Raw genomic sequence first — 115343 nt, forward strand, 5'->3', positions numbered from 1 at the left:
CAAAGCTTTGCCAGCTTTAACCCCTTGCGTCTGGATAACCAGCAAAAGCGCTGGCTTGAGTCGCATGGAACGCTGCGGGTAGGCATTACCCTTGACGATTACGAGCCTGTCGATATCACAAGCGACCGTAACCGTTATCAAGGCATCAGTGCCGACTACTTGAGCATCATTCGTGACAAGTTGGGCGCACAGGTTGAAGTGGTGGGCTATCGAAAACGTGCTGAGGCCGTTGCCGATTTGCTGAGTGGCAAAATCGATATGCTCGCCAGCGCCAATGGTTTTGAACGCGGTATAGAAGGTCTCGCTTTTTCTGACGATTACCTGATTGATCGGCCTGTCATTGTCGGCCGAGCCTTAGAGGCACAGCCTATCGAGAACTGGGTGGGTAAAAAGATCGGCTTTGTAGACGGTTACGTTGATATACAAGCGGCCCATGCCTTTTACCCTGACAGCCAGCTCATCATTACGCCCACCCTGCACAGCGCCATGGAAGCCCTGACTGAGGGCGATATTGATGCTTTCATCGGCAATGAAATCATTGTCCAGTCCTTTAAAAGTGTGAGGCCGTACTCCAAGTTGCGCATCTTGGGGAGCAGTGCCTTGCCGGTGTCCGGGTTTTCTTTTGCCACGCGCCTGGCCGACCGGCAAATGACTGACCTGATCAATCAAGTGTTGGGGAGTGTGGATGAAACCCTTTGCCGGGCGATTCTTGCGCGCTGGACCCACGGGCTTGAGGGCAGCATCGCGCAGCAACATATCGACCTGCTGCACAGTGAGCGAGAGTGGATCAAGGCCAATCCGGTGGTGACGCTGGCGAGTCAACAATTCCCCTTGTATACCTTCAGGAATATCGAGGGTGATTGGGAAGGTTTGAACATTGATATTCTGGCGCGCATTACACGCATGACCGGTTTGCAGTTTGCGCATATAGAAACCTTTTCAACGATGCAAACCCTGGACTTGCTCAAGGGGGGGATCGCACAAATGAATTCAACCTTGTCGATCAGTCAGGAGCGAAAAGCTTTTCTGAACTTCAGCTATTCCTATGGCGGCGCACCTTGGGTTTTTGTCGTACGTGCCCATGACTCCCGGCTGGGTTCACTTGATCAGTTAACGGGCAAGGTGCTGGCTCTTCCCGCCAAACACGCGCTAGAAGAGATGATCAGGCGTGAGTACCCGGGCATCACCGTCAAACGTGTCGATACCTTTGAGCAGGCGAGGGGGCTGGTTGAACGTGGCGAAGCCGATGCGACGATCCAGAGTGAAACGCAGGCGCATCTTTATCCTTCGGGTCGACTTAAAGTCGGGCGCAGTGTGGACGGGCGATGGTCCGCTGATACTTTTGCGGTGAATGTGCAGCAACCTGAACTGCTGAGCATTTTGAACAAAGCGCTGGAAGCCATGCCCATGACCGAGATTCGTACCTTGAGAAGCAAGTGGCTGGGCGGTGGTGGGGCCGCGGCAAATGTCGAAAGTGCCTTATACCACTCGTCCTGGTTGTATGCGGTCATGGCGGTGGTGAGTGCAATCAGCCTGTGGTTGTTTTTGTGCAATCGACAATTGCACAAAAAGATTGTGATTGGGCAGGCACGAGAAGGCGTATTGCGAGAAGACATTCTGTTACAGCAGCGTTTTTTGGACGGTATTCCGAGTCCGATTTTTGTGGTCGGTCTTAAAGCTGAAATTATTAGCTGCAATCGCAGTTATGAAGATCGCTTGTCCATTAAGTTGGAGCGTGTTGTGGGTTTAAACAGCATTGAAATCAACCTCTACCCCCAACCGCAGGCCGAGCAGTTTCATTGCGAGTTATTGAGCATGTTGCAAAGCCGAAAATCCTTTTATAAAAAGCGCTTTGTCGAGTTCAAGTCGGGAGGTCGATATATCTATCAATGGACGGTTCCTTTTTATTCAACGTCGGGGGAGTTGGAAGGCTTGATGGGCGGGTGGTTTGATATTTCAGAAATGAAGAAGTGGGACCCTCTGTGACAAGCAGGAGGTGCGCACTGCGTTGAATGGTTTTTGGTTATTCCTACTGGTATTTAGGACTAATCCTATACCTCGTCCATGTTGAGGCCACTAAAGTGCGTCTTCACGGTGAAACCATTCAGCCGGCCGAAGGCTCATGATGCGAACTCTCAAAATATTGATCCTTGAAGACAACCCTTTCCAGTTAATGGTCATGCACCAGATGCTGAACGCATGCCGCATTTTTGATGTGCTGACGGCTTCAAGCATTGAGTCTGCGCGCAGTTCCCTGGCCGTACGCGGAGCCATTGATATCGCCATTTGCGATCTGTATCTGGAAGATGCATCGGGGGTGGAGCTGATCAGTGAGTTGGCCGCTAAGCAGCATGCGTCGGCGTTAATTATTCAAAGTTGTGCCGCGCCCCATATCGTCGAGATGGCGGCACGCGACGCCCACAGGCAAGGGCTCAAGGTGTTGGGTTGCCTCACAAAGCCCGTCACTTTGAACCGTTTGAATCAGTTGCTTGAGAAATACCAGGTGGCCAATTTCAGATCCTGTCGCTATTGAGCATTTCATCGGCAAGGCAGGGAACCTTTATTCCGATATACCTGTCAGATTTTTCATCGACAGGGTCAGGCGTTTTGCTCCGATGCTTGTAGCCTGTCGAGCGGATCATTTTGATCCTGTTAAACCCCGAGTCGACACCCCACGGCTCGGGGTTTTTTTTGGTTTTTTTCAGCGGGGCAATAGCGGCTGAAGCGGCACGGGCCGTGCGTTCAGATAATCATCGTGCTGGTCAGGCGCTTGCCATTGGGTTTGTGAGTCGAACAGCGCCTGCGGGTCAATTTTTCTCAGCGCATGGTTAATGCTGATCATCGCCTCACGTCCTGCCGGTGTCGCCGTACAGCCGATGTAAATGGGCTGGTAAGTGGGTGCGCCGTGAATGCGGTAAAACACCAGGTTCTCGGGTGACAGGCCTTGCTGACGGGCTTTTGACTGAATTTCGGGCCAGTAGCCCAAAATGGCGCCTATTCGCCCCGCCTGTTGCATTTGCAGCAGGCTGCCCAAGGCATCGTTACCGTAATGGATGAAGACAGCGTCGGTTTCGCCTTGTGCCAGTTGTTCGTCTATCCAGACCCCGTAGCTGCGCTTGGCAACAATACCCAGCCTGATGGCCTGCGCATTGAGCATGTTTTTGAGCTCGACCGTTTGATCGCTGACAAACGGCGCAAGCAGTGCCTGGTCACTGCGTCGAATCACCAGGCCATTACTGTGCAAACCCATAATGGGGGTCGAATAAACAATTGAACGAGCGCGGGCCGGGTTCCATACCAGTGCCGGATCACAGGCCAGTGTTGTGCCTTCAAGCATTTGCAGGGCGCGTGCCCGATTGACCTTCACCACCTCGTGCTCATATCGGGGCAGGTTGGCGATCAGAAACGGCATGAGCTGGTCGATCACCCCGCGTCCTTTTTGTGGGCCCTCAAACACCGTCAAGGGCGGTAAATCACGCATTAGCCAAATGAGTTTTTCGGCTGCGTGGCTGGCGGGCGACCCCATCAACACGATCCATGCGATAAGCCCTGCCCACAGGTTTCGCCGCTGTGAGCGAATGGTCATTGTGCTGATCTCCTTAAACAGCCTCTAAAAATGGCGATCGGCATTCGGACTAAATGGCGCCCGAGCGCTTGAGTTCTGCAATGGCGTGCGTGTCATAACCCAGCGCGGCCAATACCTCATGATTGTGGGCACCCAGTTCAGGGCCCACCCAATCGGCTGAACCGGGCGTCTCGGACAGCCTGGGCACAATGCCAGGCATTTTAAAGTCTTTGCCGTCCGGTAGTTTGGCGTGCAAAAACATTTCGCGTGCCAAAAATTGCGGGTCGGTGAACATGTCTTCAGCTGAAAAAATGCGGCTGGCTGGCACTTGTGCCGCATTCAACTGTTCAAGCACGGTCTCAAGCGGTAATGAGGCGACCCAACGATCAATCACCCCATACAACTCATCGCGGCGCACGTCGCGCCCATCGTTACTGGCCAGCGCCGGGTCATTGGCTAAATCGTCGCGCCCCAGTGTGTGCATGAAACGTTTGAAAATGGCGTCGCCGTTGGCCCCGATCTGCACGTGTTTACCGTCCAGGCTGGTATGAATCGAGGAGGGGGTAATGCCTGGCATGATGTTCCCGGTGCGTTCGCGAATAAAACCGAACACATCGAACTCGGGAACCATGCTTTCCATCATCGCGAAAATGGCTTCATACAAGGCCACATCCACCACTTGGCCCAGACCGCCATTCACTTCACGATGACGCAGTGCCATCAACGCACCAATCACCCCCCACAGCGCGGCAATCGAGTCGCCGATGGAAATGCCGGTTCGCACCGGTGGCCGGTCCTCAAAACCTGTGATGTACCGCAAGCCGCCCATCGACTCGCCGACCGCGCCAAACCCCGGTTGGTCTTTCATTGGCCCGGTTTGGCCAAAGCCCGACAAGCGCACCATCACCAGTTTTGGGTTCAGTGCGTGCAACACGTCCCATCCCAGGCCAAGTTTTTCGAGCACACCGGGGCGAAAGTTCTCGATCAAAATGTCGGCGTCGGCCAGCAGTTCTTTGAGGACGTTCAAGCCGTCAGGGTGTTTAAGGTTCAGCGTCAGGGATTTTTTGTTACGCGCCTGCACAAACCACCACAGCGACGTGCCTTCATACAACTTGCGCCACTTGCGCAAAGGATCGCCGCCATCCGGGGACTCGACCTTGATCACCTGCGCGCCGAACTCGGCGCAAATGCGCGAAGCAAAGGGGCCGGCAATCAGGGTTCCCAGTTCAACGACTTTGAGGCCCGAAAGGGGTTTGGCGGCGAGCGGCATAAGTAATCCTTGTCCGGGAGCGAGCGGGTACAGCGTTTTAACATAGGACAGTGCCTGCAAGAAGCCGCAGAGTTCGTTGAACACGGACGTATCGGTTAGACTTGGCGCCTTTCTCTGTATCAAGAAGCCCGTTCATGGCCCAGCCGTCCACCACGTACAAATTTGAACTCAACCTCACCGATCTCGATCGCGGTGTGTATGAGAGCGTAAAACAGACCATCGCCCGTCACCCTTCGGAGACCGAAGAGCGTATGACTGTGCGTTTGTTGGCGTACGCCTTTTGGTACAACGAGCAACTGTCCTTCGGCCGTGGGCTGTCTGATGTAGACGAACCCGCGCTGTGGGAAAAAAGCCTGGATGACCGGGTGCTGCACTGGATCGAAGTCGGCCAGCCAGATGCCGACCGTCTGACCTGGTGTTCGCGTCGCACCGAGCGCACCAGCTTGCTGGCCTATGGCAGCCTGCGCGTGTGGGAAGGCAAAGTGATCCCGGCGATCAAAAACCTGAAAAACGTCAATGTCGCCGCCGTGCCCCAAGAAGTGCTCGAAACCTTGGCCAAAGACATGCCTCGGGTCATCAAGTGGGACGTGATGATCAGCGAAGGCACGATCTTTGTGACCGATGACCGTGGCCAGCACGAAGTGCAATTGCAATGGCTGACGGGCGAGCGCGGCTAAGCCGCACACGCTGCACAATTCAATCTTCAGTAACAGAGACTCTTCACCCGCTTATGCGCATCGAACCTCGCCCATTGCCACACATCCTGCCTTTTTTGGGCGAAATGCCGACGTTGCTCACACGGTTGTACGCCGCACGAGGTGTGCAATCTGAAGCGGAACTGGACAAAAGCCTGGCGCGCCTGATCCCGTTTCAGCAACTTAAAGGCATTGATGCCGCAGTGGATTTGCTGGTGGTGGCACTGGATCAGCGCCAGCGCATCCTCATTGTGGGTGACTTTGACGCCGACGGCGCCACGGCCAGTACGGTCGGCATGCTGGGGCTGCGTTTGTTGGGTGCCGCCCATGTCGATTACCTGGTGCCTAACCGGTTTGAATACGGCTACGGCCTGACCCCGGAAATCGTCGAAGTGGCCTTGACCCGCGAGCCGCACCTGCTGATCACTGTCGACAACGGCATCTCCAGCGTTGACGGTGTGGCCGCAGCGAAACGGGCAGGGCTGAGCGTGCTGGTCACCGACCACCACTTGCCGGGCACCGAACTACCGGCGGCTGACGCTATCGTCAACCCCAACCAGCCCGGTTGCGCGTTCCCCAGCAAAGCGTTGGCGGGAGTGGGCGTGATCTTTTATGTGCTGATCGCCCTGCGTGCCCGTTTGAAAGACCTGGGCCGCTATCAAGACAGCAAGATGCCGAACATTGCCGAGTTGCTGGACCTGGTGGCACTGGGCAGCGTGGCCGACGTGGTGCCGCTGGACGCCAATAACCGCATTTTGGTGCACCAAGGGCTTGAACGCATTCGCGCCGGGCGCGCGCGGCCGGGGCTTAAAGCCATTCTGGAAGTGGCCAAGCGCGATCACTCGCGCATCACCTCTACCGACCTGGGTTTTATCCTCGGCCCGCGTTTGAACGCGGCAGGACGACTGGACGACATGAGCCTGGGCATCGAATGCCTGCTCACCGACGACGCCAACGCGGCGCGGGCGATGGCCGTGCAACTGGACGAGATGAACCAGGACCGCAAAGCCATCGAGCAAGGCATGCAACGCGAAGCACTGGCCCAGCTTAAAGAGCTGCCGCTCGATTCAATGCCCTTTGGTTTGTGCCTCTTTGACCCGCAATGGCACCAGGGCGTGATCGGGATTTTGGCTTCGCGCCTGAAAGAGCGTTATTTCCGCCCCACGTTTGCCTTTGCCGATGCGGGCGATGGCGTGCTCAAAGGTTCTGGGCGCTCGGTGCCGGGCTTTCATATTCGCGATGCACTGAGTGTGGTTGCCGCCCAGCATCCAGATTTGATCGCCAAATACGGCGGGCACGCTATGGCGGCGGGCCTGACATTGCCGGTGGCCAATTTTGAGCTGTTTGCACAGGCGTTCGATGCCGAAGTGCGTCGCCAGCTGCGTGAAGAAGACCTGACCGGGCGCCTGTTGTCAGATGGCAGCCTGGCCGTCGAAGAGTTCCACCTCGAACTGGCAAGGGCGTTACGCACGGCCGGGCCGTGGGGGCAGCACTTCCCGGAGCCGTTGTTCCACGGTGTTTTTCAACTGGTCGAGCAGCGGATTGTCGGTGAGCGACATTTGAAAGTGGTGCTCAAAACCGAATGCGGCAGCGTGAAACTCGATGGCATCGCGTTTGGCATCGACCGTGAGGTGTGGCCCAACCCGACCATCCGTTTTGTAGAGCTGGCCTACAAACTGGACCTCAACGAGTTTCGTGGCAATGAAACCGTGCAATTAATGATTGCCCATATTGAGCCGCGCTAACCCTCGGTGATTTATTGAGGCCTCTGCCTGAATGTGAACCCCACCTCTTTCAGTGTTGTCGACTAGTCTCTGGGTACTGCTTGGTCGCCATCACGGGTCTGAGCAGCTTGGAGCCCGCCCACTGAAATGAGAGGTGACCCATGAGCCTGCTGCTCGAACCCTATTCCCTGCGCCAATTGATCTTTCCTAACCGCATCGCGGTCTCGCCGATGTGCCAATACTCCAGCGTCGACGGCTTGGCCAATGACTGGCACCTGGTGCACCTGGGCAGCCGTGCGGTGGGTGGCGCAGGGCTGGTCTTCACCGAGGCCACCGCCGTCACCGCCGATGGCCGCATCACCGCCCAAGACCTTGGGTTGTGGGATGACCAACACATTGAACCGCTGCAACGCATCACCCGCTTCATTCGGGCACAAGGCGCGGTTGCAGGTATCCAATTGGCTCACGCCGGACGCAAGGCCAGCACCCATCGCCCGTGGTTGGGCAAGCACGGCAGCGTGAAAGTCGAAGAGGGCGGCTGGGTGCCGGTGGGGCCATCGCCCATCGCCTTCGACCCCCAACACACCGCACCCACCCAACTGGACGAGGGTCAGATTCAGGACGTGATTCAAGCCTTTGTCGACGCCGCCAAACGTGCGTTAGAGGCGGGTTTTTCAGTGGTTGAAGTACACGCCGCGCATGGTTACTTGCTGCATCAATTCCTCTCGCCGTTGAGCAACCAGCGCCGCGACCAGTACGGCGGCTCCTTCGAAAACCGTATTCGTCTGGTCCTGCAAGTCACCGAAGCGGTGCGTGAAGTGTGGCCACAAGAGCTGCCGTTATTCGTTCGGGTCTCGGCCACCGACTGGGTGGAAGACGGCTGGAACCCCGACGAAACCGTTGAACTGGCGCGGCGCCTCAAAGCGTTGGGTGTGGACCTGATTGACGTGTCATCGGGCGGCACCGCGGCCAACGCAGAAATCCCCGTGGGGCCGGGTTACCAGACGCGCTTTGCCGAGCGCATTCGCAAAGAGTCAGGCATCGCTACCGGCACGGTAGGCATGATCACCGAGCCGGCGCAGGCCGAGCATATATTGCGCACCGGTCAGGCCGACTTGATCCTGCTGGCGCGTGAACTGCTGCGCGACCCTTACTGGGCCTTGCACGCCGATGACGACCTGGGCGGCAAACAGGCCACCTGGCCTGCCCAATACCAGCGGGCGACCCATCGCGATCAACCGATTCATGAATCGGACCTGCGTGATTGAAGCGCCGCTGTGCGATTTGCGCTGTAGGAGTGTCTGATAACGCTGCGGGGCAGGGCGTTATCGGCTGCACTTAATGTGGGTCTGGCCTACGCGGCGCAACATCTGGAAGCAATCGAACTGACCATAGCCGGTGATGGGGCACTACTCTGTCGGCCTGCTTTTTTCCTTAACCCCGTTGCTAGAGGCCTTGTATGAACACTCGTGGATTACTCGATCAGTTACTCAAGTCTGGCCAGGAATTGTTACAGAACAAAACCGGTGCTGCCAAAAGCAGCGCGGGAGCTGACAAAGGCGGGTTAGGCGGCCTGTTGGGCGGCGCTGGCGGGTTGGGCGGCTTGCTTTCGGGTGCGGGCGGTGGAGCGTTGGCGGCGGGCGCAATGGGCCTGCTGCTGGGCAACAAAAGCGCGCGCAAAATTGGCGGCAAGGCCATCACCTACGGTGGTTTGGCGGCTTTGGGCGTGTTGGCCTACAAAGCCTATGGCAACTGGCAGGCCAACCAGGGCAGCGCGCCCCAAACCGAGCCGCAAACCATTGATCGCCTGCCGCCACCGCAAGTTGAGCAGCACAGCCAGGCCATCCTTAAAGCGTTAATCGCGGCGGCCAAGGCCGATGGCCACATTGACGACCGTGAGCGTCAACTGATCGAAGGCGAGTTCAGCAAATGTAACAACGACCCCAAGACACAGGAGTGGCTGCAAGCCGAGCTGATCAAACCGTTGGACCCGGCCGAGGTGGCCCTCGCGGCGAGCACGCCGGAAATGGCGGCTGAAATGTACATCGCCAGCGTGATGCTGGTGGATGAAGACAGCTTCATGGAACGCTCGTATCTGGATGAACTGGCCAGGCAGCTAAAGCTTGATCCGGCGTTGAAAAACGAACTTGAAAAGCAGGTTAAACAGGCTTAAGGGTGAGGATTTGCTTAGGGTAGCGTCGCAAAGACACGCGCAGTCCGCGACCTGCTTTAGATCTGCTTTTGACGTGGCTTTTGATCTACCCGCCCCTTCGGGACAGACGTGTCGGGCCAAGGATGGCCCGTCACGGCGTGCCCCCGCAGCAGCACCTGCGCTCAGCCTCCTGTGAGGGTCTTCGTCGTTCAACCCATTTGAGTGACGGCAGTCGCATCGCTAAAAGCAGCAGTAAGCCACCTGGGGATCACGGGTTTTCGGGAGGTTTCACACACGCCATCGACCTCAAACACTTGGCCACCACGCCGGCGATGTGACTGCGTGATGGCTGTGACGTGCTCAGCGTGCTGGGCTGGCGCCTGCAACCCACCTCAAGCGGCTGTGTGCCAAGCCGCTCGCCGCCACATGAGGTGGCGGCCTGGCGGTAGAACGCCCTGATGATGTCGCCTTGGCGATTACAGATGTAATCCTAGGTAAGTTTTTTACCTGATCCATGTGAGATCGGTCTCAAACCTCGTGCGAATCATCCTGCACCCTCGGCTATACTCCCCTTCATTTGAACGGCACCCGAGGATCGACTGTGAAGAACTGGACGTTACGCCAACGCATCTTGGCGAGCTTTGCCGTAATCATTGCCATCATGCTGTTGATGATCGTCGCAGCGTATTCACGCCTGGTCTCGATTGAAACCAGTGAAGAGAAAGTGCGCACCGACTCCATTCCCGGTTTGTATTACAGCTCCATGATCCGCAGTGCCTGGGTCGACAGTTACGTTCAGACCTTGCACCTGATGAATGATGTAACCGGTCGCCCGCTCACCAAAGAGGAAAAAGACCTCTACACGTCCTATGAAGCTCGTCTGGAAAAAGAACTGGCCGGTTATCGCTCGACCATCAGCGACGGCACGGATGAGTCGGAATATGAAGCGTTTTTAGTGCGCCATAAAGCCTACGACGCCTCGCTGGACACGGTGGTCGCGCTGTTCGAAAAGAACGACATGGATCAAGCTCGGCGCCTGCTGGTAGAGCAACTGACGCCCGCGTGGAACGCAGGCCGTCAGCAACTCAATAAAGTGATTGAAGACAACCAAAACTCGGCCATTCATGCCAGCAACAACATTTCTGACGCGGTGCTGGCGGCCAAGGCCAGCATGCTGGTGTCAGTGCTGATTGCCGTGATCGCGGCCAGTGTGTGCGGCTTCCTGTTGCTGCGCGCGATTATGTCGCCGATGCAGCGCATTGTGTCGATCCTCGAAGTGATGCGTTCCGGTGACTTGAGCAAGCGCCTGAACCTGGAGCGTAAAGACGAGTTCGGCGCTGTCGAAACTGGCTTCAACGACATGATGGCCGAATTGACGGCGCTGGTGTCTCAGGCCCAGCGCTCCTCGGTGCAGGTCACGACGTCGGTCACTGAAATCGCCGCCACCTCCAAGCAGCAACAGGCCACCGCCACTGAAACCGCCGCCACCACCACTGAAATCGGCGCCACGTCGCGCGAAATCGCGGCCACCTCGCGTGATCTGGTACGTACCATGACCGAAGTCACGTCGGCGGCCGATCAAGCCTCGATTTTGGCCGGTTCCGGGCAACAGGGCCTGGCGCGGATGGAAGACACCATGCATCAGGTCATGGGGGCGGCCGATCTGGTGAACGCCAAGCTGGCGATTCTGAACGAGAAGGCCGGCAATATTAATCAGGTGGTGGTGACCATCGTTAAAGTGGCCGACCAAACCAACCTGCTGTCGCTCAACGCTGCGATTGAGGCCGAGAAAGCCGGTGAATACGGACGCGGCTTTGCCGTGGTGGCCACCGAAGTGCGCCGCTTGGCTGACCAGACGGCCGTGGCCACGTATGACATTGAGCAAATGGTGCGTGAGATTCAGTCCGCCGTGTCGGCGGGTGTGATGGGCATGGACAAGTTTTCCGAAGAGGTGCGCCGCGGCATGTCCGAGGTGCAGCAGGTGGGCGAGCAGTTGTCACAGATCATTCATCAGGTACAGGCCCTCGCGCCTCGTGTGTTGATGGTCAATGAAGGCATGCAGGCACAAGCCACCGGCGCCGAGCAGATCAACCATGCGCTGGTGCAGTTGGGCGATGCCAGCAGCCAGACCGTTGAGTCCTTGCGCCAGGCCAGCTTTGCCATTGACGAGCTGAGCCAGGTGGCGGTCGGGCTGCGCAGCGGCGTTTCGCGATTCAAAGTCTGATGAGTGAACCTCTCGCCCCGCGCGAAGTCGCCAAAGCGTCGAAAAACAGCCTTTTTCTGGTGTTTTATATTGGCGCCGAGCGCTATGCCTTACAGGCTATCGACGTGGTTGAAGTGTTGCCGCGTTTGCCGCTTAAACCCATCGCCCATGCGCCCGCGTGGGTGGCAGGGGTGTTTGCGCATCGTGGCCAGATGGTGCCGGTGATTGATGTGAGTGCCATGACCTTTGGCCAACCGGCCGTCGAGCGCACCAGTACCCGCCTGGTGTTGGTCAATTATCAGGGCCGTTTGTTGGGGCTGGTGCTGGAGCAGGCCAACGAGATGTTGCGCTGCAACCCGGCGGACTTTCAGCCCTATGGGCTGGATAACCGGGAGGCCCCTTATTTGGGACCGGTGCGCAAAGATGCGCAGGGGTTGTTGCAGTGGATTCGCGTCAACGACCTGCTAACGCCAGCAGTAGGCGGGTTGTTGTTCACTGACGCGGACCCCGATCTGTCTGGGCAGGCCCGCGCATGAGTGCTGATCAGCGTTTTTTTGACTTTCTTAAACGTCAGATCGGTCTGGATGTGGCGTCAGTAGGGCCGGCGATTATTGAGCGGGCCGTGCGCCAGCGGTGTACGGCATTGAACATGGCCGACCACGATCAGTATTGGCAGTGGCTCAATAGCTCGCAGGACGAGCAGCAAGCGCTGATCGAATCAGTGATCGTGCCCGAGACCTGGTTTTTCCGTTATCCCGAATCCTTTGTCACGCTGGGACGGCTGGCCCGCGAGCATCTGGCGGCGCACAGCAGCCCACGGGTGCTGCGCATTTTGAGCCTGCCGTGTTCAACCGGCGAAGAGCCTTATTCGATTGCGATGGCGATGTTTGACGCAGGCTTTGCCGCGCATCAGTTCAAGGTCGATGCGCTGGATGTCAGCCCGCTGTCGGTGCAGCGCGCCCAGCGGGCGGTGTATGGCAAAAACTCATTTCGCGGGCAGAACATCGAATTTCGTGAGCGCTATTTCACCCTTGAGGAGGACGGCTATCAGCTGTGCGCGCGGGCGCGTGAGCAGATCACGTTCCATGTGGGTAACCTGCTCGACCCTGCACTGATGGCCAACCAACCCGCGTATGACTTCGTGTTTTGCCGCAATCTGCTGATTTACTTCGATCTCATAACGCAGAAGCAAGCACTGGACGCGCTCAAACGCATGACGCGTACCGATGGTGTGTTGTTTATCGGCCCGGCCGAGGGCAGCCTGCTCAACGGGTTGGGCATGCGCTCAATCAATGCGCCGCAGTCGTTTGCGTTTTGCCACAGCCAGGAGCCGCCGCCTGCGGTGATGCCCCCGCGGGTGGAGCGCAAGCCGCAAGCGCGGCCTTTGCCGCCGCTCACAGCGCCCGTCAATCGGCCCTTTATTGCCCGCCCGCAAACGCTCACGCAGCCGTCAGCGCCCACGTTGGACGAACCCGCGCAATTGCTCGAAAAAATCGCCACGCTGGCCAATGAAGGCAATAGCCGCCAAGCGCGCGCCGCTTGTGAGCTGAGCTTGCAACGCCACGGCCCGCAGGCGCAGGTGTTTTATTGGTTGGGCCTGCTCAGTGATGTCGAAGGGCAGACCGCCCAGGCGCAAGCGTTCTATCGCAAGGCGTTGTATCTGGAACCTCAACATGCCCAGGCGCTGGCGCAGTTGGCCGCGTTGCTGGCCTCGTTGGGCGATGTCGCCGGAGCCCAGCGTTTGCAGGCCCGAGCTGCGCGCAATGAGCGTTCGGTTCAGAGTGAGCGTAAACAATGAACGGTTTAACAGCCCAAAGCTTGATCCACACCGAAGCCCTGGCGATTGATGATTGCTGGAACCGCATCGGTGTTTATGGCAATAAATCCTGCCCGTTATTGGCTGAGCATATTCACTGTCGCAACTGTTCGGTGTACTCGGCAGCGGCAACCCGCTTGCTTGATCGCTATTCATTTGAGCAGGACGGCCAAGACCTTGCCGCTGCGCCCGACCTTGAACATAAAGTGGCGACACGTTCGCTGATGATGTTTCGCATGGGCGGTGAATGGTTGGGACTGGCCACCGGTTGCCTGGACGAGGTGGCGCCGATGCAGTCGATCCATTCGTTGCCCCACCAGCGTTCGCGTGCCTTGTTGGGCGTTGCCAACGTGCGGGGTACGCTGGTGCCTTGCCTGTCGCTGGTCGAATTGCTGGGGCTGGACCCGACCGTGACCGTGAGCGTGACGGCATCACAGCGGGTGATGCCGCGCATGCTGATTGTGGCCGCGCCGGGCGGGCCGGTGGTGCTGCCGGTGGATGAAGTCGACGGCATTCATAACATTGAACAACGGGTGTTAAACACTGCCTCGCTCTCGGGCGAGCACGCCAGCGCCAAATTCACCCGGGGTGTGTTGCCGTACAAGGCCCGCAGCCTGCGCTGGCTGGATGAAGAGCAATTGCTCAGCGCCATTACCCGGAGCCTCACATGACCCCCGAGCAAATGCGCGATGCCTCGTTGCTGGAGCTGTTCAGCCTGGAGGCTGAAACCCAAACCCAAGTACTGAATGCGGGTTTACTGGCGCTGGAGCGCAACCCGACTCAGGCCGATCAGCTTGAAGCGTGCATGCGCGCGGCGCATTCGCTCAAAGGTGCAGCGCGCATTGTCGGGGTGGATGCCGGGGTCAGCGTCTCTCATGTGATGGAGGATTGCCTGGTCAGCGCTCAGGAAGGCCGCTTGTACCTGTTGCCTGAGCACATTGATGCCTTGTTGCAAGGCACTGACCTGTTGATGCGCATTGCAACACCGGGCAACACGGTCAGCGCGGCGGATGTCGAGGCCTATGTGGCGCTGATGAATCGCCTGCTCGATCCCTCGCAAATTCCCGCGCCAGTGGTAGCCCCGGTTTTTGATGTGTCGCAACTGCTGCTGGCACCCCAGCCGCAGGCGCCGCAACCCACGTTCGAGCCGCCGCTGGCGGCTGAACCTGCACAGCGCCCGCAACGGCGCACGGAAAGTGGCGAGCGGGTACTGCGCGTCACCGCAGAGCGCCTCAACAGCTTGCTGGATTTATCCAGTAAGTCGCTGGTCGAAACCCAGCGGCTCAAGCCTTATCTGGCCACCTTGCAGCGCCTTAAGCGGATCCAGAGCACCAGCCTGCGGGCGTTGGACAGCCTCGGTGATCAACTCAAAGTGGTCGGTCTGAGCCATGAGGCGCAAGAAGCCTTGGCCGAGGCCCGGCGCTTGTTGGCCGAATCACAGCACGTGCTCAGTGAGCAGACCGCTGAGCTGGACGAGTTCGGCTGGCAGGCGAGCCAGCGCGCGCAGTTGCTGTATGACACGGCGCTGGCATGCCGCATGCGCCCGTTCGCCGATGTATTGGCCGGGCAAGAGCGCATGGTGCGTGACCTGGGCCGCAGCCTGGGCAAGCAGATACGCCTGGAAATTGAAGGCGAAAAAACCCAGGTTGACCGCGACGTATTGGAAAAGCTCGAGGCACCCCTTACCCATTTGCTGCGTAACGCGGTTGATCACGGCATCGAGTTGCCCGAGCAGCGGTTGTTGGCGGGTAAACCGGTTGAAGGGCTGATTCGCTTGCGAGCCTCGCATCAGGCCGGTTTGCTGGTGCTGGAATTGAGCGATGACGGCGCGGGCGTGGACCTTGAACGCTTGCGCCGCACCATCGTCGAGCGCCAACTTTCGACCGAAGCCACGGCCGCCCAGCTCAGTGAAGAAGAGCTGCTGACCTTTCTGTTTTTGCCCGGCTTCAGCCTGCGCGACACCGTGACCGAAGTGTCCGGGCGCGGGGTGGGGCTGGACGCCGTGCAGCACATGGTGCGCCTGCTGCGCGGGGCGATTGTGCTGGAGCAAACGGGGGGGCAGGGCAGCCGTTTCCATTTGGAAGTGCCGCTGACCTTGTCGGTGGTGCGCAGCCTGGTGGTGGAGGTCGGCGACGAAGCCTACGCCTTCCCGCTGGCGCATATCGAACGCATGCGCGACCTGCAACCCGACGACATCGTACAGCTCGAAGGGCGCCAGCATTTTTGGCATGAGGGCCGCCACGTAGGCTTGGTCGCCGCCAGCCAGTTGCTGCAACGCCCGCCCAGCCAGAACGATGACGAAACCCTCAAAGTGGTGGTGATTCGCGAGCGCGATGTGGTCTACGGGGTGGCGGTGGAGCGTTTTATTGGCGAGCGCACGTTGGTCGTATTGCCCCTCGATCCGCGTCTGGGCAAGGTGCAGGATATTTCGGCCGGTGCGTTGCTTGATGACGGCTCGCCGGTGCTGATCGTTGACGTCGAAGACATGCTGCGGTCTGTCGACAAACTGCTCAATACCGGGCGTCTTGAGCGTATTGATCGGCGTAATCGGCACACGGCCGAATTGGCCCGCAAGCGTATTTTGGTGGTCGACGATTCGCTCACCGTGCGTGAGCTACAACGCAAGTTGCTGCTCAATCGCGGCTATGAAGTGGCGGTGGCGGTCGATGGCATGGACGGCTGGAATGCATTGCGTGCTGAACACTTCGATTTGTTGATTACCGACATCGACATGCCACGCATGGACGGTATCGAGTTGGTGACCTTGTTACGCCGCGATAACCGTTTGCAGTCGATGCCGGTGATGGTGGTGTCCTATAAAGATCGTGAAGAAGACCGTCGGCGCGGCCTGGACGCAGGAGCCGACTACTATTTAGCCAAAGCCAGTTTCCATGACGATGCGCTGCTCGATGCAGTGGTTGAGCTCATTGGAGGAGCCCAGACATGAGAATTGCCATCGTCAACGACATGCCCATGGCGGTTGAAGCCTTGCGCCGGGCGTTGGCATTCGAGCCGGCCCATCAGGTGATCTGGGTGGCGCGAGACGGCGCAGAAGCGGTTTTGCTGTGCGCCGAAAACACCCCTGACTTGATCTTGATGGACCTGATCATGCCGGTCATGGACGGTGTGGAAGCCACCCGCCGGATCATGGCAGAAAGCCCCTGCGCGATTGTGATCGTGACGGTCGACCGTCAGCAAAATGTGCACCGTGTGTTCGAAGCCATGGGCTTTGGCGCGCTGGATGTGGTGGACACACCGGCTTTGGGCGCAGGTAACGCCAAAGAAGCCGCCGCGCCGTTGCTGCGTAAAATCTTGAACATTGGCTGGTTGGTGGGCCAACCCGACAAACGGGTAAAACCGGTGGACACGCTGCCACGCTCGCACAGCATACGCCACGGGTTGGTGGCCATTGGTTCATCGGCGGGAGGGCCAGCCGCCCTCGAAACACTGCTAACAGGGCTGCCGAGGCAGTTTGAGGCGGCGATTGTACTGGTTCAGCACGTTGATCAGGTGTTTGCAGCCGGTATGGCCGAATGGCTCAGCAGCTCGTGCGGGGTCGATGTACGGTTGGCCCGAGATGGTGAAGCGCCCCAGCCCGGGACGGTGTTGCTGGCCGGCACCAACCACCATATCCGGCTCTTGAAAAACGGCACGCTGGCCTACACGGCAGAGCCGGTGAACGAAATTTATCGGCCCTCGATTGATGTGTTCTTCGAGAGTGTTGCCAGGTTCTGGAATGGCGAGGCCGTGGGGGTGCTGCTGACCGGTATGGGCCGTGATGGCGCGCAAGGGCTCAAACTCATGCGCCAGCAAAACTTTTTGACCATTGCCCAGGACCAACAGAGCAGTTCGGTATACGGCATGCCCAAAGCGGCCGCGGCGATTGATGCCGCGGTTGAAATTCTAGCCTTGGACAAGATTGCGCCACGCTTGCTGGAGATATTTGGCAAATGAGTGACAAACCCCGGCAGGACTGGCTTGAAGGTGGTAATTCAGGTGAACGCGCATGAATGACTTGCAGTTGGACGACGTCAAAAACGACGAAAACGCAGCGATGGTGTTGCTGGTCGACGATCAGGCGATGATCGGCGAGGCCGTGCGCCGGGGGTTGGCCCTTGAGCAAAACATCGACTTCCACTTTTGTGCCGACCCGCACCAGGCCATCGCGCAAGCCATTCGCATCAAACCGACCGTGATTTTGCAGGATCTGGTGATGCCCGGCCTCGACGGCCTGACGCTGGTGCGCGAATACCGCAATCATCCGGCGACCAAAGACATCCCCATTATTGTGCTCTCCACCAAAGAGGACCCGCTGATCAAGAGCGCGGCCTTTGCGGCAGGGGCCAATGACTATTTGGTGAAACTGCCCGACAACATCGAGCTGGTGGCGCGCATTCGCTATCACTCGCGCTCCTACATGACGCTGTTGCAGCGCGATGCGGCCTACCGTGCGCTGCGGGTGAGCCAGCAGCAACTGTTGGACACCAACCTGGTGCTGCAACGGTTGATGAACTCTGACGGCCTGACCGGGCTGTCCAATCGTCGTCACTTTGACGAGTACCTTGAACTGGAATGGCGGCGTGCTTTGCGTGAACAAACCCAGTTGTCGTTGCTGATGATCGACGTGGACTACTTCAAGTCGTTCAACGACACCTTTGGCCATCTGGACGGTGATGAAGCGTTGCGCAAAGTGGCCGCCTCCATCCGCGATGCCAGCAGTCGACCCTCCGACTTGCCTGCGCGTTACGGCGGTGAAGAGTTTGCCATCGTGCTGCCCAACACCTCTCAGGGCGGAGCACGACTGGTCGCAGAAAAACTGCGTCAGGCCGTTGCGGCGTTGAAGATTGCACACATCTCGCCCGCCGAGGGCAGCAGCCTCACGATCAGCATTGGGCTGGCCACGCTCACGCCGCAACACAGCGGCAATTGCCGCGAATTGATTTCGGCGGCGGACAAGGGGTTGTACCTGGCCAAAAACAACGGGCGCAACCAAGTGGGTATCGAGTAAGCGAACGCTCGTCAGGCTCCCCGTAGCTGCTGGCGCAGGCTGCGTCTGTGCGTGCAGATGCAGCCGGGCCGGGCGTTAGTCGCCTTTCTTTCTGAGCAGCATCAGCCCGGTGGAGTACGCCGTTTTATAACGGCCAGCGCAGTAGTGTGCATACAGCGTTTGGTAGTAGTCAGTGATCGCCTGTTCGCGGATGGTTTCGTCGAACTGGCGGCGTACCTGCGTACTGGCGCCCCAATGCCAGTCCCTGAAGTCGCTGAAGTTCTCAAACTCGACGGTTTCCTCAATGCGCTGTGCGCGCACCATGTCAAAGTCGTGCAGGGTGTCCAGAATGTCCCGGCGGCTGAACCTGAAGTCATCAAACACCACCGGTTCAGTGATGCAGGGGTATTGATGGCGGATCTCCATCAAGGCTCGCTCTTGTATAAAACGCTCGTCCGGCAAGTAATCGAAATCCAGCGCGCAGGACAAAAACAAGTCACCCCCGGGCCTGATGGCGGCCGACAGTTTGTCGATCACGGTTTGTTCTTGTGGAATAAACCCTTGCAAGCAGGCTGCGCAAACGACGGCATCAAAGGGCGAAAAGTGGTCCAGGGAGTACGTCAGAAAGTCACTGATGATAAAACGCACGTTGGGCGCGGCATGCACCAGGTTGGCATAGGTAATTTTGTCCTTGGATTGATCGATGCCGATGTACTGTTCGATGTTGTTCAAATCCACAAACAGCAGGCTGTTGCCGGTGCCACAGCCGACATCCAGCACATTGCCCTGGGGCGTTGCCAATGACAGCAGTAGCTCCAGGCAGCGTTTGTTGACCTGCCGTGAATTGCGTTGAAAGCCTTGTGGGCCACACCTCAGGTTTTCCATTGCCTTGCTCCTGGTGCTTGTTTGTACGGTCAGCCCACGGGGTGTTATCACGCGACAGCAGCGCGTTAAAGGCCGTACTGGTTAGGTATAGCGAGCTTGTTGTGATGTGCAATGAAACGCCGGGTAGTCCATTTCTCTAAAGTTGGGTAACTATTCCCAAGCTGTAGTTGTGATGTGACTTCGCCTGTTTATTGTGGCGCGCCAGCTGCAAATTCGCGGTGTGCTGTATGCCTCGTAGGGCGCCGTCAGTGACGTGTTGCGCCTTGCGGGCTGCGGCAAATGGCCCATATAAGGCCGCCGGGCGGGCTGCTGTAACGGTATATTTTCGGTATACTCTTTGGCTTTGTAAAAATCGCCTACGAGTGCAGTCCGCCATGGAAATCAACCCGATCCTTAACAGCATCAAGGACCTGTCAGAGCGCTCCGAAACCATTCGGGGGTATCTTTGACTACGATCAAAAGCATGAGCGTCTGACCGAAGTCAATCGCGAGCTTGAAGATCCGAGTGTCTGGAACAACCCTTCGTACGCCCAGGAACTGGGACGCGAGCGCTCATTATTGGCGCAAATTGTAGAAACCCTCGATGAGATGCACACCGGTCTGGCCGATGCCAAAGACCTGCTGCTGATGGCTGCCGAGGAAGAAGATCAGGCCGCTGTGGATGACGTTGCCGCTGAGGTTGAACGTCTGCGCGAGTCCCTTGAAAAACTCGAATTTCGCCGCATGTTCAGTGGTGAGATGGACGCCAACAACGCTTACCTGGACATCCAGGCAGGCTCGGGCGGCACCGAAGCGCAAGACTGGGCCAATATCCTTTTGCGGATGTATTTGCGCTGGGCCGACAAGCGCGGCTTCGATGCCACCATCATGGAACTGTCTGCCGGTGAAGTGGCCGGGATCAAAGGCGCAACCGTGCACATCAAGGGTGAATACGCCTTTGGTTGGTTGCGCACCGAGATTGGCGTCCATCGTCTGGTACGCAAAAGCCCGTACGACTCGGGCAACCGTCGTCACACCTCGTTCTCGGCGGTATTCGTTTCGCCAGAGATCGACGACAACATCGAAATCGACATCAACCCCTCAGACCTGCGGATCGACACCTATCGTTCCTCCGGTGCGGGTGGTCAGCACGTAAACACCACCGACTCGGCCGTACGTATTACCCACGTACCGTCCAACACCGTGGTGAGCTGCCAGAACGAACGTTCGCAGCACGCGAACAAAGACACCGCGATGAAAATGCTGCGGGCACGTTTGTACGAGCAGGAAGTGCAAAAGCGCAACGCCGCTTCCCAGGCGCTGGAAGACACCAAGTCGGACATCGGCTGGGGTCACCAGATCCGTTCGTACGTACTCGATGCTTCGCGCATTAAAGATTTGCGTACCAATATAGAACGCAGCGATTGCGACAAAGTGCTCGACGGCGACATCGACGAGTACCTGATAGCGAGCCTGAAACAAGGGCTGTAAGTCGCGCAACACCCGTAAAGTGCGCCGCTGAGGCGCTGCCCCGTGAGGGCCGCCAACGCCCGCTCCCCCCTGCCGCAAGGCGGGGGCAACGAACCTGTGATGGAATTTTTTAAGACATGAGCGACCAACAACTCGACCCGCAAGATGTGCAACAGGAAGAAAACGCCCTGATCGCCCTGCGCAAGGAAAAACTTGCAGCCGAGCGCGCCAAGGGCAATGCCTTCCCGAACGACTTCCGCCGTGACAGCCTTTGCGCCGACCTGCAAAAGCAGTACGCGCAAGCGACCAAGGAAGAGCTGGCCGAGGCGGCCATCCCGGTCAAGGTTGCGGGTCGCATCATGCTTAACCGTGGCTCGTTCATGGTGATCCAAGACATGAGCGGTCGCATTCAGGTCTACGTCAACCGTAAAACCCTGCCGGAAGACACCCTGGCCGAAGTCAAAACCTGGGACTTGGGCGACATCATTGCCGCTGAAGGCACCCTGGCCCGTTCCGGCAAAGGCGACCTGTACGTTGAAATGACCAACGTGCGTCTGCTGACCAAATCCCTGCGTCCGCTGCCCGACAAGCACCACGGCCTGACCGACACCGAGCAGCGTTATCGCCAGCGTTACGTTGACCTGATCGTCAACGAAGACGTGCGTCACACCTTCCGTGTACGTTCGCAAGTGATTGCCCACATCCGCAGCTTCCTGATGGCACGCGACTTCCTTGAAGTCGAAACGCCGATGCTGCAAACCATCCCGGGCGGTGCTGCGGCCAAGCCGTTCGAAACCCACCACAACGCCCTTGATATGGACATGTACCTGCGTATCGCGCCAGAGCTGTTCCTCAAGCGCCTGGTGGTCGGCGGCTTTGAAAAAGTGTTCGAGATCAACCGTAACTTCCGTAACGAAGGCGTGTCGACCCGTCACAACCCTGAATTCACCATGTTGGAGTTCTATCAGGCGTACGCCGACTACGAAGACAACATGGACCTGACCGAAGAGCTGTTCCGTGAACTGGCGCAGCTGGTTCTGGGCAGCACCGACGTGCCTTACGGCGACAAAGTGTTCCACTTCGGTGAACCGTTTGTGCGTTTGTCGGTGTTCGACTCGATCCTCAAGTACAACCCTGAGCTGACCGCCGATGACCTGAACGACATCGACAAGGCGCGCGCCATCGCCAAGAAAGCCGGGGCCAAGGTGCTGGGTTTCGAAGGTCTGGGCAAATTGCAGGTGATGATTTTCGAAGAACTGGTCGAGCACAAACTGGAACAGCCGCACTTCATCACCGAGTACCCGTTCGAGGTGTCGCCACTGGCACGCCGTAACGACGATAACCCGAACGTGACCGATCGTTTCGAGCTGTTTATCGGTGGTCGTGAAATCGCCAATGCTTACTCCGAGCTCAACGATGCTGAAGATCAGGCTGAGCGCTTCATGGCTCAGGTCGCTGATAAAGACGCAGGCGACGACGAAGCCATGCACTACGACGCTGACTTTGTGCGTGCGCTGGAGTACGGCATGCCGCCAACGGCCGGTGAAGGTATCGGCATCGACCGTCTGGTGATGTTGTTGACCAACTCACCGTCGATCCGCGACGTGATCCTGTTCCCGCACATGCGCCCACAAGCGTAACGTTGCGAAATAAGAAGCCGCCGCCAAGGGCGGCTTTTTATTGCCTGCTGCCCCGTGGTGTATGCCGTGCAATCGCTGGCGCAGGCGGCTATTGCGCCCAAAACGGGCGCATTTCAGGCACAGCCATCGTCTTCAATAAAAGGAAACATTCGTGAACCTTGTCCAGGCACAAACCGGTGCCGTAGATGTTGCCACGGCGGTGGCCGGTAGCGTCCAGTATCAAGGCCGTAAAGCCAGTCGACATGGCAGTGAGCGGCGTCGGCAACTGATTCTGGATGCCGCGATGCGCATTGTGTTGCGCGATGGCGTGCGCGGAGTGCGCCATCGTGCAGTCGCTGGCGAGGCGGGCGTGCCGCTCTCGGCGACCACCTATTACTTCAAAGACATCGATGACCTGATCCACGATACCTTCGCCCAGTACGTGGAGCGCAGTGCGGCCTTTATGGCCAAATTGTGGCAAAGCACTGAGGGCAAGCTGCGCGAAATGGTGGCGTACGGCGATGGCAGCCCGCAGTCGCGCTCACAACTGGCCGATGAAATCGCGGCCATGACGGCGCACTATGTGGAGCACCAATTGCTGACCCGGCGTGACCAGTTGCGCGCCGAGCAGGCGTTCCATCAGGCCGCGTTGCTTAACCCTCGGCTGGCCGTACTGGTGCGGGCACACGAGCAAATATTTTTGCAGGGCACGTGTCAGATCTTTCAGGTGCTGGGTTCCAAACAGCCGCAGCAGGATGCCAATGTCTTGACGGCGATTATCGGTCGGATGGAATATCAGGCCCTACTCAATGGCGCGCAGCCAGCAGTCGACGCAGAGCGGCTCGCTATCCTCACGCGCTACATGCACTTGGTGTTGGCCGCTTTATAGAAGGATGCAGGCATGAAAGGTTGGCGCGTAATGCTTCTGGCAGTCTCGTTTTTACTGTTGAACGGTTGTCTGGTCACCTTCAAGCAAGCCCCTTTGGTGGCACAAACGGCCCCGCAGTCGCTGCTGGGCAAATGGAGCAGCAAAGACGCCTGGGGGCAGGCGCGCCATTTGAATATTCGTGCCATTGATAAAACCCGTTATCAAGCCGAGGTTTACCCCAAGGGCGAGCCCAAGGCCCGTAAGCGCTACACCTTCATCGTCGCCCGGCACGGCAATCGTTGGTACGCCTCGGCGGCGTTGCCGGCAAACGTGGGTGGCGATTACACACTCAATGGCTTTGAACTGACCGACGCAGGCGAACTGGTGGTGTATGACCTTGACCTTGAGCAGATCCGTCAGGCCATCGGTCAGTCCGCGTTGAGCGGCGACACGGTGGAAACCGCCGAGGGGACTGGCGTACAGATCAACAGCCCATCGGCTAAAGTGTTTGCTTATCTGGATGACCCGGCGAACTCCGACGTGTTTGTCGAAATCGCCCGCTATCAGCGCGTGGCCAAGTAACAGCCCACATCTAAGGAGCACCGGGTGGACGATTATCAACGCACGATTCGTACCTTGTCAGACCGCATCGTGCTGGCCCAAACCCCGATCCGCGTGCTGGATGCGGTGAAGTGGGATGACAGCATCCGTCAGGGGTTTCTCAAGGCCAAGGGCAGGCAAATGCCAGCCGTGGACCGCGATTACTACCTGGGGCGGCCGCTGTCGTTTGATTCGGGCGCGGTGAAGCTGGAGTTTCAGAACATCGAACGTGATATTACCCGCCAGTTGGGTCAGTTCAACCCGGTGGGGCAGATCATGCGCCGCATGTGCAAAGAGTACCGAATGGTGGTGCGCATGCTCGAAGCGCGTGGCACTGAAGATTTCGGGCTGATCTCGCAGGAACTCTACGGCGCGGCCTCCGATGCGTTCCACGCGGGCGACCCGACGCTGGCCGATCTGGGGCTGATGATGTCGGACTATCTGGACAACATCGATGATCGCGGCGCGCTTAAAGACGAAGCCAAAACCCTGACCGCCAAAGACGCGGTGAACATGCTGCAAAGCCGACTGAACAAGGTGTTCGGTGAGGCCGAGGAGACCATCCGCGTTTTTGAGTCTGACGGCATCGTCGCCGATGCGGCGGCGGGTGCGGACTACATCAAGATTCGCACCGATGCGATGTTCAACGAACGCGATGTGCGGGCGCTGGAAGTTCACGAAGGGCTGGTGCATGTCGGCACCACGCTCAACGGGTTGAACCAACCGATCTGTACTTTTCTGGCCAAAGGCCCGCCGTCTTCGACGGTGACGCAGGAGGGGCTGGCAATTTTGATGGAAATCATCACCTTTGCCTCCTACCCCAGCCGCTTGCGCAAATTGACCAACCGCACCCGCGCCATTCACATGGTGGAGGAGGGCGCAGACTTTATGCAGGTGTATGAGTTCTTCCGTGAGCAAGGCTTTGAAATGCCTGAAAGCTATGGCAATGCGAGTCGGGTATTCCGTGGGTCAGTGCCCAATGGCCTGCCATTCACCAAAGACTTGTCCTACCTCAAGGGCTTCATCATGGTTTACAACTACATTCAGTTGGCCGTGCGTAAAGGCAAGCTGGAGCAAGTGCCGCTGTTGTTTTGTGGCAAGACCACGCTGGAAGACATGCGCACCCTGCGCCAGTTGGTGGATGAAGGGCTGGTGGTGGCGCCCAAATACTTGCCTGAGCAGTTTCGTGACATGAACGCGCTGGCGGCCTGGATGTGCTTCTCCAACTTCCTCAATCATTTGAGCCTGGACCGGATCGAAGCGGATTATTCCAACATTCTGTAACGCTTCGGTAGCGCCCGCGGGGTGACAGGCCCCTCTTTAATAGGATTGCTCCATGAAAGCCCTGGCTGCACTCTGCCTGCTGCTTGCCCTCAGCGGATGCAGCTCGCTGCTGTTTTACCCCGAACCCGGCCAGCCCGTCACGCCGACGGCGGCGGGGTTGGCGTACCGCGACGTCACGTTGACCGCCAGCGACGGCACCCGCCTGCACGGCTGGTGGTTGCCGGCCAAACCCGGTGTGCCGCTCAAGGGCACGGTGCTGCACTTGCACGGCAATGGTGGCAACCTGGCTTATCACTTGGGGGCTGCCGCGTGGTTACCCGCCGAGGGCTATCAGGTGTTGATGCTTGATTACCGGGGTTACGGCCTGTCACAAGGCTTGGCCCGTTTACCCGAGGTGTATCAAGACATCGACGCGGCGTTCGACTGGTTGCAACACCAACCGCAAGCCCAAGGTGTGCCGTTGATTGTGCTGGGGCAAAGCCTGGGCGGCGCGATGGGGGTTCACTATTTGAGCAAACACCCGCAGCAGCGGGCGCGCGTCACAGCGATGGTGCTTGACGGCGTACCGGCCAGTTACCGTGAGGTCGGGCAGTTTGCCTTGAGCACTTGGTGGCTGACGTGGCCGCTGCAAGTCCCGCTGTCGTGGCTGGTGCCGGACGCTGACAGCGCGCTGTACGCGATACCGGACATGGGCAATCTGCCGATGCTGATCTTCCACAGTGTGGATGACCCGGTCGTGCCGCTTTCCAACGGCATCCGGTTGTATCAAGCTGCGCCCCCGCCCAAGGTGCTGCAATTGACGCGCGGCGGGCATGTGCAGACGTTTGCCGACCCGACCTGGCGTCTCGTGATGCTGCGTTATCTGCAAGACCCGCAACACTTCAATGGCGTGCGGCGCCTGGGTGAAATCCCCAATTACCCCGCCACCCCGAATTCGAAAAACGTTGAACCAGAGAGCCAACCATGAGTGAAGAACGTAACGCCATCCCGCTAATCATCACCGGTATTTGCACCATCATCGGCACCGTGGGTGTGCTGTGGTACTACGGCTATTTGCATTTCGCCAAGCCCGAAGATGCCCTGTTGCTCAGCGACTTCACGATGCTCAAAACCATTCCCGGTGAAGATTACAAAGTGTCGCTGACCCCGGCCAACCAAGTGGCGCAGTGCGTCGATGGCATCATCGTGCTGTTCGACACCGAGCAGAAAGGCCTGACCGGTGTGTTGGTGAACAACAAGAAACAAGCGGTGCGTTGCCTGGGCCAGGAAACGCCACGCCTGGAGCAGTAAAGCCCTGTGCCAGGCGCGAGTGGGCATCGTGCCTGGCGCCTGGTGATCAGGTGCGCTTGGTGAGTTCAGTCCACAGCGTATCCGTATTCCCAGGGGCCCAGTCTGGAACGTACGAAATATGCGCTTGCAGGCACTTCCAGTTTTTCTTTTCGTGGCTAACCAGGTCGTTGTTTTTATAGGACGTATTGAGTGACCAGGCCGGGTACTGCGAGCCTCCCTCGTCTGTGTCGGTTTTGACCGTCAGCACATTGCTGGGCACTGACCATTGCGCGCGTTGATCCAAGGCCGCCACGAAGTAGCGGTATTGAGTGATCGGTGTCAGCCCGGTGTCTTCAAACGTTGTCTGGCTTGCGCTCACCCGTTTGATCTCGTGCCCGTCACGGTAAATGACGTAGTGGGTAATCGGGCTGTGGCTGGTGGATGCTCCCCACATCAGGCTCATACCTGTCGCGGTTTGTACCATGCTGTGCAGGTTTTTGGGCGGTGTAGGGGGTGCGTCTTCTCCTCCTTCACTCAGCGTATTGACTTCGATGGCACGGCTGGGGGCCGAAAGATTGCCGTTCTCATCGATGGCGCTGATGAAGTAGGTGTAAAGCGTTTGCGCAGCGACGCTGTTGTCAGTCCAGTTGAGCAGGGGGGCTTCAATGTCGACGGTCGTGATGCCGTTACGGGTCAGTCGATAGTAAGCGATAGGGTAAGTGCCGCTCGACGCACTCCACGACAAGGCCACTTGTTTGTCAGTCACCTCAGTGGTCGCCAGATCCGCTGGCGTGGTGGGGCGCTCATCGGACCCGGTGTCCACGAAGTCCAGGTCCAGCACCTGGTAAAACGCCATGGGGGTGTCTGCCACTTCCCAAACCGCCAGCAACACGTGGTAGCCCACACGTTCAGGCAGAGGGAGCTGATGGTGGGTCGGTGATGGCGGTCTCAATGCATTAGGGTGTGCCCAAAACGGCTGCAGGTTGTTCTGTACGGTGTAAAAGGGTTCCGCTTCAAATTGATCGCGTGCCAATGCTCGCTGAGGGTCCCAGTCGGCGGTGGTTATAAAGTAGTTCCAGCGCCGTGTGGGGTGGTTGGCAGTGAAGTTCCAGGAAATGTCTAAAACATCCCCGCCCCGAACCTCATGTTTTCTCCAGTGCGTGCCCGGCTCATCGAGCATCAGGCCGGTGATCTGGTTAGCGCTGGCGATCTTGCCGTCCGGTGGCGCAGCCGCGTTGGCGATATCGTCCGGGGCGTAGGCGTCGAGGATGCCGGCGCCAAGGCTTGGGAAGAACTTGCCGCTCTCGCGCTGGTTCAAAGCGCCCTCATCCAAATCGCCCGCAAGCCATGCAAAGTAGGCACGCGATGCCGGTGAGAAAATATGACCGTGGCGCAGGGTTTTGCTTTTGCTGATGACATTGTTTGTTCGAACGTTGGACATGGTTTGCCTCGGGTGCAGTGAGTACTTTGATAAAGCAGCCTTTAAATCAGACGCGCTGCCACACAGAGGTGGCTTTGTCCGGCGTCCAGAACAGCGTTGAGGTGTGCTGCATGGCACACCGGTAAACGTGGCCCAGGTAACTCACGCGCGCGTTGTCTGCATACCAGGTTGCGTTTATCCACGCCGGGTCGGTCTCGCCATTGCCCGGCGTACGCACCGTCAAAACGGGGCTTAAATCGGAGCTGTTGCTTTGGGTGTCTTTGGCGAGTATTTGATAGCTGTAAGTGATGTCAGGGCCTAGCCCCTTATCGACAAACGTGAGGGCGTCGACTTGCCCGCAAGGTTTGCCATCGCGGTACAGCCAATAGTGTTTGATCGGGTGAGGGCCTGAGGAGGGTTGCCAATTGAGTGTGACGGACGAGACAGTCTGAGCCGTTGAGTTGAAATTGCGCGGTGTGGACGGTTGTTGTGGCTGCGGTGTTTCACCCCCCGAGACATACCCGTAACGCGTAATAAACTCCCAGTTATAAGCCTCCCCCGATTTTGGGCGACCGTTGTCCCAATTGATCGACCACGTCATCAGGCCTTTAATCGCCAGCTGCGCCTGTTCCAGTCGCAGCAGTGCCTGTGTCACTGCTTGGGGGTCAACCACATAGCCGTTGTCGGCGGCATCATTGTTACTGGGCAGGCCAATCACAAATTTTTCAGGCGGGATGTGAATAAAACCGCGAGAGCCAGTGACGATGCTGTGGGTCAAGAAGTACAGAAAGTCCTCCTTCACGGCATTGTCGTTTTGTTTCAGGTTGCCGAAACCTTCGACCCATACGCCATCAGTGCCCTGATTATAAAACTGCGGGGCAATGAAGTCGTACTCGCCCTCCAGTGAAGTAATGTACGGCACATAACTTGCCCCGGTGCGTAAATAGGGAAACTCGGGCGCCATGCTGATGATGAAATGTTTGCCTTGCTCGCGGTAAAACTGTTTGACCCGTTTTAGCGCCGCCGGAATAACCGTTTGATTGTCCTCGGCCGTAATGGCGGCTTGTTCCAGGTCGATATCCAGACCGTCGAAACCATACGTTTCTACCAGGTCAATAATCCGTTGCACGAGGGCGTTTTCATCGCCGCTCGACAATTCAATGTGTGCATCGGCACCGCCCAGGGATATCAGCACTGAACGGCCTTGAGCGTTCAGCACATCCACTTGCCGGCGAAACTCTGCATCCGATTGGTTATAGGGGGTAAAGGTGGGGATGTGATCCGCACTGCCGGGTGAAACCTTCATGAATGCCACGGCCACGACGTTGTACTGCTCGGGTATATCAATGAGCTCCATATTCTTGAAGAAACCCTGTCGATAACCGCTGCCGCTCCATTCCCCCTCTGCCCAGTTATGCCAAAAGCCCATGACTATTTTTTTGTTACTGATATCGGGCATGTCTAACGTGGAGCAAGCAAGGCGAGGTGTTTTGCGTGATTGAACCATATGGGTTTCCCAGCTCTACGAGTGTGCATTGATGGGTGCGCAAGTGCCCGGGGGGACGTGAGTTCGCCGTGGCCCGTGCAGGTCTGCTTTTTATAATCAGAGTGTTATGTATAGAGGCAGAACCGGGCGGTGGGTACTGTCAGAACTGACAGTTCATTAAGCTCAATTGGAATATTTAACGTGGGGGCAGTGTGTTTATACAAAGCGGCCCTGTTTGCAGGGCAGTGACTTGCGTACCGCTAAAGGCGCGTCAAGACGTCTTCACAGTGCGCAACCAGCCAGGCTAGCCCCGGCGTACGCATGAATTGCTCAGCGTAGGTGTCGGATAAAAAAACACCCCGGCATCAGGACGGATGTCCGATGCCGGGGTGTTGTGTACTACGCGGCTTTTACGACGCGTTTACTGCATCGACGAACGCGGCGCTACGGGCTGGTTGTCGTTGGAGATAGTCACTTCAACGCGGCGGTTCTGGGCACGGCCGGAGTTGGTGGCATTGCTGGCCACCGGGTATTCCTTGCCATAGCCTTGAGCCACGATGCGTGATGGATCAACACCGGCATGTACCAGTGCGTTTTTAACCGCGTTGGCACGGCGCTCAGACAGGCCCTGGTTGTAGGAAGCCGAACCTTTGCTGTCGGTATACCCTTCAACGATCACTTTGCGATCCGGGTTTTTGATCAGGTAGTTGGCCAGCGTGGTGATGCTGTCACGGCTGTTGGATTTGAGGTCTGCACGATCGAAATCAAACAGCACATCACCGAAGGTGACCAGGGTGCCACGCTCGGTTTGCTTGGCATTGAGGCTCTGCAACTGACGGATTTGCGCGTCACGCGCTTCAAGCAGGGCTTGAGCACGGGCGGCAGCGGAGTTTTTCAGCTGGTTTTCAGCGGTGCGCAGCGCGATGGTCTGCTTGGCCACTTCAACACGCTGGTTGGTCAGGTACGCCAGTTGGTCAACCTTGGACTCGTCTTCTTTGTCCAGGTAAGCCTTTTGCGCCTTGTCCAGCCACTCGCTGGCGTCTTTGGTTTCCAGGGCGGCGACCTTGGTGGCTTCCGGGTTGGTTTGCAGCGCCGAGAAGTTGGTCTTGGCGTTTTCCAGGTTGATGTTTGGCTGGTGCGAGCACGCCGCCAAGCCAACGCTGAGGGCCAACAGGGCAGGGATCAGTACTGTGTTACGCATAATATTTAGTCCTTTCTAACGATTAGGAATGCGAAGTCGCAGAGACAGGCAAAAAGGGGCGGCGTTTACTTAACGCTGCGCATGCCTTCCTGACGCAGTTCCTGAACGGCTTTCTGAGCATCCTGAACGGCCTTCTCGGCTTTAGCGGCCTGGGCTTTGCGTTCTGCTACGCGAGCATCCCACTCGGCTTGTTCAGCCAGACGCTTGGCGTCCTTGTAGTTTTTGTCGTGCATGGCCAGCTCGGCTTGCTTGAGCTTGTCTTGCGCCGACTTCATTTCCACCGGGGCGTATTCAGTACCGCCAGCGCTCACGGCGTTGTTGACCGCCGATTGAGTCACTGCGTATTGCTCGGACGGCGGGTTGCCAGCACAACCGGCCAAAACGAAGCTGGTACCGATTGCCAACGCAGCCAGTTTTAGCCCGCGCAGGCGAGGTGAGGTGGTTTTGACAGTGCGGGTCATCATGGTCTTCAACTCCATTAGGTAACTCCTGAAAAACTTCAAATTCCATCACGTCTGTGGCGTCAAACAGGATTGCCTGTGATGTCACCCGGAGTGTTGATATCCCTGCCCCGGCAGTGATGGTTAATGGGTGTGACCGAAACGATTTTTGAATAGTTCAAAAAAAAAGATGGCTAATGGCCTAATTATTCGTGACCGATCAGTCACGCCATTTTGCCCCGATCAAAGCGTTGCCAAGCCCTGATTTAGAGGGCGCGCCGGGTTCTATAAGGGTTTGCGGGCAGGCAGTAACCTTAAAAAGCCAGCGTGCGGTCCTTGCTGAAACGCGTCAGCGTGCAGGTTTTTTTTATCGCACGTGCGGCTTGCCATGCACAACGATTGCGACGCACTCTTGGGCCACGAGCTGTCCCCGGATACTGCTGGAGAAATTGCTGATGACCGATATTGCTGCACGCTTGCGCGATGATGTTCACCTGCTGGGTGAACTGTTGGGTAATACAATCCGTGACCAGTACGGCGAAGCGTTTCTCGCCAAAATCGAACGCATTCGTCAAGGCGCCAAGGATGACCGGCGTGGCACCACTGGCGAGGAGTTGAGCACCATTCTGGGGGATTTGAACGATGACGAAGTGCTGCCGGTGGCGCGAGCGTTCAACCAGTTTTTAAACCTGGCCAACATCGCCGAACAGTACGAACTCATCCACCGCCGTGAAGAGGGGCAGCCCGAGCCGTTTGAATCGCTGGTATTGCCCACGTTGCTGGCGCGTTTGCTGGCTGAGGGGCATAGCGCCGAATCTTTGGCGCGACAGGTTGCGCGCCTGCAGATCGAGCTGGTGCTGACCGCGCACCCGACCGAAGTGACCCGTCGCACGTTGATTCAAAAATACGACGCCATTGCCGCGCAGTTGGCTGCACAAGACCACCGCGACCTCACGCTCAGCGAAAAAACACACATCGAACAACGCCTGCAACGCTTGATTGCCGAAGCGTGGCACACCGAAGAAATCCGCCGCACGCGCCCCACGCCCATTGATGAAGCCAAGTGGGGCTTTGCCGTGATAGAGCATTCCCTGTGGCATGCCTTGCCGAACATGATGCGCAAGGCCGATGAGGCGCTGTACGCCGCCACCGGGCTGCATTTGCCACTGGAGGCCGCGCCGATTCGCTTTGCGTCGTGGATGGGCGGTGACCGCGATGGCAACCCCAATGTGACCGCCAGCGTCACCCGTGAAGTGTTGTTGTTGGCACGCTGGATGGCGGCGGATCTGTACCTGCGCGACCTCGATAAACTGGCGGCTGACTTGTCGATGCAGCAAGGCACACCGGCGTTGTTGGCCGCAGCCGGGGACAGCGTCGAGCCTTATCGTGGCGTACTTAAACAATTGCGTGAGCGCCTGCGCATTACCCGCAATTGGGCACACAGCTCGCTGAGCGTGACCCAGCCTGCGCCTGAAGGCGTATTGCATGACAACCGCGACCTGCTGGCGCCGTTGCAGTTGTGTTATCAGTCGCTGCACGCTTGCGGCATGGGGGTGATTGCGGACGGCCCATTGCTTGATTTCCTGCGCCGCGCGGTGACTTTCGGCTTGTTTCTGGTACGCCTCGATGTGCGTCAGGACGCGGCGCGTCACGCCTCGGCGATGACCGAAATTACCGATTATCTGGGCCTGGGGCGCTACGAAGAGTGGGATGAAGACACGCGCTTGACCTTCCTGATGCGCGAACTGGCCAACCGTCGGCCGCTGTTGCCGGGTTATTTCAAACCCGGCGCAGACACCGCAGAAGTACTCGCCACATGCCGTGAGGTTGGCGCAGCGCCACAAGCCTCATTGGGTTCGTACGTGATTTCGATGGCAGGTGCCGCCTCCGATGTACTGGCGGTGCAATTGCTGCTTAAAGAGGCGGGGCTGGAACGACCGATGCGCGTGGTGCCGTTGTTTGAAACCCTGGCCGACCTCGACAACGCAGGCCCGGTCATTGAACGCCTGCTGCTGTTGCCCGGTTATCGCGCGCGACTGCACGGGCCGCAAGAAGTGATGATCGGATACTCCGATTCCGCCAAAGATGCAGGCACCACCGCCGCCGCGTGGGCGCAATACCGGGCACAGGAAACACTGGTCAATATCTGCCGCGATCAGCAAGTCGAACTGCTGCTGTTTCATGGTCGGGGTGGCACCGTGGGTCGAGGCGGCGGTCCGGCGCATGCGGCCATCTTGTCTCAGCCGCCGGGGTCGGTGGCGGGGCGTTTTCGCACCACCGAACAAGGCGAAATGATCCGCTTCAAGTTTGGTCTGCCCCAGATCGCCGAGCAAAACCTCAACTTGTATCTGGCGGCGGTGCTGGAGGCCACGTTGCTGCCACCGCCCTTGCCTGAACCGGGCTGGCGCGTGCTGATGGACGAGTTGGCCGCCGATGGCGTCAAGGCGTACCGCAGCGTGGTGCGCGATAACCCGCAATTTGTGGAGTACTTCCGCCAATCCACCCCGGAGCAAGAGTTGGGGCGCTTGCCGCTGGGCAGTCGCCCGGCCAAACGCAGGGCGGGCGGCATCGAAAGCCTGCGAGCCATTCCGTGGATCTTCGGCTGGACCCAAACGCGGCTGATGCTGCCGGCATGGTTGGGGTGGGAAACGGCCTTGAACAACGCGCTGGAGCGTGGAGAGGGCGAAGTGTTAGGGCAGATGCGCGAACAATGGCCGTTTTTCCGCACTCGCATCGACATGCTGGAAATGGTGCTGGCCAAAGCCGATGCCGACATTGCGCGTTTGTACGACGAGCGCCTGGTGACGCCCGAACTGCTGCCATTGGGTGCGCACTTGCGCGACTTATTGTCGCAGGCGTGTGCGGTTGTACTGGGCTTGACCGGGCAGACGCAACTCATGGCGCACAGCCCTGAAACCTTGGAATTCATACGTTTGCGCAACACCTACCTTGATCCGCTTCATTTATTGCAGGCCGAATTGCTGGCCCGTTCCCGGCGCCAGGAAGCGGCGCAAGACAGCCCTCTGGAACAAGCATTGTTGGTCACTGTGGCCGGAATTGCGGCCGGCTTGCGTAACACCGGTTAACGGAAAAACCGGCTCAGTGACCGTGCCCCTCATGACGCAGCCTGTGCATCAACACCTGCACTGGCTGCGTGGGCACACCACTTTATTGCAAGGCTGCGCGCTGTGACACCCCGTCGCACGGGCCTGTCAGCCTCTGATTATTCCTACTTTTGCCGTCTTGTGTGGCTCGGGCCTGCTGTGTATCTTGGTCAGCCCTTGGCCATTTTGATGGCCATCACCCGATTCTGAGATTGGCCCAAAGAGGCGAGTCTGTTGTCATTTAAATAAAAAATTTTAGGAGCACATCGATGCGCGTCATTCTGCTGGGAGCTCCCGGGGCCGGTAAAGGTACTCAGGCAAAGTTCATCACCGAAAAATTTGGTATCCCGCAAATCTCCACCGGTGACATGTTGCGAGCCGCCGTCAAGGCAGGCACCGAGCTGGGCCTGATCGCTAAAAGCGTCATGGACAGCGGCGGTCTGGTTTCCGATGACCTGATCATCAATCTGGTCAAGGAACGCATCAGCCAGGACGACTGCAAAAACGGTTTCCTGTTCGACGGCTTCCCGCGCACCATTCCGCAAGCTGAAGCCCTGGTCAAAGCCGGTGTCGAGCTGGACCACGTACTGGAAATCGCCGTAGAAGACGAAGAAATCGTCCAGCGCATTGCTGGCCGTCGCGTGCACGAAGCGTCGGGCCGCGTTTACCACATCGTCTACAACCCGCCTAAAGTAGAAGGCAAAGACGACGTGACCGGCGAAGCGCTGGTGCAACGTAAAGACGACACCGAAGAAACCGTGCGTCACCGTCTTTCGGTTTACCACTCGCAGACCAAGCCGTTGGTGGATTTCTACCAGAAGCTGGCCGCTGCTCAAGGCAAGCCAAAGTACAGCCACGTTGAAGGCGTTGGCTCAGTACAGGACATCACCGCCAAGGTGCTGGCTGCCCTGAACTGATCGTCGATTTGCCCTGATACAACAGCCCGCTTGCGGGCTGTTGTTGTTTATACTGCTGCACTTTTTAAATTCTGATTCTGACGGGAACACCGATGAGCACCTTGCTGGCCCTGGATACCGCGACTGAAGCTTGCTCTGTTGCCTTGCTGCACGATGGCAAGGTTACAAGCCACTACGAGGTCATCCCGCGCCTGCACGCGCAAAAGCTGTTGCCCATGATTCAAACCTTGCTGGCCGAGGCCGGAGTCAAACTGTCGGACGTTGAGGCCATTGCATTTGGCCGCGGGCCGGGCGCGTTCACGGGTGTGCGCATCGCCATCGGCGTGGTGCAAGGGTTGGCGTTTGCGCTGGAGCGCCCGGTATTGCCCGTCTCCAACCTCGCGGTACTGGCCCAGCGAGCCTACCGCGAGCACGGCGCTACCCAGGTGGCCGCTGCAATTGATGCGCGCATGGACGAAGTGTATTGGGGTTGCTACCGCGAAGTGGCCGGTGAAATGCGCCTGGTCGGGGCTGAAGCCGTATTGGCGCCTGAAGCCGCGCAACTGCCGGACGACGCCACGGGCCAATGGTTTGGGGCGGGTACTGGCTGGGGCTATGCCGAACGTTTGAGCCCTAAGCCGTACGCAATGGACGCGGGCATGCTGCCGCACGCTGAAGACTTACTGACCCTGGCCCGATTTGCCTGGGCACGCGGCGAAGCCATCGTGGCCGACGAAGCCCAGCCGGTGTACCTGCGAGACAAAGTTGCCACCCCCAAGCCCCCTGTTCTGGCCCCGTAGCAGTTGACGAAGCCTGCGTGCGGCGGCGTCGCCATGGTAAAGCTTCACGCCACGATGCCAGCACCCTCGGACGCCGCCTGCGCCAGCGACTACAGTTATGGGCAGGGCTTTAAACCTTTTTGCTTTTTTGCAGTCTAGTCTTCACTTGGGCAATTGCTTAGTTCGGCCGGTGCCGCTAAATTGCCATCATTGCAACCGAGCTTATCGCTATGCGCATCGACGGCTTTTCCTCACAGTCTTACCCGATCAAGCGCAAGCCGCGTAAAGGCCAGGCGCTGGTTGACGAGTCGGTGGAAGACAGCGAAATCGTCTTCGAAAACGCCCCGCAAGCCGCACGTACGCCTCCCTCCGGTGAGCGCATCAGCCAAGTGCCCGCCCGTCAGCAAGACATGATTTTCCAACGTGTCATGAGCAAAAAAGTCGCCAGTGCCCTGACCAGTTACCTGACCACGGCAGGCTTCGTTGACTGGGACGCTGAAGTACTGGGGCTAGACCTGTACATTTGAGCCATGACGCAAAATCCTCTCCCGTATTACCTCGGTTGCCCCGCCTGGAGTGAAAACGCCTGGCGCGAAGGCTTGTACCCGCAAAACGCGCGGTCCACCGAGTTTCTGAGCCTGTATGCGCAAGTGTTCAATGCGGTCGAAGGCAATACCACGTTCCACGCCAAGCCTGCTCCGGCCACGGTCGAGCGCTGGGCGCAGAGCCTGCCCCAACATTTTCGTTTCACCGCCAAGTTCGCGCGGGAAATCAGCCACGGCGGTGATTTGCGTAGCCAAGGGCCAGCCGTGGAGAGCTTTCTTCAGTTGCTGCGCCCGTTAGGTGCGCGCGTAGCACCGTTGTGGCTGCAACTGCCCGCGAGCTTCGGCCCTCAGCGTCTTGCAGAGCTGGTGAGCTTTATAGACGCCCTGGAGCGCCCGTTGGCCGTTGAAGTGCGCCACCCTGCCTTCTTTGCCAAAGGCGATGCCGAGCGCCTGTTGAATCGCGTGCTGAGGGATCGCGGTGTCGAACGCATCTGTCTGGACTCGCGTGCACTGTTCAGTTGCACCTCCACAGCACCCGCAGTGCTGCATGCCCAGGAAAAAAAACCTCGAGTGCCGCCGCGTCCTGCGGCCTTTACCTTGTTTCCACAGGTGCGCTTTATCGGTCGGCCGGAATTAGAAGCCAACGATGCGTATTTGCTGGCGTGGGTGGAAAAGGTTGCGGGCTGGATCGAAGAAGGGCGCACGCCGTATGTGTTTTTACACACCCCGGATAATCACTTGGCACCCGAGTTGGCGCGGCGTTTTCATGCGCAATTAAGTGAACGGTTACCGGGAATGCCGGCATTGCCCGTGCTGCACACCCCGCAGACGAGCGAACAACTGGGGCTGCTTTAAGCCGCCAGACGCAGGTTATTGACGATCAGCGGGCGTGCCCAGCCCAAATCAAAGTCCATTGCGCGCTGCTGCTCAATCAACGTCATGGCATCGAACGGCTCGGCAGGTTTGTCCAGCAAGTCCATTTCGAACTCTGCTATGGGCAGGTGCAAAGGCCGCGGCTCAGGCGCTGGGCCTGGTTCAGGCAGCGGGTGACCGGCGGCCATTACGATCGGGCGCACCCAATGGCTGTCGAAATCTTGCTGATGCTGTTGGGCGAACAGCTCATCCGGCGGGTAAGGCTTGGCAATGGGTGGCAACAAGTCCAGTTCGAACTCGGCAATGGGCAAAAACAGCGCTTCGGGTGGGCGCAGCTCGGTGTCTATCACGTCGCAATGGCGCTGGGTCACGATGCTGCTCAGCAAATCACTGCCGCCGCGCGGTTCGACGTTTTCATCGCGCTCTACCGGCTCGATGTCGAGCGGTGAGAATTCGTCAGTACCGGACTGCTCGACCAATGCCTGGGCGTAGAAGTCCTTCCACAGGTGATTGACACTGCCCGTGATCTGCGAATTGTGACGGCCAAAATCGCCAATTGGCGCGATAAAGCCTATCGATGTGGAATGAATGTCTGACATAGCTCTCGGTCGACGCCCAGCTCTGGCAAAATGCCGGATATTTCATTTATCGGCAGCGTTTGCCGATCATTAAATTTTTGAGCGTGTTTTTAAATGAGTGAGCAAACAGCAGGCTGTCGAATCAACGTCCAGGCACTGGACGAGGCGTACCAAGCCTTGGCCGAGCAGTGGGCCGAGCGCCTTGGCCTGCCGATGGACGAGGCGGATGCCGAGTTCGCCTTGCAAGTCAGTGCGCACGGTCTGCAATTGCAGCAGTTGGGCGCCGATGCACCGGGGCCGGTGCGTGTCGACTTTGTAGAAGGTGGCGCTGCGCACCGGCGTTTGTTTGGCGGCGGCACCGGGCAAATGATTGCCAAGGCTGTGGGCATCCAGCAGGGCGTGCGCCCACGGGTGCTGGACGCCACCGCAGGGCTGGGCAAAGACGCGTTTGTGCTGGCCAGCCTGGGCTGTGAAATGAGCCTGATCGAACGTCAGCCGTTGATCGGTGCGTTGCTGGAAGACGGCCTGGCCCGTGGTCTGGAGGACCATGAGGTGGCACCAATCGTGTCACGCATGAAGTTGCTCAAAGGCAATTCGATTGAGGTGATGCGGCACTGGGAAGGCGAGCCGCCGCAGGTGATCTACCTCGATCCGATGTTCCCGCACCGAGAAAAAACGGCGCTGGTAAAAAAAGAAATGCGCTTGTTCCGCCCCTTGGTAGGCGATGACAACGATGCGCCGGCATTGCTCGAAGCAGCGTTGGCGCTGGCAAGCCACCGCGTCGTGGTCAAGCGCCCGCGCAAGGCCCCGTGCATAGCAGGCCCCAAACCAAGCCATGCACTGGACGGCAAATCGAGCCGCTACGACATCTACCCCAAAAAAGCCCTCAAGCCCTGAGCCGCCGGGTTAATCCGCCCTGTAGGCGCGCATAAACAATGTCACGACCTCACGCACATGGGCCTCGGCTTCTTGCGCGCTCAACGGTTCGCCGCAGCCATGCAGCAGGCGAAAGTTGGGTGCGCCCTTGAGCAGGCAAAAAAAGTGCTCGGCCGCATGGTGGGTGTTGTTGATCCGCAGTGTGCCTTGCTGGTGAATGCGATCCAGCAGGCGCTCCATCTCCAGTACCACATGGTGCGGCCCGGCTTCGAAGAATATCTGCGACAGCTTCGGGTCCTGGCTGCCCAAGGTGATCATCAACCGGTGCAGGTTTAACGACTCCTCACTGTTGATCAGCGTGTGAAACCCGCGCCCGATGTTTAACAGCACCGTTTCAATCGGCACGCCGTGGGGCAAAGCAAAAAACAACTCCGGCAACTGCTCGGTGCACTTGGCCATTACGGCGGCCGAGAACAAGGTCTCCTTGTCGGTGAAATGGCTGTAGACCGTCAGTTTTGACACGCCAGCCAAGTTGGCAACGGCGTCCATGCTGGTGCTGGCAAATCCCTTGCTCAGAAATAGAATTTTGGCGGCATCCAGGATCGACTGGCGTTTTGCCAGATCTTTGGGGCGGCCGGGGGCATTAGGGACTAAAGGTTGGTCAGACATTTCCGTTTATTACTGGACTGGTGAGTTTAGTATTAATAACATGCCGCCCAGTATAAATATTCCAAGCCCTATAAGCGAAAGGTCGTCTCCATGTTGCGTCATGCCTTGCCCCGCGCTGTGCCTGTCTGTTTGGTGTTTTTGTTAGCTGCGTGCGGGCATGAAGAGCCTGTTCAGGTCAGCATCAGCCCGGCGATTGTGGTGCAACCCCAACCTTCGGCGCTGGCGACCCAAAGCTATCCAGGCGAAGTACGCGCACGGTTTGACCCGCAGCTGGCCTTTCGCATCGGCGGCAAAGTCACGCGCCGGTTGGTCGACGAAGGTGAGCGGGTCAAGGCCAACCAGCCGTTGGCTGAGCTGGACCCGCAAGACGTTCGCCTGCAACTGGACGCGACCCGCGCTCAAGTGGCAGCTGCACAGGCCAACCTCAACCTGGTGCGCTCCGAACGTGATCGTTACAAAACGTTGCTCGACCGTCAGATGGTCAGCCGTTCCCAGTTCGATAACGCCGAAAACCTTTATCGCGCAGGCGAGGCCAAATGGCAGCAGTTGCAAGCCGAGCAAAACGTCGCCAGCAACCAGGCCAGCTATGCCGTATTACGCGCGCCGCAAGATGGCGTCATTGCCCAACGCCAAGTGGAAGTCGGACAGGTCGTGGCCGCAGGTCAGACCGTTTTTACGCTCGCTGCCGACGGTGAGCGTGAAGTGTTGATCAGCGTGCCCGAGCAGGCGTTCGCGCGGTTCAAGATTGGCCAGCCGGTGTCGGTTGAGCTGTGGTCCCAGCCCGATCAGCGGTTTAGCGGGCGGATTCGTGAGTTGTCGCCATCGGCCGATCCCAAGTCGCGAACCTTTGCAGCCCGTATCGCCTTCACGGCTGGCAAAGTGCCTGCCGAGTTGGGTCAAAGTGCGCGAGTCTTTATCCAAAACGAGGGTGTGAGTTCGTTGTCGGTGCCGCTGTCGGCACTGAGTGCTGAAAACGGCGCGGCCTATGTGTGGCGGGTTGGCCTTGGCAACAAGCTGGAGCAAGTGCCTGTGCGTGTTGGCCCCTATGGCGAGAAAACAGTGCCGGTGCTGGAAGGCCTCACGTCTGTGGATTGGGTCGTCGCCGCCGGGGCGCATGTGCTGCATCAAGGGCAGGAGGTACGGCCTATTGATCGTTCCAACCGAACGATCAATGTCATGGCGAAGGAGTAATTGCCATGGGTTTCAACCTGTCTGCATGGGCGTTGCGCAACCGCCAGATCGTCCTGTTCCTGATGCTGTTGCTGGCCATCGTCGGTGGGCTTTCCTACACCAAATTGGGCCAAAGCGAAGACCCACCGTTTACGTTCAAAGCCATGGTGATCCGCACGCTATGGCCCGGCGCCACGGCTGAAGAGGTCTCGCGTCAGGTCACTGAGCGCATCGAGAAAAAACTGATGGAAACCGGCGAGTACGAACGCATCGTGTCGTTCTCGCGCCCCGGTGAATCGCAAGTGACGTTTATGGCGCGCGACTCCATGCACTCCGATGAAGTCCCGGCGCTGTGGTATCAGGTTCGCAAAAAGATCAGCGATATCCGCCACACCTTGCCGCCCGCCATTCAGGGACCTTTCTTCAACGACGAATTTGGCACCACATTTGGCAATATCTACAGCCTGAGCGGCGAAGGTTACGACTACGCAGTGCTCAAGGACTACGCCGATCGCATCCAGATCCAGCTGCAGCGGGTCAAGGATGTAGGCAAGGTCGAGCTGCTGGGCCTGCAAGACGAAAAAATCTGGATCGAACTGTCCAACCTCAAACTGGCTACGCTGGGTTTGCCGCTGGAGGCGGTGCAAAAGGCCCTGGAGGAGCAAAACGCGGTCTCGACCGCCGGTTTCTTTGAGACCCCGACCGAGCGTGTGCAACTGCGTGTCAGCGGCAACTTCAAGACTGTCGAAGAGATCGAGCGCTTCCCGATTCGTGTCGGTGAGCGCACCTTGCGCATTGAAGACGTCGCGGATGTACGCCGTGGTTTCAATGATCCGCCTGCGCCGCGTATGCGCTTTATGGGCCAGGACGCCCTGGGTCTGGCCGTGGCCATGAAAGACGGTGGTGACATTCTGGCCTTGGGCAAGGCGCTGGAGACCGAGTTTTCCCGTATCCAGAAAAACCTGCCGGCCGGCATGCACCTGAGCAAGGTGTCCGATCAGCCGGCAGCGGTTAAAACCAGTGTCGGCGAATTTGTACAGGTGTTGGTCGAAGCCCTGGCGATTGTGTTGCTGGTGAGTTTCTTCTCGCTCGGCGTGCGCACTGGCATGGTGGTGGCGTTGACCATTCCGCTGGTGCTGGCCATGACGTTTGCCGCCATGCATTACTACGGCATCGGCCTGCATAAGATCTCGCTGGGCGCGTTGGTGCTGGCCCTGGGGTTGTTGGTCGATGACGCCATCATCGCAGTGGAAATGATGGCGATCAAAATGGAGCAAGGCTACGACCGCTTCAAGGCGGCGAGCTTTGCATGGACCAGCACTGCCTTCCCGATGCTCACGGGCACGCTGATAACCGCCGCCGGTTTTTTACCCATCGCCCTGGCGCAGTCAAGTACGGGTGAATACACCCGCTCGATCTTTCAAGTGGTGACCATTGCGCTGCTGGCGTCGTGGATTGCGGCGGTGGTCTTTGTGCCTTATCTGGGCGCCTTGCTGTTGCCGGATTTGGCCAAGCGCCATGCCGCCAGGCATGGCACCGGTGATGGCGCAACGGACCCTTACGGCACGCCGTTTTATCAACGTATCCGGCGTTTGGTTGCGTGGTGTGTGCGGCGGCGCAAAACCGTGATTACGCTGACCGTGCTGTTGTTTATCGGTTCGGTGGTGTTGTTCAAGTACGTGCCCCAGCAATTCTTTCCGGCATCGAGCCGTCTGGAACTGATGGTGGACTTGAAGCTGGCCGAAGGCGCGTCTTTGAGCAATACCACGGAGCAGGTTGAGCGCTTGGAAGCCTTGCTCAAAGACCATCCCGGCATCGTCAACTACGTGGCCTACGCCGGGACCGGTTCGCCGCGTTACTACTTGCCGCTGGACCAACAATTGCCTGCGGCCAGCTTCGCGCAGTTTGTGGTGCTGGCCAGCAGTATTGAAGACCGCGAGCGCCTGCGAAGCTGGCTGATCGACACCTTGAACGAGCAATTCCCGACGGTACGCTCGCGGGTGACGCGCCTGGAAAACGGCCCGCCTGTGGGCTACCCGGTGCAGTTTCGGGTCACGGGTGAGCACATCGAGGACGTACGGGCACTGGCGCGTAAAGTCGCGGCGAAGGTGCGTGAAAACCCTCATGTGGTGAACGTGCATCTGGATTGGGAAGAACCGAGCAAAGTGGTGTATCTCAATATTGACCAGGACCGTGCACGGGCCTTGGGCGTGAGCACCGCTAACGTGTCGCGGTTCTTGCAAAGTACGCTGCTGGGTTCGACGGTCAGCCAATATCGCGAAGACAACGAATTGATCGAAATCCTGCTGCGCGGCACGCCCCAAGAACGTACGCAATTGACGTTGCTGCCGAGCCTGGCCGTGCCGACCGATAACGGCCAGAGCGTTGCCTTGTCGCAGATCGCCACGCTTGAATACGGGTTCGAAGAAGGGATTATCTGGCACCGCAACCGTCTGCCCAACGTGACCGTGCGGGCTGATATTTACGGCAAGGAGCAACCCGCTTCGCTGGTACAGCAGATCTTGCCGACGCTTGAAGGGGTGCGTGCCGAACTGCCAGATGGCTATTTGCTGGAAGTCGGGGGCACGGTGGAAGACTCTGCCCGAGGTCAGAATTCGGTCAAGGCCGGAGTGCCGCTGTTTATCGTGGTGGTGCTGACCTTGCTGATGGTGCAACTGCGCAGCTTTTCGCGCGTGGCGATGGTGTTTTTGACCGCGCCGTTGGGGTTGATCGGCGTGACGTTGTTTTTGCTGGTGTTCAACCAGCCGTTTGGTTTTGTGGCCATGCTGGGCACCATTGCGCTGTCAGGGATGATCATGCGCAACTCGGTGATTTTGGTGGACCAGATCGAGCAGGACAAAGCGGCGGGGCTGGATGCCTGGCAGGCAATCATCGAAGCGACCGTGCGCCGTTTTCGTCCGATTGTGCTGACCGCGCTGGCGGCGGTGCTGGCAATGATTCCGCTGTCACGCAGCGTGTTTTTTGGGCCGATGGCAGTGGCGATCATGGGCGGGCTGATTGTCGCGACCGCACTCACGTTGCTGTTTTTACCCGCGTTGTATGCCGCGTGGTTCAAGGTGAAGAAGCCGAGTGTGTAGGTGCTGGCGCAGGATGCGAGCTGTGTGGGTGCAAAAGATCGCAGCCTGCGGTAGCGCCTACAGGGTTCGTTATGAAGCTGGAACTTGATCGACTCGCAGACGCAGCGGTTGCGGGGTTTTGTCGTTGAGGTCAACGCTATTGCGTTCGGTGGTGATGAACAGCAATTGGCCGTTGTCTTCAATGCGGGCGCTGACGGCGTAGGTATGGCCGGGCTTGACTTGAGCAGGGTCGTAGCTCAAGTGAAACGGCAACGGAACCTGGCCTTTGATCTGGCCACTTTGTTTGGCCAGGGTCACGGCCGGGGCGTCAGCCAGTGAAATATCTTGCAGGCTGACTTCCAGAGTGGCGGTTGGCGGCAAGGCGATACGTTGCAGGTAGAACACTTCGCCGTCGAGTGTGGCGTGTGGGGTTGAGTTCATTGAGCTACAGGCTCCAAGTAGTGCAGCAAGGCCGAGCACAAGCAGTTTTTTCATGGCAGAAAACTCCGTTTCTATCCCTGAGCAAGTGATTTCACTCAGGGAAGTTGAAGGGATTCTAACAATGAAAAGCGGCCTGGGCGGTAGTGGGTGGCCAACATCGCTGTGACCACGGTGCAGGATGTGGCCTTAGCCGTTGTTGCCGCCGTGAACGCCACCGTCCGGATGGTCGATGCGCCAAGGGGTGCCAGGAGGGGTTTGTTTGTCCGGTACGCCTTGGGTGTCTGCGCCGTTGCCAGGGTCTGGGCGGCCTCGGTTTTCAGCATCGTTGCCAGGGTCTGGGCGGCCTCGGGTTTCAGCATCGTTGCCAGGGTCTGGACGGCCTCGAGTTTCAGCATCGCTGCCAAGGTCAGGACGGCCTCGGGTTTCGGTATCGCCGCCAAGGTCAGGGCGGCCTCGGGTTTCGGCATCGCCGCCAAGATCAGGTCGGCCGCGGTTTTGAGCGTTATGTTCTACGTGAGTGCATTCATTTTCTTGAGTCATGTTTGATGTCCTTATAGGTTGACTAGCCTGGGTATGTGCCGATTCATTCGGTACATGCCAAGGCTAGTTGCTTATAAGTCGTCGAAAAATGATCGAGAGCTTTCTGTGTTGTTTTGAAGACTTACCCTACGCTCTGCGGTGTGTCAGCGGCATCTTCTGCACGGTGCAGGGCCACCTGACGAATCGACAGGCGAATCTCTGCCGGCAATACGCGTTTGGCTGCGCCTTCGGCCAGTTCCCCCAGCAGTTCGTGGTAACTCAACTTGCCGTTGGCATCGCGGCGCAGTACCTCTTCTTCAAGCAGCGTCTGGATAAAGTGGCGGAACAAGCTCTTGTCGAAGAACTCCGGGGCATTGAGGCCATGCAAAATGGACAGGCGTTGAGCCATCATGGTGCACAAGTCTTCCAGTTCTTCGGCGCTCAAGGTGTTTTGACCGCTGTTGAGCAGCAGTGAAATCGCCATGTAAAAGCGTTGCAGGGTTTGCGCAATGCTCTTGGACAACAGCGTCAGCAGCACAAAGTGGCGCGAGCTAGGAGCGGGGCGCAGGTACACCTCGTTTTCGAAACGCAGCAAACCTTGCTCGACAAAAGCCTCCAGCCATTGATCGACGACGCCATCCAGTTCGTCCAGCGTCCAGCGGATGAACAATTCCGATTGCAGGTACGGATACAAGGCGCGGGTGTAGCGCAGGATCTGCTCACGCGTCATCCGCGAAGCGCTCTGGAAGAAGCTGGCCAGTAACGAAGGCAGCGCGAAGATGTGCAGCACGTTGTTGCGGTAGTAAGTCATCAGGACGGCGTTCTGCTCATCCAGATACAGAATTTTGCCCAATGCATCGCTTTGCTCGGACAACAAGTCCATGTCCTTTACATGCTCGATCAGCGCGCGGCCATCCCCTTCAGGCAAGGTGGTGTGCGGTGAATACGGCACGCGGCGCAGCAGCGCCAGATAGAGGTCGAGCACGCGGGCCATGGCGCGATCATCCAGCGCCAGCTTGCTGGTGGACAACAACGCCAGTGCCACCAGATTCACCGGGTTGATGGCGGCAGCTTCGTTCAAGTGCTGAGCCACTTTCTCACCCAAACGATGAGTGGTGGCGTTCAACCATTCAGGACGGTAAGACGGTGCGAGTTCCTGTTGGCGCCAGTTCGGTTGTTCGGTGTCGAGGAACTCCGCCAGTTTGATCGGTTCGCCAAAGTTGACCGCCACTTGACCAAAACGCTGTTTGAGCGCGCCAATGACTTTGAAAATGTCGAAAATCGACTCTTTCTTCTTGCTCGCACCGCGCAATTCACCCAGGTATGTACGGCCTTCAAGCACACGCTCATAGCCGATATACACCGGCACGAACACGATGGGCATGCGCGAGGAGCGCAAAAAGCTGCGCAGGGTGATGGCCAACATTCCGGTTTTGGGTTGCAGCATACGGCCGGTACGCGAGCGCCCGCCCTCAACGAAGTACTCGACCGGGAAGCCTTTGGTGAACAAGGTGTGCAGGTATTCGTTGAATACAGAGGTGTAGAGCGGATTGCCCTTGAAGGTACGGCGCATGAAAAATGCCCCGCCACGGCGCAACAAACTGCCGATGACCGGCATGTTGAGGTTGATCCCGGCGGCGATGTGCGGCGGAGTCAGACCGTTGCGAAACAGCAGGTAGGAAAGCAGTAGGTAGTCGATATGGCTGCGGTGGCACGGCACGTAAATAATTTCGTGGCCTTGCGCGACGTCTTGCACACCTTCGATGTGGTTGACCTTGATCCCGTCGTAAATCTTGTTCCAAAACCAGCTCAGTACCACTTCCAGAAAGCGAATGGCGGTGTAGGTGTAGTCCGAGGCGATTTCGTTGGCATAGCGCAGGGCTTGTGCCTTGGCCTTATCGGGCGAGATATTCTCGCGCTCGGCCTCGTCGAGAATCGCCTGACGCACGGTTGGCTCATTGACCAGGCCTTTGACCAGATTGCGCCGGTGCGACAGGTCGGGGCCGATGACCGCGGTTTTAAGGTTGCGAAAGTGTACGCGCAAGATGCGCTGAGCCATGCGCACGGTGCGTTCATGGCCTTTGTTATGGTCGAGCAGTTCACGCAAATGAATGGGCGCCGAGAACTGCACGCGGGTCTTTCGGCCCAGAATAAGAATGCGCAGCAGGCGACGCAGACGCCCGGTCACCGCCCAGCTGTCAGCAAACAGCAACTTCCACGGGCTGGACTCGCTGTCAGGGGATTGGCCCCAGAACACACTGACGGGGATGATTTGCGCGTCTTCGCCGGGGTTGACGGTCAGGCTGTCCACCAAGCGGGTCAGCGTCGGCGGGGCACCGCGTTTGTCCTGGCGCCCTAGCCAATCGGGTTCTGGGGTCAGGTAAAAGAAGGCGGCAGGTTCAACCATTTGCCCCACGGCCACTGGTAATACCGGACGCGGCAGGCCCGCCTTGGTGCATTCGGCGTCGACCACCGCCAGTTCAGTCACGGAGGGCGATTGCAGGACGTAGAACACCGGCCGGCTGCGGTCCAGATTAAGGGTGAAGGACGACTGATTAATGGTCTCCGAGCGTACCCACAGGTACAGCAAGCGACGCAGGGCGCCAAACACTAGACGACGGAACGGGGAACGGGTCATACGGCTTCTGCATGAGTGGATTAAAACGAGTGTTTACTCGGCCGGGTAGTGTGCCGTATCTCTGGAAAATCGGCAAAAAAGCTGCGAACTAATATTGATTGAGTGTTTTTCGCGCTGTCTTATACTCGATGCTCTTTCGCCATCAAGTGTAAGACGTTTTCAGCAAACTATAAGTTCGAGCGAAAGTGCTCAATGGGCTGAATCAGCAAGCCCGCTCAAAAACAATAAAGGGGATGCACGCATGACAACGCGGTTTACAGGCAATGTGAAATGGTTCAACGACGCCAAAGGCTACGGGTTTATTCAGGGCGAAGAGGGCAAGGATGTGTTTGTGCACTACCGCGCAATTCGCGGTGAAGGCCATCGCAGCCTGGCTGAAGGTCAGCAGGTCGAATACAACCAGGTGACGGGTGACAAAGGCTTGCAGGCTGAGGATGTGGTAGGGCTGTAACGGTAAAACCTGTAGCCGCTGCCCAAGGCTGGGATAAGGTCCCAAGGGCCTTCGCTTTTCAGGCGATGGGTTGCAGTGCAACCCATCGCGGCCTGCGGCAGCGGCTACAAGACCTGTGGGTCAGGAGCCGGTTTTCCAGGTGATTTCTTCTTCGCCGTCTTCGCTAATGCGCACCCAGCGGTCAGCGTCGGCTTCGCCTTGCTCTTCAACCCAGCTACCCGGCGCACAGCGCACTTCGATGTTCAGTGCCTTGAAGGCGGCGTGGGCACAGGCGATGTCGTCTTCCCAAGGCGTTTGATCGCTGTCCAGGTACAAACTGTTCCATTTGCCTACGGCTTTTGGCATCCAGGTCACGGGAACGTTGCCTGCGGTACATTTCCAGGTTTCGCCTTTCTTTTTCCATTCCGAGCAGGGGCCCAGAACCTTTGAAAGCCAGACTTCTACGTCTTTGTAGGTGACGGTTTCTTTCAGGTAAATCTCAATGTCGGGTTGGCGCATGGATGTCCTCACTGCGGGTCTGAAAAATCCATTCGCGGATTAGTCGGGCCCGGGGCGTGTGCCCCTGGCCGTAAAGTGGGTTATTGAAGCACGAAGTAATCGTAGCGCATGGACACCGTCACGATTAAAGGCTCGGGGTGTTCGATGACTTCGGCGCGACGTTCGGCGCTGGCGCGCCAGCCGTGCGGGGTCATGGCCAGCAAGTTGGCGCGATCTTGCGGTTCGCTCAAGCGCAGTTTGAATTCCAGTGTTTCACTGTGTTGCAGCTGCATGCCTTCAGGTATCAGCGCCAGATGCTTGTCGTCTGCGTATTCACGCACTTCGTCGTACAGGCGTTCGCGCAATTCCATCAGGTGCCCGCGTGTGGGGCCGACACGCATCAACCCGCCGCCGGGGCTGAGCAAGCGCTTGGCCTCAAGCCAGTCGAGCGGGCTGAACACGCTGGCCAAAAACTGGCAGCTGCCGTCAGCCAAAGGCACTCGGGCCATGCTGGCGATCAACCAGGTCAATTGCGGATTGCGCTTGCAGGCCCGCTTGACCGCCTCGCGGGAGATATCGAGGGCGTAGCCATCGGCATGGGGCAGGGCGTCGGCGATTTGTGCGGTGTAGTAACCCTCGCCACAACCGATGTCCAGCCAGCGCTGCGGGGCGCGCTCGGCAGCCAGCTCCGCCAGGCGCTTGGCCACAGGCGCGTAATGACCGGCGTTGAGAAAGTCGCGACGGGCTTCAACCATTGCCTGATTGTCGCCAGGGTCACGGCTGTTTTTGTGTTGCACGGGCAACAGGTTCAGGTAGCCCTGACGCGCACGGTCAAAACGGTGGCCTGCCGGGCAGACCACGCCATTATCGACCGCACTCAGCGGCTCAGAGCAAATAGGGCAGGCGAGCATCAGGCGAGCAACTTGATCAGGGTTTGGTAGTAGATCTCGGTCAGCACATCGAGGTCGCTGGCCAGTACGCGTTCGTTGACCTGGTGAATGGTCGCGTTGACCGGCCCCAGCTCCACCACCTGGGTGCCCAATGTGGCGATAAAGCGCCCGTCAGAGGTGCCGCCGCTGGTGGACGCCTTGGTTTGGCGACCGGTCACTTGTTTGATGCTTGAGGCGACGGCATCGAGCAATGCGCCCGGCTCGGTCAAAAACGGCAGGCCCGACAGCGCCCACTCGATGTGCCAGTCCAGACCATGCTTGTCGAGGATATCCGCCACGCGCTGTTGCAAGCCTTCGACCGTAGATTCGGTCGAGAAGCGGAAGTTGAACACCGCCACCAGATCACCGGGAATGACGTTGGTCGCGCCGGTGCCCGAGTTGAGGTTGGAAATCTGGAAGCTGGTAGGCGGGAAGAAGTCGTTACCGTTGTCCCAATGTTCGGCGGCCAGCTCAGCCAGCGCCGGGGCCGCCAGGTGAATCGGGTTTTTTGCCAGGTGCGGGTACGCCACGTGACCTTGAACCCCGCGCACCGTGAGCTTGGCGCCGAGGGAGCCGCGGCGGCCGTTTTTCACCACGTCACCCACCAGCGTGGTGCTCGATGGTTCACCCACGATGCACCAGTCCAGACGCTCCTTGCGCGCGGCGAAACGCTCAACCACCGCTTTGGTGCCGTGATGCGCCGGGCCTTCTTCGTCGCTGGTGATCAGAAACGCGACCGAACCCTTGTGGTCCGGGTAGTCAGCGACAAAACGTTCGGCGGCCACCAGCATTGCGGCCAGGCTGCCTTTCATGTCGGCAGCGCCACGCCCGCAGAGCATGCCGTGTTCGTCGATCAGTGCATCGAACGGGTCGTTCTGCCACGCTTGTACCGGGCCGGTTGGCACCACGTCGGTATGGCCGGCGAAGCACAGCACCGGGCCGTCGTGTTTGCCGTGGGTGGCCCAGAAGTTGTCCACGTCTTCGATGCGCATAGGCTCCAGTGCAAAGCCTGCATCACCCAAGCGCTGCATCATCAGCTTCTGGCAATCGGCGTCGATTGGCGTCACGGAAGGGCGACGGATCAGATCGCAGGCAAGTTGCAGGGTCGGCGAGAGGTCGGCGTGGGCCGTCATGGTGGTGGACTCCGAAGCTGGGCGTGTAGGGAAGCAAACTTTGAACGCTCGCGCCTGTAAGGCTGGGCGCAAAAGGGCGGTTATCTTAAAGCAAAACGGCGGCCAGAGGCCGCCGTTTAGTGGTTGCGGTCAATTTATGCCGCAGGCTGCTCTTTCGGTGCGTCCACCGGTTTAGGCAGAGATGACATAAAGGCCATCACCAGCGCTGCCAGATACGGCAGCGATTGCACCAGCAACATCACCACCCAAAAGCGCATGTCGTTGCTCGGCAGCCCTTGTACGAAGCAGATCCCCAAGGCTGCGCCCCAGAGCAACAGCATGATGAAGACTTCTTCCCGTGCCTCGGAGAGCGCGACCCAAAAACCGTGGTTGTCGGCGTTTTTAGGCGTACGGAAGAACGGAATGCTGGTGGTGAAAAAGCCATACAACACCGCCTTGGCAATGGTGTGCGACAACGCCAGCCCGGCCAGAGCCGCGGCAAATGCATCCTTGAGGTTGACCCCCACGGTACGGCGGTACAGGAAGATGATCTTGCCCACCTTGAATACAAACAACGCCAGCGGCGGGATCGCAAAAATCAGCAGCGGTGGATCGACCCGCGTCGGCACAATAATCATCGCGGCCGACCACAGCAGCGCGCCCACGGTGAAGAAGATGTTCATGCCGTCAGCGACCCACGGCAACCAGCCCGCCAGGAAGTGATAACGCTGGCCACGGGTCAGTTGCGAGTCCTTGCCACGCAGCAGGCTTGAGGCGTGACGCTTGATAATCTGAATCGCTCCGTAGGCCCAGCGGAATCGCTGTTTCTTGAAGTCGATGAAGGTATCGGGCATCAGCCCTTTACCGTAGCTGTTGTGGGAATAGGCTGCGGAATAGCCTTTCTCAAAGATCCGCAGGCCCAACTCGGCATCCTCACAAATACACCAGTCGGCCCAGCCCAGCTCTTCGAGTACTGAACGGCGGGTCATGGTCATGGTGCCGTGCTGAATGATCGCGTCGCGGTCGTTACGGGTGACCATGCCGATATGGAAGAAGCCCTTGTACTCGGAGTAGCAGAGCTTTTTAAAGGTGCTTTCGTTCTGGTCGCGGTAGTCCTGGGGCGATTGCACGATGGCGATTTTAGGGTCGGCAAAGTGCGGCACCATGTGCTTGAGCCAGTTGCGGTCTACGCAGTAGTCCGAGTCGATGACCGCGATGACTTCGGCATCCGGCGCGGTGTGCGGGATCAGGTAATTGAGTGCGCCGCCCTTGAAACCGGCCAGCGGGGCAACGTGGAAAAACTTGAAACGCGGGCCGAGGGTGGCGCAGTAATCGCGCACCGGCTCCCAGACCGCCGGATCTTTGGTGTTGTTGTCGATGATCAACACTTCGAAATCCGGGTAATCCAGATTGGCCAGCGCGTCGAGGGTCTGTTTCACCATCGCGGGTGGCTCGTTGTAGCACGGCACATGGATCGAGACTTTCGGGCGGTAGGCGTCGTCGGCTTCGACCGGTAAAAACTCCCGTCGGCGCTTGCGAACCCATACCGCTTCGGCCAGTTCGTGGGCTTCGGTCAGCAACACGATAAACACCCCGAGGGCGCCCAAACCCAGTAAGAACCCTACCGTGAGGCTGAACCAGGTGCTGTATTGCTGGCTGTAGTCGTAAGCGATCCACACCAGTACCGAACCGCATAAAAAGGCGGTGAACGTGAGGAACGTTCGCCCGCGCTGACGCAGTGCAGAGCCATCAATGAGCAGCAACGCCAGCGACAGCAGGCCCATCACCACCGAACCGATGGCCAGTACGCGCCACTGCGGGATCGCGACCACTGGGCCTTCGAAGTTGAATTTTTGCTGGCGTGCGGCGTTGTACACGCCCCAGTACGCCCCCACCGAGCCTTCGTCGCTGGCCTTCCACGGCTGGTCGAACGCTTCGATCACGAAGTAGTTGTAACCCCGGCGGTTCAGGGTATTGACCAGGTTACGCAGGTAAATCGCCTGGTCAGCCGGGGTCGCGTCAGCACCACCGCGCATGCGGCCGTTACTCGGCCAGCCAACCTCCGACAGCAGCAAAGGCTTTTTCGGGAACATCTTTTTCAGATCCCGGGCGCGGTCCAGTACAAATTCGCCAGCCTTGTCCACCGGGATAAATTCCCAGTAGGGCAAAATGTGCGCGGCAATCAGGTCAACGTGCTTGGCCAGTTGTGGGTATTTCTCCCAGATATGCCATTGCTCGGACGTGGTGACGGGCACCTTGACCGCGGCGCGCACCCGGTCCAGCAGTACGATCAGCTCTTCGGGTGTGATTTCTTCGCGGAACAGCGCTTCGTTACCCACCACGACCCGCACGATGCTGCGCGAGTTATTGGCCAGCTCAATGGCTTTCTGGATTTCCCTCTCGTTGCGCTCCAGGTCAGGGCTGATCCAGATCCCGATGGTCACGCGCAAACCGAACTCTTCGGCCAACTTGGGAATGTCACCCAAGGTGCCATCGACTGAGTAGGTACGAATGTTGTCGGTCAGCTTGCTCATGATCTCCAGGTCACGACGCATTTCATCGTCGGACGGATATTGGTCTTTCTGCGGGTATTGGCCTTGTTGAAACGGCGAATACGAAAAACCGGAGATTTGCTCTGGCCAGTTGGGCGCCGAGACCGGGCGATTGATCAGCGCCCAGAAACCGGTGAAGAGAGCGGCGATGGCCAACACCACCACCAGATTGAGTCCAAATTTACGCGATGACATAACTATTTCGGGTTCCAAAAGGAGTGGAACGAAGATCGCTCGGCAGGTGCCAAACGGCGCGCATCCTACACTGGGATTTAACTTGACGTACAGCGCATGGAAAACGGCTTGGCGTTTGGCAGCGATCGCCAGCTTAAGTTCTTTCTTTATTACTTGTAGCTCTTATCTTGCTACTAGGTCGGCTATTAAAGCAGGCTTGGTCGGATGATCCGTAGGAAATGTACTCAGCATCGTTAAGACCACCCTATAATGCGCGCCGGTTTTTGGGGTGTTGGTTATGAGTACAGAAGATCCGCGGTTTGCCGGTGTAGCCCGGTTATATGGTCTGGAAGGCATGGACCGTCTGCGTGCGGCGCATGTGGCGATCATCGGTGTAGGTGGCGTGGGGTCATGGGCCGCCGAAGCGATTGCGCGTTGTGGTGTGGGTGAAATTTCGCTGTTTGATTTGGATGATGTCTGCGTCAGCAACACCAACCGCCAGCTGCATGCATTAAGTTCGACCGTTGGTCGGGACAAGGTTGAGGTGATGGCCGAGCGCCTGCGTCAGATCAACCCGGATTGCACGGTGCACGCGGTGGCGGACTTCGTAACCCGCGAAACCATGGCCGAGTACATCACCCCCGACATCGACTGCGTGATCGACTGCATCGACAGCGTGAATGCCAAGGCGGCGCTGATTGCCTGGTGCAAGCGACGCAAGATCCAAATCATCACCACGGGTGGCGCGGGCGGGCAAATCGACCCGACGCTGATCCAGGTGTGTGATTTGAACCGTACCTTTAATGACCCGCTGGCCTCCAAAGTGCGCTCCACGTTGCGTCGTGATTATGGTTTTTCTCGTACCGTGACGCGTCATTACAGCGTGCCGTGCGTGTTCTCGACCGAGCAGCTGCGCTACCCCAAGCCCGATGGCAGCATTTGTTTGCAGAAAAGTTTTGTGGGGGATGGGGTCAAGCTTGACTGCGCCGGTGGGTTTGGCGCCGTGATGATGGTTACGGCAACCTTTGGCATGGTGGCGGCGACCAAGGCGGTTGACAAAATCGTGGCGGGTATGCGTCGGCCTTCGGAAAAGCTCAAGCAAAAACAAAGCCCTCACCCTGGCCCTCTCCCAAAGGGAGAGGAGAGTGAACGCGTGGAGTCGCATAAACCGGCGGCCTGAAGTTGCGCGATGAATGCAGGCGTGCAGTATTTCTCAAGCACGCACCAATCCGTCCGTCTGCCGTTGGGAGTGGGTCAGGATGAGGGGATTTTAGCCGAGCGCCAATTCCCGCATCCGCACTAAAACGGCATTTAAGCCATTGCTGCGTGACGGCGACAATTGGCGGCTCAAGCCCAACTGCTCGAACCATCCCGGCAAGTCCACTTGCACCAGTTGTTCTGCGCTCAAACCGTTCACCCGCGCCAGCAACAATGCCACCAGCCCGCGAATCAAGCGTGCATCAGTGCTGGCCGCAAACTGCCAATGCCCGTCTTTCAATTCGCCCACCAACCACACCAGGCTTTCACAGCCCTGCACGAGGTTGGCGTCGGTTTTTTTGGTCTCGGGCAGGGCCGGTAAGCGTTGGCCCCACTGCATCAGCAAGCGCGCGCGCGACTCCCAACCCGCACACTGCTTAAAACTGTCGAGGGCAACGTGTGCTTCAGCGGGCAAGCTCATTGCAGTAACTCCAGCGCCTGATCAAGTGCCGTGAAGAATCGCTCAAGATCTTGCGAATCGTTGTACAGCGCCAATGACACGCGTATAGCGCCCGCCAGCCCCAGGCTTTTCAGCAACGGCATAGCGCAGTGGTGACCGGCACGCACCGCAATGCCTTGCTCCGTCAGCAGGTGCGCAAGGTCAGCGTTGTGCACGTCTTCGACGACAAAACTCACCAGTGCCAGTTGCGCAGTGCCCAGCAGGCGAATGCCTGGACGCTGCTGCAAACCTTTAACCAGCAGCGCATGCAGGGCGGCTTCGTGGGCCTCGACGGCGTGTTGATCCAGGCTCGCCAAATAACTCAGGGTGGCGCCCAGGCCGATCACGCTGGCAATCGGCGGGGTGCCAGCCTCAAAACCCAGGGGCGCCGGGCGAAAGGTCGCGTGCTGGTAGTCGGCGTCTTGCACCATCTCCCCGCCAAACTGCCAGTGCTGCAAGCGAGCGAGGGCTTCGTTACGCCCGCACAGCACGCCCAACCCGTCAGGGCCGTACAGTTTGTGGCTGGAAAATACGTAGAAGTCGCACCCCAACGCTTGTACGTCATGACGGCCATGCACGACGCCTTGAGCGCCGTCGACCACGGTCAGCGCGTTGTGCGCTTTGGCCAGCGCCAACAGGGCGGGCAGGGGTTGCCACACGCCCAGCACGTTGGACAGTTGGCTCACCGCCAACAGTCGGGTACGCGGGGTGATCAGTTGGGCAGCGGCGACAAGGTCAATCACGCCATCGCTGTCGAGCGGCAACACCACCAGTTTGAGGTGTTTGCGCTGGGCCAACTGTTGCCAGGGCAGCAGGTTGGCATGGTGTTCCAGGGCGCTGATGACGATTTCGTCACCGGCCTCAAATTGGTGTTCCAGCCCGTAGGCCAGCAAGTTCAGCGCCGAGGTGGCACCGTGGGTGAAAACGATGGTTGCGCTGTCGCCGGCATTGAGCCAGTGGGCGACTTTGGCGCGGCTGTTCTCAAAGGCCTGGGTCGCGTGGGCGCCCGGCAAGTGTTGGGCCCGGTGCACGTTGGCGGCGCCACTGGCGTAGTAGTGCGTCAGTGCGTCGAGCAGGGCCTGGGGTTTTTGCGTGGTGGCAGCGTTGTCCAGATAGGTCTGGTCTTGACGTTGCAAGGCGGCGATGGCTGGGAAGTCAGCGCGCCAGGGAGAAGGCAAAAGCATGGTGTTGTGGCTCTGTTGACGAGGCCAGAAACTGGCCCCGTCAGTGGCAGACAGACGCTTAGTTGTGCGCGTGCAGGGCTTCGTTCAGCTCGATGGCCGACTTGTGGGTTTTGCATTCCACCGCGCCGGTTTGCGAGTTGCGACGGAACAGCAGGTCGGACTGGCCCGCCAGTTCACGGGCTTTCACCACTTTGACCAGTTGGTTGTTTTCATCGAGCAGTGCCACTTTGGTACCCGCCGTGACGTACAGGCCAGACTCGACGGTGTTGCGGTCGCCCAGCGGGATGCCGATACCGGCATTGGCGCCGATCAGGCAGCCTTCGCCGACTTTGATCACGATGTTGCCGCCGCCCGACAGGGTGCCCATGGTGGAGCAACCGCCACCCAAATCCGAACCCTTGCCGACGAATACGCCCGCCGATACGCGGCCTTCGATCATGCCCGGGCCTTCGGTGCCCGCGTTGAAGTTGACGAAGCCTTCGTGCATCACGGTGGTGCCTTCGCCGATGTAAGCGCCCAGACGCAGACGTGCCGCGTCAGCGATACGCACGCCCGCCGGTACTACGTAGTCAGTCATTTTCGGGAACTTGTCGACCGAGAACACTTCCAGCAGATCGCCACGCAGACGGGCTTCGAGTTGACGTTCAGCCAATTCGCCGAGGTCGATGGCGCCCTGGCTGGTCCAGGCCACGTTTGGCAGTAGCGGGAACACGCCCGCCAGGTTCAGGCCGTGCGGTTTGACCAGGCGATGGGACAGCAGGTGCAGCTTGAGGTAAGCCTCGGGCGTGGACGTCAGGGCTGCGTCTTCGGCCAGCAAGGTGGCAACCAGCGGCTTGTGGCTTTCAGCCAGGCGGGTCAGCAACGCGGCTTGCGCGGCGTCCACTGGTTTGGCCGCTTCAGCCATTTGCGCCGCTTGCGCGGTGGTGAAGGTGATTGCCTGATTGCCACCGGTGTAACCCAGGATCGGGGCGATGGCTGCAATCAGTTCGGCCGACGGGTTGAGCAGGGGTTGTGCGTAGAACACTTCCAGCCATGCGCCTTGACGGTTTTGAGTGCCGACGCCGAAGGCTGCGCTGAACAGGGTAGTAGACATGCAATTACCTCTTACAAAAATAAATGGGCGCACGATAAGCACTTGGGCTTAAAGAAGGGCTGCCGCATAAAGATCTGGCTTGAAGCCAATCAGGGTTTTGTCACCGAGATCGAGCACCGGGCGCTTGATCATCGAGGGTTGAGCGAGCATCAGTGCAACGGCTTTGGCTTGGTCGAGATCGGCTTTTTGTTCGTCGTCGAGCTTGCGAAAGGTTGTACCGGCGCGATTGAGCACCACTTGCCAGCCGTGCTCAGTGCACCACTGGTTGAGGTGTTCGCGGTCGATGCCCGTGCTTTTGTAGTCGTGAAAATCGTAGTGCAGCCCATTTTCATCCAGCCAGGTGCGCGCCTTTTTCATGGTGTCGCAGGCTTTGATGCCATAAAGGTGCAAGGTCTTGCTCGAATCGGTCACGGAAATTGCCCCTCCTTTGGAGATGCTTAAAATGAGCGGTCGCGGATTATGCCACGAGCGGCGCGCTGGGTGCGCCAGGCGTGGAGGTTGGCACGGTGTTGTGACATATCATCACGCCACTGCGACTTTTGTTGAGCGGTCAGCGTTTGCCATTAAAGGCTACTATGGCTCGGGATGGAAAAGTGTTGCCACTTATGTTTAGTTAAAAGCCGTTCAGTTTGAAGCGGCCCGCTCGGGAACCCTGCTGATATGCAAACCGCCTATACCGTCCTCATCCTGCTGATGCTGGTGGGTGTCTCGCGTCTATTGGGGCGTTTGATCCCGTTGCCATTACCCTTGGTGCAAATTGCCGCTGGCGCTTTGCTGGCCTGGCCAACACTGGGCCTGCATGTGGCGCTGGACCCTGAGTTGTTTCTGTTTCTGTTTTTGCCGCCGCTGTTGTTCTCCGATGGTTGGCGCATGCCCAAGCGTGAGTTCTGGCGTTTGCGTGGGCCGATTCTGACCTTGGCCGTGGGCCTGGTGCTGTTCACCGTGGTGGGGGCGGGGTATTTCATCCACTGGATCTTGCCGACCATTCCGTTACCTGTCGCCTTTGCGCTGGCCGCGGTGCTGTCGCCGACCGATGCGGTGGCTGTGTCGGCCATTGCGCAGAATCGCTTGCCGGCGCCCTTGATGCATATGTTGCAGGGCGAGGCGTTGATGAATGATGCAACGGGCCTGGTGACCTTCAAATTCGCGCTGGTGGCGGCCATTACGGGTGTGTTTTCGTTGACCAATGCCAGTGTCACGTTCCTGTTGGTGGCGTGTGGCGGCTTGGCCATCGGTGTGGCATTGAGCTGGCTGGTGGGGCGCATGCGGGCCTGGATGATTGCGCGCGGCTGGGACGACCCGGCGACCCACGTGGTGTTTATGTTGTTGCTGCCGTTTGCAGCCTATGTGCTGGCCGAGCGCCTGGGTGCTTCGGGTATTTTGTCCGCCGTGGCGGCGGGCATGATGCAGAGCTGGCTGGACCTGTTGCCGCGCCAGACCAGCACGCGCTTGCTTAACCGTAGTGTGTGGGGGCTGCTGGAGTTTGCGTTCAACGGCCTGATCTTCCTGCTGCTGGGCCTGCAACTGCCAGACATCATCAAGGCGGTGGTCAGTCACGAAACCACACTGTGGCCGACACTGATGTACCGCTGCCTGGATGTGGTGGCGGTGTTTTTGGTGTTGCTGGCGTTGCGTTTTATCTGGGTGCAGAGCATCTGGCGTTTGTCGGGTCTGCTGCGACGCTGGCGCGGCAAGGGCGAACTGACGATGGTGCCGACGGCGCGTTCGTGCTGGTTGCTCACGGTCGGCGGTGTACGCGGGGCGGTAACGCTGGCGGGTGTGATGTCGGTGCCGCTGTTGATTAGTAAAGGCGTTGACTTCCCTGAGCGTGATTTGCTGATTTTCATCGCGGCCGGGGTGATTCTGCTGTCCTTGATTGCGGCGTGTATTGCCTTGCCGTTCCTGCTGCGCGGGATCGAAAAAAGCCCTGACGATGCGATGCGCAAAGAAGTACGCGAGGCGTGGCGGCGCACGGCAGAAGCGGCGATTCACGCGCTGGAGGCTGAAGAGCTGGTGGAGCCGCAAACCCAGCAGGATGCCGCTCAGGCTGCCCTGGCAGCTGAATTGAAGGCGCGGATCATGTCCGAGTATCGGCATCAGTTGGAGGTCTACAACGATTCGGCGGAAGCGCAGGCGCTGGCCTCGCAAATGGACCTGCTGGAGAGTCGCCTGCGGATCAAGGCGCTCAGGGCGCAGCGATTGGAGCTGTACAGCATGCGTCGTCATCACGAGATTGGCGATGACGTACTGAGCGAGATCCTCAAGGATCTGGACATGAGCGAGGCGAATCTGGGTCAGGTCAAGTAGCCCCCCCGTACCTCGATCCACCGGCTGCGATCTTTGCGGATGAAAGATCGCAGCCAGCGACAGCGCCTATGAGGGCGGGTTAGCGGCGGCGCTGGATGAAGTCGCGGATTCGCTCGGCGGCCTCTACGCATTCGGCCAGTGGGGCCACCAGCGCCATGCGCACCCGGCCTGCGCCCGGATTGAAACCCTCGACTTCGCGCGACAGGTAGGAACCCGGTACGACGGTGACGTGTTCTTGGGCGAACAGGTCGCGGCAGAATGCAGCGTCGTCACCTTCCACCTGGGGCCACAGGTAAAAACCGCCATCAGGGCGTTGCACATCCAGCACCGGGCTCAAAATCTCCAGTACCGCGTCGAATTTCTCGCGGTACAGGTCGCGGTTGGTGCGCACGTGGGCTTCGTCGTTCCATGCCGCAATGCTCGCCAGTTGCGTTTGCACCGGCATGGCACAGCCGTGGTAGGTGCGATAGAGCAAGAATGCCTTGAGGATCTGTGCATCGCCCGCCACGAAACCGGAACGCAGCCCCGGCAGGTTTGAACGCTTGGACAGGCTGTGGAACACCACGCAACGTTTGAAGTCTTCACGGCCCAAGGCAACGCAGGCGCTGAGCAGGCCGACCGGTGGGGTGTGCTCGTCGAAATACAGTTCGCTGTAGCACTCGTCCGCGGCAATCACGAAGTCGTACTCGTCTGCCAGGGCAATCAGCTTTTTCAGGGTTTCAAGCGGGATCAGTGCGCCGGTCGGGTTGCCCGGTGAGCACAGAAACAGAATTTGGCAGCGCTTCCAGGTATCGGGGCTTACGGCATCAAAATCGGGGTTGAAGCCATGTTCGGCCAGGCATGGCAGGTAATGCGGTGTGGCACCGGCCAGAAAGGCTGCGCCTTCATAGATTTGATAGAACGGGTTGGGGCTGATCACCAGCGCGTCGTCGCCACGGTTGACCACGGTCTGGGTGAAGGCAAACAGCGCTTCACGCGTGCCGTTGACCGGCAGGATGTTGCGCGCCGGGTCGAGCCAGCCAGCTGGCACGTCGAAGCGGCGCTCGGCCCAGTGGCCAATGGTTTCGCGCAACAGGGGGATGCCCAGCGTGGTCGGGTAGACCGCCATTTGGTCGAGGTTATCGGCCAGCGCCTTGGCCACGAAATCGGGCGAGCGGTGTTTCGGCTCGCCAATCGACAGTGCAATCGGGCGTTTGTTTGCGTTGGGCTGCACGCTGCCAAGCAGGGCGCGCAGTTTTTCGAACGGGTAAGGCTGCAACTGGTTCAGAGCGTTGTTCATCGGGTGCGGGTCTCACTCGGCGGCGCTTAAATGCTCAGGCGCCACGGTTCTGGGGTGGAATCTTTATTGACCGTTAATTGCTCGACGATTGCTTCCTGCAGGCGCATGCACAGTTGCGGGTCAGACAAGGGTTGGTTGTTTTCATCGGTGATGAAAAAGACGTCTTCTACGCGCTCGCCCAAGGTGGCGATCTTGGCGTTTTGCAGCGACAGATCGAATTCCAGAAAGATCATCCCGATGCGGGCCAGTAAGCCGGGGCGGTCGGGAGCGCTGAGTTCGAGCACCGTTACAGGGCGCTGCGCATCGTTATGGATCGTGACCTGCGGCGCGAAGGCAAAGTGTTTGAGCTGGCGCGGCACGCGGCGCTGGATGATGGTCGGGTAGTCATCCGGGTTGCGCAGGGCTTCGGTCAGGCCTTTGCGGATTTTTTCGATGCGCTCGGGGTTGTTGCCAATCGAGTCGCCGTCGTTGTCGAGCACGATGTAGGTGTCGAGGGTGAACTGGCTGCTGGAGGTGATGATGCGCGCGTCATGGATGTTGAGGTTGAGTTGGTCCATGGCCGCGACCGTCACTGCGAAGAAGTCGTGTTGGTCGGGGGCGTAGATGAAGATCTGGGTGCCGCCTTCAAAGTCGCGCTGGGTGGTCTCTTTGATCAACACCAGCGGGCCGCCGTCGGCAGGCTGTTGCAGGATGGCTTCGGTGTGCAGGGCGACATCGGCCGAGGTGTGACGCAGGAAGTAGTCGTCCCCCAGTTGCGACCACAGTTGCTCGACATCGTCCTGGTCGTTGCCGTTGCGTACCAACGTGTCCAGCGCCGCGCTTTGGGTCTGACGGATCTGCTCTTCACGGTCTACCGGGTTTTCCAGGCCGCGCCGCAAGGCCCGCTTGGTCTCGGTATAGAGCTGGCGCAACAGGCTGGCGCGCCAGGAGTTCCAGAGCGTCGGGTTGGTGGCGTTGATGTCGGCGACGGTCAGTACATAAAGGTAGTCGAGGTGGGTCTCATCGCCCACCGCCTGTGCGAAGTCATGGATCACTTGCGGGTCGGACAAGTCCTTGCGCTGGGCGGTGGTCGACATCACGAGATGGTTTTGCACCAGCCACACAATCAGCCGGGTGTCCCACTGCGGCAATTGATGGCGAATGCAGAAGGCTTCGGCATCCACGGCGCCGATTTCGGAATGGTCGCCGTGACGGCCCTTGCCGATGTCGTGGTACAGGCCCGCCAGATAGATCAGTTCCGGTTTGGGCAGTTTGGCCATCAGTTTGCTGGCCAACGGGAATTTCTCGGACACCTGGGTGTACTGCAATTTGCGCAGGTGCTTGATCAGGTTCAGCGTGTGTGCATCGACCGTATAAATGTGAAACAGGTCGTGCTGCATCTGGCCGACGATAAACCCGAATTCGGGCAGGTAACGTCCCAAAATGCCGTAGCGGTTCATCCGTCGCAGGTTGCGATGAATACCGTTCTTGCACTTGAACAGCTCAATAAACAGGCTGGTATTGCGAATGTCATTACGGAAATCGTCGTCGATCAGGTAACGGTGCTCACGCAACAAGCGAATGGTGTCAGCGCGTACCCCTTTGATTTCCGGGTGTTGGGCCATCAGCAGGAAAATTTCCAGCATGGCAAACGGCGTGCGCTTGAACACCTGGTCACTGGTGGCTTCTATATAGCCGTCGTGCAGCTGAAAGCGCGAGTTGATGGGCGTAGGCGGTGCTTCGTCTTCGGGGGCCAGAATGACCTCTTCGAAGTGCTGAATGATCAGGTCGCTGAGCTGAGCGATGCTCATGACTACCCGATAGTACTGTTGCATGAAGTTTTCGATGGTCTGTTTGGTGTCTTCGCCCGCAAAGCCCAGTAGCTCGGCGATGCTGCGCTGGTGATCGAACAACAGGCGGTCTTCCGCGCGTCCGGCCAGCATATGCAGCGCGTACCGCACCTTCCATAAAAATTCTTGGGAGGAGGCGAGCAGGGCGTGTTCGCTCTCGACCAGAAAACCTTCGCCTGCCAATGCGCGCAGGTTGAGGGTGCCGTATTGACGACGGGCAACCCACAAGATGGTCTGGATGTCGCGCAGGCCGCCAGGAGAACCTTTGACGTTGGGTTCCAGGTTGTATTCCGTGTCGTTGTACTTGTGGTGTCGGGCTTTTTGTTCGGCGTGCTTGGCCAGAAAGAAGTCTTTGCTGGGCCACATGTGCGCGGTGCTGGTGACATCCAGCATGCGCTGGCGTAAGTGTTCGGGGCCGGCGACGGTGCGGCTTTCCATCAGGTTGGTGATGATGGTCAGGTCGGCGCGGGCTTGCTCGGCGCACTCCTCCACTGAGCGCACGCTCTGACCGACTTCCAGGCCAATGTCCCAAAGTAACATCAGAAAGCGCTCAATTGAGTCGCGAAAAATTTCGTGATCGGCGTTGTCCAGCAAGATCAGCAGGTCAATGTCAGAGTAGGGGTGCAGTTCGCCACGGCCGTAGCCGCCTACCGCCACCAGCGCGATATCGGCTTCGGCGCTCCAGTTGAACTGGTCCCAGGCCTGATTGAGGATGCAGTCAACGAACCAGGCGCGATCCTCGATCAAACGTCGAATGTCGCGCCCTGTGCGAAAGCGGTCGTCGAGCACCTCACGTGCCTGGCGGATCGCCTTTTTGAAAGCGGCAATGGGGCTTGCCTTTAACGCCAGTTCGGCCTGGAACTGGCCACGGTCAAAAAGTTCGGGATCCACCTGCGGCATTGATTGGCTTTCCTGTGGCTGGGTTGTGGCTATCTATAAAGAAGCGACTGCAAACATCAGGCCGAAACGCGCGCGATGGTGTCATCGCTGCGCAGGGTGAAGATTTCGTAGCCGGTATCGGTGACCAGCAGCGTGTGTTCCCACTGCGCCGACAACTTGCGGTCCTTGGTGATTGCGGTCCAGCCATCGCCCAGCACTTTGGTGTCGGCTTTGCCCTGGTTGATCATCGGCTCGATGGTGAAGGTCATGCCGGCTTTGAGTTCCATGCCGGTGCCCGCGCGGCCGTAGTGCAGGATTTGCGGTTCTTCGTGGAACACCTTGCCGATGCCGTGACCGCAGAACTCGCGTACCACCGAAAAGCCGTTCTTTTCAGCGTGCTTCTGGATCACTTCACCGATATCGCCCAGGCGGCAGCCCGGTTTGACGATCTCAATGGCTTTGTACATGCATTCTTGTGTCACTTGCGACAGGCGCTCAGCCCAGACTGGCACTTTGCCAACATGGAACATACGGCTGGTATCGCCGTGGTAGCCGTCCTTGATCACCGTAACGTCGATGTTCAGGGTGTCGCCTTCCTTCAACGCCTTGTCGCCTGGAATGCCGTGGCAGACGACGTGGTTGATCGAGGTGCAGATCGACTTAGGAAAGCCTTTATAGTTGAGCGGGGCCGGAATGGCCTTTTGCACATTGACGATGTAATCGTGGCAGATGCGGTCCAGCTCTTCGGTGGTCACGCCGGGCTTGACGTACTCGGCGATCATTTCCAGGACTTCGGCGGCCAGTTTGCCGGCGACACGCATTTTTGCGATGTCCTCGGGGGTTTTGAGGGTGACGGTCATACAGGCTCTCTTCGCGCGTTGGCGCTCATCAACGGGTTTGCGGGTGCGTGTTCGGCAACACCCTGACGTAAAAACGCGATTCTAACAGACGACCGGCGTTAATCATGGGCCGCTTGCCATCGTTTCTCTTGATGGAATGGGGCATTCTGGCTCTATTGCGCGCCTTGCGCAAAAGCGCATGGAAGAAAGTCAGAATCCGTGTTTCGTTTTTTGGCCGTCTTGTGTTATAAAATGCGCCGCTTTGCGGGTATAGCCCGCTGAGCACAAACCCACACACGTGTCGACACGATGACCTGGGTGCCTTCAGCTCGAAGCTGCTGGTTGGTCATTGGGATACGTGGAGGCCTAACCCGACTTATTAAGGAACTATCATGTCCCAAGTCAACATGCGCGATATGCTGAAGGCCGGTGTGCACTTCGGTCACCAAACCCGTTACTGGAACCCGAAGATGGGTAAATACATCTTTGGCGCGCGTAACAAGATTCACATCATCAACCTTGAAAAAACCCTGCCAATGTTCAACGAAGCTCTGACTTTCGTAGAGCGTCTGGCCCAGGGCAAAAACAAGATTCTGTTCGTCGGCACCAAGCGTTCCGCTGGCAAGATCGTTGCTGAAGAAGCAGCACGTTGCGGTTCGCCGTACGTGGATCACCGCTGGTTGGGCGGCATGCTCACCAACTTCAAAACCATCCGTGCTTCCATCAAGCGTCTGCGTGACCTTGAAATCCAGGCCGAAGACGGTACCTTCGCCAAGCTGACCAAGAAAGAGGCGCTGATGCGCACTCGCGATCTGGAAAAGCTGGATCGTAGCCTGGGTGGTATCAAGGACATGGGCGGTCTGCCAGACGCTCTGTTCGTTATCGACGTTGACCACGAGCGTATCGCGATCACCGAAGCTAACAAGTTGGGTATCCCGGTTATCGGCGTTGTCGATACCAACAGCAGCCCAGAAGGTGTTGACTACATCATCCCGGGTAACGATGACGCAATCCGCGCTATCCAGCTGTACATGGGCGCGATGGCTGATGCTGTAATCCGTGGCCGTAACCACGTTGCTGGCGGCACCGACGTATTCGTCGAAGACGCTCCAGCTGCAGCGGTTGAAGGCTGAGTAATTAACGCCTAGCGTTTACTCAGTACGCAAAAAGGGGGCTTGGCCCCCTTTTTGCCACCTCGAAATCCATTTGTTGGACACGCCTCTGTCGTTGCTGTATCAAATTGCGGCTGGCAGGGTTGCATCGAGGCAGGCTTCACACGAATTGAACGCCCGTTTGGTCGGGTGGAATGGTTGAAAACCTATCCAAGAGGAATTTTGAAATGGCAGAGATTACTGCAGCGTTGGTTAAAGAGCTTCGTGAGCGTACTGGCGAAGGCATGATGGATTGCAAGAAAGCCTTGACCAAGGCTGGCGGCGACATCGAAAAAGCCATCGACGACATGCGTGCTTCGGGCGCCATCAAGGCCGCCAAAAAAGCAGGCAACGTTGCTGCTGAAGGCGCTATCGCAGTTAAAGTTGCGGATGACAACAAGTCGGCCGTAATTCTGGAAGTTAACTCGCAAACCGACTTCCTGGCTCTGCAAGACGACTTCAAGAAATTCGTAGCTGACAGCGTTGAAAAAGCGTTCGCAGACAAGCTGACCGAAGCCGCTCCGCTGATCGCGGCTCAAGAAGCTGATCGTCTGGTTCTGGTAGGCAAAGTAGGCGAAAACGTTAACATTCGTCGTCTGACCCGCGTTGAAGGTGATGTTGTTGATGCTTACCTGCACGGCAACAAAATCGGTGTTGTTGTTGCTCTGAAAGGCGGTAACGCTGAACTGGCTCGCGACATCGCAATGCACGTTGCTGCCAGCAACCCAGAATTCCTGCTGCCATCGCAGGTTTCCGCTGACGCAATCGAACGCGAAAAAACCGTGTTCATGAGCCTCAACGAAGACAAGATCAAAGGCAAGCCAGCAGAAATCGTTGAAAAAATGGTTGCCGGTCGTATCAGCAAGTTCCTGGCTGAAGCCAGCCTGGTTGAGCAGGCGTTCGTTAAGAACCCTGAAATCAAGGTCGGTGAGCTGGCCAAGAAAGCCGGTGCTGAAATCGTTTCCTTCACTTACTACAAAGTAGGTGACGGTATCGAGAAGCCAGTTGACGACTTCGCTGCTGAAGTAGCTGCTCAAGTGGCTGCAAGCAAGCAATAAGACGGTTTTCAACTGTCGACCCGAAGAGGCTGCCCGCTCACGCGCGCAGCCTCTTTTCAAATGGGTGAGGGTTTTACCTTTCCCGGCGGAACCGGTTTGCAAAATCGTGATCCGATGGTGCTGTTGTGCAGCGCCAAGCTAGAGTAAGCGCAGGCTGAAACCAGCCTCGCACAGATTTTTTATAAAACGCGGCAGGAGAGATTCGCAATGGCTCAGCAGGGCAGTGGTTATCAAGCTCGCTATAAACGCATTCTACTCAAGCTAAGCGGCGAGGCCCTGATGGGCTCTGAAGATTTCGGGATCGACCCCAAGGTCCTCGACCGCATGGCGCTGGAAGTTGGCCAATTGGTTGGCATCGGCGTTCAGGTAGGTTTGGTGATTGGTGGTGGCAACCTGTTCCGTGGCGCTGCGCTGAGTGCTGCTGGTATGGATCGTGTCACCGGCGACCACATGGGCATGCTGGCAACCGTGATGAACGCCTTGGCCATGCGCGATGCGCTGGAACGTGCGAATATCTCCGCCATCGTAATGTCGGCCATTTCCATGGTCGGCGTGACGGATCACTATGACCGTCGCAAGGCAATGCGCCACTTGAACGCGAAAGAAGTGGTGATTTTCGCTGCGGGTACGGGCAATCCATTCTTCACAACGGATTCTGCCGCCTGCTTGCGAGCCATTGAAATCGACGCTGATGTGGTGCTTAAAGCCACCAAGGTTGACGGCGTATACACCGCAGATCCATTCAAAGACCCGCATGCCGAGAAGTTCGATCATCTGACTTACGATGAAGTGCTGGATCGCAAGCTGGGCGTTATGGACCTGACGGCTATCTGTCTGTGCCGCGACCACAAAATGCCATTACGCGTATTTAACATGAACAAGCCAGGCGCCCTGCTTAACATTGTTCACGGCGGTGCTGAAGGCACTCTGATCGAGGAAGGTCAACAATGATTAACGAAATCAAAAAAGACGCACAGACGCGCATGCAAAAGTCGCTGGAATCGCTGAGCCATGCATTTGGCCAGATCCGTACCGGCAAGGCTCACCCAAGCATTCTGGGTAGCGTGATGGTGCCTTACTACGGCTCGGATACTCCGATTAGCCAAGTGGCCAACGTTACCGTTAAAGACTCTCGCACCCTGCAAGTGGTGGCGTTCGAGCGCAACATGCTCGGCGCAATCGACAAGGCAATCCAGAGCGCTGACCTGAACCTCAATCCGACCAATCTGGGCGAGTTGCTGCTGATCTCCATGCCGGCCCTGACGGAAGAAACCCGTAAGGTTTTTGCCAAGAAAGCGCGTGACGCTGCAGAAGATGCGCGTATTGCTGTGCGTAACATCCGTCGTGATGCCTTGAGCCAGTTGAAAGACCTGGTCAAAGAAAAAGAAATCAGCGAAGACGAAGAGCGCCGTGCTGCTGATGATATCCAGAAGCTGACCGACAAGGCTGTTGCTGATATTGAAACGGCGACCAAGCAGAAAGAAGCGGACCTGATGGCCGTATAAGGGTCTGGGCGTTTTATGGAAAAGACCAAGCAGGCTGTGTCGCCATCGGTGCCGCGACATGTCGCGATCATCATGGATGGCAATAATCGCTGGGCGAAAAAGCGCTTCATGCCGGGGGTTGCCGGGCATAAAGCGGGCGTGGATGCTGTCCGTGCAGTGATTGAGGTGTGCGCCGAGGCTAAGGTCGAGGTGCTCACTTTGTTCGCTTTTTCCAGCGAAAACTGGCAGCGACCTGCGGCTGAGGTCAGCGCCTTGATGGATTTATTCTTCAAGGCGTTGCGTCGTGAGGCCAAGCGCCTCAACGAAAACAACATCAGTCTGCGCATTATTGGTGATCGCTCACGTTTCCATCCCGAGCTGCAAGCGGCGATGCGTGAAGCGGAGGCGATCACTGCCGGGTCTGGACGCTTTGTACTGCAAATTGCCGCTAATTACGGCGGTCAGTGGGACATTGCCCAGGCCGCTCAGCGCTTGGCGCGTGAGGTTCAGGCGGGTCATTTGCAACCTGAAGACATCACGCCCGATTTGCTGCAAACCTGTCTGGTAACTGGCGATCTGCCGTTGCCTGATTTGTGCATCCGCACCGGTGGCGAACATCGCATCAGTAATTTCTTGCTGTGGCAGTTGGCCTATTCCGAACTCTACTTCTCCGACCTGTTCTGGCCGGACTTCAAACACGAAGCCATGCGTCATGCATTGGCTGATTTCGCTTCTCGCCAGCGTCGCTTCGGTAAAACGAGCGAGCAGGTTGAGGCTGGAGCCCGGGTTTAATGCTTAAACAACGCATCATTACTGCACTTATCTTGCTGCCAATCGCCTTGTGCGGTTTTTTCCTGCTTGAAGGGTCGAACTTTGCACTCTTTATAGGGCTGGTTGTGACGCTTGGCGCGTGGGAATGGGCACGGTTGGCCGGTTTTACCGCTCAAGCTGCCCGTGTTGGCTTCGCCGTCATCGTTGCGCTCCTGCTGTTTTGCCTGCACTTATTGCCTGACCTCGCGCCCTGGGTGCTGGCGGCCGCGGTGGTGTGGTGGGCGGCGGCTACCTTTTTGGTGCTGACGTTCCCCGAGTCGGCTTCGCGCTGGTCGAGCACGGCGGCAAAGCTGGTGATCGGGCTGCTGATCCTGCTGCCTGCCTGGCAGGGGTTGGTCATGATCAAGGCCATGGCGCTGGGCAATTGGCTGATCATGGCGGTGATGGTGTTGGTGTGGGGGGCAGACATCGGCGCCTACTTTTCAGGGCGTAAATTTGGCAAGCGCAAACTCGCCCCTAAAGTCAGTCCCGGTAAAAGCTGGGAAGGCGTGTTCGGTGGCTTGGTCCTGAGCCTGCTGATCACGCTTGTGGTTGGCATTGTGCGCGACTGGAGCGTCGGCGAGATGGTTGCTGCGTTGGTGGGTGCGGCGGTTGTGGTGTTGATTTCGGTGGTGGGCGACCTCACAGAAAGCATGTTCAAGCGCCAGGCGGGCATCAAAGACAGCAGCAATCTATTGCCGGGCCATGGCGGTGTGCTGGATCGCATTGACAGCCTGACGGCGGCGATCCCTGTATTCGCGGTGTTGCTGTGGATGGCGGCATCATGAGTCGTCCTCAACTCATCACGGTGCTGGGTGCAACAGGTTCTATTGGCCTGAGTACCCTGGACGTGATTGCGCGTCACCCAGATCGTTATCAGGTGTTTGGCTTGAGTGGCTATAGTCGCCTCAATGAACTGCTGGCCCTGTGCGTGCAGCACAGACCGCAGGTCGCGGTGGTGCCACATGCGCAGGCCGCGCTTGAGTTGCAAGCCGGTTTGCGCGCTGCGGGCCTGAGTACCGAGGTGTTGGTCGGCGAGCAAGGCTTGTGTGATATTTCGTCGGCGCCGCAAGTCGATGCCGTGATGGCGGCGATTGTCGGTGCAGCAGGGCTGCGTCCTACTCTGGCTGCGGTCAATGCGGGCAAGAAAATACTGCTGGCGAACAAAGAGGCGTTGGTAATGACAGGCGCTTTGTTCATGCAGGCAGTGCGCCGCAGTGGCTCGGTGTTGTTACCTATCGACAGCGAGCACAACGCGATCTTTCAGTGCTTGCCGCAGGATTTTGCGCGCGGCTTGGGGCATGTAGGTGTTCGGCGTATTTTGCTGACTGCCTCGGGCGGTCCTTTCCGTGAAACGCCATTGGCTGACCTGGAGCGGGTGACCCCTGATCAGGCGTGCGCTCATCCCAATTGGTCGATGGGGCGCAAAATTTCCGTCGATTCAGCCAGCATGATGAACAAAGGGCTTGAGCTGATTGAGGCGTGCTGGCTGTTCGACGCCAAGCCAAGTCAGGTTGAAGTGGTGATTCATCCGCAAAGCGTGATTCACTCGCTGGTGGATTATATAGATGGCTCGGTGCTGGCGCAGTTGGGTAACCCGGACATGCGAACCCCGATTGCCAATGCATTGGCCTGGCCAGAGCGTATTGATTCGGGGGTCGCGCCCCTGGACCTCTTTTCCGTGGCGCGGCTGGATTTCCAGCGCCCGGATGAGCAGCGTTTTCCATGCTTGCGCCTGGCGCGCGAGGCCGCAGCGGCTGGCCACAGTGCGCCAGCCATGCTCAACGCGGCCAATGAAGTGGCGGTGGCGGCGTTTTTGGGTGGTCGGATTCGCTATCCGCAGATTGCTCAGTTGATTGAAGACGTTCTAAATAAAGAGCCTGTGGTAGCCGTCGACGAATTGGAGGCAGTATTTGCCGCTGATGCCAAGGCGCGTGTGTCGGCTGAACAATGGTTGAGCCGTAAGGGTTGATCAGGGCTGCTTGCCGGAACCGGACAGGATCGCGGAGAAAGTAGATGAGTGCGCTTTATATGATTGTTGGCACCCTGGTGGCATTGGGGGTGCTGGTCACTTTTCATGAATTCGGTCACTTTTGGGTGGCGCGCCGTTGCGGCGTCAAGGTTCTGCGTTTCTCTGTGGGCTTCGGCACGCCGTTACTGCGTTGGCGCGATCGCCAGGGCACTGAATTTGTGGTGGCAGCCATTCCGTTGGGTGGCTACGTAAAAATGCTTGATGAGCGGGAGGGCGACGTCCCTGTCGATCAGTTGGATCAGTCCTTTAACCGCAAAACCGTTGGGCAGCGTATTGCGATCGTTGCCGCAGGCCCGATTGCGAACTTCATGTTGGCGATGCTGTTTTTCTGGATTTTGGCCATGCTGGGCAGCCAGCAAGTGCGCCCGGTCATTGGTGCCGTTGAAAGCGGTAGCCTGGCTGCGCAGGCCGGTCTGGTGGCCGGTCAGGAAATCGTCGCCATTGATGGCGAGCCGACGACCGGCTGGTCCAACGTCAATTTGCAGTTGGTGCGTCGCCTGGGGGAGAGCGGGACGATCCAAGTAGCCGTGCGAGATGCCGGTTCGACTTCAGAGTCTGCGCATCAGGTGGTGTTGCATGATTGGCTAAAAGGCGCCAACGAGCCGGACCCTATCAGTTCTTTGGGTATTCGCCCCTGGCGCCCCGAATTGCCGGCTGTTTTGGCCGAGCTGGACCCAAAGGGCCCTGCGCATGCAGCCGGGCTCAAGACAGCCGACACGCTGCTGGCCATGAACGATCAGCCGGTCAAGGACTGGCAGCAAGTGGTGGATTGGGTTCGTGAGCGCCCGGGTGCGCAGATCGTATTGCGTGTAGCGCGTGATGGAGTGCCCCTTGAGGTACCTGTCACCTTGGCCGCGCGCGGTGAAGGCAAGGCTGCCACGGGTTATCTGGGGGCAGGGGTCAAGGGTGTGGACTGGCCGCCCGAGATGATTCGCGAGGTCAGTTACGGCCCGCTCGCCGCAATTGGCGAGGGCGCAAAACGCACTTGGACCATGAGCGTATTGACGCTCGACTCACTTAAGAAAATGTTGTTCGGCGAGCTCTCGGTAAAAAACTTGAGTGGACCGATAACCATTGCTAAAGTGGCGGGCGCTTCTGCCCAGTCGGGTGTCGCGGATTTCCTGAATTTCCTGGCTTATCTGAGTATCAGTCTTGGGGTTCTGAACTTGTTGCCCATACCAGTATTGGATGGGGGACATTTGTTGTTTTATCTGATCGAGTGGGCGCGTGGTCGTCCCTTGTCGGATCGGGTGCAGGGTTGGGGAATGCAGATCGGTATCAGTTTGGTGATCGGGGTGATGTTACTTGCTCTGGTCAACGATCTGGGTCGTCTGTAAACGCTTCGCTGAATTGCGAATCTGCCGCATTTTGCGGCAGTTTGTTTATTGCCAGTTGGAATAAGAAAGGACTTCATGAAACGTCTGCTGCTAACTGCGGTTCTCGCCGTACTGATGATCGCCGAAGTTCACGCCGAGTCCTTCACTATCTCTGATATTCGTGTCAACGGGCTGCAGCGGGTTTCCGCTGGTAGCGTGTTTGGCGCGTTGCCGCTGAACGTGGGTGAGGTAGCGGATGACCGCCGTTTGGTGGAATCCACTCGTGCGTTGTTCAAAACCGGGTTCTTTCAGGACATCCAACTGGGTCGTGATGGCAATGTGCTTGTCATTACGGTTGTCGAACGTCCTTCCGTCTCCAGCATCACCATTGACGGTAACAAGGCGATCTCCACTGACGACCTGATGAAAGGTCTTAAACAGTCGGGTCTTGCCGAAGGCGAAATCTTCCAGCGCGCCACCCTTGAAGGTGTGCGTAACGAGCTGCAACGTCAGTACGTTGCCCAGGGCCGCTACTCGGCTACGGTAGACACCGAAGTGGTGTCCGAGCCGCGCAACCGGGTTGCCTTGAAGGTCAATATCAACGAAGGCACGGTGGCAGCCATCCAGCACATCAACGTGGTGGGTAATACTGTTTTCCCGGAAGACGACCTCGTTGATCTGTTCGAACTGAAAACCACCAACTGGTTGTCGTTCTTCAAGAACGACGACAAGTATGCGCGTGAAAAACTCTCGGGCGACCTTGAGCGTCTGCGTTCTTACTACCTCGATCGCGGCTATATCAATATGGATATTGCTTCGACTCAGGTCTCGATCACGCCCGACAAGAAAAACGTCTACATCACGGTCAACGTGAACGAAGGCGAAAAATTCAATGTGGGTGAAGTCAAGCTGAGCGGTGACCTCAAGGTCCCAGAAGACCAGATCAAATCGCTGCTGCTGGTTCAGCCGGGCCAGGTGTTCTCGCGCAAGCTGATGACCACCACCTCTGAGCTGATTACCCGTCGTCTGGGTAACGAAGGCTATACGTTTGCCAACGTTAACGGTGTGCCGCAGCCAAACCCTGAAGATCACACCGTAGCCATTACGTTTGTGGTTGATCCGGGCAAGCGTGCTTACGTTAACCGCATCAACTTCCGTGGCAACACCAAATCCGAAGACCAGGTGCTGCGCCGCGAAATGCGTCAAATGGAAGGTGGCTGGGCGTCGACGTACCTGATTGATCAGTCCAAGGTGCGTCTTGAGCGTCTGGGCTTCTTCAAGGAAGTGAACGTAGAAACCCCGGCAGTGCCAGGCACTGACGACATGGTTGACGTTAACTACGCCGTAGAAGAACAAGCCTCCGGTTCGATCACCGCCAGCGTCGGCTTTGCCCAGAGCGCCGGTTTGATCCTCGGTGGCTCGATCACTCAGAACAACTTCCTGGGTACCGGTAACCGCGTCAGCGTCGGCTTGACCCGCAGTGAGTACCAGAGCCGTTACAACTTCAGCTACGTCGATCCTTACTGGACTGCCGATGGCGTGAGCCTGGGCTACAACGCGTTCTATCGCACCACTGACTACAAAGAACTCGACGTTGATGTTGCAAACTATTCGGTGGACAGCCTGGGTGCAGGCATCACCATGGGCTACCCGATCAGCGATACGTCACGTCTGACCTATGGCCTGAGCGTGCAGCAGGATGAAATCAGCACAGGTGATTACACCGTCGACGAGATTTTCGACTTCGTAAACCGTGAAGGTGACAAGTACCTCAACTTCAAGGCATCGGTGGGCTGGTCCGAGTCGACGCTGAACAAAGGTGTGTTGCCAACCCGCGGTAGCTCGCAAAGCCTGACGCTTGAGACCACTATTCCGGGCAGCGACCTGCAATTCTACAAACTGGATTACCGTGCACAGCTGTTCCAGCCGTTGACTGATACCTACACCATGCGCCTGCACACTGAGCTGGGCTATGGTGATGGTTATGGTTCAACCTCTGGGCTTCCGTTCTACGAGAATTACTACGCAGGTGGTTTCAACTCGGTACGTGGCTTTAAAGACAGTGCCTTGGGTCCTCGCAGTACGCCAAGTACAGGTAAGAACGGTACCTTGGTCGACCCGGACCAGGATGCATTGCCATTCGGTGGTAACGTGCTGATCCAGGGTGGTGTTGAAGTACTGTTCCCTATGCCGTTTGTGAAAGATCAACGCTCCCTGCGCACCTCCGTGTTCTGGGATGTGGGTAACGTGTTCGACACCAACTGCAAAGGCGATACCAAAGATTGCGATATCGGCTTTAGCAACCTGGCCAGCTCTGTGGGTGTTGGCGTGACTTGGGTGACTGCACTTGGCCCGTTGAGCTTCAGCTTGGCGATGCCAATCAAGAAACCGGATGATGCCGATACACAGGTGTTCCAATTCTCTCTCGGCCAGACTTTCTAAAAGCCTGACTTCAGATAACACAACGATTTTGTAGGAGTGCATCGTGCGTAAGTTGACTCAATTGGTTCTCCTGGCTTCGGTTCTGGTAGCAGGTCCGGCGTTCGCCGACATGAAAATCGCCGTGCTGAACTATCAGATGGCGCTGCTCGAGTCGGACGCTGCCAAGCGTTACGCCGTCGATGCCGAGAAGAAATTCGGTCCGCAACTGACCAAACTCAAGTCCCTGGAAAGCAGTGCCAAAGGCATTCAGGACCGTTTGGTCAAAGGCGGCGACAAAATGCAGCAAGGCGAGCGTGAGCGTCTGGAGCTTGAATTCAAGCAAAAGGCCCGCGATTTCCAGTTCCAGTCCAAGGAACTGAACGAAGCCAAAGCTGTTGCTGACCGTGAAATGCTGAAACAGCTGAAGCCAAAACTGGACAGCGCTGTTGAAGAAGTCATCAAGAAAGGTGCATTTGACCTGGTGTTCGAGCGTGGTGCTGTGATTGATGTAAAACCTCAGTACGACATCACTCGCCAAGTCATTGAGCGCATGAATCAGCTGAAGTAATTATGACCGCGACTATAAAACTCGGCTATTTGGCCGAGTTCCTCGGTGCCACCTTGCGTGGCAGCGCGGAGAAAGAAATCACTGGGCTAGCCACTTTACAAGAGGCTGGCCCATCTCAGTTGAGCTTTCTGGCCAACCCTCAATACCGAAAATACCTGGTGGATTGTCAGGCTGGAGCTGTATTGCTCAAGTCAGCCGATGCCGAAGGGTATGTCGGTGATGCGTTGATTGTGCCCGACCCTTATCTGGCGTATGCCCGTATTTCCCACCTGTTTGATCCCAAGCCCAAAGCCGCGGCCGGGGTTCATCCCAGCGCAGTGATTGCGGCTGACGCGGTGATTGATCCTGCGGCAAGCATTGGTGCGTTTGCGGTCATTGAAAGCGGTGCGCGGATTGCAGCCGGCGTTACGGTTGGCCCTCATTGCTTTATCGGCGCTCGCTGCGAAATCGGCGAAGGTGGCTGGCTGGCACCCCGCGTGACGCTTTATCACGATGTTCGCATCGGCAAGCGGGTGGTGATTCAATCGGGTGCGGTGCTGGGGGGTGAAGGCTTCGGTTTTGCCAACGAGAAAGGTGTGTGGCAAAAAATTGCCCAGATCGGCGGCGTGTCCATTGGTGATGACGTTGAAATTGGCGTCAACACGGCTATCGACCGCGGTGCACTGGCAGACACGGTCATTGGCAATGGCGTCAAGCTCGATAACCAGATTCAGATCGCGCACAACGTGCAGATCGGTGACCATACGGCGATGGCCGCGTGTGTCGGGATTTCGGGAAGCACTAAAATCGGCAAACACTGCATGTTGGCTGGCGGTGTGGGGCTGGTGGGGCATATCGAGGTCTGCGATAACGTTTTTCTCACCGGCATGACCATGGTGACGCATTCGATTACCGAGCCAGGCGCCTATTCTTCCGGTACGGCGATGCAACCAGCGGCTGAGTGGCGCAAGAGTGCAGCACGTATTCGCCAGCTGGACGACATCGCAAGAAGGTTGAAACAACTGGAAAAGCGCGTCGAGAAGTGACCCCTGACGGTATCGCTTCATCTGAAAGCTAATACTATTTCCATATCAGGTGCGCAGAACCACTGGTTTGTGCGCTTGATTTGCTAGAGGAGCGTGCCTTTGTCGCGCGCGCCCAATCTTTATTACAGGCTTCCCCACGAAATGATGGACATCAACGAGATTCGCGAATATCTGCCTCACCGTTACCCGTTCCTGCTGGTGGACCGAGTGGTGGATCTGGATGTCGAGAACAAACGCATTCGTGCCTACAAGAATGTCAGCATCAACGAGCCTTTTTTCAATGGTCACTTCCCGGCGCATCCAATCATGCCCGGTGTTTTGATCATTGAGGCGATGGCTCAGGCTGCGGGCATTCTTGGTTTTAAAATGCTCGACCTGAAGCCTGCTGACGGCACGCTTTACTATTTCGTAGGCTCCGACAAGCTGCGTTTCCGCCAGCCAGTCACGCCGGGCGACCAATTGATCCTTGAAGCCAAGTTCTTGAGCTGCAAGCGTCAAATCTGGAAGTTCGAGTGCCAGGCGTCGGTTGATGGCAAGCCGGTCTGCTCGGCTGAAATTATCTGTGCGGAACGCAAACTATGAGTTTGATTGACCCTCGCGCAATCATCGATCCGACGGCCATTTTGGCCGACGACGTCGAGGTCGGCCCTTGGTCGATCATCGGCGCAGGTGTGGAAATCGGCGAGGGGACAGTGATTGGGCCGCATGTGATTCTCAAAGGCCCAACCAAAATCGGTAAACACAATCGCATCTACCAGTTCTCCTCGGTAGGTGAAGACACGCCCGACTTGAAGTACAAGGGCGAAGAAACACGGCTGGTGATCGGTGATCACAATGTGATTCGTGAAGGTGTCACCATCCATCGCGGTACGGTTCAGGACCGTGCCGAGACCACATTGGGCGATCACAACCTGATCATGGCGTATGCCCATATCGGGCATGACAGCGTGATTGGTAACCACTGCATTCTGGTCAACAACGCCGCATTGGCGGGCCATGTGCATATGGGGGATTGGGCGATTTTGTCCGGTTTCACGTTGGTTCATCAGTTTTGCCACATCGGCGCCCACAGCTTTTCCGGCATGGGCACGGCGATAGGCAAGGATGTTCCTGCGTTTGTAACCGTGTTCGGCAGCCCTGCCGAAGCGCGCAGCATGAACTTTGAAGGCATGCGCCGTCGCGGTTTCAGCGAAGATGCCATCCATGCACTGCGCCGCGCTTACAAAGTGGTTTACCGCCAGGGGCTGACGGTGGAGCAAGCGCTTGTCGAGCTGGCTGATCCTGCCGCGCAATTCCCCGAAGTTGCCCTGTTTGTCGACTCCATCCGTTCTTCTACACGTGGCATCACCCGCTGATCATGGCCAGATTGCGTATTGCGCTGGTGGCGGGGGAAGCCTCGGGCGATATTTTGGGTTCGGGTTTGATGCGGGCACTCAAAGCCCAGCACCCTGATGTTGAGTTTATCGGGGTCGGTGGTCCGTTGATGGAGGCCGAGGGCATGCGCTCTTACTTCCCGATGGAACGTCTCTCTGTCATGGGGCTGGTTGAAGTGCTGGGTCGCTTGCGTGAACTGCTCAAACGTCGCAAGGAGCTGGTTCAGACACTTATTGCCGAAAAGCCTGACGTGTTCATCGGCATTGATGCGCCGGACTTCACCCTCAATATCGAACTTCAATTACGTCGTGCCGGGATCAAAACCGTGCATTACGTCAGCCCGTCGGTTTGGGCCTGGCGTCAGAAGCGTGTGCTTAAAATTCGCGAAGGCTGCGACTTGATGCTCACGTTGTTGCCTTTTGAAGCCAAATTCTACGAAGAGCACGGCGTGCCGGTACGTTTTGTCGGGCATTCGCTGGCTGACACCATCCCGCTGCAGGCGGATAAAGCCGCAGCACGCGCTGAGCTAGGGTTGGCAGAGGGGCCGTTGGTCGCTTTGATGCCTGGCAGTCGTGGGGGGGAGGTGGGCAAGCTGGGAGGGTTATTCCTCGATGCTGCGCAGAAAATCCACGAAGTCCGCCCTGAAGTACGCTTTGTGCTGCCGTGCGCCAATGCCGCACGGCGCGAACAAATCGAGCAGTTGCTGATTGGGCGCGACTTGCCGCTGACGCTGCTGGACGGCCGATCGCACTTGGCATTGGCGGCGTGTGATGCAGTGTTGATTGCCTCTGGGACGGCAACCCTTGAGGCGTTGTTGTACAAGCGGCCGATGGTCGTGGCGTACCGCCTTGCGCGGCTCACGTTCTGGATTCTCAAGCGTCTGGTCAAAAGTCCTTACGTGTCTTTGCCTAACTTGTTGGCCCAGCGCATGTTGGTGCCGGAGTTATTACAGGACGCAGCCACCCCTGACGCACTGGCGCAAACCCTGTTGCCGCTCCTGGACAATGGTGATGAGCAAACGCAGGGGTTTGACGCCATACATCGCACATTGCGCCTCGACGCCTCCAATCAGGCGGCCAAGGCCGTGTTGGAACTGATTGCACAATCCAAATGAGTAAAGTGACTATGCAAATCGGATTGGACTTCAATCTGGTCGAAGACCTTGTGGCCGGCGTTGATGAAGTCGGTCGCGGCCCGTTGTGCGGAGCGGTCGTGACCGCGGCGGTGATCCTCGATCCCGCGCGCCCGATCGCGGGCCTTAATGACTCGAAAAAACTGACCGAAGCGCGTCGCGAAAAGCTCTATGACGAAATCTGCGAAAAAGCCCTGAGCTGGTGCATTGCACGCGCAGAAGTTGAAGAGATTGACGAGTTGAATATTCTGCATGCCACCATGCTGGCCATGCAGCGTGCCGTAGAAGGGTTGAGCATCACCCCGAAACTGGCAATGATCGACGGCAATCGTTGCCCTGTGTTGACCATGCCTGCTGAGGCCGTTGTAAAAGGCGATAGCAAAGTACCGGCGATTGCCGCAGCGTCGATTTTGGCCAAGGTCAGTCGTGACCGCGAGATGGCCGCTTTTGAACTGCAATATCCGGGTTATGGCATCGGCGGTCACAAGGGCTACCCGACAGCGGTTCACCTTGAGGCCCTTGAGCGTCTTGGTCCTACGCCTATTCACCGACGTTCCTTTGGTCCGGTGCGGCGAGCCTACGAGGCGCGCGAAGGTCTGACCGAGGTTTAGCCTCAAGGCTGATGTTTTTGCCAAGGCCCGGTACAATCCGGGCCTTGTTGTTTCTCAAAGCTTATAGACAGGATCACCATGCCGGCTTCATTCGTTCACCTGCGCCTGCACACTGAATACTCCCTGGTCGATGGCCTGGTGCGGATCAAGCCGCTGATCAAAACCCTTGCGGGCATGAACATGCCTGCTGTGGCGGTAACTGATCAGAACAACATGTGTTCATTGGTCAAGTTCTATAAAGCGGCCATGGGCGGCGGAATCAAGCCAATCAGCGGCGCGGATTTGTGGCTGTCGAACAAAGATCCGGAAAACCCCTTGAGTCGCATCAGCCTGTTGGCGATGAACGGCGTGGGTTATCGCAACCTGACTGAACTGATTTCCCGTGGTTTTATTGATGGTCAGCGCAACGGTCAGGTCATCATTGAGCGCGAATGGGTGGCTGAGGCGTCTGAAGGCCTGATTATGTTGTCGGCCGCCAAAGAGGGCGAGATCGGTGTCGCGCTGATCAGTGGTAACACTGAAGAGGCCGAGACCCTGGCCCGCGAATGGATGGATGTATTTGCGGATCGTTTTTATCTGGAAGTGCAACGCACCAAGCGTCCCAATGATGAAGAGCACCTGCATGCTGCGGTGGCATTGGCCGACAAGATCGGTGCACCGTTGGTGGCCACCAACGATGTGCGCTTCATCAAGCAACAGGATTTTGAGGCGCATGAAACGCGCGTGTGCATTGGTGAAGGGCGTGCGCTTGATGACCCGCGTCGCTCAAAAAACTACAGCGATCAGCAATACCTGAAAAGCGCCGAGGAAATGGCTGAGCTGTTCAGCGATTTGCCCGAAGCACTAGAAAACACGGTCGAAATCGCCAAGCGCTGCAATATCGAAGTGAAGCTGGGTAAGCACTTTTTGCCTAACTTCCCGATCCCCGATGGCATGACCATCGATGAGTACTTCCGCAAAGTGTCGTTCGATGGCCTGGAAGAGCGCCTGAGCGTCTTGCTGCCCAGAGACACCACTGAAGATTACGACGCCAAGCGTCAGGTGTACGTCGATCGACTGAATTTCGAGCTGGATATCATCATCCAGATGGGGTTTCCAGGTTACTTCCTGATCGTAATGGACTTCATCCAGTGGGCCAAAAGCAATGGCGTACCAGTGGGGCCGGGCCGTGGGTCGGGTGCCGGGTCTCTGGTGGCCTATGTTCAAAAGATCACGGACCTTGACCCGCTTGAATATGATCTGCTGTTCGAACGATTCCTGAACCCGGAACGGGTATCGATGCCCGACTTCGACGTCGACTTCTGCATGGATGGTCGGGACCGGGTCATTGAATACGTGGCCGAGAAGTACGGCCGCAATGCGGTAAGCCAGATCATTACCTTTGGTTCGATGGCGGCCAAAGCCGTTATTCGAGACGTGGCGCGGGTGCAGGGCAAGTCTTACGGCCTGGCAGATCGTCTGTCGAAGATGATTCCGTTTGAAGTCGGCATGACACTTGAAAAAGCCTATGAGCAGGAAGAAATCCTGCGCGACTTTATCAAGGTCGATGAAGAAGCCGCCGAAATCTGGGACATGGCGCGCAAGCTTGAAGGCGTTGTGCGTAACGTCGGTAAGCACGCGGGTGGTGTGGTCATTGCGCCGACCAAACTGACCGACTTCTCGCCGATTTATTGCGACGAAGAGGGCGGTGGTCTGGTCACCCAGTTCGACAAGGATGACGTCGAGGCCGCCGGTCTGGTGAAGTTCGACTTCCTGGGCTTGCGCACGCTGACGATCATCGATTGGGCGCTCAAAACCATTAACCGCGAGCGTGCCAAGATCGACGAGCCGGCGCTGGATATCGCCTTTATCCCGCTGGACGACAAGCCGACGTATCAATTGCTGCAAAAGGCTGAGACCACAGCGGTGTTCCAGCTTGAGTCGCGCGGCATGAAAGAGCTGATCAAAAAGCTCAAGCCCGACTGCCTGGAAGACTTGATCGCACTGGTGGCCCTGTTCCGTCCTGGCCCGCTGCAATCAGGCATGGTTGACGACTTTATCAACCGTAAACACGGTCGCGCCGAATTGGCGTATCCGCACTCGGATTACCAGTACGAAGGCCTCAAGCCGGTATTGGCCCCGACCTACGGCATCATTCTGTATCAAGAACAGGTGATGCAGATTGCACAGGTCATGGCCGGTTATACCCTCGGCGGGGCTGATATGTTGCGTCGCGCCATGGGTAAGAAAAAACCCGAAGAAATGGCCAAGCAGCGCGGTGGTTTCATTGAAGGTTGTGCCAACAACAACATTGATGCTGACCTTGCCGGTAACATTTTTGACCTGGTGGAGAAGTTCGCCGGTTATGGCTTTAACAAATCTCACTCGGCGGCATATGGCCTGGTTTCGTATCAGACCGCATGGCTGAAGACGCACTACCCGGCGCCGTTCATGGCGGCGGTACTTTCGGCGGACATGCACAACACCGACAAGGTTGTGACCTTGATCGAAGAAGTGCGCACGATGAAGTTGCGTCTCGACGCACCGGACGTGAATGCCTCCGAATACAAGTTCACGGTAAACGACGAAGGTCGGATTATTTACGGTTTGGGCGCTATCAAGGGCGTGGGTGAAGGCCCGGTCGAGGCAATTACCGAGGCGCGACAGGAGGGGCCCTTCAAGGATCTGTTCGATTTCTGTGCCCGGGTTGACCTCAAGCGCATCAATAAGCGCACCCTTGATGGCTTGATCCGCAGTGGGGCACTGGACCGTCTGGGGCCTTGCTTCCATGACGAACCCAAGGCTTATCAGGCCAGCATCGATCAGAACCGTGCAATTCTGCTGGCCGCTCTGGAAGGCGCGATAAAGGCGGCAGAGCAAACCGCGCGTACCCATGACAGTGGCCACGATGACCTGTTTGGTGGCGTGTTTGTCGCAGAAGATGCTGATGTATATGTCAACCATCGCAAAGCCAAGGAGCTGACGCTCAAAGAGCGACTCAAGGGTGAGAAAGACACGCTGGGCCTTTACCTGACCGGCCACCCGATCGATGAATACGAAGGCGAAATCCGTCGTTTTGCCCGCCAGCGCATTATCGACCTCAAGCCTGCTCGCGATACGCAGACGGTTGCCGGCATGATCATCGCCCTGCGCGTCATGAAGAACAAAAAAGGCGACAAGATGGGCTTCATCACGCTTGATGACCGTTCGGGCCGCATAGAAGCCTCCTTGTTTGCCGAAGCGTTCCATTCTGCGCAATCGCTGTTGCAGACCGATGCGATGGTGGTCGTCGAAGGGGAGGTCAGTAATGACGACTTCTCCGGCGGCTTGCGTCTGCGGGTCAAGCGGGTGATGAGCATGGAAGATGCGCGTACCAGTTTGGCCGAAAGCTTGCGCCTGAAAGTCAACCACGCCGCCCTCAAAGGTGATCAGTTACGTCAGTTGGGCGATTTGCTGAAGAAGCACCGCGGGGCTTGCCCAATAACGATGGAATATACGGGGGGCGATGCCAAGACGATGTTGCAGTTCGGAGAGAGCTGGAGAATCGATCCGGCAGACAGCTTGATTCAAGCCCTGCGTGACCAGTTTGGGCGAGACAACGTCTTCCTCCAATACCGTTGACGGCCAGGGGCGTGACACGCGCCCTGACCTCGACCCTAATTTTTAATCTCGACCTGAGAGCGCCTGTCCCTTAAGGTAGGCGCGATACAGATCAACCGGCTGCCCCAGTCTGTTTGGATGCACCAGCAAATGCTGGGCCTCAGACCTTCTGGCATGCTTTGCCGCCGACCCAAGACGGATGCTTATGAACCCGAATTTTCTTGATTTCGAACAGCCGATTGCTGACCTGCAAGCCAAAATCGAAGAGTTGCGCCTGGTCGGTAATGACAATTCGCTGAACATCAGCGATGAAATCTCTCGCCTGCAAGACAAAAGCAAAACGCTGACTGAAGATATTTTCGGCAAGCTGACCAGTTGGCAGATTGCCCGCCTGGCCCGTCACCCGCGCCGCCCTTACACACTGGACTACATCGACCACATCTTCACTGAGTTCGATGAGCTGCACGGCGACCGTCACTTCTCGGACGATGCGGCCATTGTGGGCGGCATTGCGCGTCTGGACGATCAGCCGGTGATGGTGATCGGTCATCAGAAGGGCCGCGAAGTACGTGAAAAGGTGCGCCGTAACTTCGGCATGCCGCGCCCTGAAGGCTACCGTAAAGCTTGCCGTTTGATGGAAATGGCCGAGCGCTTCAAGATGCCGATCCTGACCTTTATCGACACGCCGGGCGCGTATCCGGGTATCGATGCTGAAGAGCGCAACCAGAGCGAAGCCATTGCCTGGAACTTGCGTGTCATGGCGCGCTTGAAAACCCCGATCATCGCCACTGTTATCGGTGAAGGCGGTTCAGGCGGTGCGCTGGCGATTGGTGTGTGCGATCAGTTGAACATGTTGCAGTACTCCACTTACGCCGTGATTTCGCCAGAAGGCTGCGCGTCGATTCTGTGGAAAACCGCCGAAAAAGCGCCGGATGCAGCCGAAGCAATGGGCATTACCGCTGAACGCTTGAAAGGCCTGGGCATTGTCGACAAGGTGATTGGCGAGCCTTTGGGTGGCGCTCACCGTGATCCTGTGGCCGCGTCTGCCAGCATTCGTGCAGATCTGATTTCTCAGCTGGATATGCTGAAAAAGCTGGATCACGAGACGCTGCTCAAGCGTCGTTATGACCGTTTGATGAGCTACGGTCTCTGATCTCTGATTAAGGTCGGCCCCCACCCTGGCCTCTCCCTCGGGGAGAGGGCCAAGGTGAGGGGGCTTTAATGTCTGACATCTCGGCTTTGCTTGTACATGCCCTCAACCCCTGGCGTAAGGCCAAGGCCTGGCATGTCGCGCTCTCCGGTGGCCTCGATTCCACTGTTCTGCTGCACCTTCTCGTACAACTGCGTAAAACCCATGCACTTCCTGCGCTGACTGCGATCCATGTTCATCATGGCTTACAGGCAATCGCTGACGCGTGGCCAGCACATTGCCAGGCGCTGTGTGACGGGCTGGGCGTGCCGTTGCAGGTTGTTCGCGTACAGGTGCGCGCAGGGTCCAGTATCGAGCGCGCGGCGCGGGAGGCGCGTTATCAGGAGTTTGCGGCGCTCACCCAGGCCGACGAAGTGCTACTGACAGGCCAGCACCGTGACGATCAGGCTGAAACCATGCTGTTTCGCTTGCTGCGCGGGGCGGGTGTGAGTGGGTTGGCGGGCATGCCGCGTCAACGCCGTCTGGGTGACGGGGATATGTGCCGACCGCTGCTGGATGTAAGTCGTACAGCGCTTGAGAATTATGCGCACGCCCATGGCTTGAACTGGGTTGAAGATCCTTCCAATGCGCACAGCGACTTTTCCCGCAATTACTTACGCCATGAAGTGCTGCCGATCCTGACCCGACGCTGGCCGCAAGCTGCCGCGACATTGGCGCGCAGCGCAGCACACTGTGCCGAGGCGCAAGGTTTGCTGGATGAACTGGCCGGGCAGGACCTGGGCGGCGCCCGTACCGACACCGCATTTGCATGGCTTGGCCTGCCTTCGTTGGAACTTGCGCCCATTGCCCGTTTGTCGCCTGCCCGCCAACGCAATGCTTTGCGTCATTGGCTGGCTCATTTGAGTCGTATGCCTGATACCGAGCATTGGGCGGGTTGGGAGGTCATGCGCGATGCGCGTGACGATGCGCAGCCGATCTGGCGTCTGGCCGATGGCGAGCTGCATCGGGCGGGCGGTCGAATCTGGTGGTTGTCCGGCGAGTGGTTGCAATCCCCGTGCGCGCCACTCCAATGGCTGCATCCAGAAGCGCCTTTAGCGTTGCCTGGAAATGGTCAGTTACGTTTGATTGGAGATGCCCCGCAGGGTCCCTTGCAGGTGAACTATCGTTTGGGAGGCGAAGTGATGACGTTGGCGCAACGCGGCCGTCGTGATCTCAAACGCTTGCTCAACGAGCGGGGAGTGCCGCTCTTCGCCCGTGGCAGATTGCCGCTTGTGTACTGTAATGAGCAGTTATTGGCCGTGGCAAACGTCAGTGGACTGGACTCCAGCCCCTGTGGGCGCTGGCAATTGCAGTGGTTGCCAACTTCAAGCGATCAAGGTTTGAGCTGAAAGGGGCTTTCCGGTAGACTACGCTCCCTTCTTGATACAGCTTCTGTAGATTCACCGGAATTACAGAAGCTGCCGATTACCAAGCAGTCTTTGCTGGGCGATTTTAAAAAAATGTGTGGCTTGTATCGAACCGATGATTGCCATCGGTCTGTTTCAACGCAGCAGTTTTTCGAAAGGTGCACTGTGACTAATGCTGGTGATTGGGGGCTTCGGCCTTCCTTCGCTTTCCCCGGCGGCTCTGACCGCTTTAACGCAGACTTCTAGGGTTTTTCATGACGCGCTACATCTTCGTCACGGGCGGTGTTGTTTCTTCATTGGGGAAAGGCATTGCCTCGGCTTCATTGGCAGCCATCCTGGAGGCGCGGGGACTTAAGGTCACCATGCTGAAGCTGGACCCCTACATCAACGTTGATCCGGGCACCATGAGCCCGTTCCAGCACGGTGAAGTGTTCGTCACACACGACGGCGCCGAGACCGACCTGGACTTGGGTCACTACGAGCGGTTTATCCGCACGACCATGACCCAGAACAACAACTTCACCACGGGCCGTGTTTACGAACACGTTCTGCGCAAGGAGCGCCGTGGTGATTACCTGGGGGCAACTATCCAGGTAATTCCGCACATCACTGACGAAATCAAGCGTCGAATCATCAAGGGCGCCGGCGATGCCGACGTAGCGATGGTTGAGATTGGCGGCACTGTGGGTGACATTGAGTCGCAACCGTTCCTCGAAGCTATCCGTCAACTGCGCATCGAAGTAGGCGCCAAGCGCGCCATGCTGATGCACCTGACACTGGTTCCGTACATCGCCACCGCTGGCGAAACGAAAACCAAACCTACGCAACACTCGGTTAAAGAACTGCGTTCTATCGGCTTGCAGCCAGATGTACTGATCTGCCGCTCCGATCACCACGTTGATGTGTCCTCGCGTCGCAAGATCGCGCTGTTCACCAACGTTGAAGAGCGCGCGGTGATTTCGCTGGAAGACGCCGACACCATCTACAAGATCCCGGGCATGCTGCACGCTCAGGGTCTGGATGATTTTGTCATTGAGCGTTTCGGCCTCGAATGCAACAGCGCTGACCTGTCCGAATGGGACAAAGTGGTCGACGCCAAGCTTAATCCGGAGCACGAAGTGACCATCGCAATGGTCGGCAAGTACATGGAACTGCTGGATGCCTACAAATCGCTGATTGAAGCGATGAGTCACGCCGGTATTTCCAACCGTACCAAGGTCAACCTGCGTTACATCGACTCCGAAGACATCGAAAACAAAGGCACTGAACTGCTTGAAGGCTGTGATGCCATTCTGGTTCCGGGCGGCTTCGGTCTGCGCGGCGTCGAAGGCAAGATCACGGCGGTTCAATATGCACGCGAAAACAAGGTGCCTTACCTGGGTATCTGCCTGGGCATGCAGGTAGCGGTTATCGAGTTCGCACGTAATGTGCTGGGCTGGAAAGACGCCAACTCCACTGAGTTCGATCGCAGCAGCGGCCACCCGGTTGTCGGCTTGATCACTGAGTGGGAAGACGCCACGGGCGCTGTTGAAACCCGTACCGAAACCTCGGATCTGGGCGGCACCATGCGTCTGGGTGCGCAGGATTGCCAGCTTGCAGCCGGCTCCAAGGTGCACGACTGCTACGCCAAAGACGTAATCGTTGAGCGTCACCGTCACCGTTACGAAGTGAACAACAACCTGCTGCCTCAGTTGATGGAAGCTGGCTTGAAAGTCACCGGTCGTTCTGGCGACGGCGCGCTGGTAGAAGTGGTTGAAGCCCCGGATCATCCTTGGTTCGTGGCGTGCCAGTTCCACCCGGAGTTCACCTCGACGCCACGTGATGGCCACCCACTGTTCACCGGTTTCGTCAAAGCGGCACTGACGCAACACGAGAAAAAGGCGTAATTGAGCATGGCGCAAAAGATTATTCGTGTAGGCAATATCGAAATTGCAAACGACAAGCCAATGGTCTTGTTCGGTGGCATGAACGTGCTGGAAAGCCGTGATATGGCCATGCAGGTGTGCGAAGAGTACGTGCGGGTTACCGAAAAGCTCGGTATTCCTTACGTGTTCAAGGCCAGTTTCGACAAGGCCAATCGCTCCTCTGTCAGCTCTTACCGTGGCCCCGGCCTGGAAGAGGGCATGCGGATTTTCCAGGACATCAAGGCAGCCTTTGGTGTGCCGCTGATTACCGACGTCCACGAGCCTGCGCAAGCAGCCGTGGTCGCCGAGGTTTGCGACATCATCCAATTGCCGGCGTTCTTGTCGCGCCAGACCGATCTGGTGGTGGCCATGGCCAAAACCGGCGCCGTGATCAACATCAAAAAAGCCCAGTTCCTCGCCCCACAGGAAATGAAACACATCCTGAGCAAGTGCGAAGAAGCGGGTAATGATCAGTTGATTCTCTGTGAACGTGGTTCCAGCTTTGGCTACAACAACCTTGTGGTCGACATGCTGGGCTTCGGCATCATGAAACAGTTCGAATACCCGGTCTTTTTCGACGTGACCCATGCGCTGCAAATGCCTGGTGGTCGTGCCGATTCAGCCGGTGGTCGCCGTGCCCAGGTCACTGACCTGGCCAAGGCCGGTATCAGCCAGGGCCTGGCGGGCCTGTTCCTTGAGGCGCACCCGGACCCGGACAACGCCAAATGTGATGGCCCTTGCGCCTTGCGTCTGGACAAACTGGAGCCGTTCCTGGCCCAGTTGAAGTCGCTGGATGAGTTGGTTAAGAGTTTTCCTGCAATAGAAACCGCGTAACCCTCGATTCTCCGGTAAAGTACCGCACGATTTCTCGGGCCTCAGGGTCCGAGCCTTATCGTCCGCAAGGCTGCCTGTAACTCGACCCTTGCCGGCGATGACCAAATTTCCCTCAGCTGCGTCGTTTTCGTCAACTTTGGAGTATTTACAACAATGGCAAAAATCGTCGACATCAAAGGTCGTGAAGTTCTCGACTCCCGTGGCAATCCCACTGTGGAAGCGGACGTGCTTCTCGACAACGGCATCATCGGCAGCGCGTGCGCGCCGTCCGGTGCTTCTACCGGCTCCCGTGAAGCACTGGAGTTGCGTGATGGCGACAAGAGCCGTTACTTGGGCAAAGGCGTGCTGAAAGCCGTTGCCAACATTAACGGCCCTATTCGTGATTTGCTGCTGGGTAAAGACCCGGTTGATCAAAAAGCACTGGACCACGCGATGATCGCGCTGGACGGTACTGAAAACAAAGGCTCGCTGGGTGCTAACGCGATCCTGGCCGTCTCGTTGGCAGCTGCCAAAGCGGCTGCTCAGGACCAGGACCTGCCGCTGTACGCTCACATCGCCAACCTGAACGGCACACCGGGTGTTTACTCGATGCCGGTTCCGATGATGAACATCATCAACGGTGGTGAGCACGCCGATAACAACGTCGACATTCAAGAGTTCATGGTTCAGCCAGTCGGCGCCAAGACCTTCTCTGACGCGTTGCGCATGGGCACCGAAATCTTCCATCACCTCAAAGCTGTGCTCAAGGCCCGTGGCCTGAACACCGCAGTGGGCGACGAGGGTGGTTTCGCACCCAACCTGGCCTCCAACGAAGATGCACTGAAAGTGATCTCCGAGGCAGTCGCCAATGCCGGTTATACCCTGGGCACCGACGTGACCCTGGCACTGGATTGCGCAGCCAGCGAATTCTACGAAGACGGTAAGTACAACCTGTCGGGCGAAGGTCAAGTCTTCAACTCCGAAGGCTTTGCTGAATACCTGAAGGGTCTGACTCAGCGCTACCCGATCATCTCCATTGAAGACGGCCTGGACGAGTCTGACTGGGATGGCTGGAAAATCCTGACCGACAAGATCGGTGAGAAAGTGCAACTGGTAGGTGACGATTTGTTCGTGACCAATACCAAAATCTTGAAAGAAGGCATCGATAAAAAGATCGCCAACTCGATCCTGATCAAGTTCAACCAGATCGGCACCCTGACCGAAACACTGGAAGCCATCCAGATGGCCAAGGCGGCGGGTTACACCGCTGTGATCTCGCACCGTTCCGGCGAAACCGAAGACTCCACCATTGCCGATCTGGCTGTGGGCACGTCGGCGGGTCAGATCAAGACCGGCTCTCTGTGCCGTTCGGATCGCGTGTCCAAGTACAACCAATTGCTGCGTATCGAAGAGCAGTTGGGGGCGAAAGCCAAGTACAACGGTCGCAGCGAGTTCCGCGGTTAAGCGTCTGGCGTAAAAAAACAGCAGGTTGTGTCGGAAAATTCGCCACTGTGAGTTTTTTGACACTAATCTGATGCTTCTGTATACAAGCCTGGTTCGTCCAGGCTTTGTACTATTCGTTGTTTATGTTTGTCGGCATGGCTGTCTTTTCACTGGATACCTGATATTCGATGCGCAGTCCCAATTGGTTGTTCCTTATCTTGCTCTTGCTGCTGGCTGGCCTACAGTATCGCCTGTGGGTGGGGAATGGCAGTTTGGCGCAGGTTACCGACCTGACTCAGCAAATCGCCGATCAGCGTGCTGAAAACGAAATATTGCTGGAGCGTAATCGCGTACTGGATGCGGAAGTGCTTGAGCTGAAAAAAGGCATGGAGACCGTTGAAGAACGTGCTCGCCATGAATTGGGCATGGTTAAAGAGGGCGAAACCCTCTACCAGTTGGCTCAATGAGTGTTTCAACTACGGCCTTCTGGGCCGTGATTCCTGCCGCGGGCGTCGGAGCCCGTATGGCCGCGGACCGTCCCAAACAATATTTGCAGTTGGGCGGGCGCAGTATTCTCGAACACAGCCTTGGCTGTTTCCTTGATCATCCGGGCCTTAAGGGGCTGGTGGTCAGTGTGGCGTGTGATGATCCTTTTTGGCCGTCCCTACAGTGCGTGGCTGACCCGCGTATTGTTCGGGTTGACGGCGGACGTGAGCGTGCCGACTCGGTGCTCAATGCGCTGCTGCACTTGCATGCACAAGGCGCCTCTGACGATGACTGGGTGCTGGTGCACGACGCTGCGCGGCCCAACCTGTCCCGCGAAGACCTGGATAAATTGCTGAGTGAACTGGCTGATGATCCCGTCGGCGGTTTGCTGGCGGTGCCCGCTCGGGACACGCTCAAGCGTGTCAATAAGAACGGCCGCGTGGTGGAAACGGTTGATCGAAGCCTGATTTGGCAGGCGTACACGCCGCAGATGTTTCGCCTTGGCATGTTGCACCGTGCCTTGGCCGATAGCCTGGTGGCGGATGCCACGGTTACCGATGAGTCGTCAGCGATGGAGTGGGCCGGACTTGCTCCGCGCTTGATCGAAGGGCGCTCGGACAACATCAAAGTCACTCGCCCTGAAGACCTTGAATGGCTGCGTTTGCGTTGGGGTCGCACGCACCCTTAGTTGCTGGCGAGGTACGATCGCTGCGCAATCTATCGCAGTCTTCGTACCTCGACAGCGACGACAGAAACCTTGCGCAGTGCCTAGCTCAAATACTCCTCGCGCTGCGCCAACCCTTCCTTCAAGTAGTCCACCAATTTTCTGACTTTGGGCGATAAGTGCCGTTGTTGCGGATACAGCGCCCAGACGGCGGTATTGGGCGGTTGATGCGATTCAAGCAGTGACACCAGCGCCCCCGTTTTCAGGTGTTCCAGCACGTAGTAGTCCGGCAATTGGCATAACCCCGTGCCAAATAGCGCTGCATCCAATACCGCCTGTCCACTGTTGCAGCGCCAGTTGCCTTGCACGCGTTGCGAAAATTCACGTCCGTCTTGCTGCAATTGCCACATATCCGAACTGCCAATCAAGCAGTTGTGGCGACTCAATTCAGACACGCTGTGGGGGCGACCATAACGTTCCAGATAGGACGGCGAGCCACACAGATACATGCGTCGTGGGGCCAGTCGCGTGGCAACCAGTCGTGAATCCTGGAGGCGACCCAGGCGAATGGCCAGATCGAGACTTTCGTGCACCAGGTCCAAAGCTCGGTTGCTCAGTTCGATGTCCACCCGCAGTTGGGGATAAAGCGCCATGTATCGCGTCACCAGCGGCACGATAAAACGCTCCCCGTAGGCCACGGCGCAGGTCATGCGCAGTAACCCTTTGGGTTCGCTGGCCAGATCGCCTATCGCGCGCAGCGCTTCTTCGCGTCCGTCTTGCAGGCGCTGGCAATGTTGCAGAAAGGTTTGTCCGGCCTCTGTCAGGGTCACACGTCGCGTACTGCGATAAAACAAACGTGTTTGCAGGCGCTCTTCCAGCCGGGCGACCTGACGGCTGATGTGTGACGACGACACGCCCAGTCGCTCAGCGGCAGCGGTGAATTGACCACACTCAGCGACCGCGACAAATTCGTCTATACCTTCCCAGCGGTTCTCGGTCATGAGTGATTGTCCCTGTCTGGCAATAATGTTTTGCTTTTGGCTGGATTATTAATCAGTCAGCGCTGTTTTACACTTCATGTCTTGTTTTTACTTTGCTGGAGACGATTGATGATCAAGTCACGTGCTGCCGTAGCCTTTGAGGCCAAAAAACCGCTGGAAATCGTTGAAGTGGACGTTGCCATGCCCAAAGCCGGCGAAGTATTGCTGCGCGTTGTGGCTTCTGGCGTTTGTCATACCGATGCCTACACCTTGTCCGGCGCCGACCCGGAAGGCATTTTTCCGTCGATTTTGGGCCACGAAGGTGGCGCTATTGTCGAAGCTATCGGCGAAGGCGTGACATCGGTTGCTGTCGGCGATCACGTCATCCCGCTGTACACCCCGGAGTGCCGTCAGTGCAAATTCTGCCTGTCGGGGAAAACCAACCTGTGTCAGGCGATTCGCTCAACCCAGGGCAAAGGTCTGATGCCTGATGGCACTACGCGTTTCTCCTACAAAGGACAGCCAATTTTCCACTACATGGGGACATCGACGTTCTCCGAGTACACCGTGTTGCCAGAAATCTCGGTGGCCAAGATTGCTAAAGACGCGCCACTGGAAAAAGTCTGCCTGCTGGGCTGTGGCGTGACCACCGGGATTGGCGCGGTGCTTAATACGGCCAAGGTCAAGCCCGGCGACACCGTGGCCATCTTCGGTCTGGGCGGCATTGGCTTGTCAGCCGTCATCGGTGCGGTGAAAGCCAAGGCTGCGCGCATCATTGCCATCGACATCAACCCGGCCAAGTTTGAAATCGCCAGGCAATTGGGCGCGACTGACTGCGTCAACCCCAAAGACTTCGATCGCCCGATTCAGGACGTGATTGTCGACATGACGGACGGCGGCGTGGATTTCTCCTTCGAGTGCATCGGGAATGTGCAATTGATGCGGTCGGCGTTGGAAAGCTGCCACAAGGGGTGGGGCGAGTCTGTGATCATCGGCGTGGCCGGTGCCGGTCAAGAGATCTCGACACGTCCATTCCAGTTGGTGACTGGTCGCGTCTGGCGCGGTTCGGCATTCGGTGGTGTACGCGGTCGCACCGAACTGCCGAGCTATGTCGACATGGCGCAGGCTGGCGAAATCCCGCTGGACACGTTCATCACCCACACGATGGGCCTGGAAGATATCAATAAGGCTTTCGACCTGATGCATGAAGGCAAAAGCATCCGCACCGTCATCCATTTCTAATCGACAGTGGCAAGCCTCAAGTATTTGGGGCTGGCCACCGGGAGTTTTCCCATGACACTGGAAAATATTTCCTGCCAGAAAAGCTTTGGCGGTTGGCACAAGCGTTACAAGCACCGTTCTGATGTGCTCGGTTGCGACATGGTATTTGCCGTGTATTTGCCACCCCAGGCTGAACACGGCGCCAAATTGCCTGTGCTGTATTGGCTGTCGGGTTTGACCTGCACTGATGAAAACTTCATGCACAAAGCGGGCGCATTGAAAATGGCCGCCGAGTTGGGGCTGATCATTGTGGCGCCCGATACCAGCCCCCGTGGCGAGGGCGTGCCGGATGACCCGAACGGGGCGTGGGACTTCGGGCTGGGTGCCGGCTTTTACCTGAACGCTACGCAGCAGCCCTGGGCGCAGCATTATCAGATGCACGATTATGTGGTGCAGGAATTACCTGCATTGGTTGAAGCGCATTTTCCGGCCTCTCAAAAGCGTGGCATCAGTGGCCATTCAATGGGTGGGCACGGGGCGTTGGTCTGCGCATTGCGCAATCCTGGGCGCTATCAGTCGGTTTCGGCGTTTGCCCCCATCAGCAACCCGATGGACTGCCCGTGGGGACAAAAAGCGTTCACTCACTATTTGGGTGAGGAACGTTCGCGCTGGCGTGAGTGGGACGCCAGCGTGCTGCTGAGTGAGGCGCGCGAACGTTTGCCCCTGTTGATCGATCAAGGTGATCGGGATGACTTTTTGACCGTGCAGCTCAAGCCTGAGGTGTTGCAAAAAGCAGCGCAGTTGGCCGATTACCCGCTCACCTTGCGTCTGCAACCGGGTTACGACCATAGCTATTTCTTCATCGCCAGTTTCATCGACGACCATTTGCGTCATCACGCCGACGTGCTATGCGCCTAATAGCGCCCAATGCGGGACAAAGTAGGTAGAATCACGCCCTGACTTAATCGGGGCGTTTTTTTATGCGTATTGGCCACGGCTATGATGTGCACTGTTTTGCTGAGGGCGATTTTATTACCTTGGGCGGTGTGCGAATCCCACATAAATTTGGTTTGCTGGCCCATTCTGATGGCGACGTGCTGCTGCATGCGCTCAGTGATGCGCTGCTCGGCGCCGCGGCGCTGGGCGATATCGGCAAGCATTTCCCGGACTCCGACCCGACCTTCAAAGGTGCGGACAGTCGCGTGCTGCTGCGTCATGTGGTGGGCCTGATCCACGCCAAAGGCTGGAAGGTCGGCAATGTCGACAACACCATCATTGCTCAGGCGCCAAAAATGGCGCCGCATATTGAAACGATGCGCGCGCTGATTGCCGCGGATCTTGAGGTTGATTTGGACCAAGTGAACGTTAAAGCCACTACCACCGAAAAGCTCGGGTTTGTCGGACGTGAAGAAGGTATCGCTGTGCATGCCATTGCGTTGTTGGTTCGCGCATGAACGATTTTGATCTGCTCGGCCCACGGGCTTATGGCGACGCTTTGGGGAGCGCTGTACTCAAGGCCGTGGCTGAAGACTTTCAGGTCGACGAAGTGCTGGACATCCCGTTGTCCGGTGATGGCGAGCACTTATGGTTGTGGGTTGAGAAACGTGGCCTGAATACCGAAGAAGCTGCCCGCCGCATCGCCAAGGCGGCGGGAGTGCCCCTGCGTACGGTGAGTTACGCCGGCTTGAAGGATCGTCAGGCGCTGACCCGTCAGTGGTTCAGCGTGCAGTTGCCGGGCAAAGCTGATCCGGACCTGTCGAGTGCTGAAAATGACACGCTGAAAATTCTCCAGACTACGCGCCATAAACGTAAGTTGCAGCGCGGTGCGCACGCGGCAAACGGTTTTACCTTGCGTTTGACGCAACTGGCCGGTGACAAGGACGCGCTGCAACAGCGTCTAGAGCTGATTGCCAAGCAGGGGATTCCCAATTACTTTGGCACGCAGCGGTTTGGCTGGCAGGGCGGCAATCTGGGCGAAGCGCGCGACTATGCCGCGCGCAACGCATTGCCGGAGCAACGCAATGTGCGCTCGCGGTTATTGTCGACAGCTCGCAGCTACCTGTTCAACCAAGTGCTGGCGGCACGCGTCGCCGAGGGTACATGGCAGCAGGCCCAAGTAGGCGACCTGCTGGCGTTCACCGACAGCCGCAGTTTTTTCCCGGCCGGGGAGGCTGAATGCAGTGATCCGCGCCTGGCGATTCTGGACCTGCACCCGACGGGGCCGCTGTGGGGGGAGGGTGACTCGCCCACGCAAGGCGCAACCCATCTCCTGGAACAATCCATTGCCGAGCGCGAAGCTGCTCTGCGTGATTGGCTGGTTCGGGCAGGCATGAGCCATGAACGACGCATTCTGCGGCTGCCCATTGGCCGGTTGACGTGGCATTATCCGGAGCCTGACATTCTGCAACTGGAATTTGTACTGCCGGCCGGATGCTTTGCCACTGTTCTGGTGCGCGAGCTTGTTGATCTGGTGCCGCTGGGTCAAACGGACAGCCTATGCGTATTCTGATTTCAAACGATGATGGGGTAAGCGCTCCGGGCCTTGCAGCGCTTCACGCTGCGCTGGCCGATTACGCCGAGTGCGTGGTGATTGCGCCCGAGCAGGATAAAAGTGGCGCCAGCAGTTCGCTGACGCTGGACCGACCCTTGCACCCGCACACGCTCGCCAATGGTTTTGTCAGCATCAACGGCACGCCCACCGATTGTGTGCATCTGGGTATCCACGGCTTGCTCGACCCGCAACCCGACATGGTGGTTTCGGGGATTAATCTGGGTGCCAACCTGGGGGATGATGTGCTGTATTCCGGCACGGTGGCGGCGGCTTTGGAGGGGCGTTTTTTGCAGCGACCTTCCTTTGCGTTTTCGTTGGCCTCGCGCCAAGTCGACAACCTGCCAACGGCCGCCTATTTTGCACGCAAGCTGGTGCAGGCCCATGAGCAACTGGACCTGGCGCCGCGCACCGTACTTAACGTGAATATTCCCAATTTGCCTTTGGACAAAATCCGCGGCATTCAGCTCACGCGCCTCGGTCATCGGGCGCGGGCGGCGGCGCCGGTCCATGTGGTCGACCCGCGCGGCAAAGCCGGTTACTGGATTGCCGCCGCAGGTGATGTTGAGGACGGAGGGCCGGGCACTGATTTTCATGCGCTCATGCAGGGCTATGTGTCGATCACGCCACTGCAACTGGACCGCACATTCGCGGATGGCTTCAAGAGCCTTAGTGGTTGGCTTGAGGGCCTGGACTGATGGGGCGTGAGCAGGATGGCCTGATGCATCGCGGCATTGGCATGACCTCGCAGCGGACACGGGAGCGGTTGATTCAGCGTCTGCGTGAAGAGGGCATCGTTAATCACAATGTGCTTGAGGTCATCCGGCGTACACCGCGCCATCTGTTTGTAGATGAAGCCCTGGCACACCGTGCCTACGAGGACACCGCGCTGCCGATTGGCAATAACCAGACCATCTCCCAGCCTTACATGGTTGCGCGCATGAGCGAGTTGTTGCTTGAAGACGGCCCGCTGGACAAGGTCATGGAAATCGGCACCGGTTCTGGCTATCAGACAGCGGTGCTTTCGCAGTTGGTTGAACGGATTTTTTCGGTTGAGCGAATCAAGGTGCTTCAGGATCGGGCCAAAGAGCGTTTACTGGCACTGAACTTGCGCAACGTCGTGTTTCGTTGGGGCGACGGCTGGGAAGGCTGGCCGGCCTTGGCGCCTTACAACGGTATTATCGTAACGGCCGTCGCCACTGATGTGCCTCAGGCGTTGCTCGATCAATTGGCCCCCGGTGGGCGTTTGGTCATCCCGGTGGGTGCGGGTGAGGTTCAGCAACTGATGCTGATCGTGCGCGAAGAGCACGGCTTTGCGCGTCGGGTCATCGGCAATGTGCGTTTTGTGCCGCTGCTCAACGGGCCGTTGGCCTGAGGCTTTGCCCGCAGGCGCTGAATTATAGGGCCGGGTAAGGGTCATACAGCCCAGAGGCACGGCTCTGCTCAGCGATGTTTATGTTTTATACGGCGCGTTTACAGTTCAGCTTTACTGTCTGTAAAAGCGATGTTGCCAGTTATACTGCGCCACTTTTGGCCGCCACTGGCCTTCTAATATTTAGCCACCATCAAAGGGAGCGGCGGGTGAGTCTCACAGTCATTGCGCAGCGTATGAATACCAAAAGCTATCAAAGACTGGTGGTCGGTCTATTCCTGAGTGCCACACTCGCCTTGTTGGCGGCATGCTCCAGCACGCCTAAAAACGGTGTGCGGGTCGTTGACCGCAACGGTGTGGCACAACGTCCCGCAGTGACCACCGGGCAGTACGTTGTGCGACGTGGCGATACGCTATTCTCGATTGCGTTTCGCTACGGTTGGGATTGGAAGGCATTGGCCGCACGCAACAATATTGGTGCGCCGTTCACCATTGTTCCGGGTCAGACCATCCGTTTTGATGGCCGTGCGGGCACTCGACCGGCGGCAGTTGCGACCACCGTTACCTCGCCTTCTTCGGGCAGCAAGACCACTGTGATCAAGCGCCCGGCAACCACGGCCAAGACGCCTGTGGTCACTGCGCCTCTACCCGCAGGCCCCGCGCCCAAGGGCTGGGGCTGGCCTGCTAACGGTATTTTGATCGGTAAATTCTCTTCAAACGGTAGTTTGAATAAAGGTATTGATATCGCCGGGGATTTGGGACAGCCTGTTTTAGCTGCGTCTGATGGCTCAGTTGTTTATGCCGGGAGTGGATTGAGGGGCTACGGCGAGTTAGTCATCATTAAACACAGCGATACCTATGTCAGTGCCTACGGTCATAACCGCAGGTTGTTGGTTCGGGAGGGGCAGCAGGTCAAGGTTGGACAGACAATTGCCGAAATGGGGTCAACTGGTACAGACCGGGTGAAACTTCACTTTGAAATTCGCCGTCAAGGTAAGCCTGTAGATCCACTGCAATTCCTTCCACGCCGTTGATCAGTTACCAGCCTGTTCCTGATGTAGCAAAGGAATGGGCTCCAGCATTGCCAAGGATCGGTGACGCTAGAGCTTGAGGTCGAACTCACCAAAGGACTATAAAATGGCTCTCAACAAAGAAGCGCCGGGGTTTGACATCGACGATGAGGTGCTCCTTATGGACGCTTACACCGTCGCGGACTCGATGTCAGAAGATGATGCTTCACCCCCTGCAGTTCGTACCAAATCTAAAAACTCATCTGCTTTAAAACAGCACAAGTACATTGACTACACCCGAGCGCTCGATGCGACTCAGTTGTACCTCAATGAAATTGGCTTTTCCCCGTTACTCTCTCCCGAAGAGGAAGTCCATTTTGCGCGCTTGTCGCAAAAAGGAGATCCGGCCGGGCGTAAGCGCATGATTGAAAGCAACTTGCGATTGGTGGTTAAAATCGCCCGACGCTACGTCAATCGCGGGCTTTCGCTGTTGGACCTGATTGAAGAGGGCAACCTGGGCCTCATCCGGGCGGTCGAGAAATTTGACCCTGAACGCGGGTTCCGCTTCTCGACATATGCCACCTGGTGGATCCGCCAAACGATTGAACGGGCGATCATGAACCAGACCCGTACCATTCGTTTACCGATCCACGTTGTAAAAGAGCTGAACGTTTACTTGCGAGCTGCACGTGAACTGACCCAAAAGCTCGATCACGAACCCTCCCCTGAAGAAATCGCCAATCTGCTCGAAAAACCCGTGGCTGAGGTCAAGCGCATGCTGGGTCTCAACGAGCGAGTGTCCTCGGTCGATGTTTCTTTAGGCCCCGATTCCGATAAGACCCTGCTTGATACCCTGACCGATGATCGTCCAACAGATCCTTGTGAGCTGCTGCAAGACGATGATTTGTCGCAGAGTATTGATCAGTGGTTATCGGAGCTGACGGACAAGCAACGTGAGGTGGTGATTCGCCGCTTTGGGTTGCGTGGACATGAAAGCAGCACGCTGGAAGATGTAGGGCTGGAAATTGGTCTGACGCGTGAGCGTGTCCGCCAGATCCAGGTTGAGGGTCTGAAGCGCTTGCGTGAGATCTTGGAAAAGAACGGCCTTTCGAGTGAGTCGTTGTTCCAGTAAGCAATGTGAGCCTTTAAAAAACCCGGCCATGTGCCGGGTTTTTTACATCAGCCAAGCGCGATATTTCGACCTCGCCCCCCTTCAAAGCAGCGGTTGAAATGGAATGTCACGAACACAATTGAACTTTTGCTTCATCGTTTTGTAAGTCATTACTTACTCTTGTTGTAAGCAAACGGTAGTTAAGTGTTTTGTTTGTGGCTTTTTCTTACGTTGCTTATTTTATAACTTATTGATTAGTAAGCTTTTTAATAATAACTACGGTTCTGAGATGTAATAAAAATCTATAACTGGTGTGGTTGCAGCTGCTTTGGAAATCTTTAATATCACAACTGTATCGACGGATCGATACAGCGTTCAAGGATGGACGTTGAAGGACATCGCAGGATGCGATTCATCAGGATGATGAAAGGGAAAAAAGGGATTAAGGAATAAATGTGGGCGGGTCAAACCGCCCCTTTTTTTCAGATAACTGCCAGGGACTGTCCGAAGCCTGCATGATATTTTTTCGGCAGCGCGTGACCCCCTCTTAACAGCAAAACGCCCAAGGTCGATGACCGTGGGCGTTTTGTTTTGTGTCACACGCATTCAGAGCGTGTGGCGTTTACAGGGCAGGGTAGTCGATGTAGCCGACAGCGCCTTTCGAGTAAAACGTTTCTGGGTGCGCTTCATTGAGTGGTGCATCAACTTTGAGGCGTGCAGGCAGGTCTGGGTTGGCGATAAAGGGCACACCAAAGGCCACCGCATCTGCTTTACCCGCCGCCAGCCATGCGTTGGCGCTGTCCTTGGTGAAACCCTCATTAACGATGTAAGGGCCGCCAAAGGCTTCTTTCAACTGCGGGCCGATGCTGTCCGGGCCTTCTGCTTCGCGTGAGCAAATAAAGGCAATGCCGCGCTTACCCAGTTCACGGGCCACGTAGCCAAAGGTTTCAGCCAGGTTTTCATCGCCCATGTCGTGCAGGTCAGCCCGTGGCGACAGGTGCACGCCTACGCGGCCTGCGCCCCAGACGTCGATTGCAGCGTCAGTGACTTCCAGCAGCAAGCGAGCACGGTTTTCGATGCTGCCACCGTATTGATCGGTGCGCTGATTGGTGCCGCTTTGCAGGAACTGGTCAAGCAGATAGCCATTGGCGCCGTGAATCTCTACACCGTCAAAACCTGCGGCTTTGGCGTTCTCTGCGCCGGTGCGATAGGCCTCAACGATGTCGGCGATTTCGGCCGTTTCCAGTGCACGCGGGGTGGGGAAATCAACCTTTGGACGCACCAGGCTCACATGGCCTTGAGCCGCAATGGCGCTTGGAGCGACAGGCGCTTCGCCATTGAGGTAAATCGGATGGGAAATGCGACCCACGTGCCACAGTTGCAAGAAGATTCGACCTCCGGCCGCGTGCAGCGCTTTGGTGACATTGCTCCAGCCGCGAACTTGATCGTCGGACCAGATCCCCGGAGTGTCGGGGTAGCCCACGCCAAGCGGGGTGACCGAAGTTGCTTCGCTAAGGATCAGGCCGGCCGATGCCCGCTGTACGTAGTATTCAGCCATTAACGCGTTAGGAACTCGTCCTTCATCGGCGCGACAGCGGGTCAGCGGCGCCATGATGATGCGGTTGGGCAGTTGGAGGTCGCCCAGTGTGATTGGATCGAAAATCGTGGTCATGTCTGTAGCCCTCTCAAAGATCAGTGTGTGGCAGTGGCCAGTTCGGTGTTACCGCCCTGGCGAAATGTAATCAGGGTCACCAGCAAAGCCAGTACCGCCAGGGCGGCTGCCGCCAGTGGCACGCTGGTAAGGCCGAAACCGTGGGCAATTACGCTGCCGCCTACCCAGGCCCCAAGTGCGTTGCCCAGGTTGAAAGCGCCAATGTTCAGGGTCGACACCAGATTGGGGGCCGCTTTGCCGAATGTGACGACGTTGACTTGCAGCGCCGGTACGGCGGCGAACGACGCGGTTGCCCACAGGAACAGGGTGATCTCGGTCGGAATGATCGCCACGCTGGTCCACGTCAGTACGGTGGAAATCACCGCCATGGCAATGAACACGCCGATCAGGGTTGCGGCCAGGCGCTTGTCTGCCAATTTGCCACCGATGATGTTACCGACGGTCAGGCCCAGGCCGATCAGTAGCAGGGTCCAGGTCACGCCACGCGGCGAAACGCCCGTGACATCGCCCAACAGGGGCGCCACATAGGTGAACAGGGTGAACATGGATGCTGCAAACAGTGCCGTCATGCTCAGTGAAAGCCAGATGCCTGCACCTTTGAGGGCGGCCAGCTCAGCGCGCATGTCGAGTTTTTCTTCGTCGCGCTTGGCTGGCAGGAAGCGAATCAGGCCAATCAATGCCACTACGCCAATAACGGTGACGGCAAAAAATGTCGAGCGCCAGCCAGCGGCCTGCCCCAGTGCGGTGCCCAGCGGCACGCCCAACACGTTAGCCAGGGTCAGCCCGGTAAACATCAATGCTACGGCAGAAGCACGCTTGTTGGCGGGCACCAGGCCTGCGGCGACCACCGAGCCAATCCCGAAGAAGGCACCGTGGCACAGGGCTGTCACCACGCGGGCAAACATTAGTACGTTGTAATCGCTGGCCAATGCACACAGCAAATTGCCAACGATAAAAATGCCCATCAACGCTACCAGCGCAGCCTTGCGCGGTAATTTTGCCGTGGCCAGTGCCATGAACGGTGCACCAATGGCCACGCCCAGTGCATAGCCCGTCACCAGCCAGCCAGCGCCGGGTATGGACACGCCAAGGTCGGTCGCGACATCAGGCAGCAAGCCCATGATCACGAACTCGGTGGTGCCGATGGCGAAGGCGCTGAGCGCCAGAATGAGGAGCGAGAGGGGCATGGAAATCCTTGTTAAAGCGCTTGGTTAAGTTTGGCGAGGAAGGCTTGAATGGTGTCTTCGTTGCGTTTGAAAAAGTGCCATTGACCGTGCTTTTGGCTGGTAATCAGCCCCGCGCGTTGCAGCGTCGCCAGATGGGCCGACACCGTGGACTGCGACAGGCCGCAGTGCTGGTCAAACTGCCCGGCGCAAACGCCGTGCTCGGTGGAGTGCAGCTGGTCGGGGAACGAGGTCTGCGGATCTTTCAGCAGATTGAGGATTTCTCGGCGTACTGGGTGTGCCAGCGCTTTTATTATTTCGTCGAGGTCGATCGTCATGGTGGCAGTGCTCAATGAGGTACAACGTTATATCGCGATGAGGCGAACTTTAAATCGTTATATCGCGATATACAAATATGATTTCGATCTGAGATCAGCTCGAAACGGTATATCGGGTTATAACGATATTGGGAGAGCAGTGCTAAACTGCGCGGCATGAATTATCTCGCACATCTGCACCTGGGCGGCCAGCGCCCTGAAGAATTACTCGGCAGCCTGTACGGCGACTTCGTGAAAGGACGCCTGCAAGGGCAATTTCGGCCGGATATCGAGTCGGGTATTCAACTGCACCGCAGCATTGATGTGTTCACCGACCATCATCCGCTGGTTGATCAGGCGCTGGCGCGTTTTAGCCATACCCGTCGCCGCTATGCGGGGATCGTGCTCGATGTGTTTTTCGATCATTGCCTTGCCCGGGACTGGAGCCGCTACGCCGAGCAGCCGCTGGAGCGCTTTACAGCTGACTTTTATCGCGTGCTGAAGGCCCAGGCGCATTTGCCGAGTCGTCTCGCACGCATTGCTCCCCACATGGCAGCCCACGATTGGCTGGGTTCATATCAGCATTTCGAAACGCTTGAGCAGGTGTTTGTCGGTATCTCCCGGCGTTTGTCTCGCCCGCAAGAGCTGGCGGGCGCCATGCAAGACCTGACGTCTTTGTACGCGCCGTTGAGCGAAGACTTTCGTGCTTTCTACCCGCAGTTACAGGCTTACGCGGCGCAGCAATTGCACGCTTGCCAAGCCCGCCCCCTTTAGTGTGATAGCACGCCAGTCTCGCAGGCAGGCTCAGCCGCCAAAACGGGAGTGCCCATCAACACACGGCTGATAGCCTCCTGGGCTCTGAATGCCAGCACTGCGCGCTCTTGCTGATCGCTGGCAATCGGTTCCAGCAGGTGAATCTCGACGTCCGCCTGGGCGTGGCTGAACAAGCGCAACAAGTGCGACACCAAATCGTCATCCCCGATAAACGGCGCGATGGTGTCTGGCTCGCCATCACGGACATAGCGGATGGCAACCGGTTGCACAGGCACATGACTGTCGATGGCCGCCGACAACAGGCGCCCGTGAAAGGTACGCACCGAGCGCCCGTCAGTGGTCGTGCCCTCGGGAAACATCAATAGCGGCAGCGGCTGCTGCAAGTGCCGGGTCATGTGCTCGCGAATCCGCTGGCTGTCGCCCGCGCCACGGCGAATGAACAGACTGCCAGCCTTGGCGGCCAGCCAACCCGCCACGGGCCAGCCGCGAACCTCGGCTTTGGACAAAAACGACAAAGGGGTCAATTGCCCCAGCAGCGCAATGTCAGTCCATGACACATGATTGCTGACCCATAGCATGGGGGTTTGAGGCAGTTGCCCGAACACTTGGATGCGATAGGGCAGGGCATTGCTCAAACGGCTCATGAAAAATTGTGACCAACGCTGGCGCCGGTTCATGGTGCTGTTGAGTTTTAGACGCTCCATCAGCCCAAACACACTGGCCATGCCCAGCCCCAGCGCGACCACCAGCAGCACGCGGGCCACTCGGCCATAGCGACGCAACCGGCGCATTACATGGCCGCCTTGAAGTGGCGTGCATAGCGCGGGCAGAGTTCGTCACGCTTGAGCAGGATAAAAACATCGGCGACCTGAAAGTCTTCGTCCCAGCACGGCTCGCCGCACACCTTGGCACCCAGGCGCATGTAGGCTTTGAGCAGCGGGGGCATTTGCGCGATGAGGTTGAGGGGCACCTCGCGCGGCGGTAACGGTTTTTTCGGTTCGGCGCGTAAGTGCTCGGTACATAAATATCGTTCACGCAGGCGCTGCATGATCGCCTGTGCTTGCACGCCACCATCCTGCATCGGGATGCTGGCGCAGCCCATCAGGTAGCGATAGTTGCCCTGGTTGAGTACCTCGGCCAATTCCGCCCACAGCACTGCAATCGTGCCGCCATTGCGGTAGGCCGGGTCCACACAGGTGCGGCCAATCTCCAGAATCGGTCCTTGCAGATGCGCCAGCCCGTGCAGGTTGAATTCTTCTTCGCTGTAAAAGTGGCCAATGCTGCGTGCGGCGGCGTGATCCAGCAGACGCGTGGTGGCGACCAGTTGGCCGCTGCTTAAGTCGCGTACACCGATGTGCGTGCAGTGCGTGTCGAATGCGTCTTGGTCCAGCCCACTTTCCCCGCCTTTGAGCGTGGCGTTGAGTTCATCGCTGAACACCCGAAAGCGCAGCGCTTGCGCCTCGCGCAACCCTTTGGGGTCGACCAGACGCTCTGCCAGCAGGCGTCGTGCGTGAACAGTGTCGCGAATGCGGGCGATCTGAGACATTGCCAATCTCCATGCAGGCCTTTGCCCGCTTAGGGTTGCTGCCAATCGACTGAGGTGTGCAACCTCAGGCTAGGCAGGCGCAATGTCATCGCCATGACAGTTGGATGATGCTTGCATGACAGACGCAGCGGGCGTTTGAGGCCAGATGAACTGTCGGGTTAAGTTAACGTCCTACACGGTGCGCGAAAAAAACCTACCGCACGGCTTGCATGTACCCGGACTAGGGGTAATGTTCGCCCACGTCTACTGGCTAAAGAGTCCTTATGTTTAAAGCGTGTTTATCTTCTGTTGGCGCGGTGTTACTGACGCTCGGCGTGAGCCTGCCTGCGCAGGCCAATTGGTATCTGGATGGTGAATCGTCGCGTTTGTCGTTTATCACCACGCAAAACGCCAACGTTGCAGATGTGCATCGATTTTTGGTGTTGCACGGCAAAGTGGACCGCAAGGGGCAAGCGCAATTGCGTATCGAGATGGATTCGGTCAACAGCGCGGTGCCGTTGCGCGACGAACGCATGCGTGATGTGTTGTTCGACTTCAAGCACTACCCCGAAGCGCAGATCACGGCGCAAATCGACCTACAACCCATCAATGATCTGGCGCCTGGTGCCCAATTTGAGTTGCGCTTACCGGTCACAGTCAGCCTGCGCGGTAAGCAGCACACCTATGATGCCGAGTTATTGGCCACGCGCCTGGACGAGCATCGCTTTCAAGTGGTGACCCTGGAACCGCTGGTGGTGCAGGCCGAGGATTTCGGGTTGCAACCCGAGCTGCAAACCTTGCGTAAATTGGCCGGTTTGTCGGCGATCAGCTTTTCAGTGCCGGTGGGTGCGGTGCTGATTTTCACGGCGCGCTGAGATGGCAGGGGCCGTATTCCCATGGCGCAGTGCCAATCGCTTCGAATTGTTGATCGACGGTCCGCAATTTTTCCCGCGTATGCTCGCCGCCATTGCCCAGGCACAGGACCATATCGACCTGGAGCTGTATTTGGTCGAAAGCGGGGCCTGTGCAGACGCGATCGTGCAGGCCCTGGAGCATGCAGCCGAACGCGAAGTGCGGGTGCGGTGCCTGTTTGACGGTTACGGCAGCTTGGCGTTTTCCGTGGGGTTACGTCGCCGCTTGATCGACGCTGGCGTGGAGTTGCGCTTTTACAACCGCATCAGTTGGCGCAAGGGGTTGAATAATCTGTACCGCGATCACCGCAAGTTGTTGTTGGTGGATCAGCAATTGGCTGTGGTCGGTGGCACGGGCGTGACCGATGAATTTTGGCAGCCGGGTACCAATACCTGCGACTGGCATGAAGTGATGGTCGAGATTCAAGGGCCGTTGGTGCAGGACTGGCAGATGCTGTTTGACCGGCAATGGCGCGCCAATATCAGCCGCAAAGCCTGGAAACCCGCCACGCACTTCGGGTTGTCCCATTTGCCCAGGGTGCCCGAGCAAGGGGCGGGGATGGGCCGGGTGGCGTATGCCGATGCGCATCAACACCGCGATATTTTGCAGTCGCTGGTCAGGGCAATTAACAGCGCCAAACAGCGAATCTGGTTGGCCACGCCTTATTTTCTGCCGACCTGGCAAGTGCGCCGCTCGTTGCGTCGCGCGGCGAGCCGTGGGGTTGATGTGCGCTTGCTGCTCACCGGTCCTCGTACCGATCATCCCTCCGTGCGGTATGCCGGTCATCGCTACTACCCGCGCTTGCTTAAGGCGGGGGTGCAGATTTTTGAGTATCAGCCGTGTTTTTTGCACCTCAAAATGGTGCTGATCGATGACTGGGTGAGTATTGGTTCGTGCAACTTCGATCACTGGAACTTGCACTTCAACCTTGAGGCCAATCTCGAAGCGCTGGACCCGGCCTTGACTCAAGCGGTGGCTACCAGTTTTGTCAGTGACTTCAAACAGAGCCAGCCGGTCAGCTTGTACGCCTGGCAATCGCGTCCTCTTTGGCGGCGGGTCAAACAGCGCATCTGGGGCTGGGTTGACCGCTTGGTGGTCAACATAGTGGGGCGTCGCTAACGCGTGCCCGGTTTGTTTGAGGCGGCGATAAGCGGTTTTAATTCAACATGCGGTTACATAGTGTTCAAGAACGTGCAGAATCGAGGCGCTCGACGGCCAATTGGAGAGCATGAGCACGATTTCTGGAGCGTTTTTGCATGACACTTTCGTTGTTGTTGGCAGTACTGGCCTCAGGCTTTATTTATGGCATCACACCGGGGCCCGGGGTGTTGGCCGTTTTTGGGATTGGTGCGGCACGTGGGCGTCGCGCGGGCGCCGGTTTTTTGTGCGGGCACTTACTCGGTGATGTGATTTGGTGCAGTACGGCATTGATTGCCATCGTGGGTGCGCGGGAGTTCGGCAGCACCGCATTTAACGTGCTTGGTTTGTTGAGCGGGCTGTACTTGTTCTGGTTAGGGCTGCGTGCCGTCCGTGCGCAACGTAACAGCGGAGCGCAACAAGGTCCGGCCCGCCAGCCGTTTGCCCACGGTATTTTTTTTGGCCTGACCAACCCCAAAGCCTATCCCGTAGCAGTGGCCACTTTTACCGCTTTGCTTTCCAGTCGGGCAGAGCTTTTGACGTGGGCGATGTTGCCCTGGCTGATTGCGCTCAGCTTTGTGGGCGGCGCGCTGGCTTACGCCATTTTGGTCGCGGTGGTGGGGGCCAGCCAGGTGCGGGCTGTGTATCAGCGCCATGAATTACTGATTACACGCTTGTGCGGCGTCATGTTTATAGGCTTTGCCATCAGTGCCTTGGGCCATGCATTGCCCGGGTTGTGGTTGAGTCTTGGATGAACTGAGTGGCAAGGATTCACTCGGCGGGTATTACGTAAAAGGATGGCGTATGAGGTTCCACCTTCTGGCTTAGAGCTGCCCAATGGATATTAAAAGCTACCTGTCTCAATCCAGCTTTATTGACTTGTTGCTCGATGCCGTATGTGTGGTCGATCGCCAGGGGCGCTTCATTTATATAAGTGCCGCCTGCGAACGCATTTTTGGTTATGCGCAGGACGAATTGATTGGCACCCACATGATTGACCTGGTGCTCCCCGCCGACCGTGAGCGCACCCTTCAGGCGGCCAAGGAAATCATGGGCGGTGAACCCAAGCTCAATTTCGAGAACCGTTATGCGCGCAAAGATGGGCAGGTGGCTCATATCCTGTGGTCGGCACGCTGGTCTGAGAACTGGCAGATGCGCATCGCGGTGGCTCGCGACATCACCGAGCGAAAGCATGCGGAGTCTCGCCAGCAGGCGTTGTTTGATATCTCTGAAGCGGCGCATAACGCCGAAGACTTGATGCAGCTCTTCAAGCGGGTGCATCAGTTGATCGGCCAATGGCTGCCTGCGTTGAATTTCTCAATAGCGCTGTGCGACACCCCTCAAGGTGAATTGAGTTTTCCTTATCACGTTGATGATCACCTGCAACGAGAGAAGTCCGAGGTCAGCCATTTCAGTGAATTAGTCATTCGCGGTGGCCAACCCCTGCTGCACAATGCGCACGATACGGCCTCATGGCTGGGTGTGCCCTTGGCCACCCACAAAGGCATTATCGGTGCGGTGTTGGTCAAGAGTTCTCTGGGGAGCGAGCGGTTCACCGAGCAGCACAAAGAGTTACTGCAATACGTGTCCACACAAGTGGCGGCGGCCATAGAGCGAAAACAACTGCATACCCGCTTGCAGTACTTGGCCCAGTACGATGCCTTGACCCACCTGCTCAATCGCGAGTCGTTGTATGAGCGCCTGCACAGCGCATTGGCCAAAGCCAAACGGGATAAGGGCTTTCTGGCCGTGCTGTATGTCGACCTGGACCATTTCAAACAGATCAATGATCGTTATGGGCATGGTTTTGGCGATACCTTGCTGCAACACATTGCCAGGCGCTTGCAGCATTGCGTGCGCGAAAGCGACACCGTAGCGAGGATGAGCGGCGATGAATTCGTGCTGGTGCTGGATAACCTCAAGCTGCCAGAACATGCGCTGATCGTAGCGGAAAAAGTCCGCCTTAATCTCAGCCTGCCGCTATTGATCGAAGGACACACGCTCAATGTACTGCCCAGTATCGGCGTGGCGATCTACCCCGAGCACGGCGACCAGGTGCCGCAATTGCTCCATCATGCCGACACGGCCATGTACAGCGTGAAAAGGCAGGGACGCACGGTATGAGGGAGGTTGCAGCGCATTATTTCGATGTGACGCGTCCGGGCTTTGGAGGCCGGCTTGATCGTAGTACCGGCGGCCGTGCTGGATGGCCATTCAGGAGATCGCTATAGGCAGGTGAGTTGTGCGCTTGCCCAATTGAACGCGCAAGCGAGCGGGGACAGTGATGCGAAGGGCGTGGATTGCGCTCGAACGGCAGTGGAGGTTGTTGCGTGGCGTCACGTTGTGGGAGTCCTGTGTAGGAGGACTACGTGACTCTCTGGAGACTTGCTCAGTTGATTTAAGTGAAATCAATGAGTTTGGAGAAAAGTGGAGCGGGTGAAGGGAATCGAACTCTTATAGGACAAAAAATCCCAGAAACGCGTAGATGTGTAGGTGCCCACTTCTCGAAAATCCTTGAAAAGCGTGTAGGTGTGTACTCCACGATGGCTATAGCTTTGTGCCGCATCGTAAGCGACGCCAGAACATCCGGTGATCCTCTCTTTGCTCACATGTGAGCCAGGGTGCGAATTTGTGCCCCTTGGCAACTGAATCCGAATGGCCTTCAGAAACGGGCCAGCCGGTTCCCCTTGCATTGTCGAAGAGATAGTATTGAGCCATCACTCAAGGGCAGTCGAATGCCCAGCGAGCTTCGCCCAGCGCGGGGGCGGCGCGTAGGAGCCCGGCATGGATCGGCGAACCAATCAAAACTCAGCCATTCATAAGCCATATCTCAAATCATTTTTGGGAAGATCTAGTGGTTCCTGAAAGATCTCTCGATCTGGCGTACAAACCTGCCATCGTCACCATATATCTGCCGCAATCCAGCTTATTTAATGGAGGTGCAAAAGGTATTTCCATCGGCATGGGTGAATGAAAATCACAAAAAGGAGTTTGGCTAGATGATTAATGCAATAAATTTTCAAGCGTGGGACGGTGATTGGAGGAGCATTCCCTTCGTAGCATCCGAGGGCGGCTGTGAAAAACACGGCTTTAGGTGCACTGTAGTCACCGGGCAGAACGGCTCGTATAAAAGCACAATGCTTCGAGAATTGGTGGCTGGCCTGATTGCTCCGAAATCCACTGAGACGAAGCTTGATGTCAGCGATGGCTCAGTCATGAACCACGTCATCTGCGCATCCGGCTCTGTTGCTGACAGATTTCCCTCTAAGGAAAAAGCAGGCGGTGGTAGTACCGAGTTTGCGACAGAACAGTATGCTTATATCGGTCAGAGGGTTGGGGCGAACCTCCTTAGCAAGAAACGACCTTTTGAGACCGTGATTGTATTTGCTTTAGATAGAAGCAAGAGCGAACGTTTCACATGGCCTTTCTATAAACAGGCTCATGAGTTTGCTAACATCATGCCGGATCTAAACGTGTCGGTCTTGGTGCGTAAGGATGGGCTTAAGAGATCCAGCAGGCGGAGCGCGGAGGAAAGCGGGTACTCAGTGAGCAAACTGAAGCGATTGTTGAATATGGAGGACGCTGATCTTTCTGGCCCTGTGTCTGATGACGTGGCTCGGCATATACTGAAAGAATTCAGTGAAAACGTCTTCAATGACTTTATTAAATTCATGTCTTCCACTAAGGCTCGACTGATCTTGAGTATGGGGAGGGGAGGGATTCATTGCAAAACTGCCTCTAACGAAGTAGTCCGCTTGGGCTTTATGCTCGACATTTTTTCGCTTCGCGATGTTACAGTTAAGCGAGCCGGAAGTGATCTTGAATTCTCAATTTTCGAATTGAGTTCGGGCGAGTATCATATGTATACAAACCTTATGGGGCTAGGGTTCGGGGTCGAAGAGGGGTCGCTGATGCTCTTGGATGAGCCTGATAATAGCCTCCATCCACAATGGCAGCGAGACTTTATGGCGGCAGTGCATGGGATCTGCCAGATAGGAATGAAATCTGGACATCTGGTTGTATGCACTCACTCTCCATTGATCGTCAGTGCCTCATTAGAAGGCAGTACAATCGTTGATCTCTCCAATGATCAACCCGTCATTAGCGTGGCATCTTATGGCGCTTCATCTGATGATATTTTGCTTGAGCAGTTTGGCTTGACTTCCAGTCGAAATCGAATCGTAGTGGATGTCGTCCAGCGCGCGGTTTCTATCATAGAAAAAGACGGCTTTGCACATCCTGATCTACTCGCATTGACGGATCAGCTGGTCTCAATCAAGTCGGCTCTGAGGAGGGAGGATCCTTTAGTTGAGGTGATTGATGCGATCCTTGGAGAGTCGGGCAATGATTAAAATAGGATTCGAGCAAATCCATCCGATCCCTGTCCTCCCCGCTGACATTGTTGTCGCGAATCTGAAGGGCCTTAGCTGGAGTAGTGGTGTGAATGCTGTCACTGCATTCAAAGACACACTCAAGCCCATGCTGCGTAAGGTACAACAGGGAAGATGTAGTCTGTGTCGGCGGTTTCTTTACGATGATTATGCTACTCACTTGGAGCATTTTATCGAGAAAGGTATCCATCGGGACTTCACATACGAAGTTACGAACTTATCTTTGTCCTGTGGGACGTGCAATATAAAGAAGAATGGATATAACCGTACACTCAATAGCCTGATCAAAAAGCGTGCAAGACGTAAAGGGCAGCAAGCCAGCAAGTACTGTCCAGTACTCGCTGTGAAAATTTCCGCTAATGCTCCAATGCCCGTTTCTTCTGCTAGCTATCGCTGGATTCATCCTTATTTCGATCGATATTCAGATAACATTGAGATCGAGAAAGGATGGATATTCACGGGCAAATCTAGAAAAGGGCAGAGGACAATTCGTTCCGTGAAACTTAATGCCTTGGCACAAATTGAGCGAAGAGCACTCGCGGAGCGATTGGAAGCACGGCCCGGTCGGCTATCGAAGCTTTTGGGGGCGACAGCCGAACTGGATAAATACAGGGCTGGGCACCTCTTCAAATTGGTGACAAAGCAGCTATGGAAACGCCGAGAGGCTTCCGACGTCTGAGAGGACGGTACCAATGTGTCGATCTCCCGCTTGCGCTGGTGATCGACCACATCAGTTCAACGGTGAGCTGGCCCCAGCTCAGTCCGAGAAAAAACTTAACGTCTTGTCCGGGATCAGTTGATCACTACACAACCCCGACGCCGGGTTAAGGGATACGTTTCTCGGGGGCAAGGTCAGCCAAGAGGCTTCATGTGGAAATGGGTCTTATAGACTTCTTCGCTTTGTTCAAGCGCTTCAATGTGACGCTTACTTCGCTTGAAGGGATGCAGGGGCGAGACTACCGCTACACTTGATTGAACGGAGCCGGTCGCTGCTCCCCTGTTTGAGATAGTTAGTTAATCAGTTTAAGGGCATCAGGAGGCTCCTGATGCCAACTATTTATCAGTAACCAATATCTAGCTCAGTCGTCGTAGTCGTCGTAGTCATCCTCTTCGTTCTCTGGGTAAAAGATACTTTCTCCGGTTCTGTTGGTTATAAAGCATACAAAATTGTATGCCGCTAGTGTGTAGTCAAATGTTCGTAGTGGTATTGTATTGATTCTTTTGTTTTCATGATTCTTGAAGTGTTCGAATTTTATTAGATCTTTGTCGACTATGTAAGAGTGTTTGATTTTGTTGTTCAGTATCCTTAGTTCGTTGATGGTGGAGTATGAGCTGGCTTTATTTAGGTTTGCGTTGTGATTCGTGTAGTGTTTTTCAATAATATCCCATCTGTGTGGGGCGCGGTTCCCAGGAGTGGGGTTTTCAATAATTTCTAGGCAGCGAGTCAAAATCTGCTCTATTGTTGCCCATAGATTAATAACTAAGCTTTCATTGGCGATACACTGTATTTGTTCAAGCTGTGCCACTTCGTTGAAGTTTCGGAATGCCAATCGGGTGGAAGAGATTTTTTCTTGATCATCTCCCATATTGTCGAACATGCGGCCGTAGTGTTCGTTGAAGGCCTCAAAGACTGGGGCGATGAGTTCATTGCTTTGCATGTGAGTGAACATTGCAAACTGATGGAACATTACGATGTCGTCAATTCGTTGAATAGCTTGCAGTCTTAGATTTCCGCGTGCGCGCGATAGAGCACCGTCAGGAAATCTATAGGTTTCTCGCAAAAGCGGCTTCAAAGTTGTATCGTTTTGGCTAAGTGCCTGGGTTGCAGCTAGCGTTAGTGGTGATTTCACAAATTTACCTTAGCGTTTTTTAGTGGGCTGGGTTTCAGTGTTTGTTAATCGGGTGTGGAGCTAATTTTCTTGAATTAGTACGGTATGAACCTAAAGCCCGTTATGGGTCGCTGGAGGCGATCTACCTTGAGCCTCACATAGACGAGAAAATGGAGCGATTTCTGTCCGCCTGCACCACTTGCATGGCTAAGCCGCTGGTCTAACTGTCAATGGGCAAGTGGCTTTTGAGTTCACCTGCCTCCATCGATAGGGCGGTCAATAAGGGCGATATGTGGGCCCAGGGCATGGTTCGTCATCAGCGCAGGTCAAATGAGGAGAGCGTCGTCTAGCCGGAAGCCGAGCTCCCCTGGGCTTCCCTGAACCTTGAGATGATCAGTCCGAGAACTCTACGGTTGCATGCACGAACTGCTGATCATCCTCATCTTGCCAGAAGGTGTGGGTGCATTGCTTGCAGCGAAACTGAGTCATCGGCGGATCATCTCTTTGCTGCTGGGTTTCGAGGTCATGACCGTGGCATACGTGGCAAAACAGATCCCAATCGGATTTCGCGGCTGCCCACTGCGACAGATTGATTTTGACCAGAGGTAGTGAAGCTTCGATGAGTGAGGCGCAGACATTCGCCCATGCTTGGAAGCGCACTGGCTGGAAAACATGGCCTTCCCACTCGCCTCGATCAAGGCCGGTGTTATTCAGTTTCTCTTCGTTACCGTGGATATAACCGTTGAGCAGGTCGTAAGCCTCAGAAATAGTGTTTTCCATTTCCACCGAAATGATCCCTGCCTTACGCAAGCGAGGGAGCACCCCTTTGTCTCCACGTAGCGTCGGCGATCGGTAGTCGTTGGATTTCCATTCCTTGTACTCATCGGGCTGTTTGCAAAAATAGATGGGCGAAATGACGCTTTCGATGAATCCTCGCAGCACTTGCATAGCTTGACGGTAGTACAGCCCACTCGCCAGCTGGACGGAGCACATCAGATCCGACCGAGTCTCAAGCATGTGTGAAAGAGAAAAGTATCCCGCTTCAGACAAGACGTTTCCGATAGTCTCTTGCCAGGCTATCAATGCCTTGGCCAACCGCCCAAACACCGGATCATGTTTAAAATCAACCAGGGAGACCGACTGTGTTCTTGCTCCAAGTGCCGGCTCCGATTGAGTTGCAATCTCGGTGAACTGGTCTGCTAACTCCAATGCTACTTGGATCGAGCCTTCCAGCCTGATGTCCGCCTGATCCTCATAGCCTGTGCCTGCGAGGAGTTTGTTGATGTAGGTATGCAAATCGTTTTGCGTGGCCCAGGCAGTTATGGCCTCGGGCGCGAATGGCAGGATCGAGAGCGCATCTTGCGGAAGAATTTCTTCTGGGCCCGCGCTGGTGGGAAAGGTTCCTTCAAAAACACTGTCCATAGATTCCGATGTCCTTCACAGGATTGGCAGATTGTCAGATTGCAAGGTAACTGCAGCGGCTAAGTGACGATGCCGTGTTTCAGTCGTACGATCAATTCGAGCGCGTCCACGATGAGCATGTTCATTGGTCGTGAGAGGCTGCTGACACCCTTTGCTGAAACTGCATCGTTATGCAGCTTCGTCGACCTTCGCTAACCTCTTGAACATTTCGATCTTCTCAAATTCGAGTTCCTTGAGGATCGTCTGCTTCGCTTCATTCTTGTCCAGCCCACGACGGGCCTCATCGAACTCGATCTTCTTTATGCGCAGCTCAATCTCACTCTCCCGATTGTGACCATTGTTGAAGTCGGTAAACGCCAGGGATATCACGCAATGGCCATCCATGGCGGAACGACTGAACCGAAACTTCGTAGTGGTCAACTGATCCCAAGGAAATGCGGGCGCAACGAACTCTGTCCCTGCGGAAGCGGTGTTAAGTACAAAAACTGCTGTCTCTAAACTGCGCGTAGCGTCGTCATGCTGAGGCCTGAATGCAGATCAACGTGGGCAGCCTCCCATCATCAGAACGGCCCGCCCTGTGTACAGCAATGCCCTGGGGCGGGCTCCGGAGCGGCATTTACATTGGTTTTTGCCACTCAGAGGTCGCGTGACGGTACCGGGGGTTTTGAACCTTCGGACTGCCGAATTTTTCTTTGTCGATAACGAAAGATTTGGCCATGAGGTCTCGAACACCACCGAGGCGCTCCATAGACGTCAGCTCTGCCGTGATGTCCTTTACGACGGTCGTGAACGCCTTGGTCGACTGCGACTTCATGAACTCAGGGGTGGACAGGGCAAACTCGCGATCCGGTAAGCCCGGAATGCCGGCCCATCCAGTCATGGTGTTAACCGCTTTGATCAGGAAGCTTCCTTGGATGCCTTGGGCGGAGGGCACGCCGTATTTGCGTTTCAGGTCGCCGCAAATCTTGTCAACATCGCCTACCAATTTGGTGACCAACCTGTTGCCGTCACCGATGCCCTTTTCATCGAACGCGACCCGTATTTCCTTCAGAGTCTGTCGGATGGTGACGAAATGGTCTTCGTTGCGAATCTGCTTGGCAGCCATGATCGCGTTCGGCACGCTGCCGGAGACCTGGGTCATCCAGGCTGAGAAAAGCGGCAGGTCAAGAGCTACAGTCTGCGCACCCCCGTGAGATTTGATTTCAGCGATGCTCGTCTGTGTTTTGCTGGAGAGGTTGGCCAGGAGGCGAGCCGTGAAGTCGTGACCGAAGAAGCCGCTTTTTTTCAGCCAGTGCAACTGATAGGCATGGCGTATCGGATGAATAAATGAGTCGGCCTTAAGGTGCTTAGCTGCCATGGAATAGTAGATGGACTTGTAGGCCAGCCAGTTCAGGGAAGCGATGAACATCTCCAGCTGCTTTGTGGCGCCGCCGAAATCTTCGGGCTTCTTCCTGGCAAAGTCTTGCTCGGTGAAGACGTGGCCATCGGAGCCTACGAGTTTCACTTCTTGCGACCAGCGTCCACGTGTGTCGCCCACGTCTGCCAATTCGGCAAAGATTGCAGCGCTCAAGGCGCTGTACTTGCCATAGGCATCAGTGGCTTGGTGCCCGAGCATTCTCATGGTCAGGTAGTA

Annotated in this window: 100 protein-coding genes and 3 pseudogenes (2 of these 103 cut by a window edge); 70 read left to right on the forward strand and 33 right to left on the reverse strand. The window is 57.3% G+C overall.

Going from position 1 to position 115343, the window contains the following annotated elements; translation table 11 throughout:
- Positions 1-1986 carry the 3' portion of a transporter substrate-binding domain-containing protein gene (locus tag AP059_RS17110; RefSeq protein WP_059764433.1) on the forward strand. 114 nt of this gene lie to the left of the window's left edge, so only the last 1986 of its 2100 coding nucleotides appear in the window; its start codon lies off the left edge, out of view; it ends in the stop codon at positions 1984-1986.
- A 139-nt stretch (positions 1987-2125) separates the two neighbouring features.
- Positions 2126-2533 (forward strand): response regulator, encoded by a 408-nt coding sequence (locus tag AP059_RS17115; protein WP_120752345.1) that lies wholly within the window; start codon positions 2126-2128, stop codon positions 2531-2533.
- Between the two features lie 168 nt (positions 2534-2701).
- On the opposite strand, the gene AP059_RS17120 is transcribed toward AP059_RS17115, so the two are convergent.
- Positions 2702-3586, reverse strand: coding sequence for a TIGR02285 family protein (locus tag AP059_RS17120; protein ID WP_082706823.1), 885 nt, complete (start codon positions 3584-3586; stop codon positions 2702-2704).
- A 49-nt stretch (positions 3587-3635) separates the two neighbouring features.
- Positions 3636-4835 (reverse strand): CaiB/BaiF CoA transferase family protein, encoded by a 1200-nt coding sequence (locus AP059_RS17125; RefSeq protein ID WP_059764437.1) that lies wholly within the window; start codon positions 4833-4835, stop codon positions 3636-3638.
- A gap of 134 nt (positions 4836-4969) precedes the next feature.
- Here AP059_RS17125 and AP059_RS17130 point away from each other — a divergent pair, with 134 nt between their 5' ends.
- The 11 genes from AP059_RS17130 (at position 4970) to AP059_RS17180 (ending at position 18433) form a co-directional block, all read left to right on the forward strand.
- Positions 4970-5512, forward strand: coding sequence for a YaeQ family protein (locus tag AP059_RS17130; protein WP_059764439.1), 543 nt, complete (start codon positions 4970-4972; stop codon positions 5510-5512).
- A gap of 53 nt (positions 5513-5565) precedes the next feature.
- On the forward strand, positions 5566-7275 hold the full coding sequence (gene recJ, locus AP059_RS17135; RefSeq protein WP_048363306.1) for a single-stranded-DNA-specific exonuclease RecJ: 1710 nt from the start codon (positions 5566-5568) through the stop codon (positions 7273-7275).
- A gap of 140 nt (positions 7276-7415) precedes the next feature.
- Positions 7416-8522 carry an NADH:flavin oxidoreductase/NADH oxidase gene (locus AP059_RS17140; protein ID WP_059764441.1) on the forward strand — a complete coding sequence of 369 codons (1107 nt, stop codon included), beginning with the start codon at positions 7416-7418 and terminating at the stop codon, positions 8520-8522.
- Between the two features lie 191 nt (positions 8523-8713).
- On the forward strand, positions 8714-9427 hold the full coding sequence (locus AP059_RS17145) for a tellurite resistance TerB family protein (RefSeq protein ID WP_059764443.1): 714 nt from the start codon (positions 8714-8716) through the stop codon (positions 9425-9427).
- Between the two features lie 580 nt (positions 9428-10007).
- Positions 10008-11630: a methyl-accepting chemotaxis protein gene (locus AP059_RS17150; protein ID WP_059764444.1), complete on the forward strand. Its 1623-nt coding sequence runs from the start codon at positions 10008-10010 to the stop codon at positions 11628-11630.
- Entirely contained in the window at positions 11630-12145 is a 516-nt protein-coding gene (locus tag AP059_RS17155) for a chemotaxis protein CheW (protein WP_059764447.1), read from the forward strand. The genes AP059_RS17150 and AP059_RS17155 overlap by 1 nt, the downstream gene beginning before the upstream one ends.
- A complete protein-coding gene (locus AP059_RS17160) occupies positions 12142-13407 on the forward strand; it encodes a CheR family methyltransferase (protein WP_059764449.1) in 1266 nt (421 codons plus the stop codon). Before AP059_RS17155 ends, AP059_RS17160 begins: the two co-directional genes overlap by 4 nt.
- Entirely contained in the window at positions 13404-14096 is a 693-nt protein-coding gene (locus tag AP059_RS17165) for a chemotaxis protein CheW (protein ID WP_059764451.1), read from the forward strand. The genes AP059_RS17160 and AP059_RS17165 overlap by 4 nt, the downstream gene beginning before the upstream one ends.
- Entirely contained in the window at positions 14093-16372 is a 2280-nt protein-coding gene (locus AP059_RS17170) for a hybrid sensor histidine kinase/response regulator (protein ID WP_059764453.1), read from the forward strand. Before AP059_RS17165 ends, AP059_RS17170 begins: the two co-directional genes overlap by 4 nt.
- A complete protein-coding gene (locus AP059_RS17175; RefSeq protein WP_059764455.1) occupies positions 16369-17379 on the forward strand; it encodes a chemotaxis response regulator protein-glutamate methylesterase in 1011 nt (336 codons plus the stop codon). Before AP059_RS17170 ends, AP059_RS17175 begins: the two co-directional genes overlap by 4 nt.
- Positions 17380-17431: 52 nt before the next feature.
- On the forward strand, positions 17432-18433 hold the full coding sequence (locus AP059_RS17180; protein WP_059764457.1) for a response regulator: 1002 nt from the start codon (positions 17432-17434) through the stop codon (positions 18431-18433).
- Positions 18434-18508: 75 nt separating this feature from the next.
- Here AP059_RS17180 and AP059_RS17185 read toward each other — a convergent pair whose 3' ends face one another.
- A complete protein-coding gene (locus tag AP059_RS17185) occupies positions 18509-19297 on the reverse strand; it encodes a class I SAM-dependent methyltransferase (RefSeq protein ID WP_059764459.1) in 789 nt (262 codons plus the stop codon).
- Between the two features lie 374 nt (positions 19298-19671).
- On the opposite strand from AP059_RS17185, the gene prfB reads away from it, so the two are divergent.
- The 7 genes from prfB to AP059_RS17225 all read left to right on the forward strand — a co-directional run bounded on the left by prfB (position 19672) and on the right by AP059_RS17225 (position 26407).
- Positions 19672-20767, forward strand: a protein-coding gene (gene prfB / locus AP059_RS17195) for a peptide chain release factor 2 (RefSeq protein ID WP_120752346.1) whose coding sequence is annotated in 2 segments (ribosomal slippage) — positions 19672-19743 and positions 19745-20767 — 1095 coding nt in all. Because the reading frame shifts where the segments join, the coding sequence is not laid out codon by codon here.
- Between the two features lie 116 nt (positions 20768-20883).
- Positions 20884-22386, forward strand: a complete 1503-nt coding sequence (gene lysS, locus AP059_RS17200) for a lysine--tRNA ligase (protein ID WP_059764463.1) — start codon at positions 20884-20886, stop codon at positions 22384-22386.
- A 151-nt stretch (positions 22387-22537) separates the two neighbouring features.
- A complete protein-coding gene (locus AP059_RS17205; protein ID WP_059764465.1) occupies positions 22538-23254 on the forward strand; it encodes a TetR/AcrR family transcriptional regulator in 717 nt (238 codons plus the stop codon).
- Between the two features lie 12 nt (positions 23255-23266).
- The gene (locus AP059_RS17210; RefSeq protein ID WP_059764467.1) at positions 23267-23815 is read left to right on the forward strand and encodes a hypothetical protein; all 549 of its coding nucleotides are present in this window, start codon (positions 23267-23269) and stop codon (positions 23813-23815) included.
- 24 nt (positions 23816-23839) lie between these two features.
- On the forward strand, positions 23840-25117 hold the full coding sequence (locus AP059_RS17215; protein ID WP_059764470.1) for a flavohemoglobin expression-modulating QEGLA motif protein: 1278 nt from the start codon (positions 23840-23842) through the stop codon (positions 25115-25117).
- A gap of 52 nt (positions 25118-25169) precedes the next feature.
- A complete protein-coding gene (locus tag AP059_RS17220; RefSeq protein ID WP_059764472.1) occupies positions 25170-26084 on the forward strand; it encodes an alpha/beta hydrolase in 915 nt (304 codons plus the stop codon).
- A complete protein-coding gene (locus tag AP059_RS17225) occupies positions 26081-26407 on the forward strand; it encodes a hypothetical protein (RefSeq protein WP_059764474.1) in 327 nt (108 codons plus the stop codon). Before AP059_RS17220 ends, AP059_RS17225 begins: the two co-directional genes overlap by 4 nt.
- Before the next feature lie 46 nt (positions 26408-26453).
- Here AP059_RS17225 and AP059_RS17230 read toward each other — a convergent pair whose 3' ends face one another.
- The 4 genes from AP059_RS17230 to AP059_RS17245 all read right to left on the reverse strand — a co-directional run bounded on the left by AP059_RS17230 (position 26454) and on the right by AP059_RS17245 (position 30972).
- Positions 26454-27827 carry a lytic polysaccharide monooxygenase gene (locus AP059_RS17230; RefSeq protein ID WP_059764476.1) on the reverse strand — a complete coding sequence of 458 codons (1374 nt, stop codon included), beginning with the start codon at positions 27825-27827 and terminating at the stop codon, positions 26454-26456.
- Between the two features lie 46 nt (positions 27828-27873).
- Positions 27874-29265, reverse strand: a complete 1392-nt coding sequence (locus tag AP059_RS17235; RefSeq protein ID WP_082706824.1) for a glycosyl hydrolase family 18 protein — start codon at positions 29263-29265, stop codon at positions 27874-27876.
- Between the two features lie 448 nt (positions 29266-29713).
- Positions 29714-30493, reverse strand: a complete 780-nt coding sequence (locus AP059_RS17240) for an OmpA family protein (RefSeq protein ID WP_059764480.1) — start codon at positions 30491-30493, stop codon at positions 29714-29716.
- A gap of 65 nt (positions 30494-30558) precedes the next feature.
- Positions 30559-30972: a DUF4398 domain-containing protein gene (locus AP059_RS17245; RefSeq protein WP_048363326.1), complete on the reverse strand. Its 414-nt coding sequence runs from the start codon at positions 30970-30972 to the stop codon at positions 30559-30561.
- Positions 30973-31388: 416 nt separating this feature from the next.
- On the opposite strand from AP059_RS17245, the gene ppc reads away from it, so the two are divergent.
- The 5 genes from ppc to AP059_RS17270 all read left to right on the forward strand — a co-directional run bounded on the left by ppc (position 31389) and on the right by AP059_RS17270 (position 37112).
- Positions 31389-34019, forward strand: coding sequence for a phosphoenolpyruvate carboxylase (gene ppc, locus AP059_RS17250; RefSeq protein ID WP_059764482.1), 2631 nt, complete (start codon positions 31389-31391; stop codon positions 34017-34019).
- A 287-nt stretch (positions 34020-34306) separates the two neighbouring features.
- Positions 34307-34954 (forward strand): adenylate kinase, encoded by a 648-nt coding sequence (adk, locus tag AP059_RS17255; RefSeq protein ID WP_059764485.1) that lies wholly within the window; start codon positions 34307-34309, stop codon positions 34952-34954.
- Between the two features lie 92 nt (positions 34955-35046).
- Positions 35047-35733 (forward strand): tRNA (adenosine(37)-N6)-threonylcarbamoyltransferase complex dimerization subunit type 1 TsaB, encoded by a 687-nt coding sequence (gene tsaB / locus AP059_RS17260; RefSeq protein WP_059764486.1) that lies wholly within the window; start codon positions 35047-35049, stop codon positions 35731-35733.
- 209 nt (positions 35734-35942) lie between these two features.
- Entirely contained in the window at positions 35943-36239 is a 297-nt protein-coding gene (locus AP059_RS17265) for a hypothetical protein (protein WP_048363330.1), read from the forward strand.
- A gap of 3 nt (positions 36240-36242) precedes the next feature.
- Positions 36243-37112, forward strand: a complete 870-nt coding sequence (locus AP059_RS17270; RefSeq protein WP_059764488.1) for a DUF72 domain-containing protein — start codon at positions 36243-36245, stop codon at positions 37110-37112.
- Here AP059_RS17270 and AP059_RS17275 read toward each other — a convergent pair.
- Positions 37109-37729 (reverse strand): hypothetical protein, encoded by a 621-nt coding sequence (locus AP059_RS17275; protein WP_059764490.1) that lies wholly within the window; start codon positions 37727-37729, stop codon positions 37109-37111. The two genes, AP059_RS17270 and AP059_RS17275, sit on opposite strands and share 4 nt — an antisense overlap.
- Positions 37730-37822: 93 nt before the next feature.
- Between AP059_RS17275 and AP059_RS17280 the strand changes: the two genes are divergently transcribed.
- On the forward strand, positions 37823-38605 hold the full coding sequence (locus AP059_RS17280) for a class I SAM-dependent methyltransferase (RefSeq protein ID WP_059764492.1): 783 nt from the start codon (positions 37823-37825) through the stop codon (positions 38603-38605).
- Between the two features lie 9 nt (positions 38606-38614).
- Here AP059_RS17280 and AP059_RS17285 read toward each other — a convergent pair whose 3' ends face one another.
- Complete coding sequence (locus AP059_RS17285) at positions 38615-39253, reverse strand: TetR/AcrR family transcriptional regulator (protein WP_059764494.1); 639 nt, start codon at positions 39251-39253, stop codon at positions 38615-38617.
- 90 nt (positions 39254-39343) lie between these two features.
- On the opposite strand from AP059_RS17285, the gene AP059_RS17290 reads away from it, so the two are divergent.
- Complete coding sequence (locus tag AP059_RS17290) at positions 39344-40444, forward strand: efflux RND transporter periplasmic adaptor subunit (protein ID WP_059764496.1); 1101 nt, start codon at positions 39344-39346, stop codon at positions 40442-40444.
- A gap of 5 nt (positions 40445-40449) precedes the next feature.
- Entirely contained in the window at positions 40450-43521 is a 3072-nt protein-coding gene (locus AP059_RS17295; protein ID WP_059764497.1) for an efflux RND transporter permease subunit, read from the forward strand.
- Positions 43522-43590: 69 nt separating this feature from the next.
- On the opposite strand, the gene AP059_RS17300 is transcribed toward AP059_RS17295, so the two are convergent.
- From AP059_RS17300 to plsB, 3 genes are all read right to left on the reverse strand, one after another.
- Positions 43591-43995 carry a YbaY family lipoprotein gene (locus AP059_RS17300; RefSeq protein WP_059764499.1) on the reverse strand — a complete coding sequence of 135 codons (405 nt, stop codon included), beginning with the start codon at positions 43993-43995 and terminating at the stop codon, positions 43591-43593.
- Between the two features lie 132 nt (positions 43996-44127).
- Positions 44128-44481 carry a hypothetical protein gene (locus tag AP059_RS22350; RefSeq protein ID WP_131811530.1) on the reverse strand — a complete coding sequence of 118 codons (354 nt, stop codon included), beginning with the start codon at positions 44479-44481 and terminating at the stop codon, positions 44128-44130.
- Positions 44482-44602: 121 nt separating this feature from the next.
- The gene (gene plsB, locus AP059_RS17310) at positions 44603-47098 is read right to left on the reverse strand and encodes a glycerol-3-phosphate 1-O-acyltransferase PlsB (protein WP_059764503.1); all 2496 of its coding nucleotides are present in this window, start codon (positions 47096-47098) and stop codon (positions 44603-44605) included.
- 241 nt (positions 47099-47339) lie between these two features.
- On the opposite strand from plsB, the gene AP059_RS17315 reads away from it, so the two are divergent.
- A complete protein-coding gene (locus AP059_RS17315) occupies positions 47340-47549 on the forward strand; it encodes a cold-shock protein (RefSeq protein WP_048363340.1) in 210 nt (69 codons plus the stop codon).
- Positions 47550-47669: 120 nt separating this feature from the next.
- Here AP059_RS17315 and AP059_RS17320 read toward each other — a convergent pair whose 3' ends face one another.
- From AP059_RS17320 to AP059_RS17335, 4 genes are all read right to left on the reverse strand, one after another.
- Positions 47670-48047, reverse strand: coding sequence for a hypothetical protein (locus AP059_RS17320; RefSeq protein ID WP_059764505.1), 378 nt, complete (start codon positions 48045-48047; stop codon positions 47670-47672).
- Positions 48048-48127: 80 nt separating this feature from the next.
- Positions 48128-48937, reverse strand: a complete 810-nt coding sequence (locus AP059_RS17325) for a putative RNA methyltransferase (protein ID WP_059764507.1) — start codon at positions 48935-48937, stop codon at positions 48128-48130.
- Positions 48937-50088: a succinyl-diaminopimelate desuccinylase gene (dapE, locus tag AP059_RS17330; protein ID WP_059764508.1), complete on the reverse strand. Its 1152-nt coding sequence runs from the start codon at positions 50086-50088 to the stop codon at positions 48937-48939. Before dapE ends, AP059_RS17325 begins: the two co-directional genes overlap by 1 nt.
- Before the next feature lie 134 nt (positions 50089-50222).
- Entirely contained in the window at positions 50223-52814 is a 2592-nt protein-coding gene (locus AP059_RS17335; RefSeq protein WP_048363344.1) for a glycosyltransferase, read from the reverse strand.
- A gap of 277 nt (positions 52815-53091) precedes the next feature.
- On the opposite strand from AP059_RS17335, the pseudogene tcdA reads away from it, so the two are divergent.
- A pseudogene (gene tcdA, locus AP059_RS17340) lies at positions 53092-53886 on the forward strand (tRNA cyclic N6-threonylcarbamoyladenosine(37) synthase TcdA); the annotation flags it as partial.
- Between the two features lie 177 nt (positions 53887-54063).
- On the opposite strand, the gene AP059_RS17345 reads toward tcdA, so the two are convergent.
- From AP059_RS17345 to AP059_RS17360, 4 genes are read right to left on the reverse strand one after another with little or no spacing between them, the layout of a single operon-like run.
- A complete protein-coding gene (locus AP059_RS17345) occupies positions 54064-54471 on the reverse strand; it encodes a SufE family protein (RefSeq protein WP_059764510.1) in 408 nt (135 codons plus the stop codon).
- Positions 54468-55673, reverse strand: coding sequence for an aminotransferase class V-fold PLP-dependent enzyme (locus AP059_RS17350; RefSeq protein WP_059764512.1), 1206 nt, complete (start codon positions 55671-55673; stop codon positions 54468-54470). The genes AP059_RS17345 and AP059_RS17350 overlap by 4 nt, the downstream gene beginning before the upstream one ends.
- A gap of 58 nt (positions 55674-55731) precedes the next feature.
- Entirely contained in the window at positions 55732-56766 is a 1035-nt protein-coding gene (gene dapD / locus AP059_RS17355; RefSeq protein ID WP_059764514.1) for a 2,3,4,5-tetrahydropyridine-2,6-dicarboxylate N-succinyltransferase, read from the reverse strand.
- A gap of 48 nt (positions 56767-56814) precedes the next feature.
- Positions 56815-57177 (reverse strand): ArsC family reductase, encoded by a 363-nt coding sequence (locus tag AP059_RS17360; RefSeq protein ID WP_059764516.1) that lies wholly within the window; start codon positions 57175-57177, stop codon positions 56815-56817.
- Positions 57178-57426: 249 nt separating this feature from the next.
- On the opposite strand from AP059_RS17360, the gene AP059_RS17365 reads away from it, so the two are divergent.
- Positions 57427-59073 (forward strand): Na+/H+ antiporter, encoded by a 1647-nt coding sequence (locus tag AP059_RS17365; RefSeq protein WP_059764518.1) that lies wholly within the window; start codon positions 57427-57429, stop codon positions 59071-59073.
- A gap of 79 nt (positions 59074-59152) precedes the next feature.
- Here the strand turns inward: AP059_RS17365 and dapC are convergent, their stop codons facing one another.
- The 3 genes and pseudogenes from dapC to map form a co-directional block, all read right to left on the reverse strand.
- Positions 59153-60352, reverse strand: coding sequence for a succinyldiaminopimelate transaminase (gene dapC, locus AP059_RS17370; protein WP_059764520.1), 1200 nt, complete (start codon positions 60350-60352; stop codon positions 59153-59155).
- A gap of 26 nt (positions 60353-60378) precedes the next feature.
- Entirely contained in the window at positions 60379-63081 is a 2703-nt protein-coding gene (locus AP059_RS17375; RefSeq protein WP_059764522.1) for a [protein-PII] uridylyltransferase, read from the reverse strand.
- A gap of 56 nt (positions 63082-63137) precedes the next feature.
- A pseudogene (gene map / locus AP059_RS17380) lies at positions 63138-63953 on the reverse strand (type I methionyl aminopeptidase); the annotation flags it as partial.
- Positions 63954-64291: 338 nt separating this feature from the next.
- Here map and rpsB point away from each other — a divergent pair.
- From rpsB to ispD, 23 genes and pseudogenes are all read left to right on the forward strand, one after another.
- Positions 64292-65032, forward strand: a complete 741-nt coding sequence (gene rpsB / locus AP059_RS17385; RefSeq protein ID WP_048363353.1) for a 30S ribosomal protein S2 — start codon at positions 64292-64294, stop codon at positions 65030-65032.
- A 206-nt stretch (positions 65033-65238) separates the two neighbouring features.
- Complete coding sequence (gene tsf, locus AP059_RS17390) at positions 65239-66108, forward strand: translation elongation factor Ts (RefSeq protein ID WP_048363354.1); 870 nt, start codon at positions 65239-65241, stop codon at positions 66106-66108.
- A gap of 207 nt (positions 66109-66315) precedes the next feature.
- Positions 66316-67059, forward strand: coding sequence for a UMP kinase (gene pyrH, locus AP059_RS17395; RefSeq protein ID WP_048363355.1), 744 nt, complete (start codon positions 66316-66318; stop codon positions 67057-67059).
- The gene (gene frr / locus AP059_RS17400) at positions 67056-67613 is read left to right on the forward strand and encodes a ribosome recycling factor (protein ID WP_059764525.1); all 558 of its coding nucleotides are present in this window, start codon (positions 67056-67058) and stop codon (positions 67611-67613) included. The genes pyrH and frr overlap by 4 nt, the downstream gene beginning before the upstream one ends.
- A gap of 15 nt (positions 67614-67628) precedes the next feature.
- Complete coding sequence (gene uppS, locus AP059_RS17405) at positions 67629-68384, forward strand: polyprenyl diphosphate synthase (RefSeq protein WP_059764527.1); 756 nt, start codon at positions 67629-67631, stop codon at positions 68382-68384.
- A complete protein-coding gene (locus tag AP059_RS17410; RefSeq protein ID WP_059764529.1) occupies positions 68384-69190 on the forward strand; it encodes a phosphatidate cytidylyltransferase in 807 nt (268 codons plus the stop codon). The genes uppS and AP059_RS17410 overlap by 1 nt, the downstream gene beginning before the upstream one ends.
- On the forward strand, positions 69187-70374 hold the full coding sequence (gene ispC / locus AP059_RS17415; RefSeq protein ID WP_059764532.1) for a 1-deoxy-D-xylulose-5-phosphate reductoisomerase: 1188 nt from the start codon (positions 69187-69189) through the stop codon (positions 70372-70374). The genes AP059_RS17410 and ispC overlap by 4 nt, the downstream gene beginning before the upstream one ends.
- Positions 70375-70418: 44 nt before the next feature.
- Complete coding sequence (gene rseP, locus AP059_RS17420) at positions 70419-71771, forward strand: RIP metalloprotease RseP (protein WP_048363359.1); 1353 nt, start codon at positions 70419-70421, stop codon at positions 71769-71771.
- 75 nt (positions 71772-71846) lie between these two features.
- Entirely contained in the window at positions 71847-74192 is a 2346-nt protein-coding gene (bamA, locus tag AP059_RS17425) for an outer membrane protein assembly factor BamA (protein ID WP_059764534.1), read from the forward strand.
- A 43-nt stretch (positions 74193-74235) separates the two neighbouring features.
- Positions 74236-74739: an OmpH family outer membrane protein gene (locus tag AP059_RS17430; protein ID WP_003440444.1), complete on the forward strand. Its 504-nt coding sequence runs from the start codon at positions 74236-74238 to the stop codon at positions 74737-74739.
- 2 nt (positions 74740-74741) lie between these two features.
- Positions 74742-75796, forward strand: a pseudogene (lpxD, locus tag AP059_RS17435) (UDP-3-O-(3-hydroxymyristoyl)glucosamine N-acyltransferase).
- 109 nt (positions 75797-75905) lie between these two features.
- Complete coding sequence (gene fabZ / locus AP059_RS17440; RefSeq protein ID WP_048363361.1) at positions 75906-76346, forward strand: 3-hydroxyacyl-ACP dehydratase FabZ; 441 nt, start codon at positions 75906-75908, stop codon at positions 76344-76346.
- Positions 76343-77119, forward strand: coding sequence for an acyl-ACP--UDP-N-acetylglucosamine O-acyltransferase (lpxA, locus tag AP059_RS17445; protein ID WP_059764536.1), 777 nt, complete (start codon positions 76343-76345; stop codon positions 77117-77119). Before fabZ ends, lpxA begins: the two co-directional genes overlap by 4 nt.
- 2 nt (positions 77120-77121) lie before the next feature.
- The gene (lpxB, locus tag AP059_RS17450; protein ID WP_059764538.1) at positions 77122-78252 is read left to right on the forward strand and encodes a lipid-A-disaccharide synthase; all 1131 of its coding nucleotides are present in this window, start codon (positions 77122-77124) and stop codon (positions 78250-78252) included.
- Positions 78253-78263: 11 nt separating this feature from the next.
- Complete coding sequence (rnhB, locus tag AP059_RS17455; protein ID WP_048400002.1) at positions 78264-78881, forward strand: ribonuclease HII; 618 nt, start codon at positions 78264-78266, stop codon at positions 78879-78881.
- 78 nt (positions 78882-78959) lie between these two features.
- A complete protein-coding gene (gene dnaE / locus AP059_RS17460) occupies positions 78960-82481 on the forward strand; it encodes a DNA polymerase III subunit alpha (protein WP_059764540.1) in 3522 nt (1173 codons plus the stop codon).
- Positions 82482-82665: 184 nt separating this feature from the next.
- Entirely contained in the window at positions 82666-83613 is a 948-nt protein-coding gene (locus AP059_RS17465) for an acetyl-CoA carboxylase carboxyltransferase subunit alpha (RefSeq protein ID WP_048400000.1), read from the forward strand.
- A gap of 68 nt (positions 83614-83681) precedes the next feature.
- Positions 83682-84998, forward strand: coding sequence for a tRNA lysidine(34) synthetase TilS (gene tilS / locus AP059_RS17470; RefSeq protein WP_059764542.1), 1317 nt, complete (start codon positions 83682-83684; stop codon positions 84996-84998).
- A 272-nt stretch (positions 84999-85270) separates the two neighbouring features.
- Positions 85271-86902 (forward strand): CTP synthase, encoded by a 1632-nt coding sequence (locus AP059_RS17475; RefSeq protein ID WP_059764544.1) that lies wholly within the window; start codon positions 85271-85273, stop codon positions 86900-86902.
- A gap of 6 nt (positions 86903-86908) precedes the next feature.
- Complete coding sequence (gene kdsA / locus AP059_RS17480) at positions 86909-87754, forward strand: 3-deoxy-8-phosphooctulonate synthase (protein ID WP_048363369.1); 846 nt, start codon at positions 86909-86911, stop codon at positions 87752-87754.
- 153 nt (positions 87755-87907) lie between these two features.
- Positions 87908-89197 (forward strand): phosphopyruvate hydratase, encoded by a 1290-nt coding sequence (gene eno, locus AP059_RS17485; protein WP_059764546.1) that lies wholly within the window; start codon positions 87908-87910, stop codon positions 89195-89197.
- A 167-nt stretch (positions 89198-89364) separates the two neighbouring features.
- A complete protein-coding gene (gene ftsB, locus AP059_RS17490) occupies positions 89365-89643 on the forward strand; it encodes a cell division protein FtsB (protein ID WP_048399993.1) in 279 nt (92 codons plus the stop codon).
- On the forward strand, positions 89640-90350 hold the full coding sequence (ispD, locus tag AP059_RS17495; protein ID WP_048363372.1) for a 2-C-methyl-D-erythritol 4-phosphate cytidylyltransferase: 711 nt from the start codon (positions 89640-89642) through the stop codon (positions 90348-90350). The genes ftsB and ispD overlap by 4 nt, the downstream gene beginning before the upstream one ends.
- An 80-nt stretch (positions 90351-90430) precedes the next feature.
- Here the strand turns inward: ispD and AP059_RS17500 are convergent, their stop codons facing one another.
- Positions 90431-91327, reverse strand: coding sequence for a LysR substrate-binding domain-containing protein (locus tag AP059_RS17500; RefSeq protein ID WP_059764548.1), 897 nt, complete (start codon positions 91325-91327; stop codon positions 90431-90433).
- A gap of 108 nt (positions 91328-91435) precedes the next feature.
- On the opposite strand from AP059_RS17500, the gene AP059_RS17505 reads away from it, so the two are divergent.
- The 8 genes from AP059_RS17505 (at position 91436) to rpoS (ending at position 98589) form a co-directional block, all read left to right on the forward strand.
- On the forward strand, positions 91436-92548 hold the full coding sequence (locus AP059_RS17505; protein WP_059764550.1) for an S-(hydroxymethyl)glutathione dehydrogenase/class III alcohol dehydrogenase: 1113 nt from the start codon (positions 91436-91438) through the stop codon (positions 92546-92548).
- Between the two features lie 51 nt (positions 92549-92599).
- On the forward strand, positions 92600-93445 hold the full coding sequence (gene fghA / locus AP059_RS17510; protein ID WP_059764553.1) for an S-formylglutathione hydrolase: 846 nt from the start codon (positions 92600-92602) through the stop codon (positions 93443-93445).
- A gap of 62 nt (positions 93446-93507) precedes the next feature.
- On the forward strand, positions 93508-93981 hold the full coding sequence (gene ispF, locus AP059_RS17515; RefSeq protein ID WP_059764555.1) for a 2-C-methyl-D-erythritol 2,4-cyclodiphosphate synthase: 474 nt from the start codon (positions 93508-93510) through the stop codon (positions 93979-93981).
- The gene (truD, locus tag AP059_RS17520; RefSeq protein ID WP_059764559.1) at positions 93978-95036 is read left to right on the forward strand and encodes a tRNA pseudouridine(13) synthase TruD; all 1059 of its coding nucleotides are present in this window, start codon (positions 93978-93980) and stop codon (positions 95034-95036) included. Before ispF ends, truD begins: the two co-directional genes overlap by 4 nt.
- Positions 95024-95773 (forward strand): 5'/3'-nucleotidase SurE, encoded by a 750-nt coding sequence (gene surE / locus AP059_RS17525; RefSeq protein ID WP_059764562.1) that lies wholly within the window; start codon positions 95024-95026, stop codon positions 95771-95773. Before truD ends, surE begins: the two co-directional genes overlap by 13 nt.
- 41 nt (positions 95774-95814) lie before the next feature.
- Positions 95815-96450: a protein-L-isoaspartate(D-aspartate) O-methyltransferase gene (locus AP059_RS17530; protein ID WP_165599949.1), complete on the forward strand. Its 636-nt coding sequence runs from the start codon at positions 95815-95817 to the stop codon at positions 96448-96450.
- Between the two features lie 206 nt (positions 96451-96656).
- On the forward strand, positions 96657-97481 hold the full coding sequence (locus AP059_RS17535) for a peptidoglycan DD-metalloendopeptidase family protein (protein ID WP_059764567.1): 825 nt from the start codon (positions 96657-96659) through the stop codon (positions 97479-97481).
- A gap of 103 nt (positions 97482-97584) precedes the next feature.
- Positions 97585-98589, forward strand: coding sequence for an RNA polymerase sigma factor RpoS (gene rpoS, locus AP059_RS17540; RefSeq protein WP_059764569.1), 1005 nt, complete (start codon positions 97585-97587; stop codon positions 98587-98589).
- A gap of 601 nt (positions 98590-99190) precedes the next feature.
- Here rpoS and AP059_RS17545 read toward each other — a convergent pair.
- The 3 genes from AP059_RS17545 to AP059_RS17555 are packed head-to-tail and all read right to left on the reverse strand — an operon-like array spanning position 99191 to position 101741.
- Positions 99191-100240: an alkene reductase gene (locus AP059_RS17545; RefSeq protein ID WP_059764571.1), complete on the reverse strand. Its 1050-nt coding sequence runs from the start codon at positions 100238-100240 to the stop codon at positions 99191-99193.
- A gap of 20 nt (positions 100241-100260) precedes the next feature.
- Positions 100261-101427: an MFS transporter gene (locus tag AP059_RS17550; protein WP_048399979.1), complete on the reverse strand. Its 1167-nt coding sequence runs from the start codon at positions 101425-101427 to the stop codon at positions 100261-100263.
- A gap of 11 nt (positions 101428-101438) precedes the next feature.
- Positions 101439-101741, reverse strand: coding sequence for an ArsR/SmtB family transcription factor (locus tag AP059_RS17555; protein ID WP_048363384.1), 303 nt, complete (start codon positions 101739-101741; stop codon positions 101439-101441).
- Positions 101742-101897: 156 nt separating this feature from the next.
- Here AP059_RS17555 and AP059_RS17560 point away from each other — a divergent pair, with 156 nt between their 5' ends.
- Positions 101898-102494, forward strand: a complete 597-nt coding sequence (locus AP059_RS17560) for an acyl carrier protein phosphodiesterase (protein WP_059764573.1) — start codon at positions 101898-101900, stop codon at positions 102492-102494.
- Here the strand turns inward: AP059_RS17560 and AP059_RS17565 are convergent.
- Together AP059_RS17565 and olsB are read right to left on the reverse strand one after the other, a co-directional pair.
- The gene (locus AP059_RS17565) at positions 102491-103285 is read right to left on the reverse strand and encodes a lysophospholipid acyltransferase family protein (RefSeq protein ID WP_059764575.1); all 795 of its coding nucleotides are present in this window, start codon (positions 103283-103285) and stop codon (positions 102491-102493) included. The genes AP059_RS17560 and AP059_RS17565 overlap by 4 nt on opposite strands.
- Entirely contained in the window at positions 103285-104040 is a 756-nt protein-coding gene (gene olsB / locus AP059_RS17570; protein ID WP_059764578.1) for an L-ornithine N(alpha)-acyltransferase, read from the reverse strand. The genes AP059_RS17565 and olsB overlap by 1 nt, the downstream gene beginning before the upstream one ends.
- A 263-nt stretch (positions 104041-104303) precedes the next feature.
- Between olsB and AP059_RS17575 the strand changes: the two genes are divergently transcribed.
- From AP059_RS17575 to AP059_RS17600, 6 genes are all read left to right on the forward strand, one after another.
- Positions 104304-104894 carry a YceI family protein gene (locus AP059_RS17575; protein WP_059764580.1) on the forward strand — a complete coding sequence of 197 codons (591 nt, stop codon included), beginning with the start codon at positions 104304-104306 and terminating at the stop codon, positions 104892-104894.
- Between the two features lies 1 nt (position 104895).
- Positions 104896-106050, forward strand: a complete 1155-nt coding sequence (locus AP059_RS17580; protein WP_059764582.1) for a phospholipase D-like domain-containing protein — start codon at positions 104896-104898, stop codon at positions 106048-106050.
- Positions 106051-106187: 137 nt separating this feature from the next.
- Positions 106188-106823 (forward strand): LysE family translocator, encoded by a 636-nt coding sequence (locus AP059_RS17585; protein WP_048399970.1) that lies wholly within the window; start codon positions 106188-106190, stop codon positions 106821-106823.
- An 82-nt stretch (positions 106824-106905) separates the two neighbouring features.
- Positions 106906-108192, forward strand: a complete 1287-nt coding sequence (locus tag AP059_RS17590; protein ID WP_059764585.1) for a GGDEF domain-containing protein — start codon at positions 106906-106908, stop codon at positions 108190-108192.
- Between the two features lie 875 nt (positions 108193-109067).
- The gene (locus tag AP059_RS22085; protein ID WP_177332407.1) at positions 109068-110420 is read left to right on the forward strand and encodes an AAA family ATPase; all 1353 of its coding nucleotides are present in this window, start codon (positions 109068-109070) and stop codon (positions 110418-110420) included.
- Positions 110413-111138 carry a hypothetical protein gene (locus tag AP059_RS17600; protein ID WP_059764587.1) on the forward strand — a complete coding sequence of 242 codons (726 nt, stop codon included), beginning with the start codon at positions 110413-110415 and terminating at the stop codon, positions 111136-111138. Before AP059_RS22085 ends, AP059_RS17600 begins: the two co-directional genes overlap by 8 nt.
- Before the next feature lie 400 nt (positions 111139-111538).
- On the opposite strand, the gene AP059_RS17605 is transcribed toward AP059_RS17600, so the two are convergent.
- The 3 genes from AP059_RS17605 to AP059_RS17615 form a co-directional block, all read right to left on the reverse strand.
- Positions 111539-112309 (reverse strand): hypothetical protein, encoded by a 771-nt coding sequence (locus AP059_RS17605; RefSeq protein ID WP_131811531.1) that lies wholly within the window; start codon positions 112307-112309, stop codon positions 111539-111541.
- Between the two features lie 372 nt (positions 112310-112681).
- Entirely contained in the window at positions 112682-113710 is a 1029-nt protein-coding gene (locus AP059_RS17610) for a hypothetical protein (RefSeq protein WP_059764592.1), read from the reverse strand.
- A 168-nt stretch (positions 113711-113878) separates the two neighbouring features.
- Positions 113879-114079 carry a hypothetical protein gene (locus tag AP059_RS17615; protein WP_024678814.1) on the reverse strand — a complete coding sequence of 67 codons (201 nt, stop codon included), beginning with the start codon at positions 114077-114079 and terminating at the stop codon, positions 113879-113881.
- 3 nt (positions 114080-114082) lie between these two features.
- Here AP059_RS17615 and AP059_RS23095 point away from each other — a divergent pair, with 3 nt between their 5' ends.
- Positions 114083-114208: an SEC-C metal-binding domain-containing protein gene (locus tag AP059_RS23095; RefSeq protein WP_082706825.1), complete on the forward strand. Its 126-nt coding sequence runs from the start codon at positions 114083-114085 to the stop codon at positions 114206-114208.
- A 118-nt stretch (positions 114209-114326) separates the two neighbouring features.
- Here the strand turns inward: AP059_RS23095 and AP059_RS17620 are convergent, their stop codons facing one another.
- Positions 114327-115343, reverse strand: the 3' portion of a protein-coding gene (locus tag AP059_RS17620; protein ID WP_059764769.1) for a hypothetical protein. Its footprint extends 387 nt past the window's final position; only the last 1017 of its 1404 coding nucleotides appear in the window; its start codon lies off the right edge, out of view — the gene reads right to left on this strand; its stop codon occupies positions 114327-114329.

It is taken from the genome of Pseudomonas sp. TAA207 (assembly GCF_001529285.1).
GTDB classification, from domain to species: Bacteria; Pseudomonadota; Gammaproteobacteria; order Pseudomonadales; family Pseudomonadaceae; genus Aquipseudomonas; species Aquipseudomonas weihenstephanensis.

Coding starts and splice junctions, on each gene's coding strand:
- AP059_RS17270 (WP_059764488.1), top strand. CDS start 36,243: ATGACGCAAAATCCTCTCCCGTATTACCTCGGTTGCCCCGCCTGGAGT.
- AP059_RS17585 (WP_048399970.1), top strand. CDS start 106,188: ATGACACTTTCGTTGTTGTTGGCAGTACTGGCCTCAGGCTTTATTTAT.
- ispD (WP_048363372.1), top strand. CDS start 89,640: ATGAGTGTTTCAACTACGGCCTTCTGGGCCGTGATTCCTGCCGCGGGC.
- AP059_RS17265 (WP_048363330.1), top strand. CDS start 35,943: ATGCGCATCGACGGCTTTTCCTCACAGTCTTACCCGATCAAGCGCAAG.
- AP059_RS17220 (WP_059764472.1), top strand. CDS start 25,170: ATGAAAGCCCTGGCTGCACTCTGCCTGCTGCTTGCCCTCAGCGGATGC.
- AP059_RS23095 (WP_082706825.1), top strand. CDS start 114,083: ATGGCCATCCATGGCGGAACGACTGAACCGAAACTTCGTAGTGGTCAA.
- AP059_RS17180 (WP_059764457.1), top strand. CDS start 17,432: ATGAATGACTTGCAGTTGGACGACGTCAAAAACGACGAAAACGCAGCG.
- AP059_RS17115 (WP_120752345.1), top strand. CDS start 2,126: ATGCGAACTCTCAAAATATTGATCCTTGAAGACAACCCTTTCCAGTTA.
- AP059_RS17580 (WP_059764582.1), top strand. CDS start 104,896: ATGGCAGGGGCCGTATTCCCATGGCGCAGTGCCAATCGCTTCGAATTG.
- AP059_RS17210 (WP_059764467.1), top strand. CDS start 23,267: ATGAAAGGTTGGCGCGTAATGCTTCTGGCAGTCTCGTTTTTACTGTTG.
- bamA (WP_059764534.1), top strand. CDS start 71,847: ATGAAACGTCTGCTGCTAACTGCGGTTCTCGCCGTACTGATGATCGCC.
- AP059_RS17375 (WP_059764522.1), bottom strand. CDS start 63,081: ATGCCGCAGGTGGATCCCGAACTTTTTGACCGTGGCCAGTTCCAGGCC.
- AP059_RS17280 (WP_059764492.1), top strand. CDS start 37,823: ATGAGTGAGCAAACAGCAGGCTGTCGAATCAACGTCCAGGCACTGGAC.
- AP059_RS17475 (WP_059764544.1), top strand. CDS start 85,271: ATGACGCGCTACATCTTCGTCACGGGCGGTGTTGTTTCTTCATTGGGG.
- AP059_RS17290 (WP_059764496.1), top strand. CDS start 39,344: ATGTTGCGTCATGCCTTGCCCCGCGCTGTGCCTGTCTGTTTGGTGTTT.
- AP059_RS17325 (WP_059764507.1), bottom strand. CDS start 48,937: ATGCTCGCCTGCCCTATTTGCTCTGAGCCGCTGAGTGCGGTCGATAAT.
- olsB (WP_059764578.1), bottom strand. CDS start 104,040: ATGTCTCAGATCGCCCGCATTCGCGACACTGTTCACGCACGACGCCTG.
- fghA (WP_059764553.1), top strand. CDS start 92,600: ATGACACTGGAAAATATTTCCTGCCAGAAAAGCTTTGGCGGTTGGCAC.
- dnaE (WP_059764540.1), top strand. CDS start 78,960: ATGCCGGCTTCATTCGTTCACCTGCGCCTGCACACTGAATACTCCCTG.
- uppS (WP_059764527.1), top strand. CDS start 67,629: ATGGAAAAGACCAAGCAGGCTGTGTCGCCATCGGTGCCGCGACATGTC.
- kdsA (WP_048363369.1), top strand. CDS start 86,909: ATGGCGCAAAAGATTATTCGTGTAGGCAATATCGAAATTGCAAACGAC.
- AP059_RS17165 (WP_059764451.1), top strand. CDS start 13,404: ATGAACGGTTTAACAGCCCAAAGCTTGATCCACACCGAAGCCCTGGCG.
- AP059_RS17240 (WP_059764480.1), bottom strand. CDS start 30,493: ATGCGTAACACAGTACTGATCCCTGCCCTGTTGGCCCTCAGCGTTGGC.
- dapC (WP_059764520.1), bottom strand. CDS start 60,352: ATGAACAACGCTCTGAACCAGTTGCAGCCTTACCCGTTCGAAAAACTG.
- ftsB (WP_048399993.1), top strand. CDS start 89,365: ATGCGCAGTCCCAATTGGTTGTTCCTTATCTTGCTCTTGCTGCTGGCT.
- dapD (WP_059764514.1), bottom strand. CDS start 56,766: ATGTCTACTACCCTGTTCAGCGCAGCCTTCGGCGTCGGCACTCAAAAC.
- AP059_RS17175 (WP_059764455.1), top strand. CDS start 16,369: ATGAGAATTGCCATCGTCAACGACATGCCCATGGCGGTTGAAGCCTTG.
- recJ (WP_048363306.1), top strand. CDS start 5,566: ATGCGCATCGAACCTCGCCCATTGCCACACATCCTGCCTTTTTTGGGC.
- AP059_RS17315 (WP_048363340.1), top strand. CDS start 47,340: ATGACAACGCGGTTTACAGGCAATGTGAAATGGTTCAACGACGCCAAA.
- AP059_RS22350 (WP_131811530.1), bottom strand. CDS start 44,481: ATGACTCAAGAAAATGAATGCACTCACGTAGAACATAACGCTCAAAAC.
- rpoS (WP_059764569.1), top strand. CDS start 97,585: ATGGCTCTCAACAAAGAAGCGCCGGGGTTTGACATCGACGATGAGGTG.
- rpsB (WP_048363353.1), top strand. CDS start 64,292: ATGTCCCAAGTCAACATGCGCGATATGCTGAAGGCCGGTGTGCACTTC.
- AP059_RS17245 (WP_048363326.1), bottom strand. CDS start 30,972: ATGGAGTTGAAGACCATGATGACCCGCACTGTCAAAACCACCTCACCT.
- ispF (WP_059764555.1), top strand. CDS start 93,508: ATGCGTATTGGCCACGGCTATGATGTGCACTGTTTTGCTGAGGGCGAT.
- surE (WP_059764562.1), top strand. CDS start 95,024: ATGCGTATTCTGATTTCAAACGATGATGGGGTAAGCGCTCCGGGCCTT.
- pyrH (WP_048363355.1), top strand. CDS start 66,316: ATGGCTCAGCAGGGCAGTGGTTATCAAGCTCGCTATAAACGCATTCTA.
- AP059_RS17365 (WP_059764518.1), top strand. CDS start 57,427: ATGCAAACCGCCTATACCGTCCTCATCCTGCTGATGCTGGTGGGTGTC.
- tsaB (WP_059764486.1), top strand. CDS start 35,047: ATGAGCACCTTGCTGGCCCTGGATACCGCGACTGAAGCTTGCTCTGTT.
- AP059_RS17225 (WP_059764474.1), top strand. CDS start 26,081: ATGAGTGAAGAACGTAACGCCATCCCGCTAATCATCACCGGTATTTGC.
- AP059_RS17560 (WP_059764573.1), top strand. CDS start 101,898: ATGAATTATCTCGCACATCTGCACCTGGGCGGCCAGCGCCCTGAAGAA.
- AP059_RS17345 (WP_059764510.1), bottom strand. CDS start 54,471: ATGAGCTTGCCCGCTGAAGCACACGTTGCCCTCGACAGTTTTAAGCAG.
- lpxA (WP_059764536.1), top strand. CDS start 76,343: ATGAGTTTGATTGACCCTCGCGCAATCATCGATCCGACGGCCATTTTG.
- dapE (WP_059764508.1), bottom strand. CDS start 50,088: ATGACGGCCCACGCCGACCTCTCGCCGACCCTGCAACTTGCCTGCGAT.
- eno (WP_059764546.1), top strand. CDS start 87,908: ATGGCAAAAATCGTCGACATCAAAGGTCGTGAAGTTCTCGACTCCCGT.
- AP059_RS17410 (WP_059764529.1), top strand. CDS start 68,384: ATGCTTAAACAACGCATCATTACTGCACTTATCTTGCTGCCAATCGCC.
- fabZ (WP_048363361.1), top strand. CDS start 75,906: ATGATGGACATCAACGAGATTCGCGAATATCTGCCTCACCGTTACCCG.
- AP059_RS17145 (WP_059764443.1), top strand. CDS start 8,714: ATGAACACTCGTGGATTACTCGATCAGTTACTCAAGTCTGGCCAGGAA.
- AP059_RS17575 (WP_059764580.1), top strand. CDS start 104,304: ATGTTTAAAGCGTGTTTATCTTCTGTTGGCGCGGTGTTACTGACGCTC.
- AP059_RS17170 (WP_059764453.1), top strand. CDS start 14,093: ATGACCCCCGAGCAAATGCGCGATGCCTCGTTGCTGGAGCTGTTCAGC.
- AP059_RS17185 (WP_059764459.1), bottom strand. CDS start 19,297: ATGGAAAACCTGAGGTGTGGCCCACAAGGCTTTCAACGCAATTCACGG.
- AP059_RS17565 (WP_059764575.1), bottom strand. CDS start 103,285: ATGCGCCGGTTGCGTCGCTATGGCCGAGTGGCCCGCGTGCTGCTGGTG.
- AP059_RS17550 (WP_048399979.1), bottom strand. CDS start 101,427: ATGCCCCTCTCGCTCCTCATTCTGGCGCTCAGCGCCTTCGCCATCGGC.
- AP059_RS17530 (WP_165599949.1), top strand. CDS start 95,815: ATGACCTCGCAGCGGACACGGGAGCGGTTGATTCAGCGTCTGCGTGAA.
- AP059_RS17120 (WP_082706823.1), bottom strand. CDS start 3,586: ATGACCATTCGCTCACAGCGGCGAAACCTGTGGGCAGGGCTTATCGCA.
- AP059_RS17230 (WP_059764476.1), bottom strand. CDS start 27,827: ATGTCCAACGTTCGAACAAACAATGTCATCAGCAAAAGCAAAACCCTG.
- tilS (WP_059764542.1), top strand. CDS start 83,682: ATGTCTGACATCTCGGCTTTGCTTGTACATGCCCTCAACCCCTGGCGT.
- AP059_RS17350 (WP_059764512.1), bottom strand. CDS start 55,673: ATGCTTTTGCCTTCTCCCTGGCGCGCTGACTTCCCAGCCATCGCCGCC.
- AP059_RS17235 (WP_082706824.1), bottom strand. CDS start 29,265: ATGCCCGATATCAGTAACAAAAAAATAGTCATGGGCTTTTGGCATAAC.
- tsf (WP_048363354.1), top strand. CDS start 65,239: ATGGCAGAGATTACTGCAGCGTTGGTTAAAGAGCTTCGTGAGCGTACT.
- AP059_RS17465 (WP_048400000.1), top strand. CDS start 82,666: ATGAACCCGAATTTTCTTGATTTCGAACAGCCGATTGCTGACCTGCAA.
- rnhB (WP_048400002.1), top strand. CDS start 78,264: ATGCAAATCGGATTGGACTTCAATCTGGTCGAAGACCTTGTGGCCGGC.
- AP059_RS17600 (WP_059764587.1), top strand. CDS start 110,413: ATGATTAAAATAGGATTCGAGCAAATCCATCCGATCCCTGTCCTCCCC.
- frr (WP_059764525.1), top strand. CDS start 67,056: ATGATTAACGAAATCAAAAAAGACGCACAGACGCGCATGCAAAAGTCG.
- AP059_RS17125 (WP_059764437.1), bottom strand. CDS start 4,835: ATGCCGCTCGCCGCCAAACCCCTTTCGGGCCTCAAAGTCGTTGAACTG.
- AP059_RS17610 (WP_059764592.1), bottom strand. CDS start 113,710: ATGGACAGTGTTTTTGAAGGAACCTTTCCCACCAGCGCGGGCCCAGAA.
- AP059_RS17295 (WP_059764497.1), top strand. CDS start 40,450: ATGGGTTTCAACCTGTCTGCATGGGCGTTGCGCAACCGCCAGATCGTC.
- ppc (WP_059764482.1), top strand. CDS start 31,389: ATGACCGATATTGCTGCACGCTTGCGCGATGATGTTCACCTGCTGGGT.
- AP059_RS17140 (WP_059764441.1), top strand. CDS start 7,416: ATGAGCCTGCTGCTCGAACCCTATTCCCTGCGCCAATTGATCTTTCCT.
- AP059_RS22085 (WP_177332407.1), top strand. CDS start 109,068: ATGATTAATGCAATAAATTTTCAAGCGTGGGACGGTGATTGGAGGAGC.
- AP059_RS17500 (WP_059764548.1), bottom strand. CDS start 91,327: ATGACCGAGAACCGCTGGGAAGGTATAGACGAATTTGTCGCGGTCGCT.
- rseP (WP_048363359.1), top strand. CDS start 70,419: ATGAGTGCGCTTTATATGATTGTTGGCACCCTGGTGGCATTGGGGGTG.
- AP059_RS17545 (WP_059764571.1), bottom strand. CDS start 100,240: ATGACCACGATTTTCGATCCAATCACACTGGGCGACCTCCAACTGCCC.
- AP059_RS17320 (WP_059764505.1), bottom strand. CDS start 48,047: ATGCGCCAACCCGACATTGAGATTTACCTGAAAGAAACCGTCACCTAC.
- plsB (WP_059764503.1), bottom strand. CDS start 47,098: ATGACCCGTTCCCCGTTCCGTCGTCTAGTGTTTGGCGCCCTGCGTCGC.
- AP059_RS17590 (WP_059764585.1), top strand. CDS start 106,906: ATGGATATTAAAAGCTACCTGTCTCAATCCAGCTTTATTGACTTGTTG.
- AP059_RS17300 (WP_059764499.1), bottom strand. CDS start 43,995: ATGAAAAAACTGCTTGTGCTCGGCCTTGCTGCACTACTTGGAGCCTGT.
- AP059_RS17505 (WP_059764550.1), top strand. CDS start 91,436: ATGATCAAGTCACGTGCTGCCGTAGCCTTTGAGGCCAAAAAACCGCTG.
- AP059_RS17275 (WP_059764490.1), bottom strand. CDS start 37,729: ATGTCAGACATTCATTCCACATCGATAGGCTTTATCGCGCCAATTGGC.
- AP059_RS17335 (WP_048363344.1), bottom strand. CDS start 52,814: ATGTCATCGCGTAAATTTGGACTCAATCTGGTGGTGGTGTTGGCCATC.
- lpxB (WP_059764538.1), top strand. CDS start 77,122: ATGGCCAGATTGCGTATTGCGCTGGTGGCGGGGGAAGCCTCGGGCGAT.
- AP059_RS17155 (WP_059764447.1), top strand. CDS start 11,630: ATGAGTGAACCTCTCGCCCCGCGCGAAGTCGCCAAAGCGTCGAAAAAC.
- lysS (WP_059764463.1), top strand. CDS start 20,884: ATGAGCGACCAACAACTCGACCCGCAAGATGTGCAACAGGAAGAAAAC.
- adk (WP_059764485.1), top strand. CDS start 34,307: ATGCGCGTCATTCTGCTGGGAGCTCCCGGGGCCGGTAAAGGTACTCAG.
- truD (WP_059764559.1), top strand. CDS start 93,978: ATGAACGATTTTGATCTGCTCGGCCCACGGGCTTATGGCGACGCTTTG.
- AP059_RS17130 (WP_059764439.1), top strand. CDS start 4,970: ATGGCCCAGCCGTCCACCACGTACAAATTTGAACTCAACCTCACCGAT.
- AP059_RS17160 (WP_059764449.1), top strand. CDS start 12,142: ATGAGTGCTGATCAGCGTTTTTTTGACTTTCTTAAACGTCAGATCGGT.
- ispC (WP_059764532.1), top strand. CDS start 69,187: ATGAGTCGTCCTCAACTCATCACGGTGCTGGGTGCAACAGGTTCTATT.
- AP059_RS17555 (WP_048363384.1), bottom strand. CDS start 101,741: ATGACGATCGACCTCGACGAAATAATAAAAGCGCTGGCACACCCAGTA.
- AP059_RS17285 (WP_059764494.1), bottom strand. CDS start 39,253: ATGTCTGACCAACCTTTAGTCCCTAATGCCCCCGGCCGCCCCAAAGAT.